87 protein-coding genes, 2 tRNA genes, 1 pseudogene and 1 riboswitch are annotated in these 107464 nt (G+C 48.4%); of the genes and pseudogenes, 13 read left to right on the forward strand and 77 right to left on the reverse strand.

Annotation, left to right across the window (positions count from 1 at the left end):
* Positions 1–111: 111 nt before the first annotated feature.
* From ACLTOQ_RS12445 to trxB, 23 genes are all read right to left on the reverse strand, one after another.
* Positions 112–201: transfer RNA gene (locus ACLTOQ_RS12445), tRNA-Ser, on the reverse strand.
* Between the two features lie 98 nt (positions 202–299).
* A tRNA-Ser gene (locus tag ACLTOQ_RS12450) sits at positions 300–385 on the reverse strand.
* 175 nt (positions 386–560) lie between these two features.
* Positions 561–1298, reverse strand: coding sequence for a 2-C-methyl-D-erythritol 4-phosphate cytidylyltransferase (ispD, locus tag ACLTOQ_RS12455; RefSeq protein WP_412319570.1), 738 nt, complete (start codon positions 1296–1298; stop codon positions 561–563).
* Complete coding sequence (gene tsaD / locus ACLTOQ_RS12460; protein ID WP_337598617.1) at positions 1298–2335, reverse strand: tRNA (adenosine(37)-N6)-threonylcarbamoyltransferase complex transferase subunit TsaD; 1038 nt, start codon at positions 2333–2335, stop codon at positions 1298–1300. The genes ispD and tsaD overlap by 1 nt, the downstream gene beginning before the upstream one ends.
* 11 nt (positions 2336–2346) lie before the next feature.
* Entirely contained in the window at positions 2347–3258 is a 912-nt protein-coding gene (locus tag ACLTOQ_RS12465) for a ribonuclease Z (RefSeq protein WP_308728270.1), read from the reverse strand.
* A 41-nt stretch (positions 3259–3299) separates the two neighbouring features.
* Positions 3300–3545, reverse strand: coding sequence for a hypothetical protein (locus ACLTOQ_RS12470; protein WP_117961835.1), 246 nt, complete (start codon positions 3543–3545; stop codon positions 3300–3302).
* A 58-nt stretch (positions 3546–3603) separates the two neighbouring features.
* Complete coding sequence (gene rimI / locus ACLTOQ_RS12475; RefSeq protein ID WP_412319572.1) at positions 3604–4089, reverse strand: ribosomal protein S18-alanine N-acetyltransferase; 486 nt, start codon at positions 4087–4089, stop codon at positions 3604–3606.
* The gene (gene tsaB, locus ACLTOQ_RS12480) at positions 4086–4835 is read right to left on the reverse strand and encodes a tRNA (adenosine(37)-N6)-threonylcarbamoyltransferase complex dimerization subunit type 1 TsaB (RefSeq protein WP_412319573.1); all 750 of its coding nucleotides are present in this window, start codon (positions 4833–4835) and stop codon (positions 4086–4088) included. The genes rimI and tsaB overlap by 4 nt, the downstream gene beginning before the upstream one ends.
* On the reverse strand, positions 4832–5263 hold the full coding sequence (gene tsaE / locus ACLTOQ_RS12485) for a tRNA (adenosine(37)-N6)-threonylcarbamoyltransferase complex ATPase subunit type 1 TsaE (RefSeq protein ID WP_412319574.1): 432 nt from the start codon (positions 5261–5263) through the stop codon (positions 4832–4834). Before tsaE ends, tsaB begins: the two co-directional genes overlap by 4 nt.
* A gap of 23 nt (positions 5264–5286) precedes the next feature.
* Complete coding sequence (locus ACLTOQ_RS12490) at positions 5287–5763, reverse strand: YcxB family protein (RefSeq protein WP_021914239.1); 477 nt, start codon at positions 5761–5763, stop codon at positions 5287–5289.
* A 140-nt stretch (positions 5764–5903) separates the two neighbouring features.
* Positions 5904–7682 carry a glycoside hydrolase family 35 protein gene (locus ACLTOQ_RS12495; RefSeq protein WP_412319575.1) on the reverse strand — a complete coding sequence of 593 codons (1779 nt, stop codon included), beginning with the start codon at positions 7680–7682 and terminating at the stop codon, positions 5904–5906.
* A gap of 93 nt (positions 7683–7775) precedes the next feature.
* On the reverse strand, positions 7776–8990 hold the full coding sequence (locus ACLTOQ_RS12500; protein ID WP_117961813.1) for an ABC transporter permease: 1215 nt from the start codon (positions 8988–8990) through the stop codon (positions 7776–7778).
* 15 nt (positions 8991–9005) lie between these two features.
* Positions 9006–10565 (reverse strand): efflux RND transporter periplasmic adaptor subunit, encoded by a 1560-nt coding sequence (locus ACLTOQ_RS12505; RefSeq protein ID WP_118763712.1) that lies wholly within the window; start codon positions 10563–10565, stop codon positions 9006–9008.
* A 378-nt stretch (positions 10566–10943) separates the two neighbouring features.
* Entirely contained in the window at positions 10944–11642 is a 699-nt protein-coding gene (locus ACLTOQ_RS12510) for an ABC transporter ATP-binding protein (protein ID WP_117961809.1), read from the reverse strand.
* Between the two features lie 320 nt (positions 11643–11962).
* The gene (locus ACLTOQ_RS12515) at positions 11963–12694 is read right to left on the reverse strand and encodes an ECF transporter S component (protein WP_337754852.1); all 732 of its coding nucleotides are present in this window, start codon (positions 12692–12694) and stop codon (positions 11963–11965) included.
* 323 nt (positions 12695–13017) lie between these two features.
* A riboswitch (FMN riboswitch) is annotated at positions 13018–13174 on the reverse strand.
* A 66-nt stretch (positions 13175–13240) separates the two neighbouring features.
* Positions 13241–15730, reverse strand: a complete 2490-nt coding sequence (locus tag ACLTOQ_RS12520) for a Tex family protein (protein WP_412271873.1) — start codon at positions 15728–15730, stop codon at positions 13241–13243.
* Between the two features lie 183 nt (positions 15731–15913).
* The gene (locus ACLTOQ_RS12525; RefSeq protein ID WP_337754303.1) at positions 15914–16909 is read right to left on the reverse strand and encodes a hypothetical protein; all 996 of its coding nucleotides are present in this window, start codon (positions 16907–16909) and stop codon (positions 15914–15916) included.
* A gap of 159 nt (positions 16910–17068) precedes the next feature.
* Positions 17069–18568, reverse strand: coding sequence for an MBOAT family O-acyltransferase (locus ACLTOQ_RS12530; RefSeq protein ID WP_337754301.1), 1500 nt, complete (start codon positions 18566–18568; stop codon positions 17069–17071).
* A 663-nt stretch (positions 18569–19231) separates the two neighbouring features.
* Entirely contained in the window at positions 19232–20293 is a 1062-nt protein-coding gene (locus ACLTOQ_RS12535; RefSeq protein WP_412319577.1) for a glycosyltransferase, read from the reverse strand.
* A gap of 69 nt (positions 20294–20362) precedes the next feature.
* Positions 20363–22342 carry a hypothetical protein gene (locus ACLTOQ_RS12540; RefSeq protein WP_337622916.1) on the reverse strand — a complete coding sequence of 660 codons (1980 nt, stop codon included), beginning with the start codon at positions 22340–22342 and terminating at the stop codon, positions 20363–20365.
* A gap of 197 nt (positions 22343–22539) precedes the next feature.
* A complete protein-coding gene (hpf, locus tag ACLTOQ_RS12545) occupies positions 22540–23067 on the reverse strand; it encodes a ribosome hibernation-promoting factor, HPF/YfiA family (protein ID WP_021914374.1) in 528 nt (175 codons plus the stop codon).
* 677 nt (positions 23068–23744) lie between these two features.
* On the reverse strand, positions 23745–25124 hold the full coding sequence (locus ACLTOQ_RS12550; RefSeq protein ID WP_337560628.1) for an SH3 domain-containing C40 family peptidase: 1380 nt from the start codon (positions 25122–25124) through the stop codon (positions 23745–23747).
* Positions 25125–25337: 213 nt separating this feature from the next.
* On the reverse strand, positions 25338–26249 hold the full coding sequence (gene trxB, locus ACLTOQ_RS12555; protein ID WP_117961790.1) for a thioredoxin-disulfide reductase: 912 nt from the start codon (positions 26247–26249) through the stop codon (positions 25338–25340).
* Between the two features lie 237 nt (positions 26250–26486).
* On the opposite strand from trxB, the gene ymfI reads away from it, so the two are divergent.
* Entirely contained in the window at positions 26487–27248 is a 762-nt protein-coding gene (gene ymfI, locus ACLTOQ_RS12560; protein WP_337672586.1) for an elongation factor P 5-aminopentanone reductase, read from the forward strand.
* 16 nt (positions 27249–27264) lie between these two features.
* Here the strand turns inward: ymfI and ACLTOQ_RS12565 are convergent, their stop codons facing one another.
* The 13 genes from ACLTOQ_RS12565 to ACLTOQ_RS12625 form a co-directional block, all read right to left on the reverse strand.
* Entirely contained in the window at positions 27265–27669 is a 405-nt protein-coding gene (locus tag ACLTOQ_RS12565) for a hypothetical protein (RefSeq protein ID WP_412319579.1), read from the reverse strand.
* Between the two features lie 122 nt (positions 27670–27791).
* Positions 27792–29669: an ABC transporter ATP-binding protein gene (locus ACLTOQ_RS12570; protein ID WP_412319580.1), complete on the reverse strand. Its 1878-nt coding sequence runs from the start codon at positions 29667–29669 to the stop codon at positions 27792–27794.
* Positions 29670–29934: 265 nt separating this feature from the next.
* Positions 29935–32469, reverse strand: coding sequence for a beta-mannosidase (locus tag ACLTOQ_RS12575; protein ID WP_262586761.1), 2535 nt, complete (start codon positions 32467–32469; stop codon positions 29935–29937).
* A gap of 29 nt (positions 32470–32498) precedes the next feature.
* Positions 32499–34355 (reverse strand): beta-N-acetylhexosaminidase, encoded by a 1857-nt coding sequence (locus ACLTOQ_RS12580; RefSeq protein WP_262586759.1) that lies wholly within the window; start codon positions 34353–34355, stop codon positions 32499–32501.
* Positions 34346–36649 carry a glycoside hydrolase family 3 N-terminal domain-containing protein gene (locus tag ACLTOQ_RS12585; protein WP_262586757.1) on the reverse strand — a complete coding sequence of 768 codons (2304 nt, stop codon included), beginning with the start codon at positions 36647–36649 and terminating at the stop codon, positions 34346–34348. Before ACLTOQ_RS12585 ends, ACLTOQ_RS12580 begins: the two co-directional genes overlap by 10 nt.
* Complete coding sequence (locus ACLTOQ_RS12590) at positions 36650–38122, reverse strand: sulfatase (protein WP_337562273.1); 1473 nt, start codon at positions 38120–38122, stop codon at positions 36650–36652.
* A gap of 59 nt (positions 38123–38181) precedes the next feature.
* A complete protein-coding gene (locus ACLTOQ_RS12595) occupies positions 38182–38940 on the reverse strand; it encodes a response regulator transcription factor (RefSeq protein ID WP_117961775.1) in 759 nt (252 codons plus the stop codon).
* On the reverse strand, positions 38915–40699 hold the full coding sequence (locus ACLTOQ_RS12600; protein WP_262586755.1) for a sensor histidine kinase: 1785 nt from the start codon (positions 40697–40699) through the stop codon (positions 38915–38917). Before ACLTOQ_RS12600 ends, ACLTOQ_RS12595 begins: the two co-directional genes overlap by 26 nt.
* A gap of 325 nt (positions 40700–41024) precedes the next feature.
* Positions 41025–42521 (reverse strand): ABC transporter substrate-binding protein, encoded by a 1497-nt coding sequence (locus ACLTOQ_RS12605; protein WP_262586753.1) that lies wholly within the window; start codon positions 42519–42521, stop codon positions 41025–41027.
* Positions 42522–42633: 112 nt separating this feature from the next.
* On the reverse strand, positions 42634–43584 hold the full coding sequence (locus ACLTOQ_RS12610) for a carbohydrate ABC transporter permease (protein ID WP_021914387.1): 951 nt from the start codon (positions 43582–43584) through the stop codon (positions 42634–42636).
* Between the two features lie 12 nt (positions 43585–43596).
* A complete protein-coding gene (locus tag ACLTOQ_RS12615) occupies positions 43597–44544 on the reverse strand; it encodes an ABC transporter permease (RefSeq protein WP_118496864.1) in 948 nt (315 codons plus the stop codon).
* 383 nt (positions 44545–44927) lie between these two features.
* Positions 44928–46460: an ABC transporter substrate-binding protein gene (locus tag ACLTOQ_RS12620; RefSeq protein ID WP_412271854.1), complete on the reverse strand. Its 1533-nt coding sequence runs from the start codon at positions 46458–46460 to the stop codon at positions 44928–44930.
* Positions 46461–46750: 290 nt separating this feature from the next.
* A complete protein-coding gene (locus ACLTOQ_RS12625; protein ID WP_118496867.1) occupies positions 46751–48277 on the reverse strand; it encodes an ABC transporter substrate-binding protein in 1527 nt (508 codons plus the stop codon).
* 454 nt (positions 48278–48731) lie between these two features.
* Here ACLTOQ_RS12625 and ACLTOQ_RS12630 point away from each other — a divergent pair, with 454 nt between their 5' ends.
* Entirely contained in the window at positions 48732–50168 is a 1437-nt protein-coding gene (locus ACLTOQ_RS12630; RefSeq protein WP_412287145.1) for a sulfatase-like hydrolase/transferase, read from the forward strand.
* 94 nt (positions 50169–50262) lie between these two features.
* Here the strand turns inward: ACLTOQ_RS12630 and ACLTOQ_RS12635 are convergent, their stop codons facing one another.
* On the reverse strand, positions 50263–51729 hold the full coding sequence (locus tag ACLTOQ_RS12635; protein ID WP_412271850.1) for an arylsulfatase: 1467 nt from the start codon (positions 51727–51729) through the stop codon (positions 50263–50265).
* A 42-nt stretch (positions 51730–51771) separates the two neighbouring features.
* Positions 51772–53061 carry a glycoside hydrolase family 125 protein gene (locus ACLTOQ_RS12640; protein WP_118496871.1) on the reverse strand — a complete coding sequence of 430 codons (1290 nt, stop codon included), beginning with the start codon at positions 53059–53061 and terminating at the stop codon, positions 51772–51774.
* 243 nt (positions 53062–53304) lie between these two features.
* Here ACLTOQ_RS12640 and recQ point away from each other — a divergent pair, with 243 nt between their 5' ends.
* Together recQ and ACLTOQ_RS12650 are read left to right on the forward strand one after the other, a co-directional pair.
* Positions 53305–55188 carry a DNA helicase RecQ gene (gene recQ / locus ACLTOQ_RS12645; RefSeq protein WP_412278968.1) on the forward strand — a complete coding sequence of 628 codons (1884 nt, stop codon included), beginning with the start codon at positions 53305–53307 and terminating at the stop codon, positions 55186–55188.
* 6 nt (positions 55189–55194) lie between these two features.
* Entirely contained in the window at positions 55195–55845 is a 651-nt protein-coding gene (locus tag ACLTOQ_RS12650; RefSeq protein WP_337598139.1) for a YitT family protein, read from the forward strand.
* Between the two features lie 95 nt (positions 55846–55940).
* Here ACLTOQ_RS12650 and ACLTOQ_RS12655 read toward each other — a convergent pair whose 3' ends face one another.
* The 14 genes from ACLTOQ_RS12655 to ACLTOQ_RS12720 form a co-directional block, all read right to left on the reverse strand.
* Positions 55941–56672: a nitroreductase family protein gene (locus ACLTOQ_RS12655; protein WP_021914394.1), complete on the reverse strand. Its 732-nt coding sequence runs from the start codon at positions 56670–56672 to the stop codon at positions 55941–55943.
* Positions 56669–57538, reverse strand: a complete 870-nt coding sequence (locus ACLTOQ_RS12660) for an SDR family oxidoreductase (RefSeq protein ID WP_412319583.1) — start codon at positions 57536–57538, stop codon at positions 56669–56671. Before ACLTOQ_RS12660 ends, ACLTOQ_RS12655 begins: the two co-directional genes overlap by 4 nt.
* A gap of 63 nt (positions 57539–57601) precedes the next feature.
* Positions 57602–58102 (reverse strand): transcription elongation factor GreA, encoded by a 501-nt coding sequence (gene greA / locus ACLTOQ_RS12665; protein WP_308728294.1) that lies wholly within the window; start codon positions 58100–58102, stop codon positions 57602–57604.
* Between the two features lie 286 nt (positions 58103–58388).
* Complete coding sequence (locus tag ACLTOQ_RS12670) at positions 58389–59195, reverse strand: glycerophosphodiester phosphodiesterase family protein (protein WP_412319584.1); 807 nt, start codon at positions 59193–59195, stop codon at positions 58389–58391.
* A 75-nt stretch (positions 59196–59270) separates the two neighbouring features.
* On the reverse strand, positions 59271–60551 hold the full coding sequence (locus tag ACLTOQ_RS12675; RefSeq protein ID WP_412319586.1) for an MFS transporter: 1281 nt from the start codon (positions 60549–60551) through the stop codon (positions 59271–59273).
* A gap of 213 nt (positions 60552–60764) precedes the next feature.
* Positions 60765–61310, reverse strand: coding sequence for a hypothetical protein (locus ACLTOQ_RS12680; RefSeq protein WP_021914228.1), 546 nt, complete (start codon positions 61308–61310; stop codon positions 60765–60767).
* Positions 61295–61633, reverse strand: coding sequence for a hypothetical protein (locus ACLTOQ_RS12685; RefSeq protein WP_412319587.1), 339 nt, complete (start codon positions 61631–61633; stop codon positions 61295–61297). Before ACLTOQ_RS12685 ends, ACLTOQ_RS12680 begins: the two co-directional genes overlap by 16 nt.
* 9 nt (positions 61634–61642) lie before the next feature.
* Positions 61643–62554 (reverse strand): hypothetical protein, encoded by a 912-nt coding sequence (locus ACLTOQ_RS12690; RefSeq protein ID WP_021914226.1) that lies wholly within the window; start codon positions 62552–62554, stop codon positions 61643–61645.
* An 18-nt stretch (positions 62555–62572) separates the two neighbouring features.
* Entirely contained in the window at positions 62573–63949 is a 1377-nt protein-coding gene (locus ACLTOQ_RS12695; RefSeq protein ID WP_412319588.1) for an MATE family efflux transporter, read from the reverse strand.
* A gap of 227 nt (positions 63950–64176) precedes the next feature.
* Entirely contained in the window at positions 64177–67305 is a 3129-nt protein-coding gene (locus ACLTOQ_RS12700; RefSeq protein WP_412319589.1) for an alpha-mannosidase, read from the reverse strand.
* 52 nt (positions 67306–67357) lie between these two features.
* Positions 67358–67945 carry an NYN domain-containing protein gene (locus ACLTOQ_RS12705; RefSeq protein ID WP_412319590.1) on the reverse strand — a complete coding sequence of 196 codons (588 nt, stop codon included), beginning with the start codon at positions 67943–67945 and terminating at the stop codon, positions 67358–67360.
* Positions 67946–67981: 36 nt separating this feature from the next.
* On the reverse strand, positions 67982–68575 hold the full coding sequence (locus ACLTOQ_RS12710; protein WP_412319591.1) for a hypothetical protein: 594 nt from the start codon (positions 68573–68575) through the stop codon (positions 67982–67984).
* Positions 68575–70236 (reverse strand): GTP-binding protein, encoded by a 1662-nt coding sequence (locus ACLTOQ_RS12715; protein ID WP_412319592.1) that lies wholly within the window; start codon positions 70234–70236, stop codon positions 68575–68577. The genes ACLTOQ_RS12710 and ACLTOQ_RS12715 overlap by 1 nt, the downstream gene beginning before the upstream one ends.
* 90 nt (positions 70237–70326) lie before the next feature.
* Positions 70327–70539 (reverse strand): cold-shock protein, encoded by a 213-nt coding sequence (locus ACLTOQ_RS12720; RefSeq protein ID WP_021914222.1) that lies wholly within the window; start codon positions 70537–70539, stop codon positions 70327–70329.
* 261 nt (positions 70540–70800) lie between these two features.
* Between ACLTOQ_RS12720 and ACLTOQ_RS12725 the strand changes: the two genes are divergently transcribed.
* Genes ACLTOQ_RS12725 through ACLTOQ_RS12745 form a run of 5 tightly spaced genes read left to right on the forward strand, consistent with a single transcriptional unit; the run spans position 70801 to position 75953 of the window.
* Positions 70801–72798: a TIM-barrel domain-containing protein gene (locus ACLTOQ_RS12725; RefSeq protein WP_412319593.1), complete on the forward strand. Its 1998-nt coding sequence runs from the start codon at positions 70801–70803 to the stop codon at positions 72796–72798.
* 36 nt (positions 72799–72834) lie between these two features.
* Positions 72835–73626 (forward strand): GTP pyrophosphokinase family protein, encoded by a 792-nt coding sequence (locus tag ACLTOQ_RS12730; protein ID WP_412319594.1) that lies wholly within the window; start codon positions 72835–72837, stop codon positions 73624–73626.
* A 14-nt stretch (positions 73627–73640) separates the two neighbouring features.
* Complete coding sequence (locus tag ACLTOQ_RS12735) at positions 73641–74318, forward strand: amino acid ABC transporter permease (protein ID WP_021914701.1); 678 nt, start codon at positions 73641–73643, stop codon at positions 74316–74318.
* Positions 74319–74321: 3 nt separating this feature from the next.
* Positions 74322–75059, forward strand: coding sequence for an amino acid ABC transporter ATP-binding protein (locus tag ACLTOQ_RS12740; protein WP_412319595.1), 738 nt, complete (start codon positions 74322–74324; stop codon positions 75057–75059).
* A gap of 60 nt (positions 75060–75119) precedes the next feature.
* Positions 75120–75953 (forward strand): transporter substrate-binding domain-containing protein, encoded by an 834-nt coding sequence (locus ACLTOQ_RS12745; RefSeq protein WP_412271780.1) that lies wholly within the window; start codon positions 75120–75122, stop codon positions 75951–75953.
* Between the two features lie 83 nt (positions 75954–76036).
* Here the strand turns inward: ACLTOQ_RS12745 and ACLTOQ_RS12750 are convergent, their stop codons facing one another.
* The 6 genes and pseudogenes from ACLTOQ_RS12750 to ACLTOQ_RS12775 form a co-directional block, all read right to left on the reverse strand.
* The gene (locus ACLTOQ_RS12750; RefSeq protein ID WP_262586800.1) at positions 76037–76414 is read right to left on the reverse strand and encodes a VOC family protein; all 378 of its coding nucleotides are present in this window, start codon (positions 76412–76414) and stop codon (positions 76037–76039) included.
* A gap of 141 nt (positions 76415–76555) precedes the next feature.
* Positions 76556–77524: pseudogene (locus tag ACLTOQ_RS12755) on the reverse strand (serine hydrolase domain-containing protein); the annotation flags it as partial.
* Positions 77525–77528: 4 nt separating this feature from the next.
* Complete coding sequence (locus tag ACLTOQ_RS12760) at positions 77529–78650, reverse strand: DUF362 domain-containing protein (RefSeq protein WP_308728628.1); 1122 nt, start codon at positions 78648–78650, stop codon at positions 77529–77531.
* A 132-nt stretch (positions 78651–78782) separates the two neighbouring features.
* Entirely contained in the window at positions 78783–79751 is a 969-nt protein-coding gene (locus tag ACLTOQ_RS12765; protein ID WP_412319597.1) for a redoxin domain-containing protein, read from the reverse strand.
* Complete coding sequence (locus ACLTOQ_RS12770) at positions 79748–80704, reverse strand: 4Fe-4S binding protein (RefSeq protein WP_021914696.1); 957 nt, start codon at positions 80702–80704, stop codon at positions 79748–79750. The genes ACLTOQ_RS12765 and ACLTOQ_RS12770 overlap by 4 nt, the downstream gene beginning before the upstream one ends.
* Positions 80697–80843, reverse strand: a complete 147-nt coding sequence (locus tag ACLTOQ_RS12775) for a CD1871A family CXXC motif-containing protein (RefSeq protein ID WP_021914695.1) — start codon at positions 80841–80843, stop codon at positions 80697–80699. The genes ACLTOQ_RS12770 and ACLTOQ_RS12775 overlap by 8 nt, the downstream gene beginning before the upstream one ends.
* A gap of 146 nt (positions 80844–80989) precedes the next feature.
* Here ACLTOQ_RS12775 and ACLTOQ_RS12780 point away from each other — a divergent pair, with 146 nt between their 5' ends.
* The 3 genes from ACLTOQ_RS12780 to ACLTOQ_RS12790 are packed head-to-tail and all read left to right on the forward strand — an operon-like array spanning position 80990 to position 85354.
* Positions 80990–81667, forward strand: coding sequence for a response regulator transcription factor (locus tag ACLTOQ_RS12780; protein WP_021914694.1), 678 nt, complete (start codon positions 80990–80992; stop codon positions 81665–81667).
* Positions 81664–82836: a sensor histidine kinase gene (locus tag ACLTOQ_RS12785; RefSeq protein ID WP_412271768.1), complete on the forward strand. Its 1173-nt coding sequence runs from the start codon at positions 81664–81666 to the stop codon at positions 82834–82836. Before ACLTOQ_RS12780 ends, ACLTOQ_RS12785 begins: the two co-directional genes overlap by 4 nt.
* Positions 82837–82867: 31 nt before the next feature.
* On the forward strand, positions 82868–85354 hold the full coding sequence (locus ACLTOQ_RS12790) for an excinuclease ABC subunit UvrA (RefSeq protein WP_337426912.1): 2487 nt from the start codon (positions 82868–82870) through the stop codon (positions 85352–85354).
* On the opposite strand, the gene ACLTOQ_RS12795 is transcribed toward ACLTOQ_RS12790, so the two are convergent.
* The 17 genes from ACLTOQ_RS12795 to ACLTOQ_RS12875 form a co-directional block, all read right to left on the reverse strand.
* A complete protein-coding gene (locus tag ACLTOQ_RS12795; RefSeq protein WP_262586711.1) occupies positions 85349–85537 on the reverse strand; it encodes a hypothetical protein in 189 nt (62 codons plus the stop codon). The two genes, ACLTOQ_RS12790 and ACLTOQ_RS12795, sit on opposite strands and share 6 nt — an antisense overlap.
* Positions 85538–85870: 333 nt before the next feature.
* Entirely contained in the window at positions 85871–86191 is a 321-nt protein-coding gene (locus ACLTOQ_RS12800) for a nucleotide pyrophosphohydrolase (RefSeq protein WP_262586709.1), read from the reverse strand.
* A gap of 422 nt (positions 86192–86613) precedes the next feature.
* Positions 86614–87030 (reverse strand): MmcQ/YjbR family DNA-binding protein, encoded by a 417-nt coding sequence (locus ACLTOQ_RS12805; protein ID WP_262586708.1) that lies wholly within the window; start codon positions 87028–87030, stop codon positions 86614–86616.
* Between the two features lie 384 nt (positions 87031–87414).
* Positions 87415–87867, reverse strand: a complete 453-nt coding sequence (locus ACLTOQ_RS12810; protein ID WP_262586706.1) for a hypothetical protein — start codon at positions 87865–87867, stop codon at positions 87415–87417.
* Between the two features lie 31 nt (positions 87868–87898).
* A complete protein-coding gene (locus ACLTOQ_RS12815) occupies positions 87899–88237 on the reverse strand; it encodes a hypothetical protein (RefSeq protein ID WP_262586704.1) in 339 nt (112 codons plus the stop codon).
* Positions 88238–88265: 28 nt separating this feature from the next.
* Positions 88266–88970: a hypothetical protein gene (locus ACLTOQ_RS12820; protein WP_262586702.1), complete on the reverse strand. Its 705-nt coding sequence runs from the start codon at positions 88968–88970 to the stop codon at positions 88266–88268.
* Positions 88963–90423, reverse strand: a complete 1461-nt coding sequence (locus ACLTOQ_RS12825; RefSeq protein ID WP_412319598.1) for a PglZ domain-containing protein — start codon at positions 90421–90423, stop codon at positions 88963–88965. Before ACLTOQ_RS12825 ends, ACLTOQ_RS12820 begins: the two co-directional genes overlap by 8 nt.
* Positions 90424–90426: 3 nt before the next feature.
* On the reverse strand, positions 90427–93114 hold the full coding sequence (locus tag ACLTOQ_RS12830; RefSeq protein ID WP_412319599.1) for a DEAD/DEAH box helicase: 2688 nt from the start codon (positions 93112–93114) through the stop codon (positions 90427–90429).
* On the reverse strand, positions 93096–93599 hold the full coding sequence (locus tag ACLTOQ_RS12835; RefSeq protein ID WP_262586697.1) for a hypothetical protein: 504 nt from the start codon (positions 93597–93599) through the stop codon (positions 93096–93098). Before ACLTOQ_RS12835 ends, ACLTOQ_RS12830 begins: the two co-directional genes overlap by 19 nt.
* The gene (locus ACLTOQ_RS12840) at positions 93556–94701 is read right to left on the reverse strand and encodes a nucleotidyltransferase (protein ID WP_262586695.1); all 1146 of its coding nucleotides are present in this window, start codon (positions 94699–94701) and stop codon (positions 93556–93558) included. Before ACLTOQ_RS12840 ends, ACLTOQ_RS12835 begins: the two co-directional genes overlap by 44 nt.
* 3 nt (positions 94702–94704) lie before the next feature.
* Entirely contained in the window at positions 94705–95847 is a 1143-nt protein-coding gene (locus ACLTOQ_RS12845) for an SAVED domain-containing protein (RefSeq protein ID WP_262586693.1), read from the reverse strand.
* 14 nt (positions 95848–95861) lie between these two features.
* Positions 95862–98411 carry a DNA methyltransferase gene (locus tag ACLTOQ_RS12850; RefSeq protein WP_262586691.1) on the reverse strand — a complete coding sequence of 850 codons (2550 nt, stop codon included), beginning with the start codon at positions 98409–98411 and terminating at the stop codon, positions 95862–95864.
* Positions 98412–98464: 53 nt separating this feature from the next.
* On the reverse strand, positions 98465–99463 hold the full coding sequence (locus ACLTOQ_RS12855) for a PDDEXK nuclease domain-containing protein (RefSeq protein WP_412319600.1): 999 nt from the start codon (positions 99461–99463) through the stop codon (positions 98465–98467).
* A gap of 37 nt (positions 99464–99500) precedes the next feature.
* Positions 99501–103175 (reverse strand): DUF6079 family protein, encoded by a 3675-nt coding sequence (locus ACLTOQ_RS12860; protein ID WP_262586687.1) that lies wholly within the window; start codon positions 103173–103175, stop codon positions 99501–99503.
* Between the two features lie 14 nt (positions 103176–103189).
* Positions 103190–103612: a BREX-3 system P-loop-containing protein BrxF gene (brxF, locus tag ACLTOQ_RS12865; protein WP_262586685.1), complete on the reverse strand. Its 423-nt coding sequence runs from the start codon at positions 103610–103612 to the stop codon at positions 103190–103192.
* A 13-nt stretch (positions 103613–103625) separates the two neighbouring features.
* Positions 103626–103862, reverse strand: coding sequence for a helix-turn-helix domain-containing protein (locus tag ACLTOQ_RS12870; protein WP_262586683.1), 237 nt, complete (start codon positions 103860–103862; stop codon positions 103626–103628).
* Between the two features lie 426 nt (positions 103863–104288).
* Complete coding sequence (locus ACLTOQ_RS12875; protein ID WP_262586681.1) at positions 104289–104729, reverse strand: Rrf2 family transcriptional regulator; 441 nt, start codon at positions 104727–104729, stop codon at positions 104289–104291.
* A 128-nt stretch (positions 104730–104857) separates the two neighbouring features.
* Here ACLTOQ_RS12875 and ACLTOQ_RS12880 point away from each other — a divergent pair, with 128 nt between their 5' ends.
* On the forward strand, positions 104858–105613 hold the full coding sequence (locus ACLTOQ_RS12880) for a 4Fe-4S binding protein (protein WP_262586679.1): 756 nt from the start codon (positions 104858–104860) through the stop codon (positions 105611–105613).
* Positions 105614–105683: 70 nt separating this feature from the next.
* Here the strand turns inward: ACLTOQ_RS12880 and ACLTOQ_RS12885 are convergent, their stop codons facing one another.
* Complete coding sequence (locus tag ACLTOQ_RS12885) at positions 105684–106985, reverse strand: RNA-binding domain-containing protein (RefSeq protein ID WP_262586677.1); 1302 nt, start codon at positions 106983–106985, stop codon at positions 105684–105686.
* Positions 106986–107153: 168 nt separating this feature from the next.
* A complete protein-coding gene (locus ACLTOQ_RS12890) occupies positions 107154–107363 on the reverse strand; it encodes a hypothetical protein (protein ID WP_262586675.1) in 210 nt (69 codons plus the stop codon).
* Between the last annotated feature and the right edge of the window lie 101 nt (positions 107364–107464).

A 107464-nucleotide genomic window follows, 5' to 3' on the forward strand; every position in this document is an offset into this window, starting at 1 on the left:
AACTTTCGTTCCTGTCGCTCAGACAGCTTATTGAGTTTATCATAAGCAGTTCTGTCTGTCAAGAACTTTTTGAACTTTTTTAAAGTTCATCGCTCAATCAAGTTGAGCGAACGGAGAAGGAGGGATTTGAACCCTCGCGCCGCTATTAACGACCTGCACCCTTTCCAGGGGTGTCCCTTCAGCCATCTTGGGTACTTCTCCATGTGCTGATTCACATTTACCAATATGACAATCTTACGATTGTATCTGGAGGATTCCATCCACAGCCATGCTCCGCAAGACTATTTGCTGGAATCTAACGGAGAGGGTGGGATTCGAACCCACGCGCCCTTTCGGACAAACGGTTTTCAAGACCGCCTCGTTATGACCGCTTCGATACCTCTCCGGGTCATTCGGCTCATCTTTTGAACTTGCCGCGCTTCATCAGCGCAAGATGTATTCTATCAGAGCTTTACAGGAATGTCAACACTCTTTTTCGTTTTTTTTACTTTTTTTGTAAAAAGCCTATTTTTTGTTGAAAACAGCCGGTTTCCGACCTAGAAAAAACATGTCCAAATCCTTTAACTGTGCAGATATTTTTCTGCGAGCGGAAGATCATCCGGTGTTGTCACTTTCAGATTACGGTAGCTTCCCTCAGTCAGTTTCACCGGATGATCTGTAAATGTCTCCACCACCATCGCGTCATCCGTAATTTGGATTCCTTTTTCCGCCAAAGTATCTTTTTGTTCTGCAAGCCGGGCATAAGCATCATAAATCAACCCAAATGAAAATGTTTGAGGTGTCTGCACCTGCCATACGCGATCCCTGCGGGGTGTCGTTTCCGCAAAGCCGTTTTCATCCGCAATTTTAATCGTATCCTTTACCGGCACTGCGGCAACACACGCATGATATTTTTGGGCATCCTGAAAACACCGTTCCAGAATATCCTCCGATACCATGGGTCTTGCTCCGTCGTGAATAAACACAATTCCCTCTGCCGCTTCTTTTGGCAGGTTTTCCTTTACCGCCTGCAGTCCCCTCCAGACGGAATCATAGCGTTCTTTTCCACCTGTGATCACCGAAGCAACCTTCTGAAAGCCATAGGGACGCAAAATAGTCTCCTGACAATAGGAAATCTGTTCTTCACTGCCGACAGTCAGTATGATCTTATCTATCTGCGGAGAACGTTCAAAAGCAAGGAGCGTATAGTACAGAAGCGGTTTCCCGTCTATTTCAAGATACTGCTTTGCAATCCTTGTTCCCATCCTTTTTCCGGAGCCTGCCGCCAGTACGATTGCCGTACAGAATGTTTTTTTCATCAGATTCTCTCTCCCAGTTTCAGATTCGGCACTGCGTTTAAGTCCCAGCCATGCCGGACACCCTTTAAATACTCATAATATCCTGCCGCCCCGATCATTGCAGCATTATCCGTGCACAAAATCGGAGATGGTCTGAAAAACTTCACGCCCTGTTTGCTGCACGCGCTCTCCAGTGCCGCCCGCAGATGGCTGTTTGACGCAACACCTCCTGCAATGGCAAATTTGTCCACATGATACCGTTTTACAGCATCCATCGAGTGTTCTACCAAAACGTCCACCACCGCTTTCTGGAAGGAAGCGGCGACGTCAGCCTGATTGATTTCAATGCCTTTCATCTGGCACCCGTTTAAATAGTTCAAAACAGCAGACTTTAAGCCGCTGAAGCTGAAATCATATACGTTATCTGCGATTTTGGCACGCGGAAATATAATTGCCTCCGGATTGCCTTCGTTTGATACGCGATCGATTTTGGGCCCGCCAGGATATCCAAGTCCGATTGCGCGCGCAACTTTATCAAAGGCTTCTCCGGCTGCGTCATCCCTTGTTTTTCCGAGGATTTCATATTCCCCGTAATCCTTTACCCGGACGAGATGGGAATGTCCACCCGATACGACGAGACATAAAAATGGCGGTTCCAGTTCTTTATTTTCAATATAATTGGCGCTGATATGCCCCTCGATATGATGCACACCGACAAGCGGCTTGTTCGCAGCAAATGCAATTGCCTTTGCTTCCGCCACACCGACTAAAAGCGCTCCGACCAGTCCCGGCCCGTAGGTCACTGCGACCGCTGTAATATCGTCCAGCGTACAGCTTGCGTCCGCAAGCGCCTTACGGACAACCTGATTTATCTTTTCAATATGCTTGCGTGACGCAATTTCCGGCACTACGCCGCCGTAAAGCGTATGCAGGTCAATCTGCGAATAAATGACGTTGGAAAGCACTTCCCTGCCGTTTTTGACGACAGCCGCCGCCGTTTCGTCACAGGAGCTTTCGATCGCCAGTATGAGCACATCTTTTTCTTTTGTATCTGTCATGTCCTTACGCCTCATTCTTCCTCAAATGCAAGATCCTGGGTCCATCCGTCCTTTGCCGCAAAGGAATCCGGAAATATTTTGCGCACGCCGCCCATAAATTCCTCCGGATGCACCAGTGACGGACTGTAATGGGTAAGCCACATCTTTTTCACCTGTGCACGCTTCGCCATGTCCGCAGCTTCCAGAAACGTCATGTGCTTATGTTCTTTTGCCTTATCTTTCTTTTCCGGCTCCCCGTACATGCCTTCGCAGATAAAAAGATCCGAACCTGCCGCATGCTTTACAATGCCTTCCGTAGGTCTGGTATCCGTACAGTAAGTGACCTTCAGTCCCTTTCTGGCTTCTCCCATGACCATATCCGGCGTATAGATTTTCCCATCCAGCTCCAGTGTCTCGCCTTTCTGCAGCTTGTTCCAGTAGCGTCGCTCAATTCCAAGCGCTTCCGCCTTATCCAGCTGGAACTTGCCTGCACGGTCAATCGAAAGACTGTATCCATAGCAGACAACATTATGATTGACCCGAAAAGCTTCTATTCTCAGCCCATCAAAACACAGGGTCTGTTCATTTTCTTCAAATTCAATACATCTGATGTCAAACGGAAGCTCCGGTGCAATCACACGGAGCGCATTCACCGTCCTGGTAAGCCCTTTGGGACCGATTACCGTCAAGGGTTCTGTCCGTTCTGCATTTCCCATTGTTAAAAGCATTCCAGGCAGCCCGCTGATATGATCTGCATGAAAATGAGTAAAACAGATCACGTCGATAGGCTTTGGGCTCCATCCTTTTTCTTTCATCGCAATCTGTGTACCCTCTCCACAGTCGATCAGGATACTTTTTCCATTATAACGAACCATCAGAGACGTCAGCCACCGATATGGCAGCGGCATCATTCCTCCGGTTCCCAAAAGACAAACTTCAAGCATTCTATTCCTCATTTCTAAATGATAAAATATCTGTTTTTCATTCAGAGAAGCTCTGTCGCTTCCTCTTCCTGCGGTGCAATCAGAAAGCTTTTCTTTAACTCCTGATAGCATGTCTCGCACAGGTCAAATTTGACTTGTGTTCCATCCATTGCGCTAAAATAGCCAAAGGTCTGACATACCTGCAGGCAGCCTTCTTTCAGCACTCCGTTTTCTACCTTCAGCGGTTTTCCGCATCGGTTGCAGATAACAGACTGCAGCACAGCTTCATTCTGTTTCCATTTCCGCATGGCAACCTCCTTTTCCTGCTCATTGTAGCGCTTCTTATGCACAATAAACAGCGGTAAATTATCCCTGCGTTTCCTGCTTTTTCCATAAAATCAAAGCATCTTCCTTCGGCGAATCATAAAAATTGGGACGCACGCCCTCGTCCAGAAATCCAAGCTTATGATATAGTCCAATTGCAGCCTCGTTGGATCTGCGCACTTCGAGCGTGAAATTTTTCACGCCCCGTTTTTTTCCGTTTTCCATCAAAAAAAGAAGCAGCTGTTCACCGATTCCCTGCCGTCTGAGGGTCTGATCCACCGCAACGTTGCAGATGTCCGCATCCTCAAAGGACTGCCACAGTCCGCAGCAGCCGACCAGCCTGCCATCCAGCCACACGCCCGCATACCACGCATTTTTATCTTCCAGCGCGTCTTCCCACGCTTTTTTGCTCCACGCTTCCTTTAAACAGGACGCCTCCAGCTCTGCTGCTTCCTTCGCAGATGTTTGCGGAAGCTGTCCAAACACAAGCATGCCCTTTTTGTTTTCCGTGTCCGTTTTTACACTCATTTGGTGATCCCGGCTTTCATCAGCTCACGATGCGCCTCGTCTGCTTCCATCCGTTCGCGCTCTGCCTGGGACATGCGCAGATATTCCGGTGCAAAATCGTCAGAGCTTACCGTTTTGCCTGCTGCCGCCAAGCTTTGTCCTAAGACAGCAACACACGCCGCACGCTGTCTGTTGCAGCTTGCAGGTGCAAATTCACACTGCCCCTGCAGGATTTCCTGCACTTTTTCCCGATAGACCGGAACACCATCCCCCAGCAGAACCACTTTTTTGCCGTATTTTTTGCATTCTTCTTTCAGTCTGCCTACAAGCTCTTCTACAGAAATCGCGCACTGTTCCTGGATCACCTGCATCTCACCGTTCACAAACGTATAAATTCCAGTATATACCTGTCCTCTGCGCGCATCCATCATCGGGCAGATCAGCTGTTCACAGCCGTACAGGTTATAAGCGAGGGCATCCACCGTCGGTACTGCTGCCAGCGGAATATCCAGTGCAAGTCCGAGCCCCTTCGCCGTCGCAGAGCCGATTCTCAGCCCTGTAAAGGAGCCGGGACCTGCCGCAACCGCAATCAGGTCAATGCTCTTTAAATCGAGATCCACCATCCTGCGCAGTTCATCCAGCATCGGAAGCAGCGTCTGGGAATGTGTTTTTTTGTAATTCGTCGTATATTCCGCAATCAAAACATCATCCTGTATCAATGCAACCCCAGCCACAAGGCCGGAGCTGTCCAGTCCAAGCACCTTCATGCTTCCACCTCCGTCACTGTAATTTTTCGGTAATCAAAGCCTTTTTCCAGGTCTTTTTCAATTCGGATTTCGGTATATTCTTCCGGAAGGATCTCTTCAATCAGGTTCGCCCACTCAATCAGGCAGACACCGTCCCCGTAAAAATAATCCTCATAGCCGATTTCGTCCATTTCCTCCACATCGCCGATGCGGTACACGTCAAAGTGATACAGCGGCAGGCGTCCTTCCTCATAGACCTGCAGAATCGTAAAGGTGGGGCTGTTGACTGCCTCTGTGATGCCAAGCCCCTCTGCCAGTCCCTGTGTCAGCACGGTTTTGCCAACGCCAAGATCTCCTACCAGCGTGTAGACAGTTCCCGGTTCTGCAGCTTCACCGAGCTTTTTTCCAAATACGAACGTATCGTCCGCACACAAACTTTCGATGATCATCGCTACCTCTTTTCTGCCGCCTTTTAAGAGCGGATCTGCACCTTTCCAGGCTCCATATGGGAAGAAATCATCGCGATTACCGCAGACTGTTTCTCGCCCAGATCCTTTCTCGGGAAAATGCTGGCATGAATTTTGTCTGTATACAAAATCAGGCTTTTGCCTGTGGAAACCGCGCGGTACATATCTTCCCATTTCTGAAACTGCTGCGTCTCCTTCTGGGAAACCTCCACGCCCTCTTCGGTCATCTTATAATGAAGAGGCTCCTTAAAAACGGGAAGCAGCGCCTGTTTCTGCGCACGCAGCCATAAAGACACCGGCTGATACAGTAAAACCACCGCGCCGAAAATCACATAAATCGGATACCGCTGCATCATGCCCGCAACAATGCCGAGCGCGCCTGCTGTACTTCCCAGAATCCCCGCAGCCTTTGTAAAGGTATGGCGGAGCATATAATCGTATAACGCATTCGCATCCACATGTACGTCAAATTCCAGTTCCATCGCTTCCTCCTGCGTCTCTTTCTTACCTTTATCAGATTACAACAGAAAAAGAGGACGGTCAAGCAAAACCGCCCTCTCAAAAGGTATGCATATGCCTGTTGCTGCAGCGTTTACTATCTATCACGCTTTTGATTTCCGGATCACTCGTCTCCGAGATCCGGCGTATCACACAGGATTACTGTAGCTTTGTGTTTCCCTTCTGTTTCGAAAATCAAAAGCTCGTTTTTGCCGGGCTTTAATAATGCGCCAGGCAGATAGAGACGGCGCTGGGGACCTTCTTCCCAGAAGCGTCCGAGATTAAAGGCGTTTACAACCACGAAGCCCTTGCCCCAGCCTGTCATATCCAGGAACGTATCTGCAGGCTCGTCTACGTTAAATTCTACCTGATAAAAGGCAGGAAGTCCTTCTTCATAACCGGCTTCAAAGTTCAGCTGATCCAGGTTCGTCATGGGCAATGCATACTGCTTCCAGTTATGCTGTGCAAAACGGTCGTTAATCATAACGCAGCCGTCGATACCTTTTCTCTGCCAGTTTAAGTACGGTCCGTAGTTGACGCGTCCCATGTTCTCCACCAGAATGTCGAGGTGCATATTTTTCCCATGGAACGGTCCTACCTCATGACGCACCTCCAGCTCCCGGTCGTATGCTGTCATCGCGCGCTGTTTATCAATGAACGCGATTGCGCGGTCCGCCGCTTTGAATAATTTCAGGCTGTTTAGCTCTAAGCTGGATTCCAGAACAGCAGAATACAGCATGTAGCCGTAACTCTGTCCCATCCGTTCCATCGCCTGCGGCGTTACACTCTCCTGCGGCTGCGCCAGATCCGGCAGGGCATGGAACAGATCGGTCTTTGCCACAACGGGCGCTTCTCCGTATGTGCTGCGCTTTACCGGTGGCAAGAGCTCTACTTCCTGCTGTGGCTCAAACTCTGCGATCACCTTCTTGCATTTTTTGTACTTTTCAGTAATCTGACCGTCCTCTGTCAGCAATGCATCATAATCGTAGGACGTTACATCCGGTGTCAAAAACTCTCCATAGTTAGAACCGTTCATGAAGCCGAAGTTCGTTCCGCCCTCCGCTACATACAGATTGACACTGCCGCCCTCTAAAACCTCACGAAGTTCCTTTGCCGCCTGATCTGCATCCGTTGTATGATGCTTTCCGCTTCTCCAGGCATCAAACCACCCTACCCACAGCTCTGCGCACATGCAGGGACCGCCGTGATTATATTTTTTCAGACAGTCAAATGCGATCTTCCCTCTGCTGCCAAAGTTTGCCGTCGGAAACAGGTCCTCCACCGCTGTATTCTGAAAAATATCATCGGCCGGGCCATCCGACTGGAACAGCGGCACATCGATTCCGCCTTCGCGCATCATATCCCGCAGCGCCTTGATATATTTTTTGTCATTTCCAAAGGTACCGTATTCGTTTTCCACCTGCATCATCAAAACAGGTCCGCCCTGTGTGATCTGCAGCGGCGCAAGATAAGGCATCAGCACCTTGTAATAGTCCCGGACGTGACGCAGATACCGCTCGTCGCTCGTCCTCAGCGCCATATCACCGTCTGCAAGCAGCCATGCCGGGAATCCGCCAAACTCCCATTCCGCGCAGATATACGGGGACGGACGCAGGATCACCCACAGTCCGAGCTTCTGCGCAAGCTTTACATAGCCTACAAGGTCTGTCAGCCCGTGAAGCTTTTCCCCGGTAAAATCAAACTCGCCCTTTTTCGGCTCGTGCAGGTTCCACGGTACGACCGTCTCTACGGTATTGCAGCCCAGCGCCTTTAATTTTAACAGGCGGTCTTCCCAGTATTCCGGAAGTACCCGGAAATAATGCATTCCGCCGGAAATAATCCGAAACGGGTTTCCGTCCAGATAGAACTGATCCTTAATTTCAAATGTGTGCAGCTGTTCCATTTTCCCTCCCATTTCTGCGCACGTTTTTTTGCGCATGCCAAGTTTGTGTCAAGTGCGAGCAGACACAAATCTTTGCCCTCTCTTTCTGCCAGTTTATTCATGCCGGAGTGCTTCAATCGGACTCAATTTTGCAGCCTTTTTTGCAGGATAGATTCCGAAGAAAATTCCAACCGCTGAAGAAAACAGCGTCGCGCCCAATACCGTAGACAGCTTCACCTTTGCAGAAAAGCCGATCAGGCTGCAGACGCCAAATGCGCCCAGTACGCCCAGCAAGATTCCGATCAATCCTCCCAACAATGTAATAATTGCAGATTCGGACAAAAATTGCAACAGTACAGAACCGGTTCTTGCACCGAGCGCTTTACGGATTCCGATTTCCCGCGTCCGCTCCGTAACTGATACGAGCATGATATTCATAACGCCAATGCCGCCCACCAGCAGAGAAATCGCCGCTACCAAAACAACAAAAATCGTGATGTAATTCAATACGCTGTTGACCTGGGCAAGCGCATCGTTAAAGCTCTGCACTAAAATAATTCCCTTTCCGCGCACATTATGGCGTTTTTCCAGAAGGCTCACGCTGTCCTTCGCGATCTTCGAGGTATATTCATTGCTTTCCCCAATAATGTAAAAGTCTGAAAAATCGCTCACATAATAGCCGAAGGTTTCCAGCGTCGACAGCGGGATCTCCATGGTCTGCATTCCTCCGCTCGTCATATTGATCAATGCGGCGCTGCTATCCTGCCGGATACCGATCACTTCAAATTCCTGGGAAATACCGTCGATATCCAGATTCAGCGTCATTCCGACCACATCCGTCGTGCCAAATAACGTCCTCGCCGTGCTCTCCGGGATCACGCAGACCTTTTTTGCCCCATAATAATCATTTTCTGTAAAGAAATGTCCTTTGATGATCGGGTCTTTGCTATAGTCCTTCAAGCCAGCCGTCCCGCAGCTGAGCATGATATCAAAGCTTCCCTTCCGGGTACTCGTGGAACCATATACATTATAGACCGGCGTAACACTCTTTACGTGAGCCACCTTTTCCTGAATTGCATCAAAATCTTCTTCACTGAAGAAAACCTGTTCCTCCTGATTTTGCTGCATATCCGTATAAATTGCGACCTGTCCGCCAGCCATATCGTTTAACTCGCCGTTTACCTCTGACTTGATGCCGTTTCCGACCGAAATAATCATGATGACAGAGGAAATACCGATGATAATACCCAGCATCGTCAGAACAGACCGTCCCTTATTGCTCCTGATATTCATCAGCGCAATTTTGATATATTCCCAAACCTGTGACATATATTCTCCTTTTGCTTACTGCATCACAGGATTTACCTGCAGTCCTTCCATCAGATCCATATCCGAGGAAATCACAACAGTATCCCCCTCGCTGATTCCTTCTTTGATTTCAACATCCATATCGCTGGAAATCCCAGTTACAACGTTCTGCCGCACAATCACACCGTCTTTTACCAGATAGCAGAAATCGCCCTCCTTATCCGTGTTGACCGCCTCATAGGGGACAAGCACGACGCCCTCTGCGGAACCGGTCAGGATCTCCGCCTTTCCTTCGATGCCGAGGAAAATATTGCCGTCCGGATTTTCGATCGTCACATCCGCATAAACGACCGGTGTATTCTGGGCGTTATTCTGGGCAACGCGATTGATCCTGCTCACCGTTCCCGAATAGGAAACGCCTGCGACCGTCACCGTCGCGCTCTGTCCCTCTTTGACCTTTTCCAGATCATATTTGCTCAGTTCAACCGTTACCTGTACCGCGCTGCTGCTCTGGATGGTGAACAGCTCGCTGCCCTTTTCCACGCGGCTTCCGGCTGCAGTCTTAATCCCGCTGATGATTCCGTCAAAGTCCGCAATAATGCCTTCCTGCGCCTTTTCCAGATCGGAGGCTGCCTGATCGGCATTCAACCTTGCGCTTTCTACGCTCGCCTCTTTGCTCTTTTTATCATAGCCGTTTAAAATGCCGTTCTCGGAGGAATCTTTTTTGCTCTCGCGTTTCTGAATTTCCTCCTGCATATCCTCCAGCTTTTTCTGCTCAGCGTCAATCAGACGCTGCTTCTGCAGAATCTTTTCGTCGCTGTCGATCATGCTCAGCTGGTTCGCCACATCCGCACGCTGACTGTTGATATTGTCAATGACTTCACTGATGGACTCCGTATCGCCGCCGTATGCCTGCTGCTCGGAAAGCTTCCGGTTCTGATAGTTCTGCTCCTGCATCAGCTTCTTGTCCCATTCGTTTAGATCCTTGCGCTTTGCGTTCTTGTCATCCTCCAGCTCGTATTTCAGACCCTGAACATACTGCTCCTGATCTTCCTTCATCTGTTTTAATTCATCGAGACCGATGGACGCGTCGGAATATTTATTCTGATTTTCGTTGCTCTGCTGCATAGCGCTCTGATAGCTGCCCTCGCTTGCTTCCGCATCCAGGTCCGCCTTTTTCTTCGTCAGCTCCAGATCCGCTGTGTCGAACGTCACCAAAACCTCTCCCTTATGTACCGCGTCGCCCTCTTTGACATTGAGTGCCTGCACAATCGTGCCGACCGGCGCATAGTAGGTTTGCGTTTCCGCACTGCCCACCTTGCCGCTTGCAGAAAGCGTCTCCTCCACATCCCCGACAGCTGCCGCCTGACACAGAACGCTCGGAAGCACCTTGCTGCTGCTCGCTTTCACATACAGCCCTACGCCAATGACCGCTACTGTAACAATCGCTGCAATCCATGCCTTGCGGTGCTTTTTCCCGGTTCCGGACGCCTTTTTGACTGCCCGCTCTTTTTTCTTTGCTGCACGTTTTTCCTTTGCAGTCTGTTCTGTGCCGATTTCCTGCGTGCTCTCCATTTTATCCATCTGATCGCTCATTTTCAGTCTTTCCTCTCATTTCTGCGCACGCTTTTTGCGCATGTCGAGTTTGTGTCAAGTGCGCGCAGACACAAATCCCGTGATTGAAAAATTTAATTTTCAATCTTCGAAACTGTTCAGTACCCTCACAGTTACGCGCAAAAATCCATTCCAAATCGGCTGTGCCGATAGGATTTTTGCCTTCCGGTCTAAGTTTTCTTACGGTCAGCGCAGTAAATGCGCAGACCTACTGAGCAGTTACCAATCTTCGAAACTGTTCAGTACCCTCACAGTTACGCGCAAAAATCCATTCCAAATCGGCTGTGCCGATAGGATTTTTGCCTTCCGGTCTAAGTTTTCTTACGGTCAGCGCAGTAAATGCGCAGACCTACTGAGCAGTTACCAATCTTCTACCTGCTGTTCGAAATCCGCCTCGATTTTTCCGTCTTTGATACGGATGACCCGCCTTGCCTGCGCCGCGATATCGTTATCATGGGTGATCAAAATCACGGTTCGTCCCTCGCGGTGGAGCTGTTTCAAAATGCTCATGATTTCTTTGGTGGAACCCGAATCCAGATTACCGGTGGGTTCGTCCGCCAGGATCACCGGCGGCGCCTGTGCAATTGCCCGCGCAATCGCAACCCTCTGCTGCTGTCCGCCGGACATCTCCGATGGCTTATGCGACATACGCTGTCCCAATCCGACCTTTTCCAGCGCTGCTTCCGCCAGCTCCCGGCGTTCTTTTTTGCCGACGCCGCGGTAAATGAGCGGCAGCTCTACATTTTCCAGCGCCGTCAGATTCGCGATCAGGTTAAAGCCCTGAAAAATAAAACCAATCTCCCGGTTTCTGACGTCCGACAGTTCATCGTCACTCATGCGCGACACATCTTTTCCATGTAAAAAATAGGAGCCGCTGGTCGGCACATCGAGGCAGCCGAGCATATTCATCAACGTCGATTTGCCCGAGCCGGAATGACCGATAATCGCCACAAATTCCTTTTCCTGAATGGATACCGACACATGATCCAGCGCCCGGACTTCGTTCTCTCCGGGGTTATAGACCTTGCAGATATCCTTAACTTCCACAAGTGCAGCCATTGATTTGCCCTTTCTGTATTATTTATATAATACAATAATACGGTTGTGTTTTTCTGTCAACCCACAGGTTTTACACATTGTAGTTCATTGTACAGGAATGCCTCCGAAAAATCCCCCATCTTTCATAAAATCTTTCTTAAATTTTTCCAAAGAAATCAGAACCCGGAGGGCAGGGCGCACTTTTTTTGGAAAACAAAACCGCAGAGGGATTCGCCTCTGCGGTGCGTGGTGAAAATTTGTGTGGATTACGACAACTGCTTTGCAGCCATGTAATCGGTATTTTTTATTCCTGACAATAGAATGCTCGCAGAGCGTGCATTCTATTGTTTATGCGCTGCCTTTAAGATCGGGCTGAGCTTTTTGTAAACCAAAATAGTGATCAGCGATACCAGTCCGCCTTTTAAGAGGTTTAACGGTACAACACACATCAGCACCAGTCCGCTGATGCTGTGGATCGCCGGGTTGATCGCCGTTCCCATTCCGATGATCGCATCCAGCGGGATTCCGTACAGCTCAGAAAATTTCGGAAGCAGATAAATGGCATTGAAGCAGGAGCCAAACGCCGTCATGATCAGTGTACCCACAACGGTGCCGAGAATCGCCTGTTTTCTCGATTTTTTGAACAGGTAGATCACGGACGCAGGCAGCACCAGCATGCAGCTGATCGAGAAGTTTGCCAGCTCTCCGACGAACGCTGTGGAAGAGGGCTTTAACACAAGCTTGATCAGAATTTTACAAAACTCGATCATGACACCCGCCACCGGTCCGTATGCAAATGCACCGATCAGCGCCGGAAGCTCGGAAAAATCCAGTCCGTAGAAGGACGGCGCGAAGGGAACCGGAAACTCCAGTACCATCAGGATCGCTGCAATTGCGGAAAATACGCCGATCACGACGATTTTTCTGGTTGCAAGGACACGCTCTGTGTCGCTATTTTTTTTCTTGACTGCTTTTTCAATGACATAGGCGATCAGAAACATCACCACGATCAGTGCAAGAAACTCCAATACAAATACTACGTTTTCAGATACGGTTTGCCATAAAGAACTCATTTTTAAGTCTCCTTTCGATTTGCAGGAAAGTTCTTTGCACAGCGATATGCCTGTCAGGGATCCTGCCAAAGGGCTTTTCCTTCACAGGATATCCCCTTCCTTTGGGACACAAAAAGAATGTGCCTTGGCACATTCTCGCGCCGAGGCGCGGTTGCTTTAGCAACCATCTACCCCTGCGCCGAGTGCGCATCCCCGCGGAGCATTTTTATCGTATGGAAACGAAGTTTCCTATACGATAAAAAACCCGGAAGAGAAATCTTCCGGGTCTGTGCGCTGTTTGCTTTGGGTTTCTTCTGCGTCGGCAAAAACGCATCAGAAAAAGCAATCATCTTCTTCCATCCAGACTGTACTGTCGGCTTCGGAGTTTCCGTCTGCTCCCATTGCAGAAGGATCACCGAATCATGCCCCGCTGACTTATACAGCGAAAGGCTCGTGGGCTATACCACCGGTTGGGACTTGCACCCGACCCTGAAGAACTTTACCTTTATTAACGTGTTGAGTATATGACGTTTTTGATAAAAAATCAAGAGAAAATTTTGTTTTTTCTTATTTCTGATCCAGACGCATCGTCAGGCCGATCCGTTTTTTGACCGGATCAACGTCCAGTACCTTTACATCCACGATATCCCCAACGCTGACTGCTTCCAGCGGATGCTTGATAAAACGGTCCGTGATCTGGGAAATGTGCACCAGTCCGTCCTGATGGACGCCGATATCCACGAATACACCAAAGTCGATGACGTTACGGACGGTTCCCTTTAACACCATGCCGGGCTTTAGGTCCTTCATATCCAGCACGTCGCTGCGCAGGATCGGGCGGGGCATATCCTCACGCGGATCGCGGGCAGGCTTTTCCAGCTCCCTTACAATATCTGTCAGCGTGATCTCGCCAATACCGAGCTCTTCCGCCAGCTTTTTCTTGTCCGGGATGCGGCGTTCCAGTGCAGAAACGGCTGCTGCCTTCTGGCTGCCGGATGTGCTGCTGCCTGCAGCGGCTCCTGTCGACGCATTTGCAGCGTTCAATGCTCCTGCGCCAGACCGCCCCGATGGGTTTGCTCCTTTTTTGTCGGTTCCGCCATTGTCTGCATCCAAAGTCATTCCCTGCATGGCTGCTGCCAGTGCGCGTCCCATCGCCGTATCCGTATTGCGGATGTTGAAGCCGTTTTGTCTGCGGTCCTTGCGGTTTGCTTTGTTTTTGGCGGACACATTCTGGCGTGCAGCGTCGCCTGAAGTATTTTTGCTGTCAGCGCCCGATGTGTTCTGCGCAGCGCGTCCCTTTTTGGCTTCCGCCTGCAGCATGCGCACATCTTCCATGGAAAGCTCCAGTTTCTTTAACAATTCCATCGTCGCAGGATAGGACTCGGGATGTACGCTCGTCGCATCCAGCGGATTTTCTCCGTCCGCAATCCGCAAAAAGCCTGCGCACTGCTCAAATGCTTTGGGCCCCAGCTTCGGAACCTTTAACAGCTGCTTCCGGTTTGTAAAGCGTCCGTTTGCTTCCCGGTATTCTACGATATTTTTTGCAACCGTCCTGGAAATACCGGAAATGTACTCCAAAAGCGGAGCAGATGCGGTATTTAAGTCCACGCCTACCCGGTTTACACAGTCCTCTACCACACCGCCCAGGGCTTCCCCAAGCTTTTTCTGGTTCATATCATGCTGATACTGTCCGACACCGATGGATTTGGGATCGATCTTTACCAGCTCGGAAAGTGGATCCTGCAGACGGCGTGCGATCGAAGCCGCACTTCTTTGTCCCACGTCAAACTGCGGGAACTCTTCCGTTGCCAGCTTGCTGGCAGAATAAACAGATGCGCCCGCTTCGTTGACGATCACATACTGAACCGGCTTTTTCAGCTCTTTGATCAAATCGACGATCACCTGCTCGGACTCGCGGCTCGCAGTGCCGTTTCCCACAGAGATCAGAGAAATATCGTACTTCTCGATCAGCTTCTTTAATTCCTTTTTGGCTTCTTCTACTTTGTTCTGAGGTGCAGTCGGATAAATGACCTTCGTATCCAGTACCTTTCCGGTCGCATCCACAACAGCAAGCTTACAGCCGGTACGAAACGCCGGATCCCAGCCGAGCACTACATGTCCGGCGATTGGAGGCTGCATCAAAAGCTGTTCCAGATTCTTGCCAAAGACGCTGATTGCACCCTCTTCGGCTTTTTCTGTCAGCTCATTGCGGATATCGCGCTCGATCGCCGGGGCGATCAGACGGTCATAGCTGTCCTCAATCACGGCGCGCAGTACCACCTCCGTCACCGGATTTTCTTCGGTAATTACTTTTTTTGCAAGGTACTGTAAAATACGGTCACGGGGTGCTTCCACCTTAACAGTCAAGAATTTCTCCGCCTCGCCGCGGTTCAATGCCAGCACACGGTGTCCCGCTGCCTTTTTGAGCGGCTCCTCGTACTGATAGTACATCTCATAAACACTCTGCGCCTTTTCATCCCGCGCGGTGCTGGTGAGCTTGCCCTCGTCCATCGTGATTTTCCGGATGTACATCCGGTAATCCGCCTCATCGGAAATTCCTTCCGCAAGGATATCCTGTGCGCCCTGCAGCGCTTCCTTTGTATCCGCTGCGCCTTTTTCAGGATTCACATAAGCAGCTGCCGCTTCTTCCAGAGAACCGGAAAATTTCTGTTCCCGGATCAAATCGGCAAGTCCGTCCAGCCCCTTTTCCTTTGCAACACTGGCTCTCGTCTTTCTCTTCGGACGGTAAGGGCGGTATAAATCCTCTACGACAACCAGCGTTTCTGCCGCCAGAATTTTATTTTTCAGATCCTCCGTCAGCTTGCCCTGCTCTTCGATGCTCGCCATAACGGAGGTCTTTTTCTCCTCCAGATTGCGCAGATAGTTCAGACGCTCGTACAGATTTCTCAGTACCTCGTCATTTAAGGAACCGGTCGCTTCCTTACGGTATCTGGAAATAAAGGGAATCGTGTTGCCCTCGTCGATCAGCTTGACCGCAGCTTCTACCTGCCAGCGCTCTACCTGAAGTTCCTCTCTGAGCTTATTTAAAATGTCCATGTCAATTTCCTTTCTGTCTGTTTGCTTCCTGCCTGCACTGCAGCGCGTCCTGGTCGATCAGCAGCGGCATATTTTACCAATCTGCGGCGCATCCGGCGCGCACATTCCAGTCCGAAACCATATTTGACAGCATACCAGAAGTCCCGTTTTTTGTAAAGCTTTCGCCCGGTCAGCACGTTGGCCTCATTCTCCGGATTTCATGAGCTGGTTTTCCCACGATTCATAGCCCTTTTGTCCCCTGCGGTCGGGAAAGCTGTAATTTTGGGAAAGCCACTTTCCAAGATACGCCGTGTACTTTGCGCCGCCCGCCTCGTTTAAGTGCGCGTGGTCTGCATAATCCGTTGAAAAGTCCAGCCCCATCTCCCGATAATGGGCAGGCGTATTAGTGTTCCAGAACAGCAGTCCATCTTTTTCTGCCAGCTGCCCAATGAAATTGTAAACCTCCTGATCCCTTTCCTCCAACAGATACGGTCCGGAAATCAGCGCAAGTGTAATGCCTTCTTTTTTCGTCAGTTCTACGACTTTTTCAAAATATTCCTTTGATTTTTCGGTCATTTCCTGCGATGTCGTCACATGGCTCATATCCGGCTCCGTCAGCTCTGCGTGGCGGTTTAGCGGCGTGTAGCCTTTCCAACGCTCCTGCGTTTTCCGATTCCAGACGAAATTCTGAAAATCCTCTGTCGTCAGCTGGTCATATCTGGAATGATATTCCGTAAATCCCAGAAAAAAGTGACTTTGCTCCTCCTGCACGCTTGTATACACTGCTTCCAGCTTATTCAGAGATATCCGCATCCCGTCAAGGTTTTCATCTGCCCATCCCGGCTGGAAATCATCATAAAAACGACTCGGACAGAACATGTCCAGCACCACCAGCTTCGGCTTCTGGTTCTTCAACGCTTCTTTCAGATTATAATAGCTGTTCCAGAGCGGCTGCTCCGCGCCGGTCATCAGGTACGCTGCCATGCCGTATTCGTCCCAGAGCAGCTGCGTATTCACGTTGCAGTGAACGTGGCTGCTGCCCAGAAAAAGTACGTCGATTTTATTTTTCGGCTGCACATACAGATACCGCGTCTGATCGACTCCATGCGGCGATTTGACACACAGAACCCGATTTAAATTGTTCAGTAAAAGGAGCACCAGACACAGAAAAATGCCCCCTCGAATCCACTTTTTTCTCATTTTATTCTCCATTCCGCAGGCGCTTGCGCCGAAGGAATCGCGAGGCGAACATCCAGTTCGGCTCTGCGATCCCAGCTACTTTATGACGCCTGCGGCACAAATAGCAGTGTGAAAAATAAGCGATCACGCTTATTTTTCACATTAATCTCCCCACATGCCTTAAAATTCCACATAAATAAATCCGGACGGGTCAAAGCCCTTTCCATATTGCCCGACCACGAACACTGCTCCGATCAAAAACAGACAAATCGCCCAGCGCACCGGAAGCGGCATCCTATAAATCCAGACTGCCGGCTCCTGTTTCTTTTTTTCAGAAATCAAATCAATTCCAAACAGCACTGCAATCCCAGCAACTGCAATGAAAAACTGCGTTTTTTCCAATCCCATCGTGAACAAAAACTGTCTCCAGTACAGAAATCCGTTCCACCTGGTAAACATATTTTTCAGACAGATCACTGCCATCGATACCGATTCGCTGCGGAAAAAGATCCAAAAACACATCACCGTAAAAAAGGTCAGCAGAACCGAAAGCATATGCCGCAGCTTTTCCAGGCCAATTTTTGCTTCCCCGAATACCGCTTGCTTCGCCTTTTTGTAAAAATCCTGCACGACCTGTCCGGCACCATGCAGCAGTCCCCATGCCAAAAACTGCGGCGCGCCGCCATGCCACAGACCGCTGATGAGAAAAACAAGCAGTATATTGCGCTGTCTGACTGCAAGTCCCTTTCTGCCGCCGCCCAGCGGAATATAAATATAATCCCTCAGCCAGCTGCTCAAAGAAATGTGCCATCTGCGCCAGAAATCCGTCAGGTTTTTGGCGAAATAAGGCTGCTTAAAGTTCTGGACCAGCTCAAAGCCAAATAGTCTGCCGACACCGACCGCGATCATCGAATAGCTCGCAAAATCACAGTAAATCTGAACCGCATAAAAGAGCGCCGCCATCAGCATCGTAAAGCTGTTGGCATCCTGATACATGCTGTATACCTGATTCACGAGAATTTCCGCCCGCTGCGCGACGATCAGCTTCATCCCATAGCCGAGCAGCATCGCAATCAGCCCCTGCATGACCCGATCATAATTTAGAAGCTCACGCCGCTTTTTTTTCGTAATTTCTCTAAGCTGTCCCAGAAAATGGTCTCCACGCTCGATCGGTCCGCTCATAATGTTCGGAAAAAAGGAGAGAAATGCCGCAAAGCGCCAGAAGCTTTTTTCCGCAGGATATTTTCCCCTCGAAACGTCTATCAGATAGCCGATCGCTTCCAGTGTATAAAACGAAATTCCGATGGGTGCGACGAGTCCGAACTTCGCTGCAACATCCAGATGAACGATTTGTAGACCTCTTCCATATGTTTTGTTGATGATTTCATTCCAGACCGGCAGATATTTAAACACTGCCAAAAGAATCAGCTGAAAAGAAAGGCACGCTCCGATCAGCAAACGGCGCTTCGTCCTGTCTGCGCCTTTTTCCACTAAAAGGGCACAGCCCCACGTCAGACACACAGAACTCAGCAGCCAGATGCCCGCAAACGGATCTGCCCACTCGAAAAAGAGGATATTGAAAATCAGTAAAACTGCCAGCCGTCCCTTTTTCGGCACGGCATAAAATCCTCCTACTGCTGCCGCCAGAAAAGCGGCAAATGTAAATGATTGAAACGACAAGACTTTTCTCCCGGATATCGGGAAACCCCATTCCCGTATTTGTCCGTCGACCCATCGGGCAAAGCCTGGTACAGCGTTTCGTAAATAACTATACCAATCGCGTAGGATGTGGATTCGAGTGTGCAGGTATAAAAACGCAGGCGTAGCGGGCTACGCTGAGGCTTTTATACCTGTGCAATCGGATTCACAGGCAAGTGAGTGGTATAGTTATTTCGAAAACGATGTACTAGCCGTTACAACAGTGCGGAATGGATGCAGGGCGGCTGGCTCAGCACCGCGTGGTTCGATCCATCTAACGAACTGCAGCTCCGTTTTGCGTAACGACTGGCTGTAAATCCGGTTTCTGAAAACTCCATTGCCCTGTTTTCTCCGAAACCGTTTTCTCATTTCCTGTTGAGAGTATTATATCCATTTTTTTCAGAAAGCGTCAATCGTTTCGTCCAAATCCTAAGAAAGACTTAAGCTTTTGGTTACAGTTCACTCGTACCGTTTGGGAGCAGATTTCATGCTCGCATGAAGATCTGCTTACAAAAAGGTACGGAGGGAGCGCCATTTTATGAGCAAAAATGAGCTGCGAAGCAGCGGAGAGCGTCGAAGACGCGGTTTTGCGAATGGCGCGAGTGAACTGTAACAGCTTTCAAGGGAAGCTACAAGCAGCGTTCTTTAACGGTACACGATTTCCCGCTGGATCAGGAAGCTGATAAAGAACAGGAATACGTCCACCAGGATCTTAACTGCCACCTCCGAGCCACCCAGAACGCCATACAGCAGGCTGACCAGTCCGGCGCTTGCCAACATCTGCACGACTGCGAGCACAAAATAGCGCACCGCCGATTTCCACATTGCGCCGCTGCTTTTAAACACAACCCTGTAATTCAGGAAAAAGTTGTAGCCCGCCGACACCACGCGCGCAAGCACGGTCGAAACCACAATATAGCTGACAGCCTCCGGCATTCTTTCTTTCGTCAGGCTGCAAAACAGTGCAAACAGCACCAGATCGATGATGCACGATGACAGGGAAGAAAACAAAAATTTTGCAAATACCAGATAAATCCGAGCTGAATCCAGCAGCGGGTTGAAATGGCTGCCTTTGTTATCGTTTAAGTAAACCGTTTCAATTGGCACTTCGCGGATGCCGACCTTTTGCTCTCCTGCCTCCAGAAGCATGTAGGTTTCAAACTCGAACCGCTCGCCCTTGACGTTCATCAGATGGCGCATAAACGCAGCCGGAATGCCGCGCAGCCCGGTCTGGGTATCCGATACCGCCACGCCGCAAAGGTATTTGAGCACCTGACGTGTGATTTTGTTGCCCCATTCCGATTTTGCCGGGACGTTGTCCTGATCGAAATTCCGGCAGCCCAAAATCAGCTTTTCCGGCTCTTTTTCCATCGCTTCCATACATTTCTGAATACAGGCGGGCGTATGTTGTCCGTCCGAATCCGCGGTAATCGCTCCGATCGCCTCCGGGTATCTGTTTAAAACTTCATTAAAAGCAGTTTTTAATGCACGCCCTTTCCCCAGGTTCACCGCATGAGTCAAAACAATTGCGCCGAGCTGTTTTGCCTGTTCAAACAGGTTCCGATACTCGTTTCCGCTTCCGTCATCCACCACGACGATTCTCTCGATTCCAGATTCCTGCAGCGTCTGCAGCAGGCGGATCATTTTTTCATCCGGTTCATAAGCCGGTATAATGACCGGTATCCGTTTCTCCATTGTATTCTCCATTCCAATGTTTTCCTTGCGCTATTTCTGTGTACCCTTACTCTGGTGTTATCCAACGCCGTTTGATTCCTTTTATGGCTGTCCCTGTCGGCTTTCTTCCGCCCTTTCCAATATCAGCGTCCCGTCGTTTATTTGAATTCGATACAACGTTTTCCACGCAAATTCCTCTGTATAAGGCGCAAACAGATCTTTTAACGCTTCATCCGTTTCATCTGCATATAAGTAGCCCGCATGGGAAGCCTGCACCAGTTCCCACACCTGTCCGGATGTGGTGTCTTCCCCGATTCCGCCAAACAGCACCGACACCGGAGACGCCTCAAACGAAATGTAAGTATTTCTGACCCACTGCGCCGCATCCTGTACATTTTTCAGATACAGTACCCGCATCCCACTGCCCATGTCCTGTTTGGACATTTTTTCCAGAAATTCCTCCGACGCTTCCGTGATCATGTTCGACCGTGCCTGCAAATCGTCGTCTAAGCGCTGCCGGTAACCGATCATCCCGTCATAGACAGCGCCCCAGTTTGCACACAACAATACAGCTGCAGCCAGCGCTGCATAGGGCGAAATTTTTCCCCACAGCCTCGGACTGCGTTCCAGAAAAATCCCGAACAGCAGATACAACGTTCCAACTGTAAACGGTGCACTGTAGCGTTCGATCGACGCAATCATCCCGGTTGCTTCCAGATACTGGGTTTCCGTCGCAAAAATCGTCAGATGACTCACAAGGTTGATGCCGTAAAAAACAATTCCCGTCAGCGGCACATACACAAACAGGAAATTCCGCTCCGTTTTGGTCAGAAGCTTCCTGCGGTACAGCCATGCGATTCCGATCAGAAAAATCACAAACAGGGCAAGCGCCGATACACCGATCCAAGAAAATCCATCCCGATGCAGCGCCCGTGCTGCAAATGCTTCTGCATACGCATGCAGCAGCTTCTGTACAGTTCCTTCAAGCAGGATCGGCAGGTTGCCCGACGCCATCGAAACCGCCGCCCCGGTCAGTTTTGCCACCCGCTTCATGAGCAGACAAAACAGCATCCAGCTTCCTCCACTGACGGCTGGAAGTGCTGTGATGCAAAGCAGCTGCCGTATTTCTTTCTTTTTGTCCGCTGCGCCATGCAGCCGCCAGAACCAGACAAAGACGAGGGCGAACGCCGCCCACAAAAATCCAACGGACTTTACGAGCACCAGAACGCCGAGATACAGGGCGATCCGCAGGTTGGAGAAGGTGCGGGAACGGGAAGCTGCATCAGCAATGTCTGCGGTAGCAGTGTCTGCGGCGGCAGTGTCTGCACCAGGCGCAGCCCGATCTTCCAGACAGCTCATCAGTATCACACCGTAGATCACCGCCATCACCAGGTCGGCGCACATTCCTCCGAGGTAAAACGTCTCTGTCATACTCGGAAACGCTGCCAGGCAGACCACAAGCACAACGGTCCAGAAAAGCTGCTTCACCGTCCGTCTGTCAGTCTGCAGCGCTTCGTCCAGCCTGCTAAGCAGTGGCGTCAGAAAAACAAACACGCCGAAATAGTATCCGGCAAACATCAGCCCCTCAGAAAAGCCGTCCGGCTTTAAATGAACAAACCACCATTTGAGCAGCTGGATTCCCGGCGGGTAATCGCCAAACTCCGAAGCTGCATTCGTATATTTCGCTGCAAAGCCATCCAGCGCATACAATGCCTTGACGTCCGTTGCCCAGAAATTCAAGTCATCCCACCACGTTGCAATTTTATTTCCGGTCAAAAGCACTGCACCGGTCAGCAACACCATGGCAGCAATCACAGACGGCGCAAAGAACATCTCCCGCAGCTGTGCAAACAGCTTTTTCTTCTTTTCTCCGGATAAAAACAGAACTCTCAAAACTGCTCCCACCACAATCGCTGTGCTGAAATAATCGATCCAGGACAGCCGCCGGAAAAATGCGAGCACATATAATATTAAAATCAGAATACAGGTTGCCAACGGCAGGACAGCCGTCAGCTGCTTTTCAAATCTGAGCGCCAGCAGGCAGGCGATCATCAAAAAAGCAGCGAGCAAAACAACAGCCATGTTCTTTCTCCTTCTTCTTTCGTGTCTGTTACATCTTAGCATAATACAGGATGGCGGGCAACTGCAGAAGTGCTGCGCAGTGCGCCTTACGGCATAACGTACATCGCTGTAAAGCGCACCGCAAAATCGGGCGGAAGCTTTCGCCCCCGCCCGGTTTTGGTTTGCTGATTCAAATTTGTCAATGGCTCTGTCCAGATTTATACTTCCGGCTCAATCAGCCCGTAGGTATTGCCTTTTCTTCTGTAAACAACATTTACCTGATCCGTCTCTGCATTGCAGAATACATAAAAGCTGTGTCCTAAAAGCTCCATCTGTACGCAGGCATCCTCCGGATACATCGGTTTGATATCGAACTTCTTGGTTCTGACGATTTTAACCTCTTCCTCCTCTTCTTCATCCGCTTCCAGGTAATCAGGCTGGAAACTTGCAGCCGCCTGCTGCTGTGCGATCAGCTTCGTCTTGTATCTTCTGAGCTGTCTCTCGATAATTTCCTCTACCAGATCAATCGATACATACATATCGCTGCTGGTCTGCTCCGACCGGATAATGTTTCCTTTCATCGGGATGGTCACTTCAATTTTCTGTCTGTCCTTTTCCACACTTAATGTTACATAGATTTCCGTATCCGCTGTAAAATACCGCTCCAGCTTACCGAGCTTTGCTTCTACTGCACTGCGCAGACCGGGTGTAACGTCAATGTTTTTTCCGCTGATAATCATCTTCATAAAATCATCATCCCTTCTGGTCCATAATTAGGATATTGCAAGAGCTTTCTTTCTCTATCCTTATTCAGATTATACCATAAGTCCTCGTCCCAGGCAATATTTTCTGAGCATTTTAAACAATTGTCTTTTTTTTCTGACAATTATATTTCTTTTCAGACTGCCGACAAAAACTGGATTGCTGTGATAACTTCACAAAACAACTGTTTGTTTTGGACATTCCGTATTCCACAGGATTCGGTTTTTTTGTCTGTGGATAATGTGGATAAAATAGTGTATAACTTAATTTCCCGCATTTTTCGCCTTTTTTCGATGTGGATAACTATGTGAGTTTTCATTTTTGTTATTTCGCACATTTTTGTTTCTTCTTGTGCATTTTAACAAATCCGGCTCCTGAAATTCCATTGCTGCTTTTTATCAATATCAGACAATTTCCGTGTTTTGAAACAATGGGCAGATTTTCGCTTTCTCCCTGTGAAAAAGAATGTGCCTTGGCACATTCTCGCGCCGAGGCGCGGTTGCTTCAGCAACCATCTACCACTGCGCCGAGTGCGCATCCTCGCGGAGCGTTTATTATCGTATGGAAACGAAGTTTCCAATACGATGAGAAAACCGCTGTACATTCCTGCACAGCGGTTTATCTGTTTCTTATTTTATTTTGCGTATTTACTGCAGCCGTCTTAGAAAATACGTCTGATCGCCACAGGTGTTCTGTAGCTTGCGTTCGAAATCTTGATACCGGTTGCTTCCGTGCTGGCATGGACGATCTGTCCGTTACCGATATAAATCGCAACATGTCCGGAATAGCAAACCAAATCACCGGGCTGCGCGTTTGCCAGACTTCCTACGTTATAACCGACATAACGGTCGGAAGTGGAGGAATGCGGCAGGGATACGCCGAAATTCTTATAAACGCTCATAACAAAACCGGAGCAGTCCGCACCGTTTGTCAAACTTGTCCCACCGTATACATAGGGATTACCGACAAACTTTACCGCATAGTTTGCAACAGACTGTCCCAAGCCGGAACCAGAAGATGAAACAGTCGCCTGCTGAGAAGCAGTGGATTCGGAAGAAGTACTCTTATCCGTTATCTCGGCATTCTTCCCTTCCTTTGCTTTTTCCTTCGCTTTCATACGCTCTTCCGCTGCCTGCGCGGCTTTCTTTGCGTCTTCTCTTGCCTTTTCTTCTTCGGCAATTCTGGCTTTCTCTTCTTCGATGGATTCTGCGGTCACATACTCCGTTGCAACTACGACATAATCCTCGGAAACCCAGCCGTCACCTTCTTCGATGCTGACTTTGACGAAACCGTTTTCTTCATCCAGAACGGAAAGCTCTTCGCCTCCAGGAACCAGACCAATAACGCTCGCTTCCAGACTCGCTTCGCTTCTGACCTTCAGGGTCTCGGTGTTGACAGTCGCCATCTTCTGGCCGACTTCATCTGCGATCTTTTCCGCCTCGTCTCCGGTCTTGAAATACTCCGCCTTCACATAGCCTTCTACGCTGCCGGATTTTACCTGATACCAGTCGCCGTCCTTTGCAACCAGCGTGCCGACAGAATTGTTATACAGCTTACCGACGATTTCGCCATCCGTGCTGGCGGTGCTGCGGATATTTACATAATCGTTGACCTGCGCGATGATCAGAACGTCCTGTTCCTTTTCACGCTCTTCATCGGAGATCTTCGTCTCAGGCTCTTTTAATACCGGCTCTACCGCTTCGATAATCTCCGTCTCAGCTGTGCTTTCTGCCTCCACTGCAGCCTCTGCCTCTGTCGCAGATTCTGCGACTGTCTGTGTTACAGATGCCTTGGTGTCGCTGGATGCAACCGGCTCTGCCGGCTCTTTTTCTTCTTTTCTCTTTTTAATTTCTTCACGAATCTGCGATACCGAAACACCGTCATTTAATACCAGGCCAACGCCTGCTGCCGGCAGGACTGCTGATATCGCAGACTTTGCGGATACCGTCGCTGTATTTAGTTCTGCAGCAGGCATGTTTCCGGTAACTAATACTGCCATCGCCATAGCCGCTGCTGTCATTTTAATCTTATGATAATGCATGGATTACTCCCGATTCTCAAAATTGTTACATTTGTTACAAAATTATTAAATTCGAAATATACTATAGCACTCCATGTCATTTTTGTCAATTCCTGCAGATCGCAATCTGACGGAAATACTGTGACAAATTTATGAATTTTTTATGACTTCATACAGCCAAAGCATCTTTAGCTGTTCCGGCGACCAGCAGTTTTCCCTTTGGACGCTGTTTTTTTACCGTGTCTGGAAATATTCCTGTACAGAGTTGACCGCATTTGCCCCGTCTGCAACCGCCGTCACGATCTGACGCAGCTTTTTCGTCCGCACGTCCCCGACTGCAAAAATGCCCGGCACGCTCGTGCAGCAGTCCTCTCCCGCACAGATATAGCCTGCCTCGTCCGTTTTTACAAGGCTCTTGAAGCTCTCGGACACCGGCTGAATCCCGACCGCAATAAAGATTCCGTCCGCCGCGACAAAACGCTCTTCTTTTGTCTGTGTATCCAAAAGCTGCACGCCGGTCACGAACGCTTCTCCCGTGATTTCCTCTACAGCTGCGTTCCAGACCAGCTCCACATTCGGCAGGGTAAACAGCTTTTCCTGCAGGCTCTTTGCCGCACGCAGGCTGTCCCTGCGGTGGATCAGGTAAACCTTTTCACAAAGTCCCGCCAGGAAAATCGCATCCTCCACAGCAACATCCCCGCCGCCGATCACTGCCGTCACTTTCTTCTTATAAAAAGCGCCGTCACAGGTCGCACAATAAGAAATACCTCTGCCAGCCAGCCGTTTTTCCCCGGGCACGCCAAGCTTTTTGTGCTCCGCACCGGCTGCAATAATGACCGCCTTTGCCGTAAACTCCCCAGCCGACGTCAGAACCTTTTTGCAGTCCGGCAAATTTTTGATTCCGGTCACATCCGCTTCCACAAATTCCGTACCGAGTCTGTCCGCATGCTCCCGAAATTGCATGCCGAGGTCAAAGCCGTTGATACCGGGAAGCCCCAGATAGTTATCCACCTCACAGGTATTTAACACCTGACCGCCGCTCATGGGATTTTTTTCAAGCACGAGCGTGGAATATCCCGCCCGTTTTCCATATATTGCCGCCCCGAGCCCCGCAGGACCGGAACCGATAATGATTAAATCGTACATAATTCCTCCATTCTGCAGACAACGCTTGCACCATTGGAATCGTTACTGTTTCCTGTGCGCCGACTGCCTCTTCAAAAGTATACGCAAAATCCGGCATTTTCACAAGTGACAACGCAAGAAATCTGTGCTACGCTGATCCTAGTATTACAGTTTCCTCGTGCCATGAAAGCTACGTGTAAACTGTAACATCACAGTAGTGCCAGGTGTCAGAAAACGCCTGCGGAATGGAGATTTTTTATGTACTCTGATCTTACCCCTATTTTTCCGGCGGAAAGCTCCTCCCGCCCCATCGCGCTGATCACCGGCGCGTCCCGCGGTATCGGAAAAGCAATCGCCGAAACCTTTGCGCAGGCAGGCTATGACCTGATTTTAACCTGCCGCCAGAACCGGGAAAAACTGGAAACGCTCTGTAAAAGCCTTTCCGAAGCTTATTCAATCCAGGCAGCTGCTTTTATCGGCGACCTCGGCGACTATGAAACGGTAAAGGAACTTTTTGCCCCGATCCGCCGTCTCAATCTTTTGGTCAACAATGCCGGAATTTCCCATATCGGACTTTTAACGGACATGTCCCCTGATCAATGGCACCGCGTTATGTCAACCAATCTGGACGCCTGCTTTTATACCTGTAAGCTCGCCGTTCCACTCATGCTGCACCGCCACTCCGGGCGGATTTTAAATATCTCCTCCGTCTGGGGCAACGTCGGCGCTTCCATGGAAACCGCCTACTCCGCCTCCAAAGGCGCAGTCAACAGTCTGACCCGCGCACTGGCAAAGGAGCTTGCGCCCAGCAATATTGCGGTAAACGCCATTGCCTGCGGCGTCATCGACACCGACATGAACCGCTGTTTTTCTGAAGAGGAACTCCAGGCACTGATCGAAGAGATTCCCGCAGACCGCTTGGGACAGCCTGAGGAAGTCGGACTGCTTGCGTTAAAGCTTGCAGAATCGCCCCTTTACTTAACCGGGCAGATTATCACAATGGACGGCGGATTTTTATAATCCGCCGTCCATTGTATTACTTTCTCCCCATTCCCTTCGGGAAGTTTACCTGATTCTTTTGTTCCTGCATCCGCTGTCTCTTGTTCATAATCCGTTTTAAGAAATAGATGATATAGGCGGTCTGAAGGTAATTGATCTCCATATTCCAGCCGATTCCCCCAAAGAAAAGGACTTCTGAAATCCCATACAGGACGATCAGCACCATCGGAATATAGATGCCCCATTTGCCAAAGTAGTTCGAATGCCAGCCAACGGCACCCATAAAGACCTGATTGACGAACATAACCAAAATAACCATGGCGTTGCCTTTTGCCGGATCGGGCAGCTGCATCAAAATCAGCGGCACCAGATAAAAGAGAATGGTCCCCCCCGCGCTGAAGCACGCCAGCCGAATCCAGTTTGCCTTGCTCAATTGTTTCATAACGTATATTTCTCCTTAATTTTCCACAAGCCAGTCGCGCTATCCTGCGCGCTCAGCGCCCCTGCGATACGCTTTTTCGTCCGTCGATGCGCACCGCACCCACGGCGAACTACGCTGCAGCGTCAGGACTGCAGTGCTTTCAGCTCGTAGAAATATCCTTTCTTTTCCATCAGCTCGTCGTAGCTGCCGACTTCGACAATCTTACCGTCCCGCATCGCAACGATCCTGTCCGCATTGCGGATCGTGGAAAGTCTGTGTGCTACCAGGAAGGTCGTGCAGTTTTTCATCATGTTGCTGGTCGCTTCCTGAACTTTTTTCTCGGAGGCAGAATCCAGCGCGCTCGTGGCTTCATCGAATACGATGATCTTCGGCTTACGAATCAGTGCCCTGGCGATGGAAATTCTCTGACGCTGACCGCCGGAAAGCTTATCCCCGTGTTCTCCCAGCTGCGTATAGATGCCATCCGGAAGCTTTTCGATCATATCCTCCAGTCCGACATCCTTTATGACCTCCATCACTTCCTTTTCCGTCACACGTTCCAGACCGTAAGCGATATTGTCCAGAATCGTTCCGGAAAACAGGATTGTATTTTGCGGCACGACTGCGATCTGATGACGATATTCATTGATATCCAGATTGACCATATTGATGCCGTCGATCAGGATCTTTCCGCTGACCGGAGGGATAAAGCCGATCAGCAGGTTCAGAACCGTAGATTTTCCGGCGCCCGATTCTCCCACCAGCGCAATGCTCTCCCCAGGCTTTACATCCAGAGTGAAATCGCTCAGCGTATTTTTATCGCTGTCAGGATATTTAAAATCCACATTGACAAATTTTACTGCGCCCTTTAATTCCCCCAGCGGCACAATGGAATTGTTTTCCTCCACATGGCTGTTGCCCATGATGTCGCCGATGGATTTGACAGACTCCAGACCCTTGCTGATCTGCGGATAAATATTGATCAGCGTCGAAATCTGTCCCACCAGAGAAGTGAAGTAGGTCTGATACAGAACAACCTCGCCAACCGAAATTTTGCCTTTGACTGCCAGATACGCAGTAAAGGCAAGACAGATCATCTGGAAGGACTGGAATACAACCCAGTTGACTGCACCGAAGAGTGCATTGATCAGATCCAGATTGTAACCGCGGTCTACGATCCGGTTCAGGTAGGTATTCATCTTGCTGATTTCCACTTCCTGCAGACCATGTGCCCGCGCCACCGGAATCATTTCAAGCATTTCGGCAACTGCACCCTGCGTGTTTTCCATCTCGCTTCGAAATTCCTGGTTTTTCTCCCGGACAGGCTTCTTAAATGCCCGCATCGTCAGAACTGCAAAGGGTACGACCACAAGGAAAAACAGAAATACCATCGGACTTTTCCGCAGGGTAATGACAATGATCACGGAAATATCCAGGACAAAAAAGAACAGGGTCCTGAAAATCTGGTTCAAAAGCTCTGTAACATTTTCCACGTCTCGCATGATCTTTGATTGCAGACGTCCTGACTGTACTTCCTTGTGGAACATGATGGAGAGCTGCTGCAGCTTTCTGACCATTGCATTTCGAAGAGAGCCTTCGATTCCTCTGTTGACGCTGGCAAATGCAACCGTTGCCAGATAGTTCGTTCCCGCGTTCTGCATAATAAAGAGCAGTGCAACCATCACATTCAACAGGATGATCTCCAGAGAGCCTGCATCCGGATTCGTCGCCGCATTGATGATGTTGCTCGTTGCAATCGGAATGATCCAGATCGGAGAGCGCTGCAGGATCAGGAAAAATCCTGTTTCTACCAGCTTCTTCTGCTTGCCTTTATAAAAACTGCACAGGATTTTTATCGGATGGTCTTTGTTCGTGGAATAGGTCTGCAGATAATCCTGAAACCTTTCCAGCCCCGCTTCTGACGGTTCTCTTCTTTCCGACCAGCGCACTTTCCTGGGCTTCTCCGGTTTTATCCCCGCCAGTTGTCCCTCCAGAGCCTTTTCTTTTTTATGGAATAACATAGTAAGCGTCCCTCCCGTTGTTTTCTTCCATAATCCTGATTTTTAAAAATGAATGTGCCTTGGCACATTCTCGCGCCAAGGCGCGGTTGCTTCAGCAACCATCTACCCTTGCGCCGAGTGCGCATCCTCGCGGAGCGTTTTTATCGTATGGAAACGAAGTTTCCTATACGATGAAAACGCCGGTGCACAACCGTCTGTGCACCGGCCCCTTCCTAACTGCGCGGTACGCCAGGCCTTCCTATGGGCCTGCGTGCCATGCTTTCGATCAGCGAATATCGTATACGCTGCGCAGACGCAGGTTTTCGGTACTGCCGGAGATCACCTTCACACGCTTCTCATTTGCATTTAAGTCGAAGTAGTTGTCTTCCAGAACGAGGTCTTCGTTCTCGTTGAGGATTTCAACGCTCTTTGCATATGCTTTTGCGGATACAACGATCTCATCGCCCTCTACGCGGCAGGTAAGCTCGGGATCTTCGTAACGGAAATACTTCGGATAAGAGAAGTTTACCGTACCCTCGGATACAACCTTGCCGTCGCAGATCAGCTCGTAGCTTACATAATGGGAGAAGATATCCGCATCCGGGAACTCTACCTTATCCAGCCATGTGCTGGTCAGGGCGGGAACGGTCAGCTCCTGCTCGCCGCTTTCCAAAACAGCTGCACCGGGATCCCGCAGTGCCCAGCGAACGGTTACGTTCTGATCCTGCATGGTTTCGTTTGCAACGTTTAAGCGGATGGACTTCTCGAATACGAAATGCTCACGGTTCATGTTCGCCTCGGAGCTCATCATGCCCTGCTCTTCACAGGAAATCATCAGCGGTGCGAAGAACCGTTTTGCATAGTAATGCAGTGCCTTTAAGCGTCCGCAGTAGTCTACGGAAGACCAGGAAATTACCGGCCAGCAGTCATTTAACTGCCAGTACACAGCACCCATACAACGTCCTCTGTTGCGGCGGAAGTGTTCTACACCGTAACGGATACCGTCTGCCTGCAGCAGCTGGGATGCGTATACAAAGGTCGGGAAGCTGTTGGGATATTTGTAGGTCTGCTGCATATAACCCATGATCTTTCCGTTTGCACTGTACTGACGCTGATGCTTCTCCATGATATAGGAGAAGGGGTTCATATCCTCTTCGTTATCCGTAAACTGCTCAATCGTTTTCACAGACGGGAATGCCTGGAAACCAAACTCAGACAGATAACGGAAGAAGTATTTGCGGTACTCGGTGAACGGACGGTTTCCGTGCCATACCTTCCAGTAATGTACGTCGCCGCGGTTCGGATCGTTAGGCTCGTCCAGACAGCCGCCTGAAGACGGGCTTGCAGGCCAATAGAAGGTCTGCGGATCGTACTCATGAACGATTTCCGGGATAATGCGCTCGAACATCAGGAAGTAATCCTTAACTTCGGAGGGCTTGGTCAGCCAGGAGTTGCGCTCGAATACGAACTGTTCCATTTCGTTGTTGCCGCACCACAGTCCCAGAGATGCGTGATGGCGCAGACGTTTTACATTCTCGATAAATTCCTGACGGATGTTTGCTTCGAATTCAGGTGTCAGCTCATAAACTGCGCACGCGAACATGAAGTCCTGCCAAACCATCAGACCCAGCTCATCACAGATATCATAGAACCAGTCGGAGGGATAGTAACCGCCGCCCCATACCCGGATCGCGTTGTAATTTGCAAATTTTGCTTTTTCCAGAAGCTTTCTGGTGGTCTCAGGATTCACTCTGCCAAGCAGATTATCCTCCGGAATATAGTCAGCGCCCATTGCGAAGACATCCACACCGTTTACCTGATGTGCGAAGCACTCGCCCCATTCGTCCTTTTCGATGTGCATGGTCATGGTGCGCAGACCGATTCTGCGGGTCCACTCATCCAGCGCAACGCCGTCGCTAAACAGGGTAACCTTTACTTCGTACAGGTTCTGCTCGCCGTAGCCGTTCGGCCACCACAGCTTGGGATCGTCGATCTTGACCTCAACCGGAGAGTTCTCATACAGCGTCTTGCTTCCATCCGGAGCAGTGATCTCTACGGTGTAGGTATAAGCCTTGCCGCACTTTTTGCAGGTATGACCGCCGGTAATGTTCTTTAACTTCGGTCCTCTCTCTGCATTGCCCACGACCTCCTGCTCCACGTCGAAGGTCAGAGTAACGGATTTTGTGATGGGACGAACGGTACCGGGCTCTGTCTCGCCGGTGCGCTCATGGGTCTGCTTAATGTATACACTGTCAATTCTTGCAGTGTTGATGCCAAGCAGGGAAACCGGACGGAAAATACCGGCATCCGGAAGATGTGCGCCCCAGTCCCAGCCGAACATATAGTGTGCCTTACGCAGATGTACGAAACCTTCGAAGGTATCGTCATTGCCCAGGGTGCGGCATTTTTTGAAGGCTTCACGAATCCATTTGTTGGGAGAATGCAGGATAACCTTCAATTCATTGTCCTTATCATGCAGGATTTCCTTCACATCATATTCCCATACACGATGCATGCTCAGAGGGCTGCCCAGATGGATTTCATTTAAATAAACGTCGCCGACCGTATCGATCCCGTCAAAACGCAGCACTACGCGGTCGCTGTCTAAAAGACCGTCCTCACAATCGAAGTGAGAAACATATTCGTAGTCTTCCTCCATCAACTCGCAGGCATCGTTTTCATTGTCTTTCCAGAACGGGTTTTCCATTTTCCCGTTGGAAAGCAGGTCGCCGTATACGCTTCCGGGTACGGCTGCAGGCAGGAATTCGTCGTTGCCGATCTGCCGCATTTCCCAGTTTTCATGTAAAAACTGCTGTTTCATTGCTGTTCCCTTTCCTTTCGTACATTCTGTTATTTGATCTGACGCAGGTAATCTCCATACCAGCATACCAGCTCCTGGATATAACGCAGTTCAGATTCTTCACTGATGCTGCGGTATACTCTCTTGTAAAAATAGAACCATGTCTCCAGCTCCTTGGCAAGTGCCCAGCTGTCCGGCATATTCTCATAGGTGCAGCCCAGCACATCCGCAGTTGCGAATTTGCCGATCTGGTTAAAGATACGGATCGCATCCACTGCAACGATCTGGGGCATTACCAGTGCGCGCTTGCTGCTGTCCATCTGCTCGATCTGTGCATACAGCTCTCTTGCGATTTCTTTCAGATTTGCGTCCTTCTGATCGATGTTATCCATCTGACCGATGCGTTCCTTCATCAGGCCAACGCTGACTTCATCCTGTTCATGCAGACCGCGCTTCATTTCCCAGTAGCGTACTGCAACATTCCAGTCGTAGCCGCTGTTTTCCTGAATCTTTGCTACAACAGCCAGGTAGTTCTCACTGCTGTCCCGATATTCGATTCTGGAAATCTGACGGTTGATATCCTCGTAGGATGGAATATTGCTGTTCCAGGAGAACGCTGCACCGTAAATCATGCCGACTCTTGTGAAATCGGGATGGTTGACATGCAGATAATCGCCCCAGTCCGTATTTAACAGACCGATCGCACCGTACTTGTTTGCATAGGTACACAATCTCATGATGTTGTTGTATGCGTACCAGTTGAGTGCAGAAAATTCATTCCATCCACAGCAGCCGGGGCAGCAATACTGAACCGCTCCTGCTTCGTACATCCACTTCGTCTCTTCTTCGCGCTGGTTCCACATATAACCCCAGTTTAAGCAGATGATCTCTTTGGGAAGCTCTTTGATCATCTCCGGGAAGCCGAGGATAATATCCCCCCAGAACATGGGCCGACGGCCGTTATCCAGTAAGAACTGAGCCAGCTTCTTAATATAATCGATATAAACTCTGTCCTTGCCCAGCTTTTCCACTGCTTCTTTGTTGCGTCCTCTGCCCAGGTCAAAGGTCTCATCTGCACAAATGTTGAACTGTCTGGAGGTAAACAGCTCCATATATTCGGAAATCATACCTTCGATCAGCTGCAGGCTCTCCGGATCGGAGGTGTTGATCGTGTGGTGTGCCATTCTGCCGGTCTGGGAGAAGGGTTTTCCTTCGGAATCCTCCAGCTCGCATAAATGAGAGTATTCTCTGGAGCAAAGCAGCTTGTAAAGGTGTCCAAAGCTGGACAGGGACGGTACAAGCTCGATGCCGCGCTCTGCACAGTAACGGTCAAACTCCATGATCTCTTCTGCAGTCAGCGGAGTGTCATCTCTCCACAGCTCTGTCATACCGCGGAACAAATAGGAATGCTCTACGTACAGCTGTAACTGGTTTAACTTGTAATAAGCCATCCGGTCAGCCAGCTGCTTCAACCAGGAAAGCTTCGGAATACGTCCTCTGGTGCAGTCGAAGTAATAGCCGCGGTTTACAATTGCCGGAGCATCCTCGATATGTAAAGCGGACAGGCATGCGCCTTCCTGCTCGAGGATCTGCAGCAGCGTCTGCATACCATGCCACAGACCTGCCTCATCGCCGGTCAGTACAATTGCATCCTCGGTGATATCCAGCACATAGCTCTGGGCTTTCATGGTGTCATCCTGCTTGAAAACGACATCACCAGCCTGGGCAGCTCCTCTTGTCAGAAGGGGACGGTAGCCCAGTTCTTTTTCTGCGCCGTCACAAAACAGGGACGCCTGACGGGTCACCAGCTGGCTGCAGCTTTGATCTACCGTCACATATCTGTCATAGGCCCAGATAAAACGGCCTTCTTTTTTCTCCAGCTTCGCCGGAGCGGGAATTAAATACATAATGTAAATTCTCCTTTCCATATGGTTTGCGCGCTGTCAGACAGCTCAATCCGGAATACTCCAGGTTCCGCAACATACTTCATCTTCTGATTCCACAGGCAGAATGCCTCCTTGCCAAGCTGCAGGGAAACGGTTCTTTCCTGTCCTGCATCCAGCCATACCTTCTGGAATGCTTTCAATTCTTTCACTCTCCGTACCGTGGATGCTGCAACGTCCGTCACGTAAATCTGCGGTACGATATAGCCGCCTCTTTCACTGGTATTTTTTACAGAAAAGCGGATGGTCAGGCCCTTATTTTCCAACGCAGCCACATTGCACCGTTCTGTGCTTAAGCTGCAGGCTCCCCATTCAAAGGTCCCATAGCCAAGTCCGTAGCCAAAGGGAAACAGCGGTCCTGCCTCCTCATCCATATAGGTCATCGCCCGGTAGGAATTTTTATAATTGTAATAAACAGGAACCTGTCCTGTCGATCGCGGCAGGGAAACCGGAAGTCTTCCGGAGGGAGCAACTCTTCCTGAGATCACCTCTGCAATTGCCTGTCCGCCTCTGGGACCGGGATAAAATCCAAGGATTACACCGTCTGCCAGCTCACACACCTGGGTCAGCACCAGCGGGCGACCGCAGATCACAACTGCGATCACAGTTTTTCCGGTTTCTTTCAATGCCTTTAACAGCTCCAGCTGCGCATCCGGAAGCTCAAGGTCGCTGCAGTCCATTCCCTCTCCGCAGTCCATCAGCGTCCCCTTGTCGTCGGCCGCAGCATTATCTAAAAGCGCCGCGCCGTTTGTGTCAAAACTTGCACCGCCGAACCGGCTCGAGGAACCGCCCAGCACACAGATCACAATGTCACTGTTTTTCACAGTATCCACTGCCTCTTTCAGCAGGTTTTCATCTCGTTTTCTCAGATAACATCCCTGTGAGAACCGGATATCAGATTCTTTGAAAATCAGCTTCATGCCGTCCAATACCGTGATACCGTCGTCCCTGCGCAGCGGAGGTGTGTAGTCACCCAGCTGGTTATACAGATCGTCTGCATTTGGTCCGACCACAGCGATCTTTTTACCGGATGCCTGGTTTTCCCAAAAGGGAAGCCCCTGGTTTTTATTTTGCAGAATTACAAGCCCTTCCCGCGCCAGCTGTACACTCTCCGGATTCTGTGCATAATCCATATGGATCTCTCCCTCTTCTTCGAGGTAAGGATGCTCAAACAGTCCTCTCTCGAATTTGAGGGTCAGCACACGCAGCACTGCCTGATCAATCTGGGCTTCCTTTACAAGACCTCTGCGTACTGCTTCTTCCAGTTTGCCAAACGCCTCATCCCACAGACCGACGTCCACGCCTGACTGCAGGGCCAGCGCACCGGACACCACATTATCACCAGTCATGCTGTCAAGCTGATCGATGGCAACACCATCAGACATCACGATACCGTCAAAGCCCATCTCCTTGCGGATGACATCATTTAACAGCCAGCGATTTGCGTGACAGTAAACGCCGTCAATCTCATTATAGGCAGCCATGATGCCCTTGGCTCCTGCCTTGATTGCAGCCGCTGCCGGAGGAAAATGAATTTCCCGAAGTTCGCGTTCTCCAATTCTTGCCGCGCTCGCATTGACGCCGCCGGTTCCTTCGCCCTGTGCTGCAAAATGCTTTGCTACAACCTCAGGTCCGCTTTCCTGCATACCGATTACGGCAGCTTCTGCCATCCGCGCAGACAGATACGGATCTTCACTGTAGCATTCCTCACTGCGTCCCCATCTGGGATCCCGCAGCACATCCAACATCGACATTAAGGCAAGATCCACACCCATATTCTGCAGCTGACGGCCGCTTACCCGGTACGCTGCCCGGACCATTGCAGGATCAAAGGTCGCTCCGGCCAGAAGGTTTACCGGAAGCAGATAGCCGTCCAGCGCCTGATGTCCGTGGGGGCATTCCGAGCTCATCATTACAGGAATACCGAGTCTGGAATGCTCCAGCACATAGCGCTGTACCTGATTATATGCTTTTTTGGAAAGCACGCCGGTCAGACCGGTTTCGTAATTCTTATCCGCCCAGGGATCTGCACGATATAAACCGTACAAAACTCCCAGACCGCTGTATTTTTCAACCTCCTGACAAAATTCCTCCGACAGCTCGATGGTATCCTCACCATTTACACATTTCCGCTCATAAATCCGAAATCCGTAAAGGCGTTGATTGAGCTGACCGATCTTTTCTGCCAGAGTCATCTCCTCCAGGAGAGCCTTCGCCCTCCTGACAGGAGCTAAAGAAGCATCCTGATATGCCTTCATTTATTCACAATCTCCGTATTTTTCTTTCAGCAGTTCGATTCCGTACTCTCTCGGAGTACCCTTTAAACGCTCCATATAGGACTTCAGCTGTCCTCTGCAATGCTCGGGGCCGCCCTCCCGCATTACGGTCCACATGGGATCTACATCGTAATGAGAGGTCTTCATCATCTTGTCATTCCAGTCGAGGATCATCTTCGCACCCTTTGCGCACAAGTCAGGGCGCTCCTCTGCCAGGTTGTGCTGCTCGTGAGGATCTTCCTTTACATTGAACAGCATTTCCTCCGGGAACAGATGATACCCGCCGTGTACGGTTCTGATATATACATAGTCATCAAACCGGGCACTTCTCTGGCACACATGGGCACACTGGGTCAGAATCGCATAGGGCTTGGAGCAGTCTGTTCCATCCCTTAATGCCTTTGCAAAGGAATTGCCGTCATAATGATAACGATCCGAAAACATCGGTGTACCCAGCAGTTCCTGCACGGTAGGTGTCAGGTCTGTATTGTCATAGAAGCCCTTAACCACTGCGCCTTTCTGCATGCCGGGCCAGCGAACGATCATAGGAATACGGCAAACCGGCTCATCCGCAGTGCCATGCTCTCCGTAGATACCGAACTCGCCAAGGTCTTCGCCGTGATCCGCTGTGATAATGATCGCAAGATCATCGTCATACAGTCCGTTATCCTTTAACCAGCCAATGATCTGACCGATGTTATCGTCTGTGTATTTTACGCCGTCATCATACAGATCCAGAAGGTGCTTTGCCTCTTCCAGAGTTGTCAGCTTACCGGGGTGCTTTGGCCACTGAGGAAACGTATCATCATTCCACATGTTGATCTCGTTTGCGCAGTGGGGTCCGATGTGCAGCAGGTGCTCTTCAAAGGTCTTCTCGTCGATCCAGTCATCCGGAAGCGGCGTATCCGCAAACTGGCTCGGATAATCTGCCGGTGTACGATAAGGGGTATGAGGATCCCAGTAATGCACATGCATCATCCAGTTATCCTTCTTGCCGTTTCTCTCCAGCCAGTCCAGCACATGAGGCGTTACCATCTCTGCGGACTCGCTGCCTCTCCTGCCTACGTTGTAGCATTCATTGAAACCGGAATTAAACCACCATGCACTGTGACGTTCTGCAAAGGAAGAGAAGGAAACCGTATGCATTCCGGCTCTTCTAAACTGCATGAACAGTCCGTTCTCAGACATGTCATCCGTAAAGCTTCTGGTGATTCCCTGCAGACGCATATCCGCAGCTGTACCGCCATGCCCCACAATTCCGTTATGAATTCCATACTGTCCGCTGATCATGGATGCTCTGGACGGAAGGCACGGTGCATTCGGGCAGTAATAATCATCGAACCGCACTCCCTCCTTTGCAATTTCATCCATTACAGGTGTGGTATTTCTGCCATAGCCATAACAGCCCATATGATCCGCCCGCAGCGTATCAATGTCAAACAGTAATACTCTCATTTGTGAGTTGCTCCTTTTCCCCATTTTTTATAACAACAGAAAATCATTTTCTGCAGTTTTCAATTTTTCCCCGCTCTCATTTCGGAAGGTGTGCTGTCATAATAATTATGAAAATGCTGATAGAAATAATTCATGTTGGAATATCCTACTTCCGCGGCTACCGAAGAAATCTTGTCGTCGGTATTTAGAATCCTCTCCCGCGCGACATACATCCGGTATGCCATCAGGTATTCCGAAAATTTCATATCTGTTTCCTTGATAAAAATCTGACCAAGATAGGTCGCATTCATCCGGAATCGGTCGGCTATACTTTTTAAGGAAATATGCTGCCCATATTCCATTGCCACGATCATAACGATCTTACGGATCAGCGGGGAAAATTCCTCATAGGGCCGCCGCAGGATCGGATCTTCGTTTTTACGCACCTCCAGCTGCACAGTTCCGTGCAGGTTTTCTACCACAACCTGTTCAATGCGCTTCTGAAGCTGATCCTTATCAAGGGGCTTTAACAGATAATCCACTGCGCCGCAACGCAGTGCTTCACAGGCATACTGAAAATCGTCATATCCGCTCATCATAATATAGTTGGATTTGACACCCATTCCATTTAAACAATTAATCAGTTCATAGCCAAATTCATTGCCGATCCGTACATCCACCAGGCAGACATCCGGTTTCCAGTCCACCACATGGGATACCACTTCAAAACAGCTTCTGGCGGTCCGGATTCGTTCAAAGCCAAGAGATTTCCAGTCAAGAAGCCTGCAAATGCCTTCGGCAATGGCAGGTTCATCATCCACGATCACCAATGTGTACATCTTCTTCCACCTTTCCCGGTATCAGGATAGAAATTTTAAATCCCCCTTCCGGGTTATTCCCGATTTCCATCTTAAAACCATTTCCATAAAAATAATTCAAACGCATATATACGTTTCTCAGTCCGATATCCGCTTCCGGATCGTCATTTCCTTCGCGCATCGTCTTCTGTACCTGCTCCAGCTGATCTGCAGGAACACCGGAGCCATTGTCCATGATTTCGATCACGGTGTCCGAGCCTTGTGGATGTCCGCTGATGATCAGCAGATTATACATGCTCTCCCGGTCAAAGCCATGAGTAAAGAAATTTTCCGCAAGGGGCTGCAGCCAAAAACTCACCGTCGGGATTTCTCTGAGTGCATCTTCCAGCTCGACCTGATAGAAGAAATTATCTCCAAACCGCAGCTCCATGATCTTTAGATACATTTCAAGCAGCTTAAACTCTTCTCCCAGCGTGATGGTATCCTTCGTATGGGTTCTGGCACGATACAGAGCCCCAAGCAATGCGATCGCATCCGCCGTATCCCGGTCTCCTTCCAGCAACGCCCTGGAGCGCAGCGTTTCCAGTGTGTTATATAAGAAGTGCGGGTTGATCTGATGCTGCAGTGCACGCATCTGAGTCTCCTGCTCCTTCAGCTTCCAGACATATTCCCGCTGGATATGACCCTGCAGTTTTGCACCCACATCCTTTAGGGCAACTGCGATCATGCCATATTCATTTTTGCGCCGCTCGCTGCTTAAATCTTCCTCCTGAACATCCGCAAACTCACCGGATTCCATGTGCGAAAGCATATGAATGATCTTGGAAAGAAACTCATAATCCGCTTTCAGCTGCATATTGGTAAACAGAATGATCCCAAAGGCTATCAGAAACAGTGTTGTCCCTATCACGCCAACGACATAACGATTATCCGCCACCAGCTCTCCGATACTTTTTATGACAACATAGGAAAACGTTCCCTGGTTGGATGTATGTTTTGTAAAAAAAGTCCTCCGGCTGCCGGTATTCTCCAGCCAGTCAAACTGCACCCCCCGCAGGGCCGCCTGGAACAGCTCTGCTTCCTGCTGTGGGCTCATCTTGCTGTGGGCAAGCATATCCCCATCTGCATCGAAAATCCCCCAGGAAGCATTGATCTCATCATTGTCCTCATAAAAATCCGCCGTGCTGATCCAGAAATCCATCGTTCCCATTGAAATACTCATGTTATCCGGATCACGAACCGAATAAGAGGACGCCATAATATCCCCGAATCCTGGAATTGTCTTCACATCCTCGATTGTACGACATTCAAAATCCACCCACAAATCATAGTTCGTCATTCGCAGAGCTTTTATACCGTTATCCGACCGCAGCGTTACACCGCAAATCTTCGTCCTGCCATCTAAAAACAGCTTCTTGATATCTGACGGCACATACCGGATTTCCGAATCACTGTTCAAACTGTTTTCCCGGCGCTTTGCGATGTAGTCCTGATTGTTCACAGCGCCAAACAATGCCTTTAAATCTTCCATCAGCGCCGTATCGGTGTACAAGCCTTCCACATAGGACCGTGTCCAGGTCTGAATATTTTCCAGCTGGCGCTCCTTTTGCTGGAAGCGGTACTGAGACTGGATCTGCACATCATTGATCCAGTTGCGGATAAAGAAAAACAGAACGCCCGAAAACGCGCTCAGGCAAAGCACAATGACTACGATGATTGTCCCAAGAAATTTTTTCCGATAGATCCGATATTCCAAAAATGTACTGTGGCCTTTGCTCATTTGCTGTCTTCTCCTGTGTCATACATCTTCTGCGAAGCCGCAGCTTTCCGATCCCTATTCCTAGCTCGATTATATCCTGTCTATATAGACTTTGCAAGCGTGACCACTCTGCGGACGCTGTGTTCTTCGTGCTTTCCCATGCACAGATCTGCATGGGGACAGGTTATCTGTACATGGGAAAACACAAAGGAGCTGTTATGGCAAAAGGCCGCCCGAACCAAAGTTCGGACGGCCTGTCTTTAGTTCCTTATCCAATCAATATGACAGGGAAATGTTACTTCACCTTTTACAGTTTCTTCTGCATCCGGCATTCTTCCCCTGCAGATTAGTTCGCAAAGAACTCGTCAACCTGCTTCTGTGCCTCTTCGATAACGGTATCCAGGCCTGCAGCCTTCAGCTCTTCGATACAAGCGGGAACTGCAGTTGCCGGATCAGATGCACCGGTCAGCAGGTCATTCTTGTACTTATCCCAAACAGTGTTGCAGTTTGCGATCTCGTTCTGAATATTGGTTACATCCAAAGCAAAGCCCAGGCAGGTAGAAGATACAGCAGATTCGTTCTGCTCTTTTACCTGATTCCATGCATCCGGATCGCCATCCGCCTGAGTAGACAGGATGAAGAAGGTACCCTGTGTATAGGAAGGCCAGTTCCAGTCATCACGCAGCTTCTGTACTGTGCCGTCTTCTGCGTACTCCATGTAGTTGCCTTCTGTACCATATGCACACATATCACGGAATTTGGAATCTGTGTTCATCAGCTGCAGAACCTTCAGCGCTTCTGTCTTATACTTGGAGTTTGCAGAGATCGCGTTCATAGAACCCTGAATGGTCTCGGTTGTGTACAGAGGTCCGAATACCTGAGTCAGGTCATACTTCTCAATACCCGCGTTGAATGCCCATGTGGTTGCTGCTGCAGGCCAGCCCTGTGCAGAACCGAAGATGGAACCTTTACCGCCGTCTGTTACAACGTTAGCATCGGGATTGATGATGCCGTCCTGATACCATTTGTGCAGCCAGTTTAAGCCGTCCATGATATCATCCTGCTCCAGTGTGCATACAACCTTGCGGCTTGCATCGTCATATTTTACGCCGATGGGCTGCAGACCGGAAGCAAGACCGTCATAGTTGTTGAAGAAGCCGTTGAAGGTAGAGCCCTGAGCCAGCTGCATCGGGTATTTAGATTTGCCTTCCCCCTCTTTGATGGTCTGCAGAGCGTCATTTAAGGTTGCATAATCTTTGATGCTGTCTACATCAATGTTATACTTCTGTACATAAGCATCATCCAGCATCCAGAACTGGGTCAGGGAAGAATCCTTGTAGGTCGGTACTGCATATACATTACCGTGGATCTTGGCACCTTCCCACAGGTCTGTAGGAATGAAGTTGTACAGATCGGGGGTTTCCGTCTGAACAAGGTCTGTGATGTTCTCCAGAGCATTCAGATTTACAAATTTGGTGTAGTTTGTGTTGTTTACGAACATCAGGTCGAAGTATTCGCCGGTGTTGATGATGTTGTTCATCTTGGTTTCGTAATCTGCCCAGCCTGCGATCTTAACATCGATTCTTACGCCGATCTTTTCTTCTGCGTAATCGCTGATCTGAGATACAGCCTGATCGAAATCGTCTGCAGGTGTTCCGCCTATAGTCCACCATACCAGGGTAGGTACTTCACCATTGCTTGCTGCAGAATTAGAAGCGGCTTCTGTTCCGGCTGCAGCGCCGTCAGTTGTGGACGCAGAGCTGCCACAGCCTGCCAGCATTCCAGCTGTCATAGCGGCAACAACGCCCAGGGCAAGAATCTTGTTCATGCTCTTGTTTTTCATAATGTCTCCTCCTTAAAATCGGGCTCCCTGTATGCAGAGAGCCCGTTTCTATACCACAGCCGGTTCTTCCGGCAGGATATCAAATTAAAACACACAGATAATATAGGGAATATCAGCCCTTAACCGCACCAACCGTCAGACCGGAAATGAAGTACTGCTGGAAGAACGGATATGCGCAGGCGATAGGCAATACGATAATAACTACGATAGACATACGAGCCGCTTCCTTCGGCATCTTTGCAAGCATTTCTGCTGCAGATGCACCCAGTGTTGCTGCATTCTGTACCAGCATCTGGATATTGGTCAGGATCTGGTTTAACAGAGCCTGCAGGGAAAGGAGCTTGGTGTTATCAATGTACAGCATGGACTGATACCAGTCGTTCCAGTATGCGAAGCAAAGGAACAGACCGATAGTTGCCAGTACCGGCAGGGAAATCGGAAGAACAATTCTGCTGAAAATCGTCAGCTGAGATGCACCGTCCATCTTCGCGGATTCGATCAGGGATTCCGGAACTGTTGTCTTAAAGAAGGTACGACAGATAATAACGTTAAAGGATGAAACTGCCAGAGGCAGAATCAGTGCCCATATCGTGTTCTTTAAGCCCAGCAGCTGGCTGACTACGAAGTAGGTGGAAACCAGACCGCCATTAAATACCATGGGGATAAATACCACCATTGTAAGGAAACCGTTTAATTTGTAGTTCGGACGGGAAAGTACATAGCCCATCAGAGTTGTCAGCATAACACCCAGAACCGTGCCAACGATCGTTACAAACAGAGAGACACCCAGTGCTCTCAGCAGCATCGTGCTCTGAGAAGCCAGGAATGTGTAGCCCTCAAGAGAGAAGATCTTGGGGATGAAGCGATATCCGTATTCTGTGATGGAATCCTCAGCAGAAAAAGAAATTGCAACAACCAGCAGGATCGGTATTACGCACAGCAGCGACATAATAATGAAAATGATATTCAGTACAGCGTTAGCGCCTTTGGATACCCGGTTGAACCGGTCGAACCCGGTAGGCTCGTCTTTGTTTACTCTTTTAATTTTTTTCGTTGTTTCCATTGTTCTTCTCCCTTAAATCATTGCGCTCTCACGGTCAATCTTACGAACGATCGCATTCGCCGTCAGAATCGTAATACATCCGGCAACAGACTGTACAAAGGCCGCAGCGGACGCCATACCGGTGGTCGAAGTTTTCAACTGTTTGAAAACATATACATCCAGAGTATATACATAATTGTACAGCGTATTGGAATCTCTGGGCACCTGATAGAACAGACCGAAGTCGGAGTAGAAAATACGTCCTACTGCCATGATAAACATCATGATGATAACGGTCTTCATCAGAGGCAGAGTGATGTAGCGGATCTGCTGCCAGATCGTAGCGCCGTCGATACCGGCTGCTTCATAATAGGTCTTGTCAATACCGGTGATGGTTGCCAGATAAACGACCATTCCGTAGCCAAGACCCTTCCACAGGTTCATAAATACCAGGAACGGAGGCCACATAGCAGGCTTCATATACCACTGCTGACGTTCCATTCCCCAGGACTCCAGCATACCGTTGATCAGACCCTTGTCATAAGACAGGAATGCCCAAACCAGTGCGCTTACAACGACCCAGGACAGGAAGTAAGGCATGAACATCGCAGTCTGATACGCTTTTGCAAGCTTCTTGCTGTGGAGCTGTCCAACTGCGATTGCTGCAGCAACCGGTGCCACAATGCCAAGGATAATGAAAATGACATTATATCCCAGCGTATTACGCAGGATCAGCCAGATATCCTTTGAGGAAAACAGGAATTTAAAGTTGTTAAATCCCACCCATTCACTTTTAATAAAGCTTGTTAAAAATCCACCGTATACCTTGTAGTTCTTAAATGCGATGATAATACCGAACATCGGCAAAAAGCAGAACAGCAAATACCAGATGGTAGTCGGCAGTGCCAATAACGACAGCTCTGTGTCGTCTTTACCCCAGATGCGTTTCTTGCCTCTGCGGCCAGTCTTTTCGTTACTCATTTTCCGTTTTCCTCCTTCTTCGCAGATTCCTCACGTAAATTCCTTTACTCGGAAACTATATGCTTATTATAACTTAGTCAATTTGACTTCACAACCTAAAATTTATTATATACTAGTATAAAAAGGCCAGTTCAGGTGTACAATTTTATCTTTTGTTTTTGTGCATTTTTTACACAGTTTTTCACCAGATTTCGGCACATCGCTTTTTTAAGAATGTAAAAGCTGTATAAGGACAAGTTGCATGCACCTAACGTTTTGAATATAATTTTTGCTTTTTTCATATTCTCAACTCTTTTTTTCCTATATATAATAGGCTCTCCGGATTTTATGCCGAGAGAGCCTATCATGCTGTGCATTATCACTTTTATACAATCTGATGCTGTTTATTTGGCAAAAAACTCATCAATCTGTCTCTGTGCTTCTTCGATGACTTTATCCAGACCCGCTGCCTTCAGTTCTTCGATGCAGGCAGGAACTGCAGTCTCCGGATCCGACGCACCGGTCAGCATATCATTTTTGTATTTATCCCATACCATATTGCAGTTTGCAACTTCATTCTGGATATCCGTGATATCCAGTGCAAATCCAAGGCAGGTAGAGGAAACAGCGGTTTCATTCTGTTTCTTAACCTGTTCCCAGGCATCCGGATCGCCGTCCGTTTGCGTAGACAGAATGAAGAACGTACCCTGTGTATAAGAAGGCCAGTTCCAGTCGTCACGCAGTTTCTGTACGGTACCATCCTCAGAATATTTCATGTAATTGCCTTCTGTACCATATGCACACATATCACGGAACTTGGAATCTGTATTCATCAGCTCCAGAACTTTCAGCGCTTCTGCTTTATATTTGGAGTTTGCAGAAATCGCATTCATGGAGCCCTGGATGGTGCCGGTCGCATACATCGGCCCGAATACCTGCGTCAGATCATATTTGTCAATTCCGTTATTGAATGCCCATGTGGTAGCTGCTGCAGGCCAGCCCTGTGCAGAGCCGAAAATAGACTGCTTGCCGCCATCTGTTACAACGTTTGCATCCGGATTGATGATGCCATCCTGATACCATTTATGCAGCCAGTTCAGTTTTTCCTTCACATCATCCTGCTCCAGAAGACTAACTACTTTACGTTCTTCATCTTCGTACCAGACACCGATTGCAGAAACACCGCCTGCCAGATCATCATAACCATTGAAGAAGCCGTTAAAAGTAGAGCCCTGTGCCAGCTTCATCGGATATACAGATTTGCCTTCCCCTTCTTTGATCGTCTGCAGCGCATCATTTAAAGTAGCAAAATCCTTAATGCCCTCCACATCAATATTATATTTCTGTACATATGTATCATCCAGCATCCAGAACTGTGTCATGGAAGAATCTTTATAAGTAGGAACTGCATATACATTATTATGAATTTTAACACCGTCCCAAAGCTCCTGGGGGATGAAACCATACAGATCCGGAGTTTCAGACTGAACTAAATCTGTAATATTTTCCAGCGCATTCAGATTTACAAATTTGCTGTAGTTTGTGTTGTTTACAAACATCAGATCGAAATACTCACCGGTATTTACGATATTGTTCATCTTGGTATCATAATCCGCCCATCCGGCAATCTTGACATCAATTCTTACACCGATCTTCTCTTCGGCATAATCACTAATTTCAGAAATTGCCTGATCGAAATCATCTGCAGGTGTGCCGCCTACAGTCCACCAGATCAGAGTAGGGACTTCCCCGTTATCCGTTTTTGCGGTCTCCTGTACAGCAGCAGTTTCGCTTGTTTCTGCAAGGGTCTCCGTATCTGCAGAAGCGTTGTCTGTTGCTGCCGCAGGTGCAGAGTTTCCACAGCCTGCAAACATTCCTGCCGTCATAGCTAAAACAAGTCCAGTCGTCAGCATTCTGTTTCCCGTTTTCCTTTTCATATCTTTCCTCCTTCTTTAAAAGCAGCTTCCCCGCTTTCTTTTTATAATTATAAGGAAGTCTTATGATTCTTTCTATCATTTAACGGTTTGTCTTTTTTCTCTTTTTGCACTTTTCGGAAGTACACAGGCTGCTTTCTTATCCATCTGAATCCATGTTTCTTTAAATCGGGGGTTATCCTTCCCACTACCTGGGCATGTTCAGGACTTTCACCTGCGAGAGCGCGCCCATGGCGCGCAAACGAAAAGACCCCCCGGGAAACCCGGAGGGTCTTTTTATGATGACAGAATCATTATTCAGCAAAGAAAGCATCCAGCTGCTTCTGAGCCTCATCGATAACAGTCTGCAGACCAGCTGCATTCAGTTCATCAATGATGGTAGGAACAGTTGTCTCAGGATCAATCGCACCTGTTAACAGGTCGTTATTGTATTTCTCCCAAGCAGTGTTTACATTTGCGATTTCGTTCTGAACCGGTTCGGGATCGAATACGAAGCCCAGGCATGTAGAAGAGGTTGCAGCTTCATTCTGCTCTTTTACCTGCTTCCAAGCATCCGGATCGCCATCAGACTGTGTAGCCAGGATGAAGAAGGTACCCTGTGTATAAGTAGGCCATACCCAGTCATCACGAAGCTTTGTAACAGTGCCATCCTCTTCATACTGCATGAAGTTTCCTTCGGTACCAAATGCACACATATTACGGAACTTCGCATCGGTGTTCATCAGCTGCAGAACCTTCAGTGCTTCTGCCTTGTAATTGGAGTTAGCAGAAACTGCATTCATGGAACCCTGGATTGTCTCGGTAGTATACAGAGGTCCGAATACCTTTGTTACATCATACTTCTCAATACCCTGACCAAATGCCCAGGACTCTGCTGCTGCAGGCCAGCCCTGACCTGTGCTGAAGATAGCGCCCTTGCCGGCATCTGTTACAACGTTAGCATCGGGATTGATGATGCCATCTACATACCATTTATGCAGGTAGTTCAGGTTTTCTTTTACATCGTCCTGCTCCAGCAGGTTTACAACCTTACGGCTCTCATCGTCATACTTAACGCCCATGACAGCAACGCCTGCTGTCAGTCCGTCATAGCCGTTGAAGAAACCATTAAAGGTAGCTCCCTGAGACAGATGGATCGGATATACAGACTTGCCTTCACCCTCTTTGATGGTGTGGATGATGGGATCCAGAGTCGCAAAGTCCTTAATGCTTTCCATGTCAATGTCGTACTTCTGTACAATAGAGTCATCCAGCATCCAGAACTGAGTCAGAGAAGAATCCTTGTAGGTAGGAACTGCGTATACCTTCTCTTTGATGGTAGCGCCTCTCCACAGGTCTTCGGGAATGAAATCATACAGCTCAGGTGTCTCAGACTGTACCAGCTCTGTAATATCAGCAAGTGCGTTCAGGTTAACGAACTTGGTGTAGTTTGTATTGTTTACAAACATCAGGTCGAAATACTCACCGGTGTTAACGATGTTGTTCATCTTGGTTGCCCAGTCAGCCCAGCTTGCGATCTTAACATCGATTCTTACGCCGATCTTCTCTTCTGTATAGTCGCTGATCTCTGCGATGGTCTTATCGAAATCATCGGGAGGTGTTCCGCCGATGCTCCACCAGATCAGAGTAGGCACTTCACCATTGTCTGCCTTCGCGGTATCGGTGGAAGTTTTGTCATCCGTAGCTTCTGTAACGGTTGTGTCAGCAGCACCCTTGTCTGTTGTTGTGGATGCTGTGTTTCCGCAGCCTGCCAGCATACCAGCTGTCATAGCAGAAACGAGACCCAGCGCAAGAAGCTTGTTTACGTTCTTCTTTTTCATACGTTCCTCCTTTTGTGCACTTTTGCACTTTTGATTCCCTCTCAGGAATATTTTTGAACAATTTGAATCGTTTTGGGCCGATTCAATCGTTCCGTCCGTCATTCGGTATACATTCTTATGTTCCGAACTGATGTATTTATTATATATTAGCAAATCTGTCCGCACAACCTAAAATATGTTATATACCAGTATAAAAATATTATCTTCAATATACAAAAGTGGCGCTTAATTTTGTGCATTTTGTATGTCTCCCTGTTTTTTGTTCTGCTGCTTCACTGTGGTTACGCATAAAAAAGGGTGATTTTTGAAATATTCCATCTCACTTTTTTAGGATAGACACCACACTTTTGTAAGGCTTATACTGTGCATAAAGGCAACGGTCTTGTCCGTCCTTCGGCAGAATCCTGACATGCTCTGCCTCAATATTGCCATCCGGAGGAGGTTATCTTATATTATGGCAAAGGATAATATTTTGCTGATCACAACGGATCAGCAGCGTTTTGACACTCTGAACGCATGGGGGAATCAGAGTATCTTTACACCGCATCTGAACTATATGGCGGCAATGGGCATCAGCTACAAAAACTGCTATGCCAGCTGCCCGATCTGCGTTCCGTCCCGTACAACCATCATGACCGGACGCCAGGGCTACGAAAGCGGTGTGATTTCCAATGCAACCCATGAGACTTTTATGCGTGCCTGCACTGAGGAACGCTCCACCCTTCCCGCTGTTTTGACAGACGCCGGTTATCAGACCTGTGCAAAGGGTAAGATGCACTTTGAGCCCGCCCGCGCCCACTATGGCTTCGAGCATATGAAGCTGCCCCTTGACTACATGCGCGAATATGACAAGAAACAGGTTCTTGCACATCCCAAGGCCCACGGTGTCGGTGAATGTGAGGCAGAGCCTGTGATCTCCACTGTAGATGTCAAGGACAGCATCACCAGCTGGATTGCAGAAGAGTCCATCGATTTTCTGGAGACCCGTGACACGACGCGTCCGTTCTTTCTATGGACAAGCTTTACCAAGCCCCATCCGCCCTTTGATCCCTGCCGTGACTTCTGGGAGCTGTATGACAATATCCCGATGCCGGACGCGGTTACAGGCGACTGGTCCAGAACCGTTGAAGAGACCCCTCAGGGCTTCCTTGCAGGTTCTTATGAAAACACGAACCTGCATCTGTTTGGTAAAGAGCAGCGCGCTGCTTCCAAACGCGCCTACTATGCCTGCATCACACAGGTCGACTATGCACTGGGACGTATCTTTGGCTGTCTGAGAGAAAATGACCTGTTCAAAAACACCTGGATCATCTTTACTGCAGACCACGGCGAGATGCTGGGAGACCACCATATGTCCCAGAAGAATCTGTTCTTTGAAGGCAGCGCTCATGTACCGCTTCTGATCATGCCTCCCCAGGGACGCAGCCTTCCCCAGAACATCAGCGTAGAAGCTCCGACTGACCTTGTAGACCTCTATCCTACGATCCTTGCAATGGCAGGGCTTTCTTCCCCTGTTTCTGTCAGCGGAAGAAACCTGCTTGAACCAGTTCCCATGGATCGTATATTCTTTGGAAACAGTTTAAACAGGAACTTCTGTGTCATGGAGGAAAAGGTGAAGCTGGTTTACTCTGCAGTCGGCGATCACGTTCTGCTCTTCGACTTAAATACCGATCCCATGGAACAGCACAACCTCGCAGAGGATCCTGCCTGGCAGGAACGCAAGGCAAAGCTCTGGAAGCTTCTGCTGGAGCATACCGCACAGTATACGCCAGAGGCGCTGGACGAGAAGGGTCAGTTCCTTACCTACGAAGCCCCCCACTTCCCCGGCGATGTGCCCGGACGGTGGTTTGGTTTCCATTATCATGATTATTCCGTGGATACGTTCCACTAAGGACAACGTATAAGACTCAAAAACCGGGCAGAAAAAATCTGCCCGGTTTTTGAGTCTCAGTGCTGTCAGATGAAGGATTTATCTTTTGCACCTTTTATCCATTCACCAACGAATTTTTCAGACATCCTATCATCGGAGCCCCTGTCCGGAGTCTCCCCTGTTCCACAAATCCTTCTTCTCGCCCTTCCAGGGCCTCGATCATCCAGCCCCTCATTTTCTGAACTCTTTCCTGATATTCTGCATCACAAACTGCATTGTGCTGCTCCCTGGGATCCTTTGACAAATCAAAATACTGCTCTTCTCCGCTTTGGGAATACCAGATAAATTTATCCTGCTCCGTAACAATATAATGATTGGATTCCTCTCCATACAAATGTTCCCCATGCAGCCACGGGCGAATGCGTTCCTCCGTTTTTTTCACCATAGGAAGAAGACTTTTCCCATCTACTTCCTCCGGTACCGGTGCATGAGCCAGATCCAGAAAGGTAGGCATAAGATCTCTCAGCTCCACAACATTGTGGCAAACCTGTCCCTCTTTCCCCCCAATCCATGACTTCGGTCCTGAAATAATCAGCGGAATATGACAGCTTCCCTCATAGGGACGGCATTTTCGAAACATATAGTGATCGCCTAATTCTTCTCCGTGATCAGAGGTAAAAATAATCACCGTATTGTCCATAACCCCAGATTCTGTCAGACTCTGAAGCAGCCTTCCTATTTGATGATCCACATGAGTGATACAGGCATAATATCCAATCTGCGCCTCCCTGATCAGCTCCGGGTCAACCGGTCCTGTGGAAGAATCAAAAATCCTGCCGGACCGCTCCAGTTCCCCGGGGTTCTCCCAGTCTCCCAGTGCGGGTGTCCTTAGCTTTTTGTTCCGATACAGATCAAAATAACACTGTGGCGCATCCAACGGCGGATGCGGACGCACATACGACACCATCAGGAAAAAGGGCTTTTCCCTGTCCCGACGGCGCAAAAAATCAATTGCCCGGGTCGTAACCCAGTTTGTCGGATGGAGAGACTCTTCATAAATCCACGGTCTGGAAACCCACGAATTGCATTCCAGACCGGTATCCGTAACATCTGTCTCAATTCCTTTTTCCTTTTTCAGCCAGTAAAAATAATCATCTGCGATCTTCTGAGCTTCATAATAGGGAACCGTCTCCCTCCTATACGCCCCCAAATAACCATCATGCAGCTCTATATTATGAAATCCCATCAGATTGCGCAGCGGGTGCACGTGCATTTTTCCTACACACTGCGTATAATATCCGGCTTTTGCCAGCTCTCCGGCCATGGTATGGGGATATCGAAACGTTACCCGGTCCTGATACCCAACCCGGCCGTGTTTTTCCTGCGAAAGCCCTGTATGGAGGGCCGCTCTCGCAGCAATACAGCTGGGGCAGGCCGAATATGCTCTGTCAAACAGCGTTCCTCGTGCTGCCAGCGTATCCAGAAACGGAGTTTTCACATCCGGATGCCCTGCGATTCCCATACAATCTCCACGCATCTGATCCGTCATAATAAAAACAATATTTGGTTGCTTCTGTTCCATAACCTCCCCCATGTCTCCGGCTATTTACACGCCCCGTATATCTTACCGTGCCACGCGGATATCGCAGTAATCCAGAACCAGCTCACAGAACATGGCATTTGCCCAGGAGAACCACTCTCTGGTGTAATTTGCAGGATCATTCACATCGAAGCCCTCGTGCATCATGTGCTTGCCGGCATCGGTATTTTTCATGGTGTTCAGGATCGCAAGCTTTTCTTCCTTTGTCTTGCTGGTCAGACCCTGGATCGCCAGAGCAATATGCCAGATATAGCCAGGCTTGGTGTGCTGGCTGCCTACACCCTTTGCACAGCTGCCTTCATAATAGTAAGGATTTGCACAGCTGAGCACAAAATTGCGGGTGTTTTCCACAACCTGACGGTCATCCGCCTCGTAGCCAAGGTAATCCATAGCCAGCAGACTGGGTACATTTGCATCGTCCATCAGCATATACTGACCGTAGCCGTCTACTTCGTATGCATAAACCTTACCATAGTAATAGTTATCTACGATCGCCATGCTTTCGATGGCATCGTGGATCTCTTTTTTCAGGGAAGCTGCTTCTGCTGCCAGAGCCTCATCCTTTAATACTTCATGTGCAATGGTTTCCATATAGCCCAGAACAACTGTTGCAAACATATTGGACGGGATCAGATAGCCGTAGATGCAGGCATCATCGCTGGGACGGAAGCCCGACCAGGTCAGACCTACGCCGGATTTTACCAGAGCGCCCTTGCCTTCTCTGGACAGGGTATCTGTAAAGTAGCAGCCCTTACGCTGGAAGGAATAAGGGGATTTCTCCTCGTGATACTGCTCGGTTTTCCATACGTTCAGGATGGTGTGCAGACCTTTTACGAAATTGTCATCAAAATGGTCTGTACGTCCGGTGTTTTTCCAGAGCAGATATGCGAACTGAACGGGATAGCACAGAGAGTCGATCTCATATTTGCGTTCCCAGAGCCAATCGCTCATTTCCGTCTCATCGTGATCCCAGCAGTTGCCGTTTTCTTCCTGATTGAAGGCATTTGCATAGGGATCATGGTTTACAAAGAAAAACTGTCTTCTGGACAGACCAGCCAGCAGGTCGGAAATCTCCTGATCCTCTGCTGCAGCTACCAGATAGGGGCGCACCTGTGCAACGGAATCCCGCAGCCACATCGCCGGGATATCACCGGTGATAACATGGGTTGTGCCGTCCTCCATCTTTTTCACAGTTGTATCCAGGGTGTTGGAAAAACAGTTGATAAACAGTTCTACCATTGCAGGATCCTCTGCAAAGGTCTCTTCCACCTTGTGAATCAGCTTCTGCAGGGATACCGGTAAATTCTCTTTCATTGGTATGTACTCCTCTCTTCTTAGATACTTCTATAGTGCTGGGTTTTTCCCAGTCTGTCAAGATAGAAAAAACTCATATTCTATCCCCTTTTTCTTAACCCTGAAGTTCCCTTGCATCTTTCCGAATGGTGCGTGGCCCTGCAGCACTTGCTCTGTTTTCAAAACCATGTTAAAATCAATCCATTACGATTCACAGGATAGGTTCCATTACAGCAGGAGCAAAACGAGACAAGGATTTTTATTATGAAGCAACAGCAGGACAAATACGATATTTTAAAAACCTATTATGGATATGATACGTTCCGTGACGGACAGGAGGAGCTGATCGACTGTCTGTTAAACGGGCAGGATGTCTGCGGCATTATGCCCACCGGCGCCGGGAAATCCGTCTGCTATCAGGTTCCAGCCCTGCTGCTGCCTCATGTTACCCTCGTGGTCTCCCCCCTGATTTCCCTGATGAAGGACCAGGTTCGTGCCCTGAATCAGATGGGGGTCCACGCAGCCTATTTAAACAGCTCTCTTTCCTGGAATCAATATAAAAAGGCCCTCGCTTATGCCAAAGAAGGCCGTTATAAGATCATCTACGTTGCGCCGGAACGGCTGCTGACGGAAGATTTTCTGGATTTTGCAGCCTCCACACCGATTTCGCTGCTGGCAGTTGATGAAGCCCACTGTGTATCCCAGTGGGGGCAGGATTTCCGCCCCAGCTATTTAAAAATCCCGGAATTTGTCCGCACGCTGCCCATCCGTCCCGTCATCGGCGCTTTTACCGCGACGGCAACCAGGGAAGTTCGCGAAGACATCATCCGGATGCTGGAGCTGTCCGATCCCCATGTCGCTGTGACCGGTTTTGACCGAAAAAATCTCTATTTCGAGGTTCGCCACGATAAGGACAAGTACCGCAGCATCCGCGATTATCTGCTCGCCCATCCCGACAGCTCCGGCGTCATTTACTGTGCAACACGCAAAAATGTCGAAGAGGTCTGCGACAGGCTCCTTGCGGATGGTTTTCGGGCAACCCGCTATCACGCCGGACTTTCCGACGAAGAACGGCGCGCAAACCAGGAGGCCTTTACCTACGACGATGCACCGATCATGGTCGCAACCAATGCGTTTGGCATGGGCATCGACAAATCCAACGTCCGCTTTGTCCTGCATTATAACATGCCGAAAAATATGGAAAGCTATTATCAGGAGGCCGGGCGCGCCGGACGGGACGGTGCAAAGGCCGATTGTATTTTATTTTACAGCGGTCAGGATGTTATCACAAACCAGTTTTTTATCGAACAGGATCGTGATAACGAAGAGCTGACCGGCGAAGCACTGGAGGAGGTTCGCAGACAAGACCGCGAACGCCTCAAGAAAATGACCTTTTACTGCCACACCACCGACTGTCTGCGGGACTACATGCTGCGCTATTTCGGTGAGTTTGGCTCCAACTACTGCGGCAACTGCAGCAACTGTTTAAATACCTTTGAAACCATCGACATCACAGAGCTTGCCAATGACCTGATCGGCTGTATCTTAACAAGCGGCATGCGCTTTGGCGTCAACGTCATTCTCGACACGCTGCGCGGCAGCAAAAACGAAAAGGTACTGCGTTTTGGTCTGGATTCCAACCGTTACTACGCAACGCACGCCCAGGATACCATCGTTTTTCTGCGGCAGGTGCTCAATTATCTCGTTCTGACGGATTATCTGGTCGTTACAGACGATCAGTTTCCTATTGTAAAAGTGAAAGAAAAGGGACTGTCTTTTTATGCAGAGTCCGGGGAATTCCGCCCCGTACTCACGATGAAGGCAGCAAGGAAGACTACGCAGACACCTGCAAAAGCCGGGCAGCTTCCCGGCACGGACAAATCCGGCAGAAAGCGTTCTTCCCTGCACACCGGCAGCGATCCCTTCGAGGCGCTGCGCAGGCTGCGTACCGAAATCGCACGGGCACAGCATATTCCGCCCTATCTTGTCTTTTCCGACAAGTCACTGGAATCCATGTGTGTCCTTCTGCCTCAGACGAAAACTGAAATGCTCGCTGTTCATGGCGTCGGCGAGCTGAAATACCAAAAATACGGCGAACAGTTTCTGGCGCTGTGCCAGAAGCTCGCCGGAGAGTCAGAGGAGTTTTAAGCTTTTATGTTTCAACAAAAATTAAATAAAGATACCATCCTTCACTACGGTTCCATGCTGCTCGGCGCAGCAGTGCTGTCCTTTGGCCTATTCAACGTCCACAGCCAGAGCAAGATCACAGAAGGCGGAATCCTGGGACTTACCCTGTTTCTGCACCACTGGACGGGCATTTCACCCGGCATCTTTTCCTTTCTGCTCGACATGACCTGCTATATCATCGGCTTCAAGCTTCTGGGCACCGACTTTTTGAAGAATGCCATTTTTTCCACCTGCTGCTACGCACTGCTGTACCGGTTCTGGGAATTTACCGGACCGTTTCTGCCCTCCTACGCAGATAAACCACTTATCGCCGCCATCCTCGGCGGTCTGTTCGTTGGCATCGGCGCAGGCTTAATCGTCCGCAGAGGCGGCGCTTCCGGCGGAGATGACGCACTGGCGCTCATCCTCCATCAAGTGACCGGCTGGAAAATTTCCCGCTCCTACTTTTTTACGGATTTCGTCGTGCTGATGCTTTCGATTTCCTACATTCCGCTGCGCAACATCTTCTTTTCCCTGCTGACAGTTACGCTGTCATCTGCAGTTATCGAGCTGTTGCAAAAGAGCAGACAGAATACGTCGGCGGAGGAAGCAGATTGCGAAAGCAGCTGGAAGGATTGATTTTTTACCTTCCGAGCATTACAATTAGATATAGAAATGCAATGATGTCCAAGTGGACAAAAACGCCCCCGGAGTGCCAGCTCCGAGGGTGTTTTTTACTCGTTTTCAAACTGTTTCAGGTATTCTCCGACTGAACGCGTCATTTCTTTTGCAAAATCGGAATCGTATTTCCGGTTGCAGAACGCATTCATCCAGTCTTCAAAGCTTCTGTTCTTACACTGATATCCGAACATCTCCCGAAGTTCGTTTCCATCCATACTGCGGTAGGTGTTTTCATGCACGATATGTTTCTGGTCACAGCGCTGCGGTTTTGTCCGCTCGAGCTGCTGCTTCGTCGGCCAGCCGAACACAAGCATCACGGCAGGAAAAACATACTCCGGCAGGTTCAAAATTCTGCGCTGTTCTTCACAATTTTCCATGATGTCTCCGATATAACAGGAGCCGATCCCGAAGCTCTGTGCGGCGACGACCGCATTCTGGGCTGCGATCGCTGTATCCGTCACCGCCAGCATCAGGTCGCCGACGCCAGGCTTTCTCGGACTGCAGCCCGCTTCCAGATAAGCGTCGTACCATTTTTTACAGTCTGCACAAAAGACAAGAACCATCGGCGCGGTTGCAATGAACGGCTGGTTATCACAGGTTTTTACAAGCTCGTCCTTTAGCTTCTGATCAGTGATATCCAGGATTGTATACAATTGCTGACAGCCCGCGCTCGGCGCCTGTGCAGCAGCTTCTAAAATGATTTGTTTCATCTTTTCAGGAATCGGTCTGTCCTCATAGACGCGCACCGATTTCCGGTCATATAAACTTTTTATAATTTCATTCATAGTGCGCCACCTTTCCGCAGAAATGCTTCCAGCCCTGCTGCCGTATCCGGAAAGAAAATTCCGTGCCGCGCCAGCTTGTCTGTACGCATCATCAGGTTGCGGACATTACCGCCTGTCGCTTTTTCTGCAAGGGCTTCCTGCCCAAAGGACGCCATCACGCGGCGCACCGTTTCATACATGTTTGCATCGTTGCTGCTCCCATAATTGTAAATGCCACCGGGCAGTTTCCACGCTGCTTCCATGTTCTTTACGACAAGGGTTACGTCCGTCACACCACGGTGGTCCGTATCCGAAAATTTCCGGGACTGATTTTGGTCGAGCATTTCCCGAAGCATCGTTGCAAGGTTGCGTCTGCCTTTTGCCAGCTCGTCCTCTGTCAGGCTGTCATACATCCACGAAAGCCGAAGCACTACGCTCTCCGGCTGGTATTTTAAGCAGAGCTCCTCACCCTGCAGCTTTTGTTTCCCGTAAAGTGGCTCCGGCGTTTCGATGCAATCCTCCCAGTGGGGCTCCAGATATGCGTCCAGACTCTCCTGCTCTCCCCGTTTTCTGAAATAAACCTGATCCGAGCTGCACATTACGAGCTTTGTTCCTGTTTTTCCGCAGGCTTTCGCAAGGTACTCCGTTCCCAGCACATTGACGGCATGAGACAGCTCCGGTTTTTTACTGCATTCTGCCACGTCCGAAACCGCCGCGCAGTGAAGCAGCACATCCGGGCGGTAATTTTCCACTGTTTTGAATACCGCTGCCTCATCCGTCAGATCCAGGTCTTTGTGGGTTACGCCCCACACGTCGTATTTTTCCCCATAATAGGCTGTCAGACGGCTTCCTACAAAGCCGCCTGCGCCTGTCACCATGATTTTCATAGATTTTTCCGTCTCCATGCGATCTTCGCTGTCTCTTGCGCAGGCTCTTTTTCATTCTATTGTTTAAAAGCTTCTCAGCTCATCGTCATCCCCTGCCGACTTGTCGATCGAACGGATCACGACATAGTAGCCGTCTCCACCGCCGATTTCCACAAAAACTCTGTCACCAACCTTATGCCCCAGCAGGGCCTTCCCCAGCGGAGACTCGCCGGAAATCAGTCCTTTTAAGGAGTCCTGGCGCATTGTCGTCACAATTTTGTAGGTTTCTGTCTCGTCATCCTCTTCAAACCAGACCTCTACCTTATTATTCATGCCGACCTCGTCCGCTGCAGATTCGTCCGAAACAACCTCTGCCGTTTTGATCATCCGCTCCAGGAAACGGATCCTGCCTTCATTTTTGTTCTTGAATTTCTTTGCAGCATAATATTCGAAATTCTCCGAAAGGTCGCCCTGGGCCCGCGCTTCTTTTACATCCTCCAGCGCTTCCTTGCGGACAACGAGCTTTCGGTATTCGATTTCCTCCTGCATCTTTTTGATATCGCTTTCCGTCAATTGATTATGCATGATTTCCTCCATTTTGAAAATATTTTGCATATTTTCCTGCTTTTCAGGCATGTTTTTTCAAGCATCCTTTTAAAAAGAATGTGCCTTGGCACATTCTCGCGCCGAGGCGCGGTTGCCTCGGCAACCATCTACCCTTGCGCCGAGTGCGCATCCTCGCGGAGCATTTTTATCGTATGGGAACGAAGTTTCCTATACGACAGGAAAGAGACGGAACTCTTTTGGAATCCCGCCTCTGCTTTTATTTCTAATACTAAAATCACTTCCGACGCGCGCACATCATCCTGCCTCACTGCTTCGGCGCAAATCCTTCAAAAATAAAGTAATCAAAGGATCTGCTGCAGGCATCCAGCTGTGCCTGACATTTTACCGTCCATGCAACGGACGGACAGCCAAACAGGTTACGGCAGATGTTTTTGGATACCGCATGCATTGCACGGCAGTCATATGCGATGAAATCCGGCTTTGCAAGAAAATTGGTCAACAGATGACGCAGTGCAAAATACTGCGCACCCTTTGTATTTTCATCCCGCTCAAAATTCATCGACAGCTGTCCGCGGCAGATATGGGGATAGTTTTTCCGATACCAGACCAGTACCTGCGGATGGAAGGATTCGATACAGTAAATTCCGGTATAGCTGTTTAAAAGCTCCTGGGCTTTTTCACAGATCTTGCTGCCCTCTTTATATTTCAGCTCAACGATCAGGGGTACCTTTCCGTCCACTGCCTTTAAAACATCCTCAAACAGCGGCACTCTCTGGTCGCTTCCGTAGATCGGATATTCCTGCAGCTCTTCATAGGTGCACTGGTCGATCTCTTTGTCCACACCACTGATCCGCTTGAGGTTAAAATCATGTACAACGACAACCTTTCCATCTGCAGTCATCTGCACATCCAGCTCAATGCCATAGCCCGCATCCACCGCTTTTTGGAAGGCTGCAAGGGAATTTTCAGGCGCGTCTGAAATATTATCATGCAGACCGCGATGCGCGTAATACACCTTCGGCATACGCTCCGGCCGTTCGCAAAGTCTCGGAGCGATTGCAATTAAATAAGCACCTGCAGCGGTCGCTGCCGCCGGTATCCATTTTTTCATCGGTATGCTTCTCCTTTGATCCAGTCATCTTTCCGTTTCATTGTCGTTTTCGCAATTCTGAACTATGAAAGTATTTTAATCCTCTACGTCAAAATTTTCCAGCAGATTTTTTTTGCGTTCCGGTTTATTATCGCCGTGGTGCACCATGCTCATGGTAATCATCGCTGCAACCGTAAAGACACAGGCATACGGAAATAACGTCCGATAGGAAACATACTGTAAAAACGCGCCGGACAAAATTGGGGTCACAATCTGTGCCGACATGGAAAAGGTATAATAAAGCCCCGTATATTTTCCGACATCTTCACTTGAACACATCTCCACAACCATCGGCAGGGAGTTTACACTCACTGCTGCCCAGCCCATTCCGATCAGGGCAAAGCCAAGATTGATAACTGCGTGATATTCCGTGAAGAAAATCGCCGCAAAAAAGCTGATCAGCATCAGTACCAGACCGCCCATGATCGTTTTTTTTCTGCCCACCTTCGCGGAAATCATGCCGATGGGGATATAGCTGATAATCGCCGCTACGGTCGCTACCATCAGGCAGTTGGCAAAGCCGCCGCCCTCCATGCCCCATACGGTACGGGCATAGCGGGAAAATGCTGTCGTCACTGCATTATATGCGGTAAACCACAAAAAGATCGAGATCAGGATCATCGTCAGACTGCGCTTTACTCCCGGAGTAAGCTCTCCTGTCTTGTCCGCCTTTTGTTCTTCCTCTGTTTCTTCTTCCAGATTTGCTTTCGCGACCTCCTGTGCAAGCTTCTTTTCCCGCACTGTCAAAACAAGAAGTACAACAGCAACCACCATCAGAAGTGCTACGCCCAGAAAGACCGGCGTATAATCCGGTTTGTCTCCGCCCTTTAACAGCAGACTGATCAAAATCAGGGTATAAATACCTCCGACTGCACCCATCAGGTTAATGATCGCGTTTGCCTGACTGCGCAGCGGCTTCGGTGTCAGGTCAGGCATCAGCGCTACTGCAGGCGACCGGTACAATCCCATCGCAATCAGCAGGAAAAACAGGCTGATGACAAACAGCACAAAATTTCCTGTTTTATCCGCATGCGGAAGCAGCATCATCAAAACAACCGCGAGTACCGTCCCAACCACAATAAACGGCGTCCGTTTTCCCCATCTGGTATCCGCTTTATCGGACAATGAGCCCAGCAGCGGAAGCAAAAATACCGCAAGTACATTATCTGCCGCCATAATTGCTCCGGTGAGCGTCTCATTTAAGTGAAACGTTCCCTGCAAAATCAGCGGGATGATGTTGTCATACATCTGCCAGAACGCACAAATGGACAGAAAGGCAAGTCCTACCAGAAATGTTCTTTTGTAATTCAGTTTCAAAAAAATCCCTCCTTTTCCTGCGCTGTAGGACAAATTCCCCCGATGCCTCAGCGCGTCCTCTATTTTCTACTATACCCCAGAAAGAGGAATTTGACAAATTTAAATGGAACAAAATCGCGAAATCCGAATTACATAAACCGGAGCGTATCTGCAAACATCTGTTTCCTGCCACGGCTGTTTTACTGCCACGGCTGTTTCACTGCCACGGCTGTTTTACTGCCGTCCCCAGATCTCCCCGGCGCGAAAGCCCAGAAGCATCAGCTCCAGCATTTTCGGATCGTACTGGCGGTATTTCAGAAAATAGTAGAGCGTATCCAGATAGTTCATAAACGCCTTTTTATCCTGCTCACGCAGCACCTGGTCTTTGCGGTTTCCAACCAAAAATGCCGCAAGTCTGGAGAAAACAAATTTTTCATTGATAAATGCCAGAAAATCATCCTGCCGCTGTGTCACTACCTGCAGTGGTTTTCTGCGCAGCAGCCAGAATGTCTCGTATGCGATCACCTTTGTTTCGTTGATATGATGGATATGGTGGAATTTTTTCAGTCTCGACACATCCGAAAAATAATCCAGCACTGCATGCATCAGCAGTACTTCATCCAGCCGCACCTCTGACTCCAGCTTCTGACTTTTCAAAAATTCCATACATTCCTTGTATAAAAAAGCGTACCTGCTGCGGATGACATCCTCCGAAAATTCCTCCAACAGTCCGCTATAGTTCAAATACATGCTTTCGATAGAATTCATTCCGCTGTCCATCCGGCATTTCTCCCTTTCTGTTCCTCCCTGCAGCAGGCGGCAGGCGTTGTTTTCTCTCCCTGCTCTGTAGCCAATCCATCCGATGCTGTCTCGTCCTGAGCAGACATGTCTGCTCCCTCCAGCTGCAGAATCTCACAGCAAAGCTTTGTCTGCAAAAAATTGCAGTATTCATCCACGCTCTGATCCTCAATCGTGCCATGCCGGATCCGGGACGTATCTCCCAGCAGGTGCTGGCGGATTCCGCCCTTTCGCGCAAGTGTCAGCATTCGATCCGCACTTTCATACGCACTCTTGGGAATTCCCCAGAATAAACTATCCTCCATGCAACCTCCTTATTCCGCCAGAATGGAATCGATCGCATCCTGAACGGTCTCGATTTTTTCCAGTTCTACACATCCGACCTGGGTTTCATGAGTCTCATATTCCCGCCGGACATCCACCATACTCTTTTTGTCCAGAAAGGCATCCCCCGGAACATCCTGCAGACGTCTGTAAAAGGATGCCATTTCGTCCCCCATTCCGGCAAGACGATTCAACAGCTCCGAAAATTCCGTCAGCATCGGATTCTGTTTTTTGTAGGGGTAAAGAATGTGATGATCGATTTCTCCCCACCCCTCCTCAAACAGCGTCCTGACCTGCACCTCCAGGTACATGCCGCGGTATTTGAGAATATAATGCACGGAACGGTAATATTTCTGATCATAAATATCATCGCTGGCGATCCAGTCTGCATAAATGTCCGCAAAATCCCCCGGGCGCATATGTACCTTGGGTGCTTCCACCATATAGCGGTCGCGGCTTTCGTCAAAATCCTTCAGGCAGTCATGCACATACCATGAAGCATGATTTTCAAAATGCTTCAACAGATATTTATGGAACACCACCCAGTCCTCCCGGTACAGCAAAAGTCCACGGAACCCGATGATGTCTGTGACGAATTTCAGATAGTTCTCCTTCGTCAGTTCTTTATATTTCCGATAATTTTCAACCCGTCTGCGGATAATTTTTTCTACCAGATGCCCCGGTGTCTTTATTCTGGTACGATAGGAATGCAAACCGGTCTCGTCTTCTTTATTTTCGATCAGTTCTTTTAAAAACATATCCCGAATCATGTAAAAGCCGTCCACGCGATAGGCATAGTCCTCCGCAATCGCTTCCAGATCCGCCCAACTCATACCGGCTTCTTCATACATCTTTTCCGGAATGGCATATTGGTTTAGAAAAGCAGTTTTATCTCCCAGCATTTAAATCCCCCTGTTGCATCACATCTTATCCATCCGGTCGGAATGAGCAAGCCATTTCTCTCCGCGAAAGCGCAGACCAAAGGCAACTGTTTTGACCGCCCATTCGGTACACATCGCTATCCAGACGCCCTCCAGACCCAGTCCCATCGGGATCGCCATCAGGTAGCCCAGTCCGACACGAACCACCCACATCGTAACAAGAGAAAAGTAGGACGCGTAGGACGCATCACCCGCCGAACGCATGACAGAAGGAAGCACACTGGATGCCCCCCAGAAAAACGGCATGCTGACTGCCGCAATGATCAGTACCCGGTAAATCATCGGAACCGTTTCTGCCTGCGCCTGATAAAGCTTTAACAGAATCGGAATACACGGCATTCCGATCGCCAGTGACAATAACACCAGAACAGTACACAGCCAAACCATGGATCTGCCGTAACGGCGCGCCAGCTTTTTCTCTCCTGCACCGATACACTGACCAACGATCGTCACGGCCAGCGTCGCCACTGCGGACGGTGCCGCATACAAAACAGAAAAGATCGAGTTGGACACGGCATTTGCCGCAACGCTCGCCGTTCCCAATTTTGCAATGTAAACCTGAACCAGCATCGCGCCTCCGTTCATAAACAGCTGCTCCATTCCACAGGGGATGCCGATCCGAAAGATTTCTTTCTGAATACGCCAGTCGATTCGAAAAACGTGCCTCGGACGGATCTCAATCGAACTTTTTTTGGATATCAGCATCAGGACTGCAGCCATGCCGCCTACCAGACGCGCCAGGTTCAAAGAAAGTGCGCTTCCCATGATATCCAGCTTCAAAATATTGATAAATACAAAGCTTGCCACAAAATGCAGGACATTGATCAAAATCGACAGGTGCAGACATTTTTTCGTCTCTCCCAGTCCACGAAATACCGCAAATCCGCTCATATAGACAGATAAAAATACCGCCGAGATCGCAACTCCGATCAGATAATGCTCTGCCTTTACGAGAATCGTTTCCTCCATTCCATGAAACAGGAAACGGATCAGCGGATCTGCACAGAGCACAAGAAGGATACATGCAGCAAGAGAACAAAGCGGCAGTCCCACGATCAGCTGACCTGCTGCCTCTTTTACCCTTTCGGTTTCCCCTTTTCCCTTAAACATCGCAACCACAACGGTACCACCGGCAGAAATGGCATTGTTGATGGCATATACCATCATATAGAGCGGCCCGACCAGGCTGATGGCCGCTACCGACTCCTGACTGGAGGAGCTGATCATCGCAGTTGTCAGTACACCGATACCGAAAACGAAAAACGAATCCATGATCAGCGGCATCAGCATCGAAATGATCTGACGTCCTGTAAAAATCGAGCTTCCAAGTTTTTTGTCCAAAATTTTCGTCAACATGAGTGTACACCTTTCTGTCGGTTTCTCTGTGGAACCTTACGCTGCAGTGCGCATCCTCGTAGAGCATTTCTTATCGTATGGAAACGAAGTTTCCTATACGATAAGAAAGCCCGGTGCCAAGTTTCCTGTAAAGCACCGGGCATTTCTGTATGTGATTTTATCAGAGCCACCTAAAAAAACAAGTACCGAATTTTATATAAATCCGTAAAATTTCAGAACTCACATTTTTATACTTCAAACAGCAGCGTCACGATTTCATAAGGCTTTACGGTCATCTGAATCGTACCGTTTTCTTTAAAATCGCCCTGCGGACGCTCTCTTAAGTCGCATTCGCAGTAGCGCTTCCACGCAAAACCGGGCGTTACGGTCAGCTTGTTCGTGCCGCCGGTAAAGTCGTGGAACCGGACTGCAATATATTTTCCATCCTCTGTCTTCTTGACAGCATCCAGTTCAACGCACTCTTTGTCAAAGCCTACAAAAGAACCTGCAAACGGAAGTTTTACACTGCCTGCAACGCTGTGCATCGGCCAGTTCAAATCGCTCGCTTCCTGTACGGTGCGGCCTGCAATAAAGTCTCCGGTATGAGGCAGCAGCGCATAAGTGAAGTGATGCTCGCCCTGATCCTGGCTGTGATCCGGATAGGTTGCTGTCTTGATCAGAGTGATGCGCAGTACATTATCCTTTACATCATGACCGTACTTGCAGTCATTTAACAGGCTGACACCATAGCCGTATTCGGAAAGATCTGCGAAACGATGTGCAACGCTCTCGAACTTCGCCTGATCCCAGCTTGTATTCCAGTTATTAGAACGACGTACATTACCATACTGTACATCGAACGTTCCGTAAGTGGTGCGGATGTCAACCGGGAATGCAGCCTTCAGCAGCTGATGGCGCTCATGGCAGTCTGCATCCGTCACGAAATCAATTCTACGGTCATCTGCATACAGGATAACATCCTGGTCAATGGTGGAATTCATATACTTCCATCCCATGTGAAGCACCAGACGAACCGATCCACACTCTTTGACTTCAAAACAGGTCAGTCCATCAATGACACGCATCTTTTCCTGATAGTAGATCTCGATATCCCATGCGTCATTGCCCATCGGCTTATCTTCAAATACCTGCAGAACGTTGCCGCACTGTCCGGGTGCAAGCACCTCACGGTCATTTTCTTTATCATACAATCTGGAAATCTGACCGGCTTCATTAAACTCAACCAGATAAAACGGAGTTTCAACCTTATGCCCGTCTACGGTAAATGCCGTATTCTCTGCAGCAGGTGCTTTTTTCAGGACAACCGCAGCGGTGCCCATTGCGGGAACCTCCGGGATTTCCACAAGAAGTCCGCCTTCTGTTTCCTGACTCTTTAATGCCGTGCCGTCCTCCAAATAAGCGCTGTTTCCTGCAGCACCGAGCAACAGAACCGAGCCGCCTTTTCTTACAAAGCTGTTGCTGTTAAAAACGGTATAAACAGAGGCTTCTTCTGTTACGGCGTCTGCAATAAAGCCTGCTTCCACCTCTTCGCCCTGTGTTGCGATCCATTCGTAATCTTTTTTGGAATCCTCATATACTTCGAAGATCGAGGAGCCGGGGATAATGTCATGGAACTGGTTGGTCAGGATATGTTTCCAGCCGGCTGTCAGCTTTTCCTGCTCCGCCAGGGACAGATCATTACCAAGCAATGCACGCAGTACGGTAAAATACTCTGCCTCACGATATAACAGCTCCATCTTACGGTTCATGCGTTTGTTATGCGCATGGCTGGTATAAGTACCACGGTGATATTCCAGATACAGCTCGCCATCCCAGGTATTGACATAGCGGTCTGTCTTTGCAACCGTTTCCTTCAGCTTACGGAAATATTTGCCTGCGGTAGTCGTCTCCACATGCGGCAGTCCCGGAATCTTATCCAGTCTGCGGCGCTGCTCCAGCATATCACGGTTGACACCGCCGCCGCCATCTCCGTAACCATAGGAAAGCAGCAGGTCATGATTCATTTCCTTTTCGCTGTATCCGTCCCAGATACCCTTGACGGTACGGGGCTCAATCAGTCCGTTATAGGTATAGAACCAGCTGTCTCTTTCTCTCCCGGGCTCCGGCGTCGTAATAAAGTGGGTCAGCACTTTGCTGCCGTCGATGCCTTTCCAGTAAAACGTATCATGCGGCATACGGTTGTACTGGTTCCAGCTGATTTTTGTCGTCATAAACATGTCGATGCCGGCTTTTTTCAGGATCTGGGGGAGTGCCCAGGAATAGCCGAATACATCCGGCAGCCACAGAAATTCTACTTCCTTGCCGAATTCATCCTTGATGAATTTGCTGCCGATTAAGATCTGACGGGTCAGAGACTCACCGCTTGTCAGATTACAGTCTGCCTCAACCCACATTGCACCGTCCGCTTCCCAGCGGCCCTCTGCCACGCGGTCTCTGATCTGGCTGTACAGCTCCGGATAATCTTCCTTTACCCACTCATAGAGCTGGGGCTGTGTCTGCAGGAAATCATATTCCGGGAACATCTCCATCAGGCGCATAACAGTTGTAAAGGATCTGCCGCACTTTTCTCTGGTGTTTTTGAGTCTCCAGAGCCATGCAGTATCAATATGGGTATGTCCAACTGTGTATACATGGATATCGGAGTGCTTGTCCATCGCGTCAATTGCTGCGTTTAAGCAGTCGTCTGCTTCCGCAACAGATGCATAGAAGTCATCGCTGCCCGGATAAGACCAGTCAATCTTTAAAAATGCACGGTCAAGGGCTGCCTGCAGGTTATGGCGAACCGGATCGTTCTCGGAAAGCTCTTCAATTGTCTTCCAGACCATCAGGCCAAGATAATACAGGTCGTCTGTCTTTTCATCCAGATAGCCTAAAAATGCGCTCTTTAAGCGATGCTCCACCTCTCTGGGCAGTCCGCCGCCTTCCAGACCGGACCAGAGGCGGAAGGTCAGGCTGACCTCATTTCCACAGATCTCAGGTCTGAAAAATACTTCCTTATGATTGGCATCAACCGCCTGATACTGTTCGCCGTTTACAAACAGCAGTGATTCAAACCCGCTGTTGTTGCCGCCGCCTGTCATACCGAAGTCAAACACACCTACCGCGCGCTTTCCTTCCCATTCTGCCGGCACTTTCATCTCCCCATGCAGCCAGAGATATAAATCCCTGCCCTTCCAGTCAGAGCCGGTACAGATCCTGTCCCAGCCGGTAAAATCTGTCGGCACATCCGGATTTACCAGGCCGCTTTTGTCTTCTTTTGCCAGAAACGATTCAAAATTTCTGACGTCCCGGTAACGGTATTCTCCCAGCTCCCGGATTCTTCCTTCCAGCTTTCGCTGTGTGAAAAACATGTCCATTGTGTTTCCCCTTTCTTGTTTCCCTTTCCTTTTTCCCTTTTTTATAAACTCCCTATAATTCCCGTTTGCCCAGCCTGACCTCTTCCATATAAGAGACCAACTCCTCCGGCAAATGGTCAAACAGGTAATTATGGTCGTTTTCCGTAAGTTGTTTCTGCGTGCTGCCCGGTCTTTTTTCAATCCGTTCCAGCACCTTTTCGCGGGTCAGCTCGACTTCCTCCAAAAGCTCCCGCGCCGCCATCCTGCGCGCGCCCTGTCCGTAAATGATGACCTGCTCCAGCGCATCGGAGGTCGCTACCGTCACATCGGCTTTTTTCCCGATTTTGTGGACGGTTTTTTCGATATATTGGTCAGCCGTCTCCGCTTCCTTCGTAAAGACGACGTGAATATTATGATAATTGAAAACGCGTTCCTGCCCGCCTTCCACACGGTAAGCGTCGAAGACGAGGATCAGCGTGCAGCCGTTAAAGCCCTGGTAATCGCACAGAACATCCATCAGGAGGTTCCTGGCGCTTTCGATATTAACCTTCGAAAGCTCGCGCAGCATTTCCCAGGAAAAAATGATATTATAGCCGTCAACCAAAAGATAGCGTTCCCGCGGCTTGCTCCGATCCGCCTCTGCCGCACGGGAGCGTTCCATCAGGCGTCGTGGGGGTGCTTCTTCCCTGTAGCGCTTCTAATAGCCCTTTTTGCTCTTCGGCTCGCTGTTCTGATAATAGGTGCGCTTGAAAATTTCTTCCAGCTCTTCTTCGCTGACAAAGGTTTCCGGCGTCTCTTTTCTTTCCCGGACAAAATATTCTGCGTGGCTGCTCTGGGATATCCCGGTCGCTTCTTTTTCGTCTGCACTGCCTTTTTCAGACGGCAGCGCAACCGCTTCGAGGTGCATATAATCCTCTACCTGATCCCATGATACCACAAATCCGGCTCCGTGTGCACAAAAAACGGAGGAAGGAGGATTTTCCAGGTCTGCTTCCGGATCATAGCCGGCTGCCGCCATCACTTCCTCTGCGTTATGGCACGCAGCATAGCCCTGCAGCGTACAGAACAGCTTTCCACGGCCTCTGCTGTAGGAGGTAACCTCCTGCTGATAGCCCCGCATACATGCAACCGGCGCGCTTCCGCACAGAATCGCAAATTCCCCTTCCGTCTGCGGCGGCTCAAAGGTACCGTTCATCCGCTGAATATCCGTCATTGCCCGTCCGATCTGCTCCTGTGGAATCTCCAGTCGAAAGCTGTAAACAGGCTCTAAAAGTACGTTTTGTGCTCGCATCAGTCCCTGTCGGAGTGCCCGATAGGTCGCCTGACGAAATCGCCGCCCTCGGTGTGCTTGATATGCGCCCTGCCATTTACCAGTGTGATCTTCATATCCGTGATCTCTGTGCCGCATAAAACGCCTTTATGGCGCTTTTCTTCCAGATGGGTCAGCACCAGCCTCTGCCAGTTACGGTCCAGCACATCTTCGCTGACAGCTGACGCAAACTGCAGTCCCATGCCGCGTTCCAGGGGTTCCAGCAAAAGATGAACCTCCGCATAGTGCCGAAGGGGCTCGAAATGTCCGACGCCCTCGACGGGCGCTGCAATGGTTTCCCGGTATACAATGCTGCCCTGTCCGAAGGAAACCGGCACGCCGAAGCGCTCTCTGATCTGGTTTTTCAGGATTTCCATCTGCACTTCGCCCATGACCTGCGCGCAGATCTCAGAGGAAGCTTCCTCCCAGACAATCGAAAGCTCCGGTTCCTCTTCCTCTAACTGCCGAAGATTTCTGAGCATCGTATGTGCATCGCAGTCCGGCGGCAGCTCGATCTGATAGGTTAATACCGGCTCCAGCAGCGGCAGCACCGGTTCCGTTTGCGCCCCAAGCCCTTCTCCTGCATAGGTTTTTGACAGTCCTGTCACGCTGCAGATTTCTCCTGCGGCCGCCTGCTGTACCTGTTCATAGCCACTTCCGTTATAAATCCGGATCTGGTCGGCTTTTTCTTCCCATTCCTGTCCATCAGCAGTTTGTCCCCTCAGGCTCTGCCGCGTAAAAAGACTTCCTCCGGTCAGCTTCATATGCGTCAGACGCTTTCCGGTTTCATCCCTCGTGATCTTAAAAACACGTGCCCCAAACTCCTCTGTGTATTCCGGCTCTTTCATCAGCTTCGACAGCCCGGACAATAGCGCATCCACGCCACAGACTTTTAGTGCCGATCCAAAAAAACACGGAAATAGCTTTCTTTCCTTTACCAGAAGTGCTGCATCCTCCCAGGTCAGCGTATCGCCATCGAGATAGCGTTCCAAAAGGTCTTCCTGACACATGGCGACATTTTCCCAGAAATCCGGGACAGGAATCGGTGCTGCACATGGCAGCGGGCTGTCCGAAGCGTTTGTGCGCATGGCGGACACTGCGTCTGTACCTGTGCCCAATGTCCTGATGCCGGATGCTATATCTGCGTTGTCTGGCGGCTGCGGCATACTGCACACTTTGATACAGTGCTCGTTCAGCTGTTTTTGCAGCTGCAAAAGAAGTTCTGCCTCATCTGTCCCTTCCTGATCCATCTTGTTGATAAACAAAACGGTGGGGATCTGATAACGGGAAAGCAGCCGCCAGAGTGTCTCCACATGTCCCTGCACCCCGTCCGCGCCGCTGATGACCAGCACCGCATAATCCAGCACCTGCAGGGTCCGCTCCATCTCTGCAGAAAAATCCACATGTCCGGGCGTATCCAGAAGCGTCACGTCAAAATCACCCAGTACAAGCTTCGCCTGTTTTGAAAAAATCGTAATACCCCGGGCCCGCTCCATCGCGTCCGTATCCAGAAAGGCATCCTGATGGTCTACTCTGCCCAGCCGCCGCAGCATACCGGTCCGATATAAAATTGCTTCTGCCAGTGTGGTCTTTCCGGCATCCACATGTGCCAGAATACCGACTGTTACCTTTTTTGTGCCCAACTTCCGATTCCTTTCTGTAAGATTTTGCGATGCATTGATATCTCCACTGCTAAAAAAAGCCCCGCATATGCGGGGCTCTTTTAGTCATCCTTATGCGATGTGAACGTTAACCGCTCTCAGCTTTCTGGAATCCTTAGGATCGCTTTCTACATCGAAAGTTACCTTCTGGCCTTCTTCCAGAGTTTTGAAGCCATCTACCTGGATAGCGGAGAAGTGTACGAATACGTCCTCGCCGTTTGCATCGTTGGTGATGAAGCCATAGCCCTTGCTGGAATTAAACCACTTAACTACACCTGTGTTCATTTTCAAGTACCTCCTGAATAATTTGGATCAATTGGAGACGCCGCTGCGCGCTGACTTACGAAATCTATCCGTAAAAAAAGACTGTCCGCAAGCCACCATAAAGAAAAGGACGACTTTTCAGTACAGTCAGTTCTAAGCTCAAATTGATTCTGGAGCTATCATAGCATTATTCCCCTATTTTGTCAAAGATATTTTGCAGTTTTTTCAATATCGTAGTATGCTAAAAGGAGGTACCAAACGAAACACCAAGGAGGTTACAAAATGCAGTATTTTGAACGTCAAAATGACAGTCTGCTCTTTCGCTTAAATGGAGAAACCGTCATGGTTTCCCCTTGGGGAGAAGACAGCCTGCGCACGCGGGCGGCATTGTTTAACGAGCTTTCAGACAACAGTCCGGCACTTCTTTCTCCGACAAAAAGTGAGCCTGTTATCGAACTCGGGGAACGTCAGGCTGTAATTACCAACGGCAAAATCCACGCTGTGCTTTCCCTGCAGGACTGGGGCGATGAGCTGCAAATTTCCTATTATAATCAAAAGGGCGAGCTTCTGCTGCAGGAAATTCCAAACGGCGGTGCCCTGTTTTTAAAGGCACGTCGCTTTCAGTCCCTGCCCGGTGACTCTTTTTTCCTGACCGCATCCTTTGTCTCCAACCCATCAGAAAAAATCTACGGTATGGGACAGTATCAGCAGGAAACCCTCAATTTAAAAGGCTGTAATCTGGAGCTTGCCCACCGCAACTCACAGGCGAGCATCCCCTTTTACGTTTCCAGTCTCGGTTATGGCTTCTTATGGAATAATGCCGCTGTGGGAGATGTCCATTTCGGCACGAATACGACACAGTGGACTGCCCGCTCCTGTAAACAGCTGGACTACTGGATCACTGCAGGCGACACTCCTGCTGAAATAGAAGAAGCTTATGCCAACGCAACCGGAAAATCTCCCATGATGCCCGAATACGGTCTTGGCTTCTGGCAGTGCAAGCTGCGCTACTATAATCAGGAGCAGGTGCTTTCCATTGCCCGTGAATACAAGAAACGGAATATCCCCCTGGACGTCATCGTGATCGACTTCTATCACTGGCCCTACTGTGGTGACTGGCGTTTCGATGAAGAATTCTTCCCGGATCCTGCTGCCATGATAAAGGAGCTGCAGGAGCTTGGTGTAGAAACCATGGTTTCTATCTGGCCTGCCGTAGATTTTCGCAGTGAAAACTACGAAGAGATGAAGCAGCAGAATATGCTGGTAAAATCCAACTCCGGCGTCGATGTCCAGATGATCTTCCACGGCAATAATGCCTTTATGGACGCAACCAATCCCAAAACACGCCGCTATGTCTGGGAAAAATGCAAACAAAACTACGCGGACCTCGGCATTCGCACATTCTGGCTGGACGTTGCAGAGCCGGAGTATACGTCCTACGATTTTGAAAACTACCGTTACTATTCCGGTACGGTACTGGAAACCGGCAATATCTATCCCAGAGAATACGCGCGGCTTTTCTACGAGGGGCAAAAGGAAAACGGTCAGGACGACATCGTCAATCTGATCCGCTGCGCATGGGCAGGCAGCCAGCGTTACGGTGCTCTGGTCTGGTCCGGAGATATTATGTCAACTTATGAGGACTTCCGTAAGCAGATCTGTGCCGGAATCCATATGGGACTTTCCGGCATTCCGTGGTGGACAACCGATATCGGCGGCTTCCATAACGGTGTTGCTGCAGATCCCGATTTTAAAGAGCTGCTGATCCGCTGGTTCCAGTTCGGTACCTTCTGTCCTGTTATGCGTCTGCATGGCAGCCGCCAGCCCTATACCCCAATTTATAACAAGGCGGGCGAGCTTCGCGAGGGAACCGGAACCGATAACGAGGTATGGAGCTATGGCGAAGAGGCTTATCAGATCATGACAAAATTCATCCATGTCCGTGAGCTGATGCGAGACTATACGAGAAGCCTCATGCAGCAGGCACACGAAAACGGTCATCCGGTGCTCCGTGCTCTGTTTTATGAATTTCCGTCCGATCCGACCTGCTGGGACATCAAGGATTCCTACCTGTTTGGATCTGATCTTTTAGTCGCACCAATCTGCCATGAGCATGCAGTAGACAGACAGGTTTATCTTCCTGCCGGCGCATCCTGGACAGATGCCCGCACCGGAGTAGTTTATGAGGGCGGTCAGTGGATCATGGCGGATGCGCCGATGGATACGCTCCCCGTGTTCCTGCGCGACGGCAGACAGGACTACCTGATCGGAGAGATCTGATACCGCCACCACCGTTAAGAAAGGAACTTTCAACCAATGGATACCAAAAAAGACCCTTTCCAGAACCTTCAGGAAAGAATGCGCAACGCCCTTGCTGACCACTCGATCCGCGCGTTTCAGGAGCTTTCCAGCTCCACGCGGGATCTGATGTCCTGCTATCGCTGCGCGATTATGGAGATTGAAACGAAATTCCGCGTATTAAACGAACGTTTTTCCCTCCAGCACGACCGCAACCCCATCGACAGCATCCAGAGCCGCTTAAAGTCCCCCGACAGCATTCTGGACAAAATGCTTCGAAAAAAGCTGCCCTTTACCCTCGAGGCAATTGAAAACAACATCTTCGACATCGCAGGCATCCGTGTCGTCTGCTCCTTTGTGGACGATATTTACATGCTCGCTGACTGCCTGCTGCAGCAGGACGATATCACGCTGATCGAGCGCAAGGATTACATCAAAAATCCGAAGAGAAACGGTTATCGCAGCCTGCATCTGATTATCGAGGTGCCGATCTTTTTACAGAATGAGAAAAAAATCATGAAAGCGGAGGTACAGCTGCGCACGATTGCCATGGAGTTCTGGGCAAATCTCGAACACCAGCTCCGCTATAAAAAAGATCTGTCACCCGAGTTAATGGAGCAGACCTCCTACCAGTTGAGCGAATGCGCACGCTTAAGCGCTGTCCTCGACGAGCAGATGCAGGCAATCCGGGATATTATTGAGAAGGAAGAAGATTCGTCTGAAAAAAGCGACAGCCCTAAAAAGCCTTCCGACCGACTTTCCCGTCCGATCTTAAGTGCGCTGGAAAACTATGCCCCGAAGGCAGAATAAGGAGGATACTTATCATGTTCAGCAGTCGATTATGGCAGCTATTTTTAGACTCTTTTCCCAAAATCCTGCTCCCGGGCCTGACGGCAACCATCCCGCTGACAATTATTTCCTTTTCGCTGGCGCTGGTGATCGCGGTGGTTGCGGCTCTCGTGCAGTTTGCAAATATTCAGGGACTCAAGCAAATCGCCCGCTTTTATATCTGGATTTTCCGTGGGACGCCGCTTTTGGTACAGCTGTTCGTCGTGTTCTTCGGTCTGTCCAGAGTCGGCATCGTCCTGGATCCGTTTCCCGCTGCAGTCATCGTCTTTTCTTTAAATGAAGGCGCTTACTGTGCAGAAACCATCCGGGCGGCACTGGAATCCGTTCCGAAGGGCCAGCTGGAAGCCGGTCTTTGTGCAGGACTTTCCTATTTACAGACCATTTTCCGCATCGTGCTCCCCCAGGCGATGCGTACCGCATTTCCGCCGCTGTCCAACTCCCTGATCTCCATGGTCAAGGATACCTCTCTGGCAGCCAACATCACCGTAACGGAAATGTTCATGGTAACCCAGCGAATCGTTGCCCGTACCTACGAGCCGCTTCTTCTGTATCTCGAAGTCGGTCTGATCTACCTGATCTTCTCCACCGTCCTGACAAAGCTTCAGGCTGTCGGTGAGAAAAAACTCGGTTCCTACGGACAGAAAGGAGTCTGACCTATGCTGAAAATCCGAAATATTCATAAATCCTTTGGCAGCACTCCTGTCTTAGGCGGAATCGATCTGGACGTAAACCAGGGAGATGTTATCGCCATCATCGGTCCGAGCGGTTCTGGCAAAACCACACTGCTGCGCTGCCTGAATTATCTGGAGCACGCCGACGAGGGCACGATGGTCTTTGATCAGGAAACCTTTGCGATGAATAAAATTTCCAAAAAGGACATCGCCCGGCTCCGCAAAAAGACTGCCTTCGTGTTCCAGAGCTATAACTTATTCGCCAACAAAACCGCCCTCAAAAACGTCACAGAGGGACTGATTGTCGGCCGCAAAATGCCCAAAGAGCAGGCACGTGAAATCGCTATGAAGGCGTTGGAAAAGGTCGGGCTTGCCGACCGCAGCGACGCTTATCCGGCACAGCTTTCCGGCGGTCAGCAGCAGCGTGTCGCAATCGCGCGTGCCATTGCCGCCCAACCGGAAATCATCTATTTCGATGAACCGACTTCGGCCCTCGACCCGGAGCTGACCGGTGAGGTTCTTTCCGTCATGCGTTCCCTGGCAAACGAGGGAATGACGATGATCGTCGTCACACACGAAATGAGCTTTGCCAAAAATGTTTCCAACAAGGTCATCCTGATGGAAAACGGGCGTATCGTGGAACAGGGACCCTCGAAGGAGTTTTTTGCAAATCCGAAAGAAGAACGTACCAAAGCATTTTTACAGTCTTTTGACCAGCAGTAATCCGGCGCTTTACCTGCCCGGCTGCCGCTGGCAAGAATATCAGAAAGGAGTTATTTTTTTATGACTTTCAAAAAATCTATTGCACTGCTGCTTTCCGGCTCTATGCTGGCAGCGGCTGCTTTAACCGGCTGCGGTTCTGACAACACTGCAGCAGCTGTCTCCAACACAGCAGGCAAAGACCTGTTAGACCAGATCCAGGCACGGGGCAGCATCACGGTTGCCATGGAGGGTACCTGGGCCCCCTGGACCTATCACGATGAAAACGACGAGCTGGTGGGCTACGACGTAGAGGTTGCAAAGCTGATCGCAAATGAGCTTGGCGTCGATGTCAACTTCGTCGAGGGCGAATGGGACGGTCTGCTCGCCGGCCTGGACGACGGCCGCTACGACATCATGGTAAACGGCGTAGGTGTTACACCAGAGCGTCAGGAAAAATACGATTTTTCCGTACCTTATGCCTATAATAAAACTGCTGTCATCGTCCGCAGCGACTACGACGAAATTCATTCCATGGAGGATTTAAAGGGAAAACACACTGCAAACACCATCAGCAGTACCTATGCAACCCTTGCGGAAAAATACGGTGCAGAGGTAACGGGCGTCGATGACCTGAATCAGACCATCGAGCTTTTACTTTCCAACCGAATCGATGCAACCCTCAACACAGAGGTGACCTATTATGACTACTTAAAGGCACATCCTGATGCAGATATCAAAATTGCCGCTTTGTCTGACGAGGTAGAAAAGGTTGCAATCCCCGTCCGCAAGGGCGACGATACAAAGACGCTGCTTGCAGCCATCAACGACGCTCTCGCAAAGCTGGACGAATCCGGCGAGCTGACCGCATTGTCGGAAAAATACTTCGGAACCGATATCTCGAAGCTGGAAAATTAAATCACCAAAATTCACTTCAAAAAGCTCCTGTGCATATTCCTGCACAGGAGCTTTTGATTCGTAGGGTGTATTGTGTCGAAAGTTTATTCATGAATCTCCAACGGAAGTCCGTCGGGATCTGCAAAAAATGTCATCGGTTTTCCGGTAAACTCATCGGTACGGATCGGCTCTGTCACAATTCCGAGGCTGTTTAACCGCACAACCGTATTCTCCACGCTCTCCACAAAAAATGCGAGATGCCGAAGTCCCTGTGCCTCCGGATAACTCGGACGCTTGGGTGCATCCGGCTTGATAAACAGCTCGATCTCCTGCTCTCCGCATTTCAGATCGATCTTGCAGTCTGCTTTGTCTTTCCGGTGGTTTTCCCGGATCACCGTAAAGCCGAGCAGATCCACATAAAAATGTCTGGAGCGCTCATAATCGCTTCCGATGATCGCAATGTGGTGGATTTTTTCGGACAAAGCGCCCGCTTTGATTGTCAGCTGTCCGGTACGCTCTTTCAGCACGTCTGCTGCCGCCGACGCCTCCTGTGCACTGTCTGTCAGGGTCGGAACGATTTCTTCAAAAATTCCATCCAGCTCGTCCTGGGTCTGATAGGTTCCCGTCGTCAGGATCACAAACAAATCCTTATCAGGCAGCACAACGCCGAACTGTCCGAAGGCGCCATCCGCACGGAAGGATCCGGGTGTCCTACACATCCAACACTGGAATCCGTAGCCGTAAGCCCATTCTTTGACGTGTCCTTCCGCATCTCCGGCAGTCTCGATCTGCTTGGTGCAGGCAAGGTCAAACCATTCCTCTTCCAGCAGCTGCCTGCCTTCCCAGCGTCCACGGTTTAACAAAAAATAAATAAAACGCGCCATGTCCTCTGTCGTCATCCGCATACCGCCGCCAGCCATTTCCACCGCTTCCGGTCCCGGGCACTTTGAACAGGTCAAGGAAGTAATGCCCAGGGGCTCCAGCAGACGGGGCTTTAAAAATTCCGTCACATCGCAGCCTGTTTTTCTCTTCAACACAGCCGCCAGCATGTTTGTGCCCGCCGTATTGTATTTATAAAATGTTCCCGGCTCATGTAAAAACGGATGCTGTAAAAACTCCCGGATCCAGTCGGGGGATTCCATATCAATTTCCGTCTCATGTCCGCAGCTCATGGTCAGGAGATGCCAGAGGGTGACCTTCTGCAGATTTTCTGACAGCTCCTTCGGAAGAAGCTCCGGAAAAAGATCCACTAACCGCTCCTCCAGTGACAGGATTTTTTCCTGTCGTGCAAACCCGATTGCCGTTGCCGTCAGGGTCTTGCCAAAAGAATACAGCGGGTGCGCAAGCTCCGGTGCATACGGCTTCCACCAGCCCTTTGCTGCACATTTCCCATGCCGCACCACCATAAAGCTGTGCAGCTCGATGTTCTTTTCCTCCATCCGGTCCAAAAACCGGAGAATTCCCCCGGAACTGATCCCCAGCGATTCCGGTGACGCATCCTGAAAATAAGACATACCCCATATCCTCCTCTTTTTTAGATGATCTGCTAAAAACGGCTCCCTGTTTTCGGAGCCGTTTTTGGTAATACACATCGATTCAGACCCGTTTCAGTTCATATGCACGGGTGCCCAGACCGATTTTTTCTGCCTGATCCAGCGTTGCTTCCCATTCCACATTCGGATTGGAATCTAGGAAATGATCGTGATGATGATGCCAGTCGGGCTTTGCCAGATGTTCTCCAAGCTGGCTGTTTGCGATCGGAGTCGCCTGCAGGCAGGCATCCGCACACGCCTGATCCAGTGCTACCGGGTCAAAGCTTGCAAACATACCGATATCCGGCAGGATCGGCGCATCATTTTCGCCATGACAGTCGCAGTTGGGGCTGATATCCTGCACCAGTGAAATATGGAAGCAGGGACGGTTCTGACAGACAGCCATCGCATATTCTGCCATCTTCCGGTCCAGCAGCTCGTTTGCACAGCTGTTTTCATTGTAGACTGCATCAAAGCTGCATGCTCCGATACAGCGTCCGCAGCCCTTACATTTGTCGTAATCGATAACCGCTTTTCCATTCAGATATGTAATCGCATCGCTTCCGCACTCATGTGCACAGCGTCTGCAGCCGCGGCATTTTTCCAGATCGATAGCCGGCTTTCCGCTGGTATGCTGCTCCATCTTGCCTGCACGGCTGCCGCAGCCCATGCCGATATTTTTGATGGCACCGCCAAATCCGGTAGATTCATGTCCCTTAAAGTGCGTCAGGCTGATAAAAATATCCGCATCCATAATTGCACGTCCGATCTTCGGTGCAGGACAATACTCTGCATTCGGAACCGGTACTTCTACCTCGTCCGTACCCCGCAGACCGTCTCCGATCAAAATCTGACAGCCTGTTGTGATGGTATTAAAGCCGTTTAAATTTGCACAGTCCAAATGCTCCAGCGCATTTTTGCGGCTGCCGGGATAAAGGGTGTTGCAATCCGTCAAAAACGGAACGCCACCCTGTGCCTTGCACAGATCTGCCACTGCCTTTGCATAGTTCGGACGCAGAAATGCCAGATTTCCAAGCTCGCCGAAGTGCATTTTAATCGCGACAAACTTGCCGTCCATATCAATGTTTTTGATGCCTGCCGCGAGACAGACCTTTTTTAACTTATCCAGCTGACTTGTACCAACCGGGCACCTGAAATCCGTAAAATAAACTGTTGATTTTCCCATGCTTCCCTCCAAATTTTAGCTATGCACGACACGTGCCATTTTTCTGCCTTGAAGACATTTTACCATCTTACATCAGGAAATCCAATGCACTTTTCAAAAATTTGTCGGGTGATGCCACAGCCTGTAGTCCTGTTATTCCTCGTTTTCTCCCGTATCGGAAGCAATGGCCTGATCTATGAGTTTTTGCAGCGTTTCCGCCTGATTCTTCTCCGTAATAGCGCCCACGATGGGATCCCCGACGATATTGCCGTTCCGATCTACTACATAGGTAGTGGGATAGGCATAAATGCCGGTGGTAAATCTTCCCGCCTCGCTGTCAGAGTCAAAATACACATTCTGATACGTAGCGCCTTTCTTGGCCAGTACGTCCTTCGCCTCGGAAATTTCTGCCTCATTTCCATCCAGCGTAAAGGAGTTCACACCGATGAGTGCGCCGTTTTTCTCTGCAAGCTCTTTGTTCAGCGCATCCAGCTCCCCAAGCTCGCCTACGCAGGGACTGCAGGTGGTAAACCAGAAATTCACCACGGTTACTGCATTCCTGGAAAACAGCTCGTCGCTCTTGACCGGGTTTCCGTCCAGATCCTTGCCTTCAAAGGCAGGAAACTTCTGCACACTGCTATCCTCAGAGGAGCCGGTCTGGGCACTGTCCCCAGGGACACTCGTTTCACTGTTCATGGATTGCTCCACGATCTCAGGATATTTTTGCTCCAGCTCCGTCAGCTTGTTTTCTATCTCACTGATCTTTTCAGCAGAGGTTTTGAGCAGCTCATATTCTTCGTCCGAAAACTGATCTTTGGCATTCTCTATCGTGTCCAGCAGAAAATCTCCGTAGTTTTTTCCGTTTTCCAGCATGGCTGAACCCTTGTCAGCCTCCATGTAGACCTTTTCCCACAAATCGGTATTCTCCGAAAGAATCTCGTTCTCCTGCTCCATCAGCTTCTTATACGTAGAAAGTGCCTCCTGGGCATTTTCTGCTTCCGCCGTCATCGTAACAGCATTGCTGCTCTGATCTGCATTCCCGCTGTCCTTTGTGCCGCAGGCTGTAAGAGAAAATGCCAGCAGTACAGTCAGTCCCAGTTTGATCCATTTCTTTTTGTTCATTTTGATTCCTCCATATTTGTTTTTTTTGTAGTTTTCTTTGTCGTTTCATTTACAGCTTCTTTTGTCGTTTCATTTGCAGCCTCTTTCCCGTCGCCAAAGCCGTAGCGGAAGCAAACCGCACCGGTAGGACAGGCACGAACGCACATCCCGCAGCGGATGCACTCCCCATGATTGGGTGTTTTTGTCACATCCACATCCATTTTGCAGGCTCCGGCGCATTTCCCGCAGGAAACACATTTGCTCTCGTCCACCTTCATCTGAAAAAGGGACACCCGGTTCATCAGGGCATAAAATGCTCCCAACGGACAAAGCCATTTACAGAAGGGGCGATAGAACAATATGCTCAGTACAAGGATTCCCAGCAAAATGGTGAATTTCCATGTAAAAAGAGAGCCAAGTGCCGCCCGGATGCCGGAATTGGCAATAGACAGCGGGATCGCCCCCTCCAGCACACCCTGAGGACAGAGGTATTTGCAGAAAAAAGGATCTCCCATGCCTACATCGTTTACAACCAATGCCGGCAGCAAGACCACCATTACCAGCAAAACCACGTATTTCAGATAGGTCAGGGGCTTCAGCTTTTTTGTGGAGAGCTTTTTCGTTGGAATTTTATGCAGCAGCTCCTGAAACCAGCCGAAAGGGCACAAAAACCCGCAGATAAAGCGTCCCAGCAATACTCCCAGCAAAATAAGAAAGCCGGTTACATAATAGGAAAAGCGAAACCGTGAGGAGCCTGCCACTGCCTGAAATGCCCCAATGGGACAGGCGCCGGAGGCTGCCGGACAAGAGTAGCAATTCAGCCCCGGTACGCAGACCGTTTTCCCTGTGCCCTGATAGAGTCCGCCCTTGATAAAATTCGGCAGATGCAGATTGGTCAATAAAGCTGCGCCTGCCTGGATCCAGCCCCGAAAACGGGACATAAGCTGTGATACACCTGAAATTTTCTTATCCAATTCCCACACACTCCAGACATAATTTGATGGCTTTACTCAGTACCGTCGCTGCCTCGCCTCTCCAGGCACCAAAACACAGCATTGCAGCTCCTGTTATCAGCAGTGCGATCTGCGCTGCGACTTTTTTCTTGTAACGCATTTTTTTATCACCCTTTCTGTTTTTTACGTTCTGATCATAGCACAAATCAGTTAAAGTCTCTGTTAAGAATGAAAAATTAACACAAACTTTATCTGCTTCTGCTATAATTATGGGAAAACAATCGCTATTAAAATAGGAGGATTCTTATGCACCTTTTGGTCATTGAAGATGAGCGCGTCCTGTGCGAGACAATCGTCCGCAGTCTGCGGCGTCTGGCATACAGCGTGGATCACTGTTACGATGGAGATAAGGCACTGGAGCTTCTTGGCACAGAGCGGTATGATCTGGTTCTGTTGGATCTGAACCTGCCCGGTAAGGATGGCATGACAGTACTGCGCACCTTTCGTCAAAGGGATCGTAAGACCCCTGTGCTGATCCTTTCCGCCCGCAGTGAGGTGAAGGACAAGGTGGAGGGATTGGATGCCGGAGCCAACGACTATCTTTCAAAGCCCTTTCACTTAGCCGAGCTGGAGGCCCGCATCCGCAGCCTGACTCTGCGGCAGTTCACCCAGCAGGATGTGCTGCTGACCTTCAAGGCTCTGAGCTTCGATACCCGTTCCCGCACCGCCACCGTTAACGGACAGACGCTGGCCCTCACCCGCAAGGAAACAGGTATTCTGGAATATTTAATGGTACATCAGGGACGGCCGGTAAGTCAGGAGGAGCTGATGGAGCATGTCTGGGACAACAGCGTAGACAGCTTCAGCAACTCCATCCGTGTACATATCTCTGCCCTGCGTAAAAAACTGCGCGCTGCATTAGGTTATGACCCCATTCGCAACCGCATCGGCGAGGGCTATCTGATGGGAGGTGACACAGATTGAAAAAAATTTCTCTGCAATGGCGCATCACGCTGATGACTGCTCTGCTCATCGGCGTTACCTGTATCGCCATGAATCTGCTGCTCTGCTCCTCCGGCATCTATTATATGGATACCATCGCCGACACACTGCAGGGCGGCGACAGGATCCTCCTCGACGAAGAAGACACCGTGAGCTTTGATCCGCAGCTGGCAGCGCCTGACGGCGAGCTGACGATCCTTATTGATGGAGCACAGGGCCGCTTTCGCACAACAAACTGGTATATCACGGCGGTGGTGACGGCATTGAGCGGTATTCTTGCCTACTTCGTCAGCGGACATGCCCTGAAGCCCCTGCGCAGCTTTGCCTCCCAGACAGAAAAGGTACAGCTGAACAATCTGGCAGATATCCGGATCAACGAAAATGTTCTGCCGGAATTCAGACAGCTTGGTCACTCCCTGAACCAGATGCTGGAGCGGTTAAACAATGCCTTTTCTGCCCAGAAACAGTTTACCGGCAACGCTGCCCACGAGCTGCGCACACCTCTGGCGCTGATGCAGGCGCAGCTGGAGCTTTTTTGTGCAGAGCATCCCGACATGCTGCCGGAGACGGCAGACTTTCTCTCCCTGCTGCAGGAGCAGACAGAACGGCTGTCCCAGATGACAAAAACCCTGCTGGAGATGAGTAATCTGCAGCAGGTAGAACGAAACGAATCCATTCAGCTTGCTCCCATGGTGGAGGAAATTTTCACAGATCTTACGCCGCTGGCGGAAAAATCCGGCATCACTCTGGAGCTTACAGGTGACGGTGTTATGACTGGCAGCGACGCACTGATCTATCGTATGATCTTCAATCTGACAGAGAATGCGATCAAATACAATCGTCCAGACGGTTCTGTACAGGTCTGCATCACCCAGGAGCCCGAAAAGCTTCTGATCCTTGTTTCCGATACGGGACGGGGAATTCCGGAGGAATATCAGCAGAGTATCTTTCAGCCCTTCTTCCGTGTAGACAAGTCCCGCAGCCGAACCTTCGGCGGTGCCGGCCTTGGTCTTGCGCTGGTATGGGAGATTGCAGCTCTTCACGGAGGCTCTGTCCGGGTTGCAGAAAGCTCAGACAGCGGAACCACCATCGCTGCAGAGCTGCCACGCTCCGGCAATCATGCAGCAGATCCCAAAAACGAAATGCTTTAGAAATCAAAACGAACAGAAATGAGAGGAAAACATGATCGATAAAATGCTGATCCGTGGAGCAAAGGTCCACAACCTGAAAAATATTGATGTGGATATTCCGCTTGGAAAAATCGTGGGAATTGCAGGCGTGTCCGGCTCCGGCAAATCATCCCTTGCATTGGGTGTGCTCTACGCTGAGGGCTCCCGGCGCTATCTCGAAGCCCTCTCCACCTATACGCGCCGCCGTATGACCCAGGCTTCCAGAGCCAGTGTGGATGAAGTCCTGTATGTTCCCGCTGCACTGGCACTGCATCAGCGCCCCGGTGTACCGGGTATCCGCAGTACCTTCGGCACAGGAACGGAGCTGCTCAACAGTCTGCGCCTGATGTATTCCCGTCTTGCCAGTCACCGCTGTCCTAATGGACATTTCCTTTCTCCGTCTCTGGCTGTCGCCGCAGGAAAAGAGCTTGTCTGTCCGGAATGCAGCGCACATTTCTATGCACCGTCTGCAGAAGAGCTGTCCTTTAATTCCCAGGGGGCCTGTCAGAGGTGCGGCGGCACCGGGATCGTCCGCACTGTGAATCCGGATACACTGGTGCCGGATGACTCGCTGACGATCAACGAAGGAGCTGTTGCCCCCTGGAACAGCCTGATGTGGTCCCTGATGACAGACATTTGCCGGGAAATGGGTGTGCGCACGGATGTGCCGTTTCGGGAGCTGACAAAACAGGAAAAGGAGATCGTATTCCACGGTCCTGCTGTGAAAAAGCACATTCTTTACCATCCGAAAAAATCTGACTCCAACGACTTTGCAGAACTGGATTTCACCTATTTTAATGCCATCTACACCGTAGAAAATGCCCTTGCCAAGGTCAAGGATGAAAAAGGCATGAAACGGGTAGAAAAGTTTCTCAAAGAAGATATTTGTCCGGATTGTCATGGCACACGCCTGTCTGCTGCTGCCCGTGCGCCGAAGCTGCAGGGTATTTCGCTGGACGAAGCCTGCGCTATGACACTCTCTGAGCTGGTCGTCTGGGTAAAAGGCGTCCCCCAAAGTCTGCCGGAAGAAATGCGTCCCATGGCCCAGAGTATCTGTGAAGCCTTTCAAGGCACCGCAAAGCGGCTGATGGACTTGGGACTCGGCTACCTGACCCTTGATCGATCCGCATCCACACTCTCCACCGGCGAGCGGCAGCGGATGCAGCTTGCTCGCGCCGTGCGTAACCGTACCACCGGCGTCCTCTATGTACTGGATGAGCCCTCCATCGGTCTGCACCCTTCTAATATTGTGGGGCTTACCGGTGTACTGCAGGATCTTGTTGCTGACGGAAACTCCGTCATTTTAGTCGATCACGATACGCAGATTTTGAAGGAATCCGACTGGCTCATAGAAATGGGTCCGGAGGCCGGCGCAAAAGGCGGTCACATTATTGCGCAGGGCAATATTTCCACCATCGCAGCAGATCCTGCTTCCCAGATCGGACCGTTTCTTTCCGGCACAGCGAACACCAGACTGCGCCCCTGCATCGAAAAGGAAATGCTCTTTACAAACGGCAGGATTCACCTGTCCACGGATCGGATCCATACCGTAAAGCCCCTGGAGGTCGATATTCCAAAAGGACGGCTCACAGTTGTCACCGGGGTATCGGGCTCCGGCAAGACCACTATGGTACTGGAGAGCCTGATCCCTGCACTGCAGGCAAAGATCAGCGGCAGTGCACTGCCTGCCCACATCCGCGCAGTCGATGCCGACGGCATTGCACACGTCAAGCTCATGGACGCCACGCCCATCGGCATCAACGTCCGCTCCACTGTGGCAACCTATGCAGGCATCCACGACGAGCTGCGCAAGCTTTATGCGAAGTCTCCGGATGCCAAAGCCCTCGGCTACAAGGCCGGTGATTTTTCCTACAACACCGGGACGCTCCGTTGCCCCGGCTGCGACGGAACCGGCGTTGTCAGTCTTGATGTACAGTTCCTGCCGGATGTGAACATTCCCTGCCCGGACTGCCGGGGCTCCCGCTACAGCAAGGCAGCTTACACAGTAAAGCTCACCAATAAAAGCGGCGCGCACATTTCCTTACCGGAGCTGATGGATATGGACGTAAACACCGCCATCGACTTTTGCAGGGATATAAAAAGCGTCAGCCAGAAGCTGGAAATTCTGAAGCAGCTCGGACTCGGCTACCTGACCCTTGGCGAAGAAACGCCCGGACTATCCGGAGGCGAAGCACAGCGGCTCAAGCTTGCCAGCGAGATTGGAAAGACCCAGGAGGATTCCGTATTCGTCTTCGACGAGCCCTCCATCGGTCTGCATCCGCTGGATGTGCAGGTTCTGCTGGGCGTCTTTCAGGCGCTTCTTCATCACGATGCGACCGTTGTCGTCATTGAACACGACCTGGATGTGATCAAAAATGCGGACTATGTGATCGACATGGGACCGGGCGGCGGCGAAGCGGGCGGACAGATCATAGCCAGCGGGACGCCGCAGGAAATCAAGGAAAACCCAAACAGTATTACCGGGAACTATATCTCATAAACCTCGTTCTCGAGGTGGCTTGTCTTTCTCAGCCGGCCAGGATTTTCTGAGTGCCGCGTAGGAAATCAGAAAATCCGCAGGCCGGCGGCTGCCTTCAATATCCACTTTTTTGTCTTGAATATCCACTTTTTCATTCTTAATATCCACTTTTGTATCCCCAATGTCCACTTTTTCTTCATTCAAAAGTCCACTTATATGGAGATTTCTCTATAATCTGCAACAGGTTTTCTAACTGTATCTGTTCCTTATTAAGCGGAACTTTACCGCCATTAGTGCCACTTTCGTTGCGATTAACGCCATTTCCGGCATTACTAACGCCATTTTTAACGCCACCAATGTCATTTTTGGCGTCGTTGGCGTTAATCGTGGCGTCGTTTGTCCTATTGGCAGCTTTCCTGGAGAAGTAATTTCCAATCGGTTGTCATACATGTTTTGGGGGGCAGGGACCGAATTACTGTATAACTTCTTATACCCTTCCAAAAGTTACTGACACATTTTTCTCTTTCACACAGTCCATTACAGCTGATTATACTTCGCTGCACTTCCCTTTGCTTTTTCCACGGGATACTTTGCCTCATTCTGTGCCATCTTCATATTGATGATTTCATCTGCATCCAGCCCCAACTTGTCCAACAGATTCTGGCAATAAACCATGACATCCGCCATTTCCTCTTTTACATGCTGTAAATCATATTCCTCATCATTCCATTGAAAACATTCCAGAAGTTCAGCTGCCTCAATCACAATTGATTTTGCAAGATTTGCCGGAGAATGGAACTGGTCCCAATCCCTATCCTCTGTAAATTTTCGAATTCGATCTATTGTTTCCTGCTTCATTTTCAAATCTCTCCTTATTTCATTTCAAACATATTTTCAATAAATCTCATTCCGTCCGAATTATCGCAATAAATAAAGCTGCCATTGCCATCAATTGTTCTGATTACATCAAACCTTACTGACTGTACGGTACAATGAATAAGATCACAATCTGGTCCCATAAGCGTTTCATCAATTGTGCAATTATTCTCCTTTAAAATAGACATGATTTCTTCAAATTCTTCATCATCCGGTCTATTCTCATAATTAATCTGACGGAATCTCTATTCATATGAAAAGCCTTCATGCCTATTCCCCTTTTATACTTATTCTGGCAGCATGGTTCCATTTTTTAGCATCTCTACAATAGCTGGATCATCCGACTTGATTTCACCTGTCACATACATAAGATACTTACAGATGCTGGTAAGAACATATTGGGGTCAGACCCATGATTCTCCTTTTGCGGAATCTCCCGGATTTTTTGCTGATGACTTTTTGCTGCGTTTTTTCGGTGCTGTCAGCTCATAGCTCAAAGAAAGCAGGTCTTTGATGGCATGATCCAACTCCGGTTTTCCTAGCTGAATACTAAGCCACTTCTCCTTGTTCATGTGATAGGCCGGAAAATAGCCATCCTGCCCGCGAAGAGAGCCAATTAACAGCGGATCACTTTTCACATTGAGGACATCAACGATGTCTGCTTCCGGCAATCCCAACTTATCAGTCGATACCTCCAGAACTACACCATACCATTTATTATTGTCGTTGTGCCGCAGCACAGCATTCCTGTCATGCCAGGGGTATTCCGGCTCCGTGCCGTACTGCTGGCGTACCCATGTAAATAATTCTTGTCGTGTCATTCCACATTGCAAGTGAAGTCAATCTATGTTGCACTTCCCACTGCATCCTCCATTTCCACAGAATTCGCAGCCATGTGTATGCCCGTGTCCATAATACCATCGCCCATAGCGATAACCATAGTGGGGAGGACAATGAGTACAATCTCCCGTGCATCTGCCTGTACTTTTAGGCTTAGGACTGCCAGCCAGAGCCATTCCCATCAGTATACTGCTGAACAGTCCCGGCTTCTTCGGTTGTTCCCCTTTAAGCGGAATTTCCTCGTCAGGCTCATCCGGATCAGCATAAGGAATGCCGCTACGCTTTGAAATCTTCCTGATCAGCGACTCGTCCACACCATAATCACACAACTCATTCAGCCCATTTTCTGTGAAAATCGCATCTGTCTAGTTGACCAGCTGATAGATGGATTCCTCATCTGGCAGATTAGGAAGCAGTGTCAGAACATCCTCCTCTGTAAAGTGCGTTGGTTTGGAAGTAATCTTATCAATCAACTCAAACACCGGTTCCGGATCAGGAAGACAGCTCAGCAGCGTATCCAGCTGTTCCCCCGTATAAGCATCCACAGCTGTCTGAATCAACTTTTCCAGTGCTTCTTCATCTTCGATTTGCCCGCTATCTGCAATCTCCGCAACTTCCGCGGCTCGAAACCGGACTCCCGCTGCTAATGCTCTGCGAAGAATGCTGGTCGCTGTGCGCGTATCCACATACTGAATGCAGTCACATATTTCCTCAGATGGACTTCCATCCGGTCCGAAGTCCTTGATAGAGGCCAGACGGCTATACTGAGTACTTTCCTGCCATCCGTCATATCGCTCATAATATTCAGCCCAGGTCACTTAGCCGCACCTCCTCCACACTGCATCGCCATCAAAAATCATCTAATGCGGCATCTATTTCTTCCAGCCGATCAATCCAGCCCAGGTCGGATTTCTTCTTGGTTGCTGGTCTTTTCTTATCACCGCCAACCACTTCAAACCGTTTCTCTTCTGTCCCGAACAAACCTTTTACCTGAATTCTGAAATCCGGCTTGTTGTTGGTCAGTCCCTGCATAAGCTGTACATTCTTGTATCTGGGTAGAAGAATTTGACAAATAGCCTGAATGTCTTGCTCCTTAACACAGGGAGTCGCCATAAACTTTTTCGTTATGTAAGGCTTTATATCTGTCAGAACCTGTGACATCGAGGCTTTCTTTCGATTATCAGCCATAAAAATCTCCTTTCCCGGATATTTCATTTCAAGTTAACGATATCGAAATCTCACCGCCAAATGTACTGATTGAAAATCTGTCATCTGAAACAATAGTTTCCTTTTCAACATGATATTCAAAGGGAAACAGATATACTGAATCATTCAATTCCTGAAAAGAGTAGTATCCACTGTCATCAATATTCATCACTGCATATGCCATAAATGCACTGACTTGTTCATTATTTACTGTCATCCTGTTGATGTGATACTTTCCCGGTTTTTCACAGCGTAGCACATCGAATTCCTTCAATGTTGAAATCAATTTATCAATCGAATGATATAAGGTTGTTCTTTCTCCCCACTCATCAAATAGCTTTTGCTTTAACTGGGCAAGTGTTATTTCATCCTGAAATTCCGACATTTTTCCAATCAGTTTGCACATATCAAGAAACACCGGATATGCCGCCAACATCATGCACCAGTTGATACTCACCGCATATTCCGGATACTTTTCTATCAGCTGTACTGCCTCGCTTTTTAAGCGGGAGCTGTACGGATTATCATAAACCCAGATGTTCATCAAAATCTCTCTGGTCTTACGAAGAACTGTTGGGCTTTCAATCTCATAGCTCAAATACTCATTGAGCTTATCTTTAATCTCCGATTCCGATGTTCCGTCCGCCACTAAGTCAACTGTATATTTCAGCCAAGGCAATTTCAGTTTTCTTGACAAACCAACCATTTTAGCCATGATAATCCTCCGTCCTCGCGATTATGAACGGAACCACCACTTCGTCAAGCGAAATCCCGCCATGCGTCATTACATTTTCACCTTTGATATCCAAAGAATCCCCCACATTGCAGATTAGATAGTCATAATCTTTGGGCAAATAATATTTCGGATATTCCAGAAGGCCATATCGTTCTATCAAACTGTCTTTATTAGCAAAATCCTTCAATACCACCATTTTGTGGCTTCTTGTTTCAACTTCAACGCCAGAGCCGGTCAATCGTCCCAGTCCTGTACAAGGCGTGTTTCCATGATCTGCTGTAATATAGACATCAAATCCATCCTGCAACAATCGTTTGGTCAGCTCAGCAAGCTTATTCTGTTTCATCAGCACCGTATCATCATTCAACATTCCAATGCGTCCCTGATATTGGGCATGAACCAATTCATCAATATCAAGAATGATGACAGCCCCACACTTTACAAACGCCGAAAAGCTTGCATCATACCCTCGTTCATAACCTATCTGATTGTCCTTATACCCATATTTTCTTGCGCATTCGTAAAATTCATTCTTCTCTTTACTCTGCTTCCACGGTTCAATCAGCTGACTGGGATATTTTCCACTCAGTAGGCATTGGCGAGAAATAGATGTCGTAGATGGAATCATGGCAAAGGCAGCACTTTGGCGATAACAAATTCCCGCAAACGATCTTTTCAATATCGTCCAGTCAAATTCTGACATACCATCCATTACGATAATGGCAGCCTTTTCACTATGGTCATGGATATAATCCATGACACTGCTTACCATGACCGGTGATTCCAGGTTGATTTCCGAAGACAACTTTCCAAAATTTTTCATCGCATAGGCGCAGAACGCCCGATTCAATTCCGAAGTATCAATGTCAACATTATGTTCTACTGCGGTTACATCAATCGTCGCTTTTTTCTCCGCAATCTCAAACCAAGCCCTGTAATCTTCAACACTTTTCGCTTGACTTAACGCACATTCATATAAATCTCTCAAATAGTACTCAACATTTTTCTGAGAATACATTTTGCGGCGAAAAAACATTTCCGTCTGTTTCCGTTCATGGTATTCCTCAAAATCAGTCTGATACGCCAGCGTAAGAAGTTCCAAATCCAGATTTTTGCTTTCTCGCAGAACTGCGCTATTCAACTTTGGAAATAATGACTCGAACGAAATTTCTTCCTCCCGGCATTTTTTCCGGATATCATACGGCACATAAACACCCGGCTGCACCAGAATAGCAAGTTTTCCCTCTCCATTTAGAAGGCTTGTATTATTAACTCGGAAGTTCAAATCATCAGTATACGCAACAGTCCTGAAGCCATGTGCCTGAAACACCGCGCTATAATGCACTTTTTCTTCCAGATGATCTGCATCAACGAGCATCATTTTTTTCGTATACTGTGCAGCTGTTTTTTCAAACACATAGTCTCCAAACATCTGTTACGCCTCCAATCTTGCCATCATGATTAACCTAAAATCCGGATATACCTGTGAGCCTTTCCTGTGCTGTGCTTCAATGTTGGCCTTTTCTTTTTGCAGCTTTTGCAGGCGGCTTCTGCGGATATTCTCAATCCCAATATGTTCCGCAGCCTCTTGTCTCAGCTCCAAAGCATACATATATTTCTTGAAACTCTCCTCATTCTGCTGCATCTGCTTCTCTTTTAATTCAACAAATGTGTCATAGGCAAAATCCATGCAACTTTTTTCAAGCTTAGAATAAATTTCCGCATCCACATTCGGCGCAGACGAAACCCTGAGCTTGCTGTTTTCATCGAGGAAAACATCCATAATACGCTTTCCTGCCATCGGTCGCAATAACATTGCGCTGTTGACAAATATCGGCAAAATCCGCTTTCCGCTCTCTTTTTCAGAGATAGACAGCTCCCAAAGCATAAAATAGCCTTCCTCATTGAGGAAGTTATCAATCTGGATGGACATAAGCGGTGCCGTCCGATCCTGCACCAACTCTGTCTTCAAATGCTGTGTGATTTCTTCATCTGCAATGCTGATACGGTCAATCAAACGCGGGTCATGCCCCTGCCAGCACTCATAATAGGTCAGCATTGTGCGGAGCGCACTGTCTACATCGAAATTCGACTCCGTTCCGACAAGTTTTGTCAAGTCTTTCTCTTCTCGGATTACATCTTTATATTTCTGCGCATTCGTAAGCTGCTGCTTCATCTCTGCCTCAACTGGGTACAGATTCTTCTCTACCTGTGAAGCATGACCAATGGAGCGCATATACACATCTGTGAAGTCGCATTCTGCCACTTCGCTGTCCAGAACATCAGAATACTTATCAACGCCCATCTCTTTCAGAATAACGGACAGCTTTTCTTCCAACACTTCGCGGACACGGTTCTCTACCGTTTCGCCAACAATGAAGTTGTAAATATGTACATCCCGCTGCTGACCAATACGATCAACACGACCACACCGCTGCTCGATCTTCATTGGGTTCCACGGAAGGTCATAGTTGATGATAATATTGGCAAACTGCAAGTTCAGACCTTCGCCACCAGCATCTGTCGAAATAAAAATACTGGTACTGGTCTTAAACTCCTGCATGGCAGCATTTCGCTCGTCAATGCTCATGCCGCCGTTTAGAATCGTTACCGTATAGTCTCTATTCACAAGCAGCTCCTGCAAATAAGTCTGCGTAGCAACAAATTCTGTGAAAATAATGACCTTCTGTGTACGATCCTCACTCAGAATAGCATCAATCTCATTCAACAGCGGCTCTACTTTTGCATCCTGATTCTGGAACTGTGCCTGTTTTGCAAGGGAGATGATCTGCTTCAGCTCTTCGATTTCCAACTCCATATCCAGAGAAATCGCTTCAAGGGCATCCTCAACACCATCCTCGATGTTCAGTTCGTCCAAATCCTCTTCCCTTAAATTACCAACGCAGGTGCGCTGCTCCAGAAGAACATTTAATCTGCGCTCCAGGCTCTGTCGAATGGCCGCCGTACTGCTCGTCACCATGCGCTGCATGATAATCAACAGGAAGATCAGGCACATATTTTTCTTGCGATTGCGCAGTGCTTTGTTATAGGTCTTTGCGACATAGGAGCTGACCATCTCATATAGTTCCCGCTGCAAATTGTTGCGGTCGTCCCATGAAATCGTCACAAGATGCATGATACGGTTCTTGAACAGCAGATTCCCGTTATTGTCAATGGCCTCGCGCTTTTCCGTGCGGATCAGGAATGGAGCAACCTGTTCTCGGACAATAGACTTGGCATTCGGGAAAGCATCCGCATCCAGCAAACGAATCAATCGCAAAAACGGCTCAGTTTTGCCATTATGCGGTGTTGCTGACAACAGCAGCAGATATGGGCTTGCCTGTGCCAACAGATTACCCAGCTTGTAGCGAGCCACTTCGCCGGAAGAACCAGCCACACGATGCGCCTCATCTATGATGATCAGATCCCATCCACTGTTGATGATGGAATAGATTCGTTCCTCGTTGTACTTTTCAACCTTTTCCTCACTCCAACCGGCGTGTTTTTCAATCGGCTTAATAGAATCCATCGGAGAAATCACCTGATCGAACTGACCATACACATCATCATTATCCGTCAGGCGACGAATCGTATCATAATCGGATGGCAAAATTACTTGAAATTTCTCATGGAACTTTTCCTGCATCTCGCTTGCCCACTGGGTCACCAGACCAGTCGGGCAAACAACGAGAATCCTACTGACAAGACCGCGGCTCTTCAATTCACGGATGATCATACCAGCTTCAATCGTCTTACCAAGACCGACTTCATCCGCCAGAATATAGCGAATGTTGTTGGTCTCCATTGCGCGATTCAACACATGGAGCTGGTGCGGCAAGGGAATAATCCCGCTGGCAAGAGAAGAAAGGAAACCACCGGCAGTTTCGTTTTTGATTTTAGAGAGCAGCGTAACATAGCGCAGATAATTTTCATCATACTGCATCGTATTGCCCGATGAGCTAAGCTGTTCCTCATTTGCCTTATACACCCGACCGGTTGCTGGGTTAAAGACCTTATAAGAAATATAGCCCCATGCTTCGATCTTCTCCAAAACCTGCACATTTGCTTTTTCTATTGTGTCAAAAACGAAATCGCCGACAGATATCATTTCTCTTTCTTCCATTCTTTAATTTGATTTCGGCCTGTAAACATTTCATCGTAGTGCCACTTTCCAGTCACAAGCCAGTATTCATAAGTACTCAGCCATGTACAGACCCATGGCACAAACGAATCTGCAACATACATTTGCTGATTCCATTCTTTATATTTGGGGTAATAAACACACAGTTGGTAATTTCCGCTATCATCCTTGCCGTACTTATGATGTGGATATTTTCCCTCATATTTTTGTAATGGTGGCGAAATCAGCCATGCCTTTGGTGCTCCATCACTCAGTTTATAAGTAATTTTGATTCTATACACTTGAGACTCGGAGGACGGCTGTATATCTAAAATACATACAAGCATGGAATTCTCAATATAGTTTGCTACCAGTAGCCTATTGTACAAATATTGCATCTGTATTTGCTGATTCACCAACGAAATAGGCTTAGGTTTCAAATATTTACGCGCCAAAGTGATGTGCTGGTGGAACTGAAACTGTGCCATTTTTTGATATATTCCCTGTCGATGTGTCTACTTTCAAGGTTCCCGCTGCAATAGCTGATCTCACCGTCTCTGCTTCACTGTTAAAAACAGCTTTTCCGGTCTCGCTGCCAAAGCATTCTTTTAGATGATTTCCCATTTCAATTTTGTTATATTGCAAAAGTCTTCCATCAACCAAGTCTTTTCTCGCAGTATCTAACCATTTAAAAAATGCAGTAGCACGTTCCGGATGTGTATTCCACTTGTCAGCAAAGTTTTCACCTTTATAACTTGGGTTTTCTATGTAAAATTGCTGACCTTTTCGGTTATCCATAATCCAAGAAGGAGCTTTAGAAAGGATATTGAAAAGAGCATCGTAAATATTATCCTCTTCTTCATACAGCCTTCCCGCTATTGTTGTGATTATAATTGATATGGGCTTATTACCGCTGTTGTCATCTGCAAACTTAATGTCTCTATGCCGTTTAAGAATCTGTACAACGCGTTGTAATGGCGTTTTTACTTTTCTACGCTTTACATCTTCAACCTCAGCTTGCGCAACAACTGTACGATGATCCTTGATATATTGCTCATATAATCTGTTGCGTTGCTTTGCACAAGCATCGAAAAACCATTTCACATAGCCTGCCGGATTGCTTCCCAAATAATCATAAGTATCATAGTCTTCATTATGATCAGTTATACGGATTACGCTCCCATAAGTATGAGCAGGAATAACATCCATATGAAAGTTTGGAACATCATCGTATTCAACATGCCAGCATCTCTTTTTTTCTTCAATTTCCCTACTCGTTTTTTTGTAACGGACAAGCAGTGGTTTAACCACATCAACCTTCAGTTCCTTGGCTGTCAACCCATACTGACTCTTAAATTGACAGACAATATCCAAATCGTAATCATCTGCATTTGTAATTGGACGAACCACAGTTCCGAGGGCAAACGAACCTTGCGGATAAATACTAATCTCATAATCAGGAGTCTCCTGATCTATCCATTTTCCAAGATCTTTATAAGTCTTTTCTGCTGCCTCAAACATTTCATCACTAATATCAATGTTCTGAGCTGTCGATTTAAGCAGACTATTATACGCTTCTTTGGTATACATCTTTTACCCTCCAATCGTTATAGTTTCTTCAAAACTGTTTTTCTGTGAAAGTTGATCATAGATTTTAACTGGCAAATCCACCTTGGGCATAATATCCATACCCGCACGAACTGCAAGCGATGCTGGCATAGCTGGAAATAAGCAGATTTCCTTTGCCTTAGGATTATCATTCTTTATTCTTTCCATTGCCAGCCGAAAAGTACGGACAAAACTATCTTGAATCTGAGGGTTCTTGACAAACACGCGATTTGGCTCCGGAATAGTCAGATGATAGATGGAACATCTTTCGCCCAATGTATTTTCAATTCTTTGATCAATAATTTCAGCACTCAAATCAATAACCAATGCCACCGCAGTTTCAGAATCAGCCTTTGACTGATGGATTTGAAAATCCACTGTTGACTGATCATCTGGCCATGCCCATTTATCTCCCTCACGATGGCACTGGAAGACACGAACATTTAATTGATCGCAAAGTAAACACCCCAATTTAAAAAGAAGTGGTTGCGGAGCAAGTGCAAACAATGCAACAACATCTTCCTTCTTTACAATGCTACCAAAATACTGCTTGACCTGGTTTTCCAGTTCAGATGCTTGCAATTGAAAAATGTCCTTTGACGGTATGTATTTTGTAACCGATCCATTATGCAATTCTATTGGGTCATCCTGTTTTGGATAAAAACCACATTTTACAGTGGCTCTCCTAAGTACAGATGCTGCATTAAACACATCTACATTATCTATATTTGAGAAGAATGTCACTACCTTACAAGAATCAGCATCTTGAATCTCCGTTAATCTCCGAATCCGGTCTTCATGAGCCTTCTTCTGTACAATCAAAAAATCCGACAGGTAGTTTTCAGGCTTAGTATCTATTAAATGGTGATGCTCGGCACAAAGAAGCATTAAATTGTCTATGTTATTTATTTCATCTTGCGTCATATCATCAGCATGTCTTGGTCCTGTTTTACCAACTGCGTGAATGTGGGCATTTTCAGAAAAATTAGCATCATCACCATAATGTGAATCCAAATACAGCAGTTTGTTGCAAATTTCGCATCTGCCTGCTGCCATTCCCCACAAGCGCAGTTTTACTGCTTCGCGAATTGGTGTTCTCTTGATTTTAGATGATTCATTCTTCCCCATAGGCAACGCTCCTTTTACACTCTTCCAAGGCTGATATCATAGTACATCAGCAGGTTGGAATCCTCCTGAATGGTCTGCTCCGGCAGACGCTCGGCGATATCAACGATGGCTTTATAGTTCTTTTCTTTCCAAAGGCGAGAGAAGCCCACACGGATGGCCTCCGAACGGAATAGCTTCAGCTTGCCCTTGCTGTTCATGTAGCTTTCAAATTCTTTCCACAAGTTCTTCTCACGCAACTTGACCAGATCGCCTTCCTTGGTCACATCTGGGATGTACCAGCGGCCATTCTCATCTTGCAGGAAGTTCTCTTCCAAAATGGTAGCAAGCTCCGGCATCTGCTCATACTTATCCACAGCTTTGACTTCCTGCATGAACTTCGGCTGAAGCTCTGCATAGGTCTGCGGACCACAGAACTGCGGATCCAGTTGCTGATACAGCCAAGAAATAGCAGACTTTTCGTTCGTCACAAATAGCGCAAATTGGATATTCTCCACTTCGGTTGTGATACGAGCGGTATCGTACTCATTGACCTGATCCGGCAAGAAGTACATATTATCGCGTTTTAGGAACTTTTCATCCAAACCGCGATAAAAGTCGGTAGCATCCAACGGCACAGGAATACCTCTCATAATATGGTATGCTACCATACGATCAAATAGTAAATAGGCTTGCCTTTCCGCAATCATTTGTATTTTGTTATTTTCGACGCTAACCACAGGCAAATTATCCAAATATTGGCCAACAAAGAACCAAGCTGTTTCTTCACTTCCTGCCTGTTCCGAGAACTTACGTTCAAATTCCTCTTTGGGTTTGTACGCCGAAATTGCCAAATCTTGTTTTACTGCTCCATTTGCCGTCTGCTGATTATAGCTGCCCTGCCCTTTGTCGAGGGTCTTTACATAAGAAACAACAAAACCTGCTTTCTGAATTGCTTCATTAATTGCCATCCATACCGTATTCTTGCTATTATGAAACTCTATTGTTATCCATCGATTTGGTTTGAGGCATCTGTAAAATTCTCTAAAGCACTTTTCAAAAAGGTCTTGGTAATCAGACAGTGCCTTTTTTTGTGCCCTACAAATTATTGCCTCTTTCTCATTGTTTGTGACGATTCTCAACCACGCATCCCAAATAAAACTCAATTCTGAATAAATCAAGTTATCGCCAAAAGGAGGATCAACGAAAATATAATCTATTGAATTGCTGGGAATCATGCGCAAATCCGTAGATGAGCCACATGATACGCAACAATTTTCATCCTTCTTTGTGAAAGAAAATACAGGTTCTATATCCTTTATTTTCCCCCTCACAAGTGTAAAAATATTTCTTTCTGCCAGTATACTTGGAATATACAATGCATTTGGCATAGCGCCCGCTAAATTGATTTTTCCTTTTTTCATACCGACATTGTGCAATTTTGATGCCGTTTTCATTAGGACTGCTGTTATACAGAACATTATCTGGTTTTTGTACCTACTTCTTTGTGCCATATCCCATATCAAAGCAAGTGCGCAGAGATTTCTTTCTGTATAGAAAAGATTGACCTTATTAAATCCTGCTTTTATTGGGTCAGCAGTTTTTTCCCCATATGGAACCTCCTCTGTCGGATACCATTTATCCGTATCCATTTCCTTAATTTTCTCTATGAGTGCGATATCTTCAGCATCTGGTACTTTATCGTAACGTTTGCCACCATAAGAGTAATTAATCAGCACTGGAACTTGCTTAGAGATTTCTATGGTCTTTCCGCTTTTCTTGTCAATGAGTATATCTTTAGCCCTTGCGCATTGTGATTTTTTAATGATAGAGCCACACGAATCGCATCGAAGCTCCTTTTTCATATTTCCATCACTGTCAATGGCAATATTCCAGAAAACAATTTCCTTCCCACAATGAGGACAATAAAAAACGTCAGACCAAAGAGTATAATTTATTACAGCCTTTTCTCCCAAGAGATTTTCCTGTATAGGATGAGTAGAATACATCCATCCTAATTCACGTTCAGCCGCATCTACGATACGATGAGCCTCTTCAGAAAAATCATATCCATCGACCGCAGCATTATAATTTGAAGCAATAAAAGTAGCGGACGGCGAAAGATCATTCAGAATAGCTTTCCGTGCGCCCCAGGAAACACTGGGATTCAACTGTTCAATTTTGTATCTAAAATCATTATCTGGACAACCACACATTTGTGCAGCAACACCGGTCATTCCGGTACCACAAAAGCCATCCAAAACCAAATCACCGGGCTTTGTATAATGCAAAATATACTGCATAATAGCTTTGTGCGGTACTTTAGTGTGATATGTGTGTGCCATGTAGATTGGATCTGTTTTACCTTCACTCACATCCGCTGCAAACGGTTCTCTGTGATAATCGTCTGTTGCCTCATCATACGGAATGCCATACTCCTTGATAAAATCCTCGATGAAAGGATTCGGGCAGGCAGTATAAAACGGCGCATCCGAAAGCGCAATGATATCCTCATCTGTACCAATTGGAAAGCCTTCAATGTTGCGCACTTTATCTATATCTTCTTTGGTCAGCTTTCTGCGTTCCATAGCTGTTTCCTCACTTTCGTTTTCTAAATTGTGCAAGCGGCACTTGCACAATTTCATTTAATCCGTTTCTGGATATCCTCAACGGACGGCAGCTGCTTTTCCAGATCATCTGGCAGGCTACTGGTAACTTTGTATTCGCTCACTCCAATCGGCTTGGAAATGTCCTTGAGGGAGTATTCTGCTACCACGTTGTTCTTGCTCTTGCAAAGGAGCAGGCCAATGGATGGGTTATCTTGCTCTTTCTTTAAGATACCATCCACCGCTGACAGGTAGAAGTTCAGCTGTCCGGCATATTCCGGCTTGAATTCTCCGGTTTTCAGTTCGATAACCACATAGCAGCGCAGGTTCAGGTTATAGAACAGCAAGTCGATATAGAAATCATCGCCGCCAACATTCAGGTGGTACTGATTTCCCAAGAACGCAAAGCCTGTTCCAAGTTCCAGAAGCAGCTTGGTCACATCCCGCACTAATGCCTGCTCAATGTCCCGCTCCAGCATATCTTCCCGGAACGGAATGAAATCAAAGACATACGGGTCTTTCATAGTCTGCACTGCAAGCTCGCTCTGCGGAGATGGCAGACGGCGTTCAAAATTCGTGACCTTATCCACCAGAACTTGCCGCTGATATAAGCCACTTTCGATCTGATGAACAAGAACATTACGGGACCAGCCATTTTGTGCCGTTGCATTTGCATACCAGATATGTTCTTCCGCAGTTTTAACCTTATCCATCAAAGCAATATTGTGATACCAAGTAATTTGTGCAAGCACCTCTTGCACAATTTCTCTGTCAGCAAAGCGGGCTGCAAATTTCGCCATGTACTTCATATTTCGGACAGAATACCCTTTTCTCTCCGGGAAAGTCACCTGAATATCATAGGAGAGATTTTCAATGAATTTATTTCCCCATGTTTTGTATTCGTTAATAACCGTTCCAATGTCATAATAAAGGAGTAGCAAATCCGAATTCGCATGAATCGTTGCACGGTATTGTGCAGCCTTGATCTCACTTTTGATATTTTCGATGATGGAGAGATACTCCGGTGTATTCATCAGCACACGCTTCGCCTCGCTTTCTCACAATTTTATCTTACTTAACAATAATACGGAGTTTACCTTCGTCTTTGCCCTTGGTATAGCCAGCAATCAGCTCATTCAGCTTCTGTTTGAAAGTAGATTCATCCATCGGCGGCAGCTTCGTCAGCTTATCCATCAAATCTTTTGCATCCACTACCACAGGTTCAAAGCCCTTCAGCAATGCCTGAATCGCCTTGATGAAGAAATCGTCAACACGCTTCGGCAAAGTACCGGATGCAATAAAATCATCAATGGCTTTCTGCTGTTCTGCACTCAGGTACTCTTTTTGGCTTGCCACAATCGGGTCAGAAATCGTATTCAACAGAGTCTGCGTCCACTCCGTCACCAGATCATCAATCCGAATATCCAGATTATCCAGCTGGCCCGCTACATTCGGCACTTGATCACCAAGGTTATAATGGCAATGCGGGCAGATATGAGTTGTTTTCAGCTCAGTCGGTGTCAGCTCATAGCAGATTTTCAAGTTAGCCATGTCCTGCTCGATCTTTGTCAGTTTGGCTGCCGAAAGGATTTCAACGCCACGCAACTTACGCAGATTTGCCAGTACGGAACTCTCCTGTAATTTACCGCGTCGTTTTGCATCGTCAATGTCCAGGCGTTTTTTCTTGTGTTCTTCAAAATAAATGCCGATATACTCTTCTTTAACCTTTTCAAGAGCAGCATTTACCTTCTGCGCGGCTGCATCTCCGGATGTACCGGTCAGAATGCTATCGCGTGCAGAACGGAATTCGTCTTTTGCAGCTTCCAGTTTTTGTTTGAAGTTTGCGCCAAGGTCGATGAACTCAATGTTACTCAGATAGGAAACATTGTTTGCGCAATCCGTTTTGAAAGTCACATATTCCGCAATCGCCTTGATCAGTGTAATCTGCTCCGTCAGCTTATCAATTTCCTCAAAGGTCAGCGTGAAGTTGTTCAGCTTCGCCGGAGTATTGAACCGTGCAGAATAATTGCTGAATTCATCCTTAACTGCTGCACAGGCTTTCTGCATAGCGATCAAATGCTGCGCATCCACAAGCGGTTCATTCCAAAGCTCAAATCCATTGTTCAGCTTCTGGTTCGCAAGAACAGCAGAGTTGCTCGTTTCCTGCGCTTTTTTCAGCAGTTGTTTTACTCCCTCATCACGGTCATTCGGGTTGTCCAGCAGAACCGGATTGATTTCCAGCACATCAAAAAGCTTTTTCAGCTCTGCCATTGCCATCTGCGCAGGCCGTGCCAGATATTTGAACTCATACAAGTCCAGAACACCAATGCGAGGTACAGTATCCAGATTCGATGCACTCAGAACAGTGCCATTGTGCAGAGTCATCGTTGCATAGCCCGCATACACCATGGACAGGAAGATGATCGGTGTAAAAAGATAGTTGATCTTGAAATGCTTATCTTCGTACTGATCATCGTATTTGACATCAAAGATATCCGAATAATTGATAACGCCCTGCGGCGGCAGCTGTTTCAGCTGGTCAATGTAGTAAGCTGCATACTTGGAACCTTCCGGTCGAATCTTATCGCCATCCAGAACGCCAAAGCTCTGGAGCATCAAGGTTGCCGTCTGCGTTTTACGACCAGCAAAATAATCAAATGCCTGCCGTACATTTTCTGCCATGTTTTTCCGAGTTACCTTTGTTTTCATCATAGGACAATCCGGATATTTGCCGCAGAAATATTCATCCAGACACAGGGAAGCCGCCAAATCAACGGTGTCCTTAAAGTCCATATCTCGGTTATAACGTCCACGGAGCACTTCGATCATCTGCCGCTTCTGCCCCTTATACTGGATATCAAAGCAGGTGTTCTTATTTTCACTCAGATACTTAATCAGCTTTTTGCGGATCATCGCCGCTTTGCTCAGATAGGCATCCTTATCTTTGCCTTCACTGATCTGTGCCTGTGCATTGGCAGCAGAGAAGAAACCCAGAATCTCCTTGAACTCCGCAGTAGATTTGAAGAAGAAATAAACTTCATCCTCCAAATTTTTCACAGCAATGCTGCCGCTGCTGTATGGCGGCATAATATGGATATAGAAATCCCGTTCCGGCTGCGCAGTGCTACGCTCTCCCGGCAGACCGAGGAACAAATAGCCTTCACGGAAAATGTTATGGCTATCCCAGTTTAGGTCACGCTGATAAATCTCAAATCCAGGAACATACTGCTTTGCATCCCAATCGAGGCAGCTGTAAATCAGCTGATAGAAATAGCGATTCAGTTCTCCATCTGCCATGATGGAAGCCTTTTGCTTGATCTTCTCATCATAGTCAACGACCTTATCCACATCAATGTAATACTGGTTATTGGCATCGTTGTAGATAATGAACTGACCGGATACCGTGGTCATGATATCTTTCAGCGTAGTTTTAATCAGAGCCAACAGGAAGTCTGCATCCTGCTCCGGCATCGGCAAGAACAGGCAAAGGTCATCTTTCAGGTTCTCTGCCGTCAGTCCGAAATGTACATCCAAGCCATTCGTAGTCAGACGATGGACACTCAGTGCATAGATAATTTTAATTGCCAGCGGCTTATATGCGGGCTTAGGGAACGCACGGTTGATGATATCCTCCAGCTGTCCACTGGCAGTAACAACGCGGTTGATGGTCACATCACTCTTGAGTAATCCATTGGATTTGATTGCAGGCCAATAATTATCAAAAGAGATGATGCCCGGCTCATTCTCTGGCACATCGCGGTTAAAAATGTCGCGAATTGTCATAGAGATATTTTTCAGGATATGCCGGTTCTCAATCAGGTAAATCTTATTGAACACATCAATATAGGACGGATGAATTGGGAATAAATCTACAAACTCGTCCATCCGGGAAGACATACCGGTATAAAGCATTGAGAATTTCTCCAAATGCTTGCGAATCAAAGCTTTCTGCTCAGGCGTTTTCTTCAAGATACGCTCAGACACAACATAAGATGTTGCCTCTTTTGTGATGACAATCTGCGTAAAACGATCAGACACATGTTTCAGTGTGTCCGACACAAAGCTGAATCGCGGATTATCAAAAATCTTCTCCTGCACACCAAAAATCACACGCAGTTTGCTCTTGGAGCACATCTCGCCAAGTGCGCGGAAAAACTCAAGGTCGAGGACAATTTGCCGCTCGTCACGGGAAGTCAGATAGCTCAGGAACTCATCCACAACAATCAGATATCCCTTGTCTGGATACATTGCAGAGAAGGCCATCATCATATCACGAATCAGCTTTTTATTATCGCGGACTGTATCAAAATCTGGCACTTCAAAATCAATTCCTCGTGCTGCAAAATCGTCTTCAATGAAGCCAAACAGAATTTCACGCAGCGACATCGTTACGCCGCCGATTTCAATGCGAAGTACTTCAAACTTGCCTGCGATGCACTCCATCTCTTTTGCAAAGTTTTTATTCTGGAGATACTGAAGGTTATCCGTATCCTTGGCAATAGAAGAAATCACGCTCATCAAGTGTGATTTACCAGTACCATAGTTACCAACAACAAGAACACCCTTGTTATCAACCACTTCATCCATCTGAAGCTGATCCAATACCGGGCTTTTCAGATTTGCCGCCATGGTATCAGACATAACATAAGATTTCACATACTCTTTCGCCCGGTTCGCATCATCTGCTGTAGTAAGCTGAATGACATCCTCAATCGGGTTGAAGCTGATCAAGTCTGAGTACTTCACTTTTTTATCCTCCCTTAAACGACACAGGTTATGTCGTATTGTTCTACATCGTATTCTTTATAGTCCGCATATCCATCTTCCGCATAAACCAATTTTCCATCTGCCATAGTTCCCGGCCATAAAACAGAAAACGATTTGCTTCGATTCGCAACTGTAAGAAGTTGCAGTACATCTATCTTGTATGCTGGATTGAACAGCACGTCAAAGTCTCGGATACAACTGTTCTCCGGAATATTTGTAAGAACTTCCTGAAAGCATCTTTCAAGCCTCATGGTTCTTCGTTCCGGTTTAATTTTTATGAGCAGAGTCGCCATTTTCTCATTTAATGAAACCTGCTGTAAACTTTCGCAGTATTTTTCATCACAGTAGACAACTGGTCTCATCAGTCCTGTTTGATTTTCGGATTGGAGCAGCCGATACTGTATTATCCTTCCCATTCGGCCACCATCCTTATTCTACATTATCAGCTATCCCATTATCTGGACTCTCTGGGATGAAATCCAACACATCGTCAGCCGTACATCCTAATGCAAGACAGATTTTTTCTACCATTTCAATAGAAACAGGTTCTCCGCGCCCCATTTTCCCAATGGTACTTGCGCTGACTCCAGCAAGCTCGCACAGCTCTTTCTTCTTCATTTTCTTGTCTATCAACAGCTTAAACAACTTGTTATATGATACTGCCATCGCCTCTGCCTCCTGCTTAAAAACAACCTGTCCATGGGTATAATTTCTCTATTTTCAAGTATAGCGCTTATCGTCTTCTAAGTAAACAGAAAATCGTGCGTTCAAAACGCTTTTCACTCTTCTGCAAGCATGTCTTTCGTGTCACAACAAGTTTGACCCGATTGAGTATTGTGTCCATAAAAACGGACTTCATATAAATATCATGTGAGCATATGTCAAAAGTATACAAAACCTAAAATATATTCTATCACAATTTCATGGATTCTTCCATAAAAAATAAACCGACAAGGCATTACCCCACCGGTCTATCAGCTCATCCTTATTCCATTTATTTCTCCACCAGCATCTTCATCGCTTCCGAAGTTTGCCCGAGGTCTGACCCCGGGCTTGGACTGCCGCTCCCCATCCCGGCTTCAAAGAAATATTTCATTGATTTGTCTGCTGTTTATTGTGATAATCGGCAAGAATCTTATCCAGTGTAATGGATTTCATGCTGGCAATCACATCTTTTTTCAACTCTTCGTAGGTATCATCCAGCACTGACTGAATCTTCCTGCCCACAGGGCAAAACGGTGATGGTGACGAATGAATACCGATCATTTTGTCAATGGCATCCGGTTCCACTGCTGTACAAATCCGATAAAGTGTTATATCTTCGGGTTCTGCTGCAAGAGTCGCACCGCCAGTACCGGACTTCACATACAGAACACCGCTTTTTTTCAGCGCACTGAGAATACCCCTGATTGTCACCGGATTGCAGCCGGTAGAAAACGACAGCAATTCGCTCGTCACTTTATTCTCTGCTCCATATTCATGGATAAAGATCAAACAGTGAATCGCAATCGAACATTTGTTACTGACATGCATAATCTTTGCCCTCCCGCTTTCATTTTAGCATAGTCCTCTCCTGCTGTAAATATTGACACGACACCTCACAATTGCTATACTGATATCAAAGCTGTAACTCTATTTTTTACATCGAAGGAGTGTTTATAATGAAATGCTATCAGATTCTTTTCAGTCCCACTGGCGGAACCGAAAGAGTTGCCACTGCTATTACCCAGAACTGGCCGGAAGTCCAGACGATTGATCTTTCATCTACCTCCACAGATTTTGCATCGTTCTTCATTGAATCCGATTCACTGGTGCTTGTCGCCATGCCGTCTTTTGGTGGAGTAGCCCCGCAGTTGGCACTTGATCGCTTTGCTCAGATCAATGGAAATCGTGCGAAGTGCGTTCTTGTGGCAGTATACGGGAATCGCGTCTATGAGAGTACGCTTGTTCAAATGGAGGATACTGCAAATGCCGCTGGCTTTCAGGTGATTGCCGCCATTTCTGCCGTTGCAGAACATTCAATTATTCGCGAATATGCCGCAGGTCGTCCCAATGCAGAAGACTGCAAACAACTCTCTGCATTCGGTACCAAAATTTTTGAAAAAGCACTATCCGGCTCCCTGGCAGTTCCCGCCATTCCTGGCAAGCGTCCTTACAAAAAATCCAGCAGCGGATTTGTTCCCTCTACTGATTCTCATTGCACAAATTGCGGTCTGTGCGCGGAGAAATGTCCTGCTCAGGCGATTTCCAAGGATAATGGCAAGGTCACCGATAAATCCAAGTGCATTTCCTGTATGAGATGTGTCTCAATCTGCCCTGTTCATGCACGCAGCCTTAACAAGGTAACGGTTTCTGTTGTGGCATCAGCTATCAAGAAAGCCTGTTCCGTTCAGAAATCAAATGAACTTTTTCTATAAGAGGACAAACCTTTGGATGGGTTTTGACCGGGGTCAGCCCCCTGGGTTTTAAGCCAGTTGTTGCAAACGATTAACCTTTTCTGTATTTTGTTTTTCTGCCGCTTCCGTCCTGATAGATCAAGCCGTCTGTAACCATGCGTTTTAGAATACGGCTGGCCGTTGTTTGGCTGACATCCAACAGTTGATCCACATCGCTACGCACTACATAGCCGTTTTGGCCAATCAAGTCCAGAATCTTTTCTTCATTGGATTTACGTTCATTAGGCACGCTATCAGTTGCCTTAACGGCATTTCTATTGGGGAGTGTAATTTTGAAAGCGTTGTTTGTCACTTCAATTTTAGGTTCTACCCCTGTGCCTGCGTATGCTTTCATGATTTTGGGCATACCGGTTCCGTAAGCTTCAATCAGCTGTAAGCGATAGAAGATAGCTGCTAATTTCGGATTTCTGCAAACGGAAAGTCCTAGCATAATGTCATCCAAAGTGATTCCGGCAGGCAGACCGCCCACGGATACAAATTCGATTCGATCATCATAGATACTGACAAGGGTGCTGGCACTAAAAGAATAATCTCTATGCACCAGAGAATTCATCAATGTTTCTCTCAGCGCGTCCTCTGGATAATCTTTGGTATCAGTTCGGTATAGTCCCTCAAATGTGGCCTTGGTTTGATTGTGCAGATCGAGATAGGCATACAAATCCTCCATCTGCTGAAACAACGAACCGGTAAACTCACGTCTATCTTGGAATACGCTCTGATCAACACCGGCAAAGGTTGCAGCCTTGATGGTACTCGGACATTGTTCGGACAGAAGCAACGCTACATTGGAGTAAATGTCGTCCGAGGAAACCATTCCCAAAGTCTGCATCTTAGCAGCATCATAGGGAACCTTCCTCTTGGCAAACTGTGCTTCAGCTGCCTGAAATGACAAATTCTGCTGCAAAGAGCGCATGGTTTCAAAACTGTCGCCATCGGTTTCTTTAATCATTTTTCGAATGGCGGTATCAGAGGCAGGATCTGTAGATGTACCATTGCGGACATACACACCGCTGGGCTTTAATCCCTTACTGCCCAGATAATAGGGACGGTCTGTACCCTCCTGGACGGTCACGGCGATAATTTGTTTATCATTTATCACCTGTGTCTCGTAGTGGACAAACATCGTAATATCAGGTTTGATGGAATCCCGAACCATATTATTTATTTGCAAGGTAACACGGTCGGCACTATCCACACCAATCACCGTACCATTGTCCTCAACACCAATGTAAAGAGTGCCGCCTCTTGTGTTAGCAAAGGCAATCACCTCTTTGCAAAGGTCTGCAACAACCGAAGACTTGAGTTCGATAGTTTCGCTCTCAATAAATGTCATAAGGCACCTCCTGTAGTTTTCCTAATCACCATTATAATCATTGTAGTCATTATAGTCATTTTTGTCAATTTATATTCATGTGGTGATTAGAAAACCTTGACACTTCTCACAGGTGAAAGTTTGCCCGGGGTCTGACCCCGACCTTCTATTATTCCATCCTCCGTCCTATCAAAGCGGCATCGGTGTCCGGGCGATCAGAATGATCGCCAGAATCGCGCCCACAAATGCCGCAGCCCCTATGACTGCCAACACCTTTTTGTTGAACTTCTTCTTCGCTGCCTTGCAGATCAGCGTGGCGCAAGCCACACAAACAGCCGCGGCCACAAGTGCAATGCCCAGCGTTTCCCATAACCAGGATAGTTCATATAAGATTTTCATGTGATCATCATCTCCTGTTCGTTAAACTTGAAGTTTCTTTATAACTGCCTTTGCAGATACACCATATCCACCAACTGTACTCCATCCTCATATATTGGATG

Origin of the sequence: Gallintestinimicrobium sp., assembly GCF_046968865.1 — a bacterium.
GTDB lineage: Bacteria > Bacillota > Clostridia > Lachnospirales > Lachnospiraceae > Gallintestinimicrobium > Gallintestinimicrobium propionicum.

Coding starts and splice junctions, on each gene's coding strand:
- ispD (WP_412319570.1), bottom strand. CDS start 1,298: ATGAAAAAAACATTCTGTACGGCAATCGTACTGGCGGCAGGCTCCGGA.
- tsaD (WP_337598617.1), bottom strand. CDS start 2,335: ATGACAGATACAAAAGAAAAAGATGTGCTCATACTGGCGATCGAAAGC.
- ACLTOQ_RS12465 (WP_308728270.1), bottom strand. CDS start 3,258: ATGCTTGAAGTTTGTCTTTTGGGAACCGGAGGAATGATGCCGCTGCCA.
- ACLTOQ_RS12470 (WP_117961835.1), bottom strand. CDS start 3,545: ATGCGGAAATGGAAACAGAATGAAGCTGTGCTGCAGTCTGTTATCTGC.
- rimI (WP_412319572.1), bottom strand. CDS start 4,089: ATGAGTGTAAAAACGGACACGGAAAACAAAAAGGGCATGCTTGTGTTT.
- tsaB (WP_412319573.1), bottom strand. CDS start 4,835: ATGAAGGTGCTTGGACTGGACAGCTCCGGCCTTGTGGCTGGGGTTGCA.
- tsaE (WP_412319574.1), bottom strand. CDS start 5,263: ATGATCATCGAAAGTTTGTGTGCGGACGATACGTTCGTATTTGGAAAA.
- ACLTOQ_RS12490 (WP_021914239.1), bottom strand. CDS start 5,763: ATGGAACTGGAATTTGACGTACATGTGGATGCGAATGCGTTATACGAT.
- ACLTOQ_RS12495 (WP_412319575.1), bottom strand. CDS start 7,682: ATGGAACAGCTGCACACATTTGAAATTAAGGATCAGTTCTATCTGGAC.
- ACLTOQ_RS12500 (WP_117961813.1), bottom strand. CDS start 8,990: ATGTCACAGGTTTGGGAATATATCAAAATTGCGCTGATGAATATCAGG.
- ACLTOQ_RS12505 (WP_118763712.1), bottom strand. CDS start 10,565: ATGAGCGATCAGATGGATAAAATGGAGAGCACGCAGGAAATCGGCACA.
- ACLTOQ_RS12510 (WP_117961809.1), bottom strand. CDS start 11,642: ATGGCTGCACTTGTGGAAGTTAAGGATATCTGCAAGGTCTATAACCCC.
- ACLTOQ_RS12515 (WP_337754852.1), bottom strand. CDS start 12,694: ATGAGTTCTTTATGGCAAACCGTATCTGAAAACGTAGTATTTGTATTG.
- ACLTOQ_RS12520 (WP_412271873.1), bottom strand. CDS start 15,730: ATGGACATTTTAAATAAGCTCAGAGAGGAACTTCAGGTAGAGCGCTGG.
- ACLTOQ_RS12525 (WP_337754303.1), bottom strand. CDS start 16,909: ATGAGAAAAAAGTGGATTCGAGGGGGCATTTTTCTGTGTCTGGTGCTC.
- ACLTOQ_RS12535 (WP_412319577.1), bottom strand. CDS start 20,293: ATGGAGAATACAATGGAGAAACGGATACCGGTCATTATACCGGCTTAT.
- ACLTOQ_RS12540 (WP_337622916.1), bottom strand. CDS start 22,342: ATGGCTGTTGTTTTGCTCGCTGCTTTTTTGATGATCGCCTGCCTGCTG.
- hpf (WP_021914374.1), bottom strand. CDS start 23,067: ATGAAGATGATTATCAGCGGAAAAAACATTGACGTTACACCCGGTCTG.
- ACLTOQ_RS12550 (WP_337560628.1), bottom strand. CDS start 25,124: ATGCATTATCATAAGATTAAAATGACAGCAGCGGCTATGGCGATGGCA.
- trxB (WP_117961790.1), bottom strand. CDS start 26,249: ATGTACGATTTAATCATTATCGGTTCCGGTCCTGCGGGGCTCGGGGCG.
- ymfI (WP_337672586.1), top strand. CDS start 26,487: ATGTACTCTGATCTTACCCCTATTTTTCCGGCGGAAAGCTCCTCCCGC.
- ACLTOQ_RS12565 (WP_412319579.1), bottom strand. CDS start 27,669: ATGAAACAATTGAGCAAGGCAAACTGGATTCGGCTGGCGTGCTTCAGC.
- ACLTOQ_RS12570 (WP_412319580.1), bottom strand. CDS start 29,669: ATGTTATTCCATAAAAAAGAAAAGGCTCTGGAGGGACAACTGGCGGGG.
- ACLTOQ_RS12575 (WP_262586761.1), bottom strand. CDS start 32,469: ATGAAACAGCAGTTTTTACATGAAAACTGGGAAATGCGGCAGATCGGC.
- ACLTOQ_RS12580 (WP_262586759.1), bottom strand. CDS start 34,355: ATGTATTTAATTCCCGCTCCGGCGAAGCTGGAGAAAAAAGAAGGCCGT.
- ACLTOQ_RS12585 (WP_262586757.1), bottom strand. CDS start 36,649: ATGAAGGCATATCAGGATGCTTCTTTAGCTCCTGTCAGGAGGGCGAAG.
- ACLTOQ_RS12590 (WP_337562273.1), bottom strand. CDS start 38,122: ATGAGAGTATTACTGTTTGACATTGATACGCTGCGGGCGGATCATATG.
- ACLTOQ_RS12595 (WP_117961775.1), bottom strand. CDS start 38,940: ATGTACACATTGGTGATCGTGGATGATGAACCTGCCATTGCCGAAGGC.
- ACLTOQ_RS12600 (WP_262586755.1), bottom strand. CDS start 40,699: ATGAGCAAAGGCCACAGTACATTTTTGGAATATCGGATCTATCGGAAA.
- ACLTOQ_RS12605 (WP_262586753.1), bottom strand. CDS start 42,521: ATGAAAAACAAGAGCATGAACAAGATTCTTGCCCTGGGCGTTGTTGCC.
- ACLTOQ_RS12610 (WP_021914387.1), bottom strand. CDS start 43,584: ATGGAAACAACGAAAAAAATTAAAAGAGTAAACAAAGACGAGCCTACC.
- ACLTOQ_RS12615 (WP_118496864.1), bottom strand. CDS start 44,544: ATGAGTAACGAAAAGACTGGCCGCAGAGGCAAGAAACGCATCTGGGGT.
- ACLTOQ_RS12620 (WP_412271854.1), bottom strand. CDS start 46,460: ATGAAAAGGAAAACGGGAAACAGAATGCTGACGACTGGACTTGTTTTA.
- ACLTOQ_RS12625 (WP_118496867.1), bottom strand. CDS start 48,277: ATGAAAAAGAAGAACGTAAACAAGCTTCTTGCGCTGGGTCTCGTTTCT.
- ACLTOQ_RS12630 (WP_412287145.1), top strand. CDS start 48,732: ATGGCAAAGGATAATATTTTGCTGATCACAACGGATCAGCAGCGTTTT.
- ACLTOQ_RS12635 (WP_412271850.1), bottom strand. CDS start 51,729: ATGGAACAGAAGCAACCAAATATTGTTTTTATTATGACGGATCAGATG.
- ACLTOQ_RS12640 (WP_118496871.1), bottom strand. CDS start 53,061: ATGAAAGAGAATTTACCGGTATCCCTGCAGAAGCTGATTCACAAGGTG.
- recQ (WP_412278968.1), top strand. CDS start 53,305: ATGAAGCAACAGCAGGACAAATACGATATTTTAAAAACCTATTATGGA.
- ACLTOQ_RS12650 (WP_337598139.1), top strand. CDS start 55,195: ATGTTTCAACAAAAATTAAATAAAGATACCATCCTTCACTACGGTTCC.
- ACLTOQ_RS12655 (WP_021914394.1), bottom strand. CDS start 56,672: ATGAATGAAATTATAAAAAGTTTATATGACCGGAAATCGGTGCGCGTC.
- ACLTOQ_RS12660 (WP_412319583.1), bottom strand. CDS start 57,538: ATGAAAATCATGGTGACAGGCGCAGGCGGCTTTGTAGGAAGCCGTCTG.
- greA (WP_308728294.1), bottom strand. CDS start 58,102: ATGCATAATCAATTGACGGAAAGCGATATCAAAAAGATGCAGGAGGAA.
- ACLTOQ_RS12670 (WP_412319584.1), bottom strand. CDS start 59,195: ATGAAAAAATGGATACCGGCGGCAGCGACCGCTGCAGGTGCTTATTTA.
- ACLTOQ_RS12680 (WP_021914228.1), bottom strand. CDS start 61,310: ATGGACAGCGGAATGAATTCTATCGAAAGCATGTATTTGAACTATAGC.
- ACLTOQ_RS12685 (WP_412319587.1), bottom strand. CDS start 61,633: ATGGAGGATAGTTTATTCTGGGGAATTCCCAAGAGTGCGTATGAAAGT.
- ACLTOQ_RS12690 (WP_021914226.1), bottom strand. CDS start 62,554: ATGCTGGGAGATAAAACTGCTTTTCTAAACCAATATGCCATTCCGGAA.
- ACLTOQ_RS12695 (WP_412319588.1), bottom strand. CDS start 63,949: ATGTTGACGAAAATTTTGGACAAAAAACTTGGAAGCTCGATTTTTACA.
- ACLTOQ_RS12700 (WP_412319589.1), bottom strand. CDS start 67,305: ATGGACATGTTTTTCACACAGCGAAAGCTGGAAGGAAGAATCCGGGAG.
- ACLTOQ_RS12705 (WP_412319590.1), bottom strand. CDS start 67,945: ATGGAACGCTCCCGTGCGGCAGAGGCGGATCGGAGCAAGCCGCGGGAA.
- ACLTOQ_RS12710 (WP_412319591.1), bottom strand. CDS start 68,575: ATGCGAGCACAAAACGTACTTTTAGAGCCTGTTTACAGCTTTCGACTG.
- ACLTOQ_RS12720 (WP_021914222.1), bottom strand. CDS start 70,539: ATGAACACAGGTGTAGTTAAGTGGTTTAATTCCAGCAAGGGCTATGGC.
- ACLTOQ_RS12725 (WP_412319593.1), top strand. CDS start 70,801: ATGCAGTATTTTGAACGTCAAAATGACAGTCTGCTCTTTCGCTTAAAT.
- ACLTOQ_RS12730 (WP_412319594.1), top strand. CDS start 72,835: ATGGATACCAAAAAAGACCCTTTCCAGAACCTTCAGGAAAGAATGCGC.
- ACLTOQ_RS12735 (WP_021914701.1), top strand. CDS start 73,641: ATGTTCAGCAGTCGATTATGGCAGCTATTTTTAGACTCTTTTCCCAAA.
- ACLTOQ_RS12740 (WP_412319595.1), top strand. CDS start 74,322: ATGCTGAAAATCCGAAATATTCATAAATCCTTTGGCAGCACTCCTGTC.
- ACLTOQ_RS12745 (WP_412271780.1), top strand. CDS start 75,120: ATGACTTTCAAAAAATCTATTGCACTGCTGCTTTCCGGCTCTATGCTG.
- ACLTOQ_RS12760 (WP_308728628.1), bottom strand. CDS start 78,650: ATGGGAAAATCAACAGTTTATTTTACGGATTTCAGGTGCCCGGTTGGT.
- ACLTOQ_RS12765 (WP_412319597.1), bottom strand. CDS start 79,751: ATGAACAAAAAGAAATGGATCAAACTGGGACTGACTGTACTGCTGGCA.
- ACLTOQ_RS12775 (WP_021914695.1), bottom strand. CDS start 80,843: ATGCGTTACAAGAAAAAAGTCGCAGCGCAGATCGCACTGCTGATAACA.
- ACLTOQ_RS12780 (WP_021914694.1), top strand. CDS start 80,990: ATGCACCTTTTGGTCATTGAAGATGAGCGCGTCCTGTGCGAGACAATC.
- ACLTOQ_RS12790 (WP_337426912.1), top strand. CDS start 82,868: ATGATCGATAAAATGCTGATCCGTGGAGCAAAGGTCCACAACCTGAAA.
- ACLTOQ_RS12800 (WP_262586709.1), bottom strand. CDS start 86,191: ATGAAGCAGGAAACAATAGATCGAATTCGAAAATTTACAGAGGATAGG.
- ACLTOQ_RS12805 (WP_262586708.1), bottom strand. CDS start 87,030: ATGACACGACAAGAATTATTTACATGGGTACGCCAGCAGTACGGCACG.
- ACLTOQ_RS12815 (WP_262586704.1), bottom strand. CDS start 88,237: ATGGCTGATAATCGAAAGAAAGCCTCGATGTCACAGGTTCTGACAGAT.
- ACLTOQ_RS12820 (WP_262586702.1), bottom strand. CDS start 88,970: ATGGCTAAAATGGTTGGTTTGTCAAGAAAACTGAAATTGCCTTGGCTG.
- ACLTOQ_RS12825 (WP_412319598.1), bottom strand. CDS start 90,423: ATGTTTGGAGACTATGTGTTTGAAAAAACAGCTGCACAGTATACGAAA.
- ACLTOQ_RS12830 (WP_412319599.1), bottom strand. CDS start 93,114: ATGGAAGAAAGAGAAATGATATCTGTCGGCGATTTCGTTTTTGACACA.
- ACLTOQ_RS12835 (WP_262586697.1), bottom strand. CDS start 93,599: ATGGCACAGTTTCAGTTCCACCAGCACATCACTTTGGCGCGTAAATAT.
- ACLTOQ_RS12840 (WP_262586695.1), bottom strand. CDS start 94,701: ATGTATACCAAAGAAGCGTATAATAGTCTGCTTAAATCGACAGCTCAG.
- ACLTOQ_RS12845 (WP_262586693.1), bottom strand. CDS start 95,847: ATGGGGAAGAATGAATCATCTAAAATCAAGAGAACACCAATTCGCGAA.
- ACLTOQ_RS12850 (WP_262586691.1), bottom strand. CDS start 98,411: ATGGAACGCAGAAAGCTGACCAAAGAAGATATAGATAAAGTGCGCAAC.
- ACLTOQ_RS12855 (WP_412319600.1), bottom strand. CDS start 99,463: ATGAATACACCGGAGTATCTCTCCATCATCGAAAATATCAAAAGTGAG.
- brxF (WP_262586685.1), bottom strand. CDS start 103,612: ATGGGAAGGATAATACAGTATCGGCTGCTCCAATCCGAAAATCAAACA.
- ACLTOQ_RS12870 (WP_262586683.1), bottom strand. CDS start 103,862: ATGGCAGTATCATATAACAAGTTGTTTAAGCTGTTGATAGACAAGAAA.
- ACLTOQ_RS12875 (WP_262586681.1), bottom strand. CDS start 104,729: ATGCATGTCAGTAACAAATGTTCGATTGCGATTCACTGTTTGATCTTT.
- ACLTOQ_RS12880 (WP_262586679.1), top strand. CDS start 104,858: ATGAAATGCTATCAGATTCTTTTCAGTCCCACTGGCGGAACCGAAAGA.
- ACLTOQ_RS12885 (WP_262586677.1), bottom strand. CDS start 106,985: ATGACATTTATTGAGAGCGAAACTATCGAACTCAAGTCTTCGGTTGTT.
- ACLTOQ_RS12890 (WP_262586675.1), bottom strand. CDS start 107,363: ATGAAAATCTTATATGAACTATCCTGGTTATGGGAAACGCTGGGCATT.